At 67.7% G+C, this 115,343-nt stretch carries 103 protein-coding genes, 2 tRNA genes and 2 pseudogenes (1 of these 107 running past the window's edge); 75 read left to right on the top strand and 32 right to left on the bottom strand.

What is annotated here, in order from left to right; genetic code table 11:
* The 12 genes from E3O28_RS07030 to E3O28_RS06975 form a co-directional block, all read left to right on the top strand.
* Positions 1-182, top strand: the end of a protein-coding gene (locus E3O28_RS07030; protein WP_134343230.1) for an MraY family glycosyltransferase. Its footprint begins 1,042 nt before the window's first position; only the last 182 of its 1,224 coding nucleotides appear in the window; its start codon lies off the left edge, out of view; the stop codon is at positions 180-182.
* Entirely contained in the window at positions 179-664 is a 486-nt protein-coding gene (locus E3O28_RS07025) for a hypothetical protein (protein ID WP_134343229.1), read from the top strand. The genes E3O28_RS07030 and E3O28_RS07025 overlap by 4 nt, the downstream gene beginning before the upstream one ends.
* Before the next feature lie 179 nt (positions 665-843).
* Positions 844-1,626, top strand: coding sequence for a F0F1 ATP synthase subunit A (gene atpB, locus E3O28_RS07020; RefSeq protein ID WP_104099701.1), 783 nt, complete (start codon positions 844-846; stop codon positions 1,624-1,626).
* 51 nt (positions 1,627-1,677) lie between these two features.
* Positions 1,678-1,908, top strand: coding sequence for an ATP synthase F0 subunit C (gene atpE / locus E3O28_RS07015; protein ID WP_174720104.1), 231 nt, complete (start codon positions 1,678-1,680; stop codon positions 1,906-1,908).
* An 11-nt stretch (positions 1,909-1,919) separates the two neighbouring features.
* Positions 1,920-2,462 (top strand): F0F1 ATP synthase subunit B, encoded by a 543-nt coding sequence (locus tag E3O28_RS07010; protein ID WP_104099703.1) that lies wholly within the window; start codon positions 1,920-1,922, stop codon positions 2,460-2,462.
* A complete protein-coding gene (locus E3O28_RS07005) occupies positions 2,462-3,259 on the top strand; it encodes a F0F1 ATP synthase subunit delta (RefSeq protein ID WP_104099704.1) in 798 nt (265 codons plus the stop codon). The genes E3O28_RS07010 and E3O28_RS07005 overlap by 1 nt, the downstream gene beginning before the upstream one ends.
* Before the next feature lie 86 nt (positions 3,260-3,345).
* On the top strand, positions 3,346-4,983 hold the full coding sequence (atpA, locus tag E3O28_RS07000) for a F0F1 ATP synthase subunit alpha (protein WP_104099721.1): 1,638 nt from the start codon (positions 3,346-3,348) through the stop codon (positions 4,981-4,983).
* Positions 4,984-5,086: 103 nt separating this feature from the next.
* On the top strand, positions 5,087-5,989 hold the full coding sequence (locus E3O28_RS06995; RefSeq protein WP_104099705.1) for a F0F1 ATP synthase subunit gamma: 903 nt from the start codon (positions 5,087-5,089) through the stop codon (positions 5,987-5,989).
* Positions 5,990-6,007: 18 nt separating this feature from the next.
* Positions 6,008-7,471: a F0F1 ATP synthase subunit beta gene (gene atpD / locus E3O28_RS06990; RefSeq protein ID WP_134415478.1), complete on the top strand. Its 1,464-nt coding sequence runs from the start codon at positions 6,008-6,010 to the stop codon at positions 7,469-7,471.
* 2 nt (positions 7,472-7,473) lie between these two features.
* Entirely contained in the window at positions 7,474-7,740 is a 267-nt protein-coding gene (locus E3O28_RS06985) for a F0F1 ATP synthase subunit epsilon (RefSeq protein WP_104099707.1), read from the top strand.
* Positions 7,741-7,745: 5 nt separating this feature from the next.
* On the top strand, positions 7,746-8,516 hold the full coding sequence (locus E3O28_RS06980; RefSeq protein ID WP_134343227.1) for a peroxide stress protein YaaA: 771 nt from the start codon (positions 7,746-7,748) through the stop codon (positions 8,514-8,516).
* 44 nt (positions 8,517-8,560) lie between these two features.
* Positions 8,561-9,541, top strand: a complete 981-nt coding sequence (locus E3O28_RS06975) for a malate dehydrogenase (RefSeq protein ID WP_134415490.1) — start codon at positions 8,561-8,563, stop codon at positions 9,539-9,541.
* Positions 9,542-10,055: 514 nt separating this feature from the next.
* Here E3O28_RS06975 and E3O28_RS06970 read toward each other — a convergent pair.
* From E3O28_RS06970 to E3O28_RS06960, 3 genes are all read right to left on the bottom strand, one after another.
* A complete protein-coding gene (locus E3O28_RS06970) occupies positions 10,056-10,676 on the bottom strand; it encodes a DNA-3-methyladenine glycosylase I (RefSeq protein ID WP_134400912.1) in 621 nt (206 codons plus the stop codon).
* Positions 10,673-11,173, bottom strand: coding sequence for a methylated-DNA--[protein]-cysteine S-methyltransferase (locus E3O28_RS06965; protein ID WP_134373546.1), 501 nt, complete (start codon positions 11,171-11,173; stop codon positions 10,673-10,675). The genes E3O28_RS06970 and E3O28_RS06965 overlap by 4 nt, the downstream gene beginning before the upstream one ends.
* 96 nt (positions 11,174-11,269) lie before the next feature.
* The gene (locus E3O28_RS06960) at positions 11,270-12,388 is read right to left on the bottom strand and encodes a N(5)-(carboxyethyl)ornithine synthase (protein ID WP_166784760.1); all 1,119 of its coding nucleotides are present in this window, start codon (positions 12,386-12,388) and stop codon (positions 11,270-11,272) included.
* 83 nt (positions 12,389-12,471) lie between these two features.
* Here E3O28_RS06960 and E3O28_RS06955 point away from each other — a divergent pair, with 83 nt between their 5' ends.
* The 4 genes and pseudogenes from E3O28_RS06955 to E3O28_RS06940 all read left to right on the top strand — a co-directional run.
* Positions 12,472-13,434, top strand: coding sequence for an aldo/keto reductase (locus tag E3O28_RS06955; RefSeq protein WP_134415476.1), 963 nt, complete (start codon positions 12,472-12,474; stop codon positions 13,432-13,434).
* 70 nt (positions 13,435-13,504) lie between these two features.
* Positions 13,505-14,095 carry a TetR/AcrR family transcriptional regulator gene (locus E3O28_RS06950; RefSeq protein ID WP_104099714.1) on the top strand — a complete coding sequence of 197 codons (591 nt, stop codon included), beginning with the start codon at positions 13,505-13,507 and terminating at the stop codon, positions 14,093-14,095.
* Positions 14,096-14,103: 8 nt separating this feature from the next.
* Positions 14,104-15,687 (top strand): annotated as a pseudogene (locus E3O28_RS06945) (ABC transporter ATP-binding protein); the annotation flags it as partial.
* Positions 15,686-16,792: pseudogene (locus E3O28_RS06940) on the top strand (ABC transporter ATP-binding protein); the annotation flags it as partial. The pseudogenes E3O28_RS06945 and E3O28_RS06940, both read left to right, overlap by 2 nt.
* A gap of 88 nt (positions 16,793-16,880) precedes the next feature.
* On the opposite strand, the gene E3O28_RS06935 reads toward E3O28_RS06940, so the two are convergent.
* Both E3O28_RS06935 and E3O28_RS17320 read right to left on the bottom strand, forming a co-directional pair.
* Positions 16,881-17,273: a TraR/DksA C4-type zinc finger protein gene (locus E3O28_RS06935; RefSeq protein WP_104099715.1), complete on the bottom strand. Its 393-nt coding sequence runs from the start codon at positions 17,271-17,273 to the stop codon at positions 16,881-16,883.
* Between the two features lie 183 nt (positions 17,274-17,456).
* Entirely contained in the window at positions 17,457-18,233 is a 777-nt protein-coding gene (locus tag E3O28_RS17320; protein ID WP_347232370.1) for a molybdopterin-dependent oxidoreductase, read from the bottom strand.
* Between the two features lie 1,056 nt (positions 18,234-19,289).
* On the opposite strand from E3O28_RS17320, the gene E3O28_RS06925 reads away from it, so the two are divergent.
* Positions 19,290-21,809: a DEAD/DEAH box helicase gene (locus E3O28_RS06925; RefSeq protein WP_241973042.1), complete on the top strand. Its 2,520-nt coding sequence runs from the start codon at positions 19,290-19,292 to the stop codon at positions 21,807-21,809.
* A 39-nt stretch (positions 21,810-21,848) separates the two neighbouring features.
* Positions 21,849-22,898, top strand: coding sequence for a Gfo/Idh/MocA family oxidoreductase (locus E3O28_RS06920; RefSeq protein ID WP_104100795.1), 1,050 nt, complete (start codon positions 21,849-21,851; stop codon positions 22,896-22,898).
* A gap of 410 nt (positions 22,899-23,308) precedes the next feature.
* On the opposite strand, the gene E3O28_RS06915 is transcribed toward E3O28_RS06920, so the two are convergent.
* From E3O28_RS06915 to E3O28_RS06900, 4 genes are all read right to left on the bottom strand, one after another.
* The gene (locus E3O28_RS06915; protein ID WP_104100796.1) at positions 23,309-23,794 is read right to left on the bottom strand and encodes a LysM domain-containing protein; all 486 of its coding nucleotides are present in this window, start codon (positions 23,792-23,794) and stop codon (positions 23,309-23,311) included.
* 75 nt (positions 23,795-23,869) lie between these two features.
* Entirely contained in the window at positions 23,870-25,243 is a 1,374-nt protein-coding gene (locus tag E3O28_RS06910; RefSeq protein WP_134415475.1) for an L-serine ammonia-lyase, read from the bottom strand.
* 42 nt (positions 25,244-25,285) lie between these two features.
* Complete coding sequence (locus E3O28_RS06905; RefSeq protein ID WP_241973046.1) at positions 25,286-25,804, bottom strand: CoA-binding protein; 519 nt, start codon at positions 25,802-25,804, stop codon at positions 25,286-25,288.
* 131 nt (positions 25,805-25,935) lie between these two features.
* Positions 25,936-27,228, bottom strand: a complete 1,293-nt coding sequence (locus E3O28_RS06900) for an O-acetylhomoserine aminocarboxypropyltransferase/cysteine synthase family protein (protein WP_134415473.1) — start codon at positions 27,226-27,228, stop codon at positions 25,936-25,938.
* Between the two features lie 121 nt (positions 27,229-27,349).
* Here E3O28_RS06900 and E3O28_RS06895 point away from each other — a divergent pair, with 121 nt between their 5' ends.
* Positions 27,350-28,525 (top strand): FAD-dependent oxidoreductase, encoded by a 1,176-nt coding sequence (locus E3O28_RS06895; protein ID WP_134401729.1) that lies wholly within the window; start codon positions 27,350-27,352, stop codon positions 28,523-28,525.
* Positions 28,526-28,658: 133 nt separating this feature from the next.
* Here the strand turns inward: E3O28_RS06895 and E3O28_RS06890 are convergent, their stop codons facing one another.
* The 3 genes from E3O28_RS06890 to E3O28_RS06880 form a co-directional block, all read right to left on the bottom strand.
* Positions 28,659-29,651, bottom strand: coding sequence for a putative sulfate exporter family transporter (locus E3O28_RS06890; protein ID WP_134415472.1), 993 nt, complete (start codon positions 29,649-29,651; stop codon positions 28,659-28,661).
* 127 nt (positions 29,652-29,778) lie between these two features.
* The gene (locus E3O28_RS06885; RefSeq protein ID WP_134343501.1) at positions 29,779-30,879 is read right to left on the bottom strand and encodes an acyl-CoA desaturase; all 1,101 of its coding nucleotides are present in this window, start codon (positions 30,877-30,879) and stop codon (positions 29,779-29,781) included.
* Between the two features lie 182 nt (positions 30,880-31,061).
* Positions 31,062-32,549 (bottom strand): phospholipid carrier-dependent glycosyltransferase, encoded by a 1,488-nt coding sequence (locus E3O28_RS06880; protein WP_134415471.1) that lies wholly within the window; start codon positions 32,547-32,549, stop codon positions 31,062-31,064.
* 39 nt (positions 32,550-32,588) lie between these two features.
* On the opposite strand from E3O28_RS06880, the gene rsmI reads away from it, so the two are divergent.
* The 21 genes from rsmI (at position 32,589) to E3O28_RS06770 (ending at position 58,053) form a co-directional block, all read left to right on the top strand.
* Positions 32,589-33,455, top strand: coding sequence for a 16S rRNA (cytidine(1402)-2'-O)-methyltransferase (gene rsmI / locus E3O28_RS06875; protein WP_134415470.1), 867 nt, complete (start codon positions 32,589-32,591; stop codon positions 33,453-33,455).
* A gap of 243 nt (positions 33,456-33,698) precedes the next feature.
* Entirely contained in the window at positions 33,699-35,261 is a 1,563-nt protein-coding gene (metG, locus tag E3O28_RS06870) for a methionine--tRNA ligase (RefSeq protein ID WP_134415469.1), read from the top strand.
* Positions 35,254-36,207, top strand: a complete 954-nt coding sequence (locus tag E3O28_RS06865) for a TatD family hydrolase (RefSeq protein ID WP_241973041.1) — start codon at positions 35,254-35,256, stop codon at positions 36,205-36,207. Before metG ends, E3O28_RS06865 begins: the two co-directional genes overlap by 8 nt.
* 236 nt (positions 36,208-36,443) lie before the next feature.
* Complete coding sequence (rsmA, locus tag E3O28_RS06860; protein ID WP_233191393.1) at positions 36,444-37,244, top strand: 16S rRNA (adenine(1518)-N(6)/adenine(1519)-N(6))-dimethyltransferase RsmA; 801 nt, start codon at positions 36,444-36,446, stop codon at positions 37,242-37,244.
* Between the two features lie 52 nt (positions 37,245-37,296).
* Positions 37,297-38,232 carry a 4-(cytidine 5'-diphospho)-2-C-methyl-D-erythritol kinase gene (locus E3O28_RS06855; protein ID WP_134415468.1) on the top strand — a complete coding sequence of 312 codons (936 nt, stop codon included), beginning with the start codon at positions 37,297-37,299 and terminating at the stop codon, positions 38,230-38,232.
* A 146-nt stretch (positions 38,233-38,378) separates the two neighbouring features.
* Positions 38,379-40,184, top strand: a complete 1,806-nt coding sequence (locus tag E3O28_RS06850; RefSeq protein ID WP_134415467.1) for an ABC-F family ATP-binding cassette domain-containing protein — start codon at positions 38,379-38,381, stop codon at positions 40,182-40,184.
* 195 nt (positions 40,185-40,379) lie between these two features.
* A complete protein-coding gene (locus E3O28_RS06845; protein ID WP_134343499.1) occupies positions 40,380-41,249 on the top strand; it encodes a MetQ/NlpA family ABC transporter substrate-binding protein in 870 nt (289 codons plus the stop codon).
* A gap of 66 nt (positions 41,250-41,315) precedes the next feature.
* Positions 41,316-42,377: a methionine ABC transporter ATP-binding protein gene (locus E3O28_RS06840; protein ID WP_104100810.1), complete on the top strand. Its 1,062-nt coding sequence runs from the start codon at positions 41,316-41,318 to the stop codon at positions 42,375-42,377.
* Between the two features lies 1 nt (position 42,378).
* A complete protein-coding gene (locus tag E3O28_RS06835) occupies positions 42,379-43,038 on the top strand; it encodes an ABC transporter permease subunit (RefSeq protein ID WP_104100811.1) in 660 nt (219 codons plus the stop codon).
* A gap of 261 nt (positions 43,039-43,299) precedes the next feature.
* Entirely contained in the window at positions 43,300-43,770 is a 471-nt protein-coding gene (locus E3O28_RS06830) for a hypothetical protein (RefSeq protein ID WP_134343497.1), read from the top strand.
* A 2-nt stretch (positions 43,771-43,772) separates the two neighbouring features.
* Complete coding sequence (locus E3O28_RS06825) at positions 43,773-44,585, top strand: lytic murein transglycosylase (protein WP_241973040.1); 813 nt, start codon at positions 43,773-43,775, stop codon at positions 44,583-44,585.
* A 302-nt stretch (positions 44,586-44,887) separates the two neighbouring features.
* Positions 44,888-45,928: a phosphate ABC transporter permease subunit PstC gene (gene pstC, locus E3O28_RS06820; RefSeq protein WP_134415466.1), complete on the top strand. Its 1,041-nt coding sequence runs from the start codon at positions 44,888-44,890 to the stop codon at positions 45,926-45,928.
* Positions 45,928-47,229, top strand: a complete 1,302-nt coding sequence (gene pstA, locus E3O28_RS06815; RefSeq protein ID WP_134415465.1) for a phosphate ABC transporter permease PstA — start codon at positions 45,928-45,930, stop codon at positions 47,227-47,229. The genes pstC and pstA overlap by 1 nt, the downstream gene beginning before the upstream one ends.
* A complete protein-coding gene (gene pstS / locus E3O28_RS06810) occupies positions 47,226-48,905 on the top strand; it encodes a phosphate ABC transporter substrate-binding protein PstS (RefSeq protein WP_166784759.1) in 1,680 nt (559 codons plus the stop codon). Before pstA ends, pstS begins: the two co-directional genes overlap by 4 nt.
* Positions 48,902-51,568 (top strand): hypothetical protein, encoded by a 2,667-nt coding sequence (locus E3O28_RS06805; protein WP_134415464.1) that lies wholly within the window; start codon positions 48,902-48,904, stop codon positions 51,566-51,568. The genes pstS and E3O28_RS06805 overlap by 4 nt, the downstream gene beginning before the upstream one ends.
* 110 nt (positions 51,569-51,678) lie before the next feature.
* Positions 51,679-52,770, top strand: a complete 1,092-nt coding sequence (locus E3O28_RS06800; protein ID WP_104100817.1) for a hypothetical protein — start codon at positions 51,679-51,681, stop codon at positions 52,768-52,770.
* A gap of 29 nt (positions 52,771-52,799) precedes the next feature.
* Entirely contained in the window at positions 52,800-53,714 is a 915-nt protein-coding gene (locus E3O28_RS16525; RefSeq protein ID WP_174721884.1) for an LPXTG cell wall anchor domain-containing protein, read from the top strand.
* A 303-nt stretch (positions 53,715-54,017) separates the two neighbouring features.
* A complete protein-coding gene (locus tag E3O28_RS06785) occupies positions 54,018-54,518 on the top strand; it encodes a hypothetical protein (RefSeq protein WP_104100819.1) in 501 nt (166 codons plus the stop codon).
* 56 nt (positions 54,519-54,574) lie between these two features.
* On the top strand, positions 54,575-55,447 hold the full coding sequence (locus E3O28_RS06780) for a sortase (protein WP_241973039.1): 873 nt from the start codon (positions 54,575-54,577) through the stop codon (positions 55,445-55,447).
* 224 nt (positions 55,448-55,671) lie between these two features.
* Positions 55,672-56,445, top strand: a complete 774-nt coding sequence (locus E3O28_RS06775) for a phosphate ABC transporter ATP-binding protein (RefSeq protein WP_198411547.1) — start codon at positions 55,672-55,674, stop codon at positions 56,443-56,445.
* Positions 56,446-56,532: 87 nt separating this feature from the next.
* The gene (locus E3O28_RS06770; RefSeq protein WP_134415463.1) at positions 56,533-58,053 is read left to right on the top strand and encodes a CYTH and CHAD domain-containing protein; all 1,521 of its coding nucleotides are present in this window, start codon (positions 56,533-56,535) and stop codon (positions 58,051-58,053) included.
* 1 nt (position 58,054) lies between these two features.
* On the opposite strand, the gene E3O28_RS06765 is transcribed toward E3O28_RS06770, so the two are convergent.
* Positions 58,055-58,546 (bottom strand): MarR family transcriptional regulator, encoded by a 492-nt coding sequence (locus tag E3O28_RS06765; protein WP_104100822.1) that lies wholly within the window; start codon positions 58,544-58,546, stop codon positions 58,055-58,057.
* Positions 58,547-58,669: 123 nt separating this feature from the next.
* Here E3O28_RS06765 and E3O28_RS06760 point away from each other — a divergent pair.
* The 3 genes from E3O28_RS06760 to E3O28_RS06750 all read left to right on the top strand — a co-directional run bounded on the left by E3O28_RS06760 (position 58,670) and on the right by E3O28_RS06750 (position 61,206).
* Positions 58,670-58,741: transfer RNA gene (locus E3O28_RS06760), tRNA-Gln, on the top strand.
* 62 nt (positions 58,742-58,803) lie between these two features.
* Positions 58,804-60,228, top strand: coding sequence for a bifunctional UDP-N-acetylglucosamine diphosphorylase/glucosamine-1-phosphate N-acetyltransferase GlmU (gene glmU, locus E3O28_RS06755; RefSeq protein ID WP_104100823.1), 1,425 nt, complete (start codon positions 58,804-58,806; stop codon positions 60,226-60,228).
* Positions 60,229-61,206, top strand: coding sequence for a ribose-phosphate diphosphokinase (locus tag E3O28_RS06750; RefSeq protein WP_104100824.1), 978 nt, complete (start codon positions 60,229-60,231; stop codon positions 61,204-61,206). It abuts the gene before it with no gap.
* A 97-nt stretch (positions 61,207-61,303) separates the two neighbouring features.
* Here the strand turns inward: E3O28_RS06750 and E3O28_RS06745 are convergent, their stop codons facing one another.
* Positions 61,304-61,672 carry a hypothetical protein gene (locus E3O28_RS06745; RefSeq protein ID WP_104195394.1) on the bottom strand — a complete coding sequence of 123 codons (369 nt, stop codon included), beginning with the start codon at positions 61,670-61,672 and terminating at the stop codon, positions 61,304-61,306.
* A 224-nt stretch (positions 61,673-61,896) separates the two neighbouring features.
* Here E3O28_RS06745 and E3O28_RS06740 point away from each other — a divergent pair, with 224 nt between their 5' ends.
* Complete coding sequence (locus E3O28_RS06740; protein WP_134343489.1) at positions 61,897-62,856, top strand: hypothetical protein; 960 nt, start codon at positions 61,897-61,899, stop codon at positions 62,854-62,856.
* A 122-nt stretch (positions 62,857-62,978) separates the two neighbouring features.
* On the opposite strand, the gene gndA is transcribed toward E3O28_RS06740, so the two are convergent.
* Positions 62,979-64,436 carry an NADP-dependent phosphogluconate dehydrogenase gene (gene gndA, locus E3O28_RS06735; RefSeq protein WP_134415462.1) on the bottom strand — a complete coding sequence of 486 codons (1,458 nt, stop codon included), beginning with the start codon at positions 64,434-64,436 and terminating at the stop codon, positions 62,979-62,981.
* Positions 64,437-64,775: 339 nt separating this feature from the next.
* On the opposite strand from gndA, the gene E3O28_RS06730 reads away from it, so the two are divergent.
* Genes E3O28_RS06730 through mfd form a run of 3 tightly spaced genes read left to right on the top strand, consistent with a single transcriptional unit; the run spans position 64,776 to position 69,686 of the window.
* The gene (locus tag E3O28_RS06730; protein ID WP_104100828.1) at positions 64,776-65,387 is read left to right on the top strand and encodes a 50S ribosomal protein L25/general stress protein Ctc; all 612 of its coding nucleotides are present in this window, start codon (positions 64,776-64,778) and stop codon (positions 65,385-65,387) included.
* A gap of 38 nt (positions 65,388-65,425) precedes the next feature.
* Positions 65,426-66,007, top strand: a complete 582-nt coding sequence (gene pth / locus E3O28_RS06725) for an aminoacyl-tRNA hydrolase (protein ID WP_104100829.1) — start codon at positions 65,426-65,428, stop codon at positions 66,005-66,007.
* 52 nt (positions 66,008-66,059) lie between these two features.
* Complete coding sequence (gene mfd, locus E3O28_RS06720) at positions 66,060-69,686, top strand: transcription-repair coupling factor (protein ID WP_104100830.1); 3,627 nt, start codon at positions 66,060-66,062, stop codon at positions 69,684-69,686.
* A 183-nt stretch (positions 69,687-69,869) separates the two neighbouring features.
* Here mfd and E3O28_RS16280 read toward each other — a convergent pair whose 3' ends face one another.
* Entirely contained in the window at positions 69,870-70,040 is a 171-nt protein-coding gene (locus E3O28_RS16280; protein ID WP_166784758.1) for a hypothetical protein, read from the bottom strand.
* 88 nt (positions 70,041-70,128) lie between these two features.
* Here E3O28_RS16280 and E3O28_RS06715 point away from each other — a divergent pair, with 88 nt between their 5' ends.
* The 8 genes from E3O28_RS06715 to E3O28_RS06680 all read left to right on the top strand — a co-directional run bounded on the left by E3O28_RS06715 (position 70,129) and on the right by E3O28_RS06680 (position 78,026).
* Positions 70,129-70,872, top strand: a complete 744-nt coding sequence (locus E3O28_RS06715; protein WP_134415461.1) for a MazG family protein — start codon at positions 70,129-70,131, stop codon at positions 70,870-70,872.
* Positions 70,873-71,260: 388 nt separating this feature from the next.
* On the top strand, positions 71,261-72,517 hold the full coding sequence (gene hisS / locus E3O28_RS06710) for a histidine--tRNA ligase (protein WP_134415460.1): 1,257 nt from the start codon (positions 71,261-71,263) through the stop codon (positions 72,515-72,517).
* 106 nt (positions 72,518-72,623) lie between these two features.
* Positions 72,624-73,904: a phosphopyruvate hydratase gene (gene eno, locus E3O28_RS06705; RefSeq protein ID WP_104170826.1), complete on the top strand. Its 1,281-nt coding sequence runs from the start codon at positions 72,624-72,626 to the stop codon at positions 73,902-73,904.
* A gap of 124 nt (positions 73,905-74,028) precedes the next feature.
* Complete coding sequence (locus tag E3O28_RS06700) at positions 74,029-74,505, top strand: septum formation initiator family protein (protein ID WP_134343481.1); 477 nt, start codon at positions 74,029-74,031, stop codon at positions 74,503-74,505.
* Positions 74,502-75,023, top strand: coding sequence for a DUF501 domain-containing protein (locus tag E3O28_RS06695; RefSeq protein WP_104100835.1), 522 nt, complete (start codon positions 74,502-74,504; stop codon positions 75,021-75,023). The genes E3O28_RS06700 and E3O28_RS06695 overlap by 4 nt, the downstream gene beginning before the upstream one ends.
* 50 nt (positions 75,024-75,073) lie before the next feature.
* Positions 75,074-76,300 carry a S8 family serine peptidase gene (locus E3O28_RS06690; protein ID WP_134415487.1) on the top strand — a complete coding sequence of 409 codons (1,227 nt, stop codon included), beginning with the start codon at positions 75,074-75,076 and terminating at the stop codon, positions 76,298-76,300.
* Between the two features lie 38 nt (positions 76,301-76,338).
* The gene (locus E3O28_RS06685; RefSeq protein ID WP_104100836.1) at positions 76,339-77,871 is read left to right on the top strand and encodes an NAD(P)/FAD-dependent oxidoreductase; all 1,533 of its coding nucleotides are present in this window, start codon (positions 76,339-76,341) and stop codon (positions 77,869-77,871) included.
* Positions 77,872-77,950: 79 nt separating this feature from the next.
* A tRNA-Leu gene (locus E3O28_RS06680) sits at positions 77,951-78,026 on the top strand.
* Between the two features lie 592 nt (positions 78,027-78,618).
* Here E3O28_RS06680 and E3O28_RS06675 read toward each other — a convergent pair.
* From E3O28_RS06675 to E3O28_RS16275, 3 genes are all read right to left on the bottom strand, one after another.
* Complete coding sequence (locus tag E3O28_RS06675; RefSeq protein ID WP_104100837.1) at positions 78,619-79,545, bottom strand: Ppx/GppA phosphatase family protein; 927 nt, start codon at positions 79,543-79,545, stop codon at positions 78,619-78,621.
* Positions 79,546-79,579: 34 nt separating this feature from the next.
* Complete coding sequence (locus E3O28_RS06670) at positions 79,580-79,894, bottom strand: hypothetical protein (protein WP_174721883.1); 315 nt, start codon at positions 79,892-79,894, stop codon at positions 79,580-79,582.
* 244 nt (positions 79,895-80,138) lie between these two features.
* The gene (locus E3O28_RS16275; protein ID WP_166784757.1) at positions 80,139-82,310 is read right to left on the bottom strand and encodes a hypothetical protein; all 2,172 of its coding nucleotides are present in this window, start codon (positions 82,308-82,310) and stop codon (positions 80,139-80,141) included.
* 219 nt (positions 82,311-82,529) lie between these two features.
* On the opposite strand from E3O28_RS16275, the gene E3O28_RS06660 reads away from it, so the two are divergent.
* From E3O28_RS06660 to E3O28_RS06640, 5 genes are all read left to right on the top strand, one after another.
* Positions 82,530-83,768: an alanine racemase gene (locus E3O28_RS06660; RefSeq protein ID WP_134415459.1), complete on the top strand. Its 1,239-nt coding sequence runs from the start codon at positions 82,530-82,532 to the stop codon at positions 83,766-83,768.
* Positions 83,765-85,078: a D-arabinono-1,4-lactone oxidase gene (locus E3O28_RS06655; protein ID WP_134415458.1), complete on the top strand. Its 1,314-nt coding sequence runs from the start codon at positions 83,765-83,767 to the stop codon at positions 85,076-85,078. Before E3O28_RS06660 ends, E3O28_RS06655 begins: the two co-directional genes overlap by 4 nt.
* Positions 85,075-86,532 (top strand): family 1 glycosylhydrolase, encoded by a 1,458-nt coding sequence (locus tag E3O28_RS06650; RefSeq protein ID WP_134342312.1) that lies wholly within the window; start codon positions 85,075-85,077, stop codon positions 86,530-86,532. Before E3O28_RS06655 ends, E3O28_RS06650 begins: the two co-directional genes overlap by 4 nt.
* 153 nt (positions 86,533-86,685) lie before the next feature.
* Positions 86,686-87,252, top strand: a complete 567-nt coding sequence (locus tag E3O28_RS06645) for a LemA family protein (RefSeq protein ID WP_104100842.1) — start codon at positions 86,686-86,688, stop codon at positions 87,250-87,252.
* 12 nt (positions 87,253-87,264) lie between these two features.
* Positions 87,265-88,152 (top strand): M48 family metallopeptidase, encoded by an 888-nt coding sequence (locus E3O28_RS06640; RefSeq protein WP_134415457.1) that lies wholly within the window; start codon positions 87,265-87,267, stop codon positions 88,150-88,152.
* A gap of 16 nt (positions 88,153-88,168) precedes the next feature.
* Here E3O28_RS06640 and E3O28_RS06635 read toward each other — a convergent pair whose 3' ends face one another.
* Entirely contained in the window at positions 88,169-89,368 is a 1,200-nt protein-coding gene (locus E3O28_RS06635) for a crosslink repair DNA glycosylase YcaQ family protein (protein WP_134415456.1), read from the bottom strand.
* A gap of 160 nt (positions 89,369-89,528) precedes the next feature.
* Between E3O28_RS06635 and E3O28_RS06630 the strand changes: the two genes are divergently transcribed.
* From E3O28_RS06630 to ilvA, 6 genes are all read left to right on the top strand, one after another.
* Positions 89,529-90,662: an ABC transporter substrate-binding protein gene (locus tag E3O28_RS06630; RefSeq protein WP_241973038.1), complete on the top strand. Its 1,134-nt coding sequence runs from the start codon at positions 89,529-89,531 to the stop codon at positions 90,660-90,662.
* Positions 90,652-91,512: an ABC transporter permease subunit gene (locus E3O28_RS06625; RefSeq protein ID WP_241973044.1), complete on the top strand. Its 861-nt coding sequence runs from the start codon at positions 90,652-90,654 to the stop codon at positions 91,510-91,512. Before E3O28_RS06630 ends, E3O28_RS06625 begins: the two co-directional genes overlap by 11 nt.
* On the top strand, positions 91,509-92,336 hold the full coding sequence (locus tag E3O28_RS06620) for an ABC transporter permease subunit (protein WP_134374582.1): 828 nt from the start codon (positions 91,509-91,511) through the stop codon (positions 92,334-92,336). The genes E3O28_RS06625 and E3O28_RS06620 overlap by 4 nt, the downstream gene beginning before the upstream one ends.
* Entirely contained in the window at positions 92,333-93,433 is a 1,101-nt protein-coding gene (locus E3O28_RS06615; protein ID WP_134415455.1) for an ABC transporter ATP-binding protein, read from the top strand. The genes E3O28_RS06620 and E3O28_RS06615 overlap by 4 nt, the downstream gene beginning before the upstream one ends.
* 82 nt (positions 93,434-93,515) lie before the next feature.
* Entirely contained in the window at positions 93,516-94,784 is a 1,269-nt protein-coding gene (locus E3O28_RS06610) for an AI-2E family transporter (protein ID WP_104100847.1), read from the top strand.
* Positions 94,777-96,012 (top strand): threonine ammonia-lyase, encoded by a 1,236-nt coding sequence (ilvA, locus tag E3O28_RS06605; protein ID WP_104170842.1) that lies wholly within the window; start codon positions 94,777-94,779, stop codon positions 96,010-96,012. Before E3O28_RS06610 ends, ilvA begins: the two co-directional genes overlap by 8 nt.
* Positions 96,013-96,208: 196 nt before the next feature.
* Here the strand turns inward: ilvA and greA are convergent, their stop codons facing one another.
* Positions 96,209-96,700 carry a transcription elongation factor GreA gene (gene greA / locus E3O28_RS06600; protein WP_104170843.1) on the bottom strand — a complete coding sequence of 164 codons (492 nt, stop codon included), beginning with the start codon at positions 96,698-96,700 and terminating at the stop codon, positions 96,209-96,211.
* A 107-nt stretch (positions 96,701-96,807) separates the two neighbouring features.
* A complete protein-coding gene (locus tag E3O28_RS06595) occupies positions 96,808-97,209 on the bottom strand; it encodes a DUF4307 domain-containing protein (RefSeq protein WP_134415454.1) in 402 nt (133 codons plus the stop codon).
* 70 nt (positions 97,210-97,279) lie between these two features.
* On the opposite strand from E3O28_RS06595, the gene mca reads away from it, so the two are divergent.
* Together mca and E3O28_RS06585 are read left to right on the top strand one after the other, a co-directional pair.
* Entirely contained in the window at positions 97,280-98,143 is an 864-nt protein-coding gene (mca, locus tag E3O28_RS06590) for a mycothiol conjugate amidase Mca (protein ID WP_174721882.1), read from the top strand.
* Entirely contained in the window at positions 98,140-98,400 is a 261-nt protein-coding gene (locus E3O28_RS06585) for a hypothetical protein (protein ID WP_233191388.1), read from the top strand. Before mca ends, E3O28_RS06585 begins: the two co-directional genes overlap by 4 nt.
* Before the next feature lie 4 nt (positions 98,401-98,404).
* Here E3O28_RS06585 and E3O28_RS06580 read toward each other — a convergent pair whose 3' ends face one another.
* On the bottom strand, positions 98,405-99,106 hold the full coding sequence (locus E3O28_RS06580) for a hemolysin III family protein (protein WP_134342318.1): 702 nt from the start codon (positions 99,104-99,106) through the stop codon (positions 98,405-98,407).
* Between the two features lie 70 nt (positions 99,107-99,176).
* Here E3O28_RS06580 and E3O28_RS06575 point away from each other — a divergent pair, with 70 nt between their 5' ends.
* The 3 genes from E3O28_RS06575 to E3O28_RS06565 all read left to right on the top strand — a co-directional run bounded on the left by E3O28_RS06575 (position 99,177) and on the right by E3O28_RS06565 (position 102,627).
* Positions 99,177-99,962, top strand: a complete 786-nt coding sequence (locus tag E3O28_RS06575; protein WP_104100852.1) for an isoprenyl transferase — start codon at positions 99,177-99,179, stop codon at positions 99,960-99,962.
* 9 nt (positions 99,963-99,971) lie between these two features.
* Positions 99,972-101,093, top strand: coding sequence for an aminotransferase class V-fold PLP-dependent enzyme (locus E3O28_RS06570; RefSeq protein WP_134415453.1), 1,122 nt, complete (start codon positions 99,972-99,974; stop codon positions 101,091-101,093).
* A 199-nt stretch (positions 101,094-101,292) separates the two neighbouring features.
* Positions 101,293-102,627, top strand: coding sequence for a PhoH family protein (locus E3O28_RS06565; protein ID WP_233191395.1), 1,335 nt, complete (start codon positions 101,293-101,295; stop codon positions 102,625-102,627).
* Positions 102,628-102,762: 135 nt separating this feature from the next.
* Here the strand turns inward: E3O28_RS06565 and E3O28_RS06560 are convergent, their stop codons facing one another.
* The 5 genes from E3O28_RS06560 to xseA all read right to left on the bottom strand — a co-directional run bounded on the left by E3O28_RS06560 (position 102,763) and on the right by xseA (position 107,047).
* Positions 102,763-104,178 carry a class II fumarate hydratase gene (locus tag E3O28_RS06560; RefSeq protein WP_134415452.1) on the bottom strand — a complete coding sequence of 472 codons (1,416 nt, stop codon included), beginning with the start codon at positions 104,176-104,178 and terminating at the stop codon, positions 102,763-102,765.
* An 88-nt stretch (positions 104,179-104,266) separates the two neighbouring features.
* Positions 104,267-104,908: a carbonic anhydrase gene (locus E3O28_RS06555; RefSeq protein ID WP_104100856.1), complete on the bottom strand. Its 642-nt coding sequence runs from the start codon at positions 104,906-104,908 to the stop codon at positions 104,267-104,269.
* Positions 104,908-105,567 (bottom strand): DUF4245 domain-containing protein, encoded by a 660-nt coding sequence (locus E3O28_RS06550; RefSeq protein ID WP_134415451.1) that lies wholly within the window; start codon positions 105,565-105,567, stop codon positions 104,908-104,910. The genes E3O28_RS06555 and E3O28_RS06550 overlap by 1 nt, the downstream gene beginning before the upstream one ends.
* On the bottom strand, positions 105,564-105,806 hold the full coding sequence (locus E3O28_RS06545; RefSeq protein ID WP_104100858.1) for an exodeoxyribonuclease VII small subunit: 243 nt from the start codon (positions 105,804-105,806) through the stop codon (positions 105,564-105,566). Before E3O28_RS06545 ends, E3O28_RS06550 begins: the two co-directional genes overlap by 4 nt.
* The gene (gene xseA / locus E3O28_RS06540; RefSeq protein ID WP_134415450.1) at positions 105,794-107,047 is read right to left on the bottom strand and encodes an exodeoxyribonuclease VII large subunit; all 1,254 of its coding nucleotides are present in this window, start codon (positions 107,045-107,047) and stop codon (positions 105,794-105,796) included. Before xseA ends, E3O28_RS06545 begins: the two co-directional genes overlap by 13 nt.
* Positions 107,048-107,135: 88 nt before the next feature.
* Here xseA and E3O28_RS06535 point away from each other — a divergent pair, with 88 nt between their 5' ends.
* On the top strand, positions 107,136-108,170 hold the full coding sequence (locus E3O28_RS06535) for a 4-hydroxy-3-methylbut-2-enyl diphosphate reductase (RefSeq protein ID WP_104100895.1): 1,035 nt from the start codon (positions 107,136-107,138) through the stop codon (positions 108,168-108,170).
* A 102-nt stretch (positions 108,171-108,272) separates the two neighbouring features.
* Here E3O28_RS06535 and E3O28_RS16910 read toward each other — a convergent pair whose 3' ends face one another.
* The gene (locus tag E3O28_RS16910) at positions 108,273-108,842 is read right to left on the bottom strand and encodes a DUF6264 family protein (protein WP_233191389.1); all 570 of its coding nucleotides are present in this window, start codon (positions 108,840-108,842) and stop codon (positions 108,273-108,275) included.
* 12 nt (positions 108,843-108,854) lie between these two features.
* On the bottom strand, positions 108,855-109,880 hold the full coding sequence (fbaA, locus tag E3O28_RS06525) for a class II fructose-bisphosphate aldolase (RefSeq protein WP_104100861.1): 1,026 nt from the start codon (positions 109,878-109,880) through the stop codon (positions 108,855-108,857).
* Between the two features lie 219 nt (positions 109,881-110,099).
* Here fbaA and glpX point away from each other — a divergent pair, with 219 nt between their 5' ends.
* Complete coding sequence (gene glpX, locus E3O28_RS06520; protein ID WP_233191397.1) at positions 110,100-111,056, top strand: class II fructose-bisphosphatase; 957 nt, start codon at positions 110,100-110,102, stop codon at positions 111,054-111,056.
* A 60-nt stretch (positions 111,057-111,116) separates the two neighbouring features.
* Here the strand turns inward: glpX and E3O28_RS06515 are convergent, their stop codons facing one another.
* Both E3O28_RS06515 and E3O28_RS06510 read right to left on the bottom strand, forming a co-directional pair.
* A complete protein-coding gene (locus tag E3O28_RS06515) occupies positions 111,117-112,499 on the bottom strand; it encodes a DNA recombination protein RmuC (RefSeq protein WP_134415449.1) in 1,383 nt (460 codons plus the stop codon).
* 55 nt (positions 112,500-112,554) lie between these two features.
* The gene (locus E3O28_RS06510) at positions 112,555-113,172 is read right to left on the bottom strand and encodes an exonuclease domain-containing protein (RefSeq protein ID WP_134342323.1); all 618 of its coding nucleotides are present in this window, start codon (positions 113,170-113,172) and stop codon (positions 112,555-112,557) included.
* Positions 113,173-113,255: 83 nt separating this feature from the next.
* Here E3O28_RS06510 and ychF point away from each other — a divergent pair, with 83 nt between their 5' ends.
* Entirely contained in the window at positions 113,256-114,329 is a 1,074-nt protein-coding gene (ychF, locus tag E3O28_RS06505; RefSeq protein WP_104100896.1) for a redox-regulated ATPase YchF, read from the top strand.
* Between the two features lie 164 nt (positions 114,330-114,493).
* The gene (locus E3O28_RS06500) at positions 114,494-115,153 is read left to right on the top strand and encodes a hypothetical protein (RefSeq protein ID WP_134415448.1); all 660 of its coding nucleotides are present in this window, start codon (positions 114,494-114,496) and stop codon (positions 115,151-115,153) included.
* The last annotated feature ends 190 nt before the right edge of the window (positions 115,154-115,343 follow it).

Here is a 115,343-nt window from a genome sequence, read left to right as displayed (position 1 = left end):
ATGCCACAATTTTCCTGATCGTCGCGCTGCTGATCTGCACCCTCGTCACGCTGGCTCCGTTGAGTCGGCGCAAGGCCGTCGAGTCCGCCAGCCAACTCGCCCGAACGGCCGAACACAGAGAAGAAATCGCCCGACTCGACCGCCTCGATGAGGCGTCGGCGACGGTGGAGGAAAACGTATGAACGCACCCGATCCCACCAGCTTGCCCACCACGCTCCGAGCGGTGCCATCGAACGCCAGGGGAGTCCTGACCGCAGTCCTTCGATACACAGGCTTCCTCGCGATTGCCATCGCGATCGTCGGCGGCGGACTCGGCTACCTTTTCGCGTCAACCGAAGGCCTCATCAGCGCCTTCATCGGCACCGCGCTTGCCGTGCTGTTCGCTTCGATCACTGCCGTGAGCATCATCGGGGCCATGCGGTTCGACATTGCCGCTTTTTTCGGCATCGTGATGGGGGCATGGCTGCTGAAAATCGTCGTGTTCATCGTGATACTCGCTCTGCTTCGGGATGCTTCCTTCGTGCAGACGACAGTTCTGTTCATCACCGTCATTGCCGGAGCCATCGGCACCATGATCGTCGACGTCCTGGTGGTCTTCCGCTCCCATCTGGGCTACGTGAGTGACGCCGTGCTCCCAAAAAAATCCGACCACCCCAGGTCCTGACCGGAACAGGGGCGGTCGATTAGTCGCCGTGAGCGAAAGTTGATAGAGTCAAAAAACTGTCACCGGCCGCAGTGTGATCCACTGCGCCACAGACCACACTTGACCATTGTCGCCGTTGTGCATCCGCACAGAAACAGGAGATAGCGCTGTTGTATTACGCTGCGAACTTACTGGTTCCCATGGCTACCGGCGATGAGTTTCAGGCTCCGGGCATCAGTGAGTTCCTTGGTCTCCCCGCGTTGTTCTTTGAGGGAACGCCCTTCGAGATCAACCGGATCATCCTGGTCCGCATCCTCGCCGTAGCCGTGATGCTCCTGCTTTTCTGGCTCGCCCTGCGCAAACCATCCCGAGTCCCTGGCCGCGGTCAGAGCATCGCCGAGCTTGTACTGGGTTTTGTCCAGGTGCAGATCGCCGATCAGATCCTCGGCAAGGAGATGGGTCGCCGTTACCTGCCCCTGTTGGCCGGCATGTTCTTCGGCATCCTTGCGATGAACGTCACGGGCGTAATCCCGGCCCTGAACATCTCGGGCACGGCACTCATCGGCATGCCCCTGCTGCTCGGTCTCGTCGCCTACGTCGTGTTCATCTACGCGGGTATCAAGCAGCTCGGCGCCGCCAAGTTCTTCAAGAATTCGCTCTTCCCGGCCGGTGTGCCGTGGCCGATCTACATCTTGCTCGCCCCGATCGAGTTCATCAATATCTTTATCGTGCGGCCGATCTCGCTCGCTTTGCGACTCCTGCTCAACATGATGGTCGGACACCTCCTGCTCGTGCTGTGCTTTGGGGCGACGAGCTTCTTCATCTTCACTGCAGGTGGCTGGTTGGGGCTCTTCGGAATCGGGACGCTGGCGTTCGGGTTCATCTTCACTTTCGTCGAGTTCGCCGTGTTCATCCTCCAGGCGTACATTTTCACCCTCTTGACCGCGGTGTACGTCCAACAGGCCGTGGCTGAAGAGCACTGACACACACAACTGCGTCGACCGACGTCGTTTTCGATTGAAAGGACACACATAGTGGAATCCACCATTCTTGCCGAGATCACCGGCAATATCGCCACCGTAGGCTACGGTCTTGCCGCGATCGGCCCGGGTATCGGCATCGGTATCGTCGCCGGAAAGACCGTTGAAGCCATGGCTCGCCAGCCCGAACTCGCAGGCCGTCTCCAGGTCACCATGTTCCTCGGCATAGCGTTCACGGAGCTCCTTGCATTCATCGGTGTAGCCGTCTTCTTCATCTTCGTCTAGGGATCGCCACCATGCCTGAGCTTGTTCTGGCAGCAGAAGCGGAAACGAATCCGTTCCTTCCTGCCATCTACGACATCACCTGGTCGGCTGTTGTCTTCCTGGTCGTCATGGTCTTCTTCGTGCGCTTCGCGATCCCGCGCTTCCGCCAGATCCTCGACGATCGTGCGGAGGCCATTGAGGGCAACATCGCCAAGGCAGATGATGCCCAGCGCAAGGCCGAAGCTGCTCTCGAGCAGTACACGACCCAGCTGGCCGAGGCGAGGGCCGAGGCCGGCAGGATCCGCGACGCCGCCCGCGTCGACGGACAGACGATCGTGAACGAGCTCAAGGAGCAGGCCGTCATCGCCGCCGCTCGGGTAACCGCGACGGCGAAGGCTCAGATCGTGGCCGAACGACAGGCCGCAGTGATCTCCCTGCGCAGCGAAGTCGGCACACTGGCCATCGACCTGGCCTCCGGCGTCATCGGCGAAAGCCTGACCAACGACGAAAAGGCCAGCGGCATCGTCGACCGATTCCTGGCTGACCTCGAGGCCTCGGAGAAAGTGGTCCGGTAATGGGTAGCGCCACCAGGGAAGCCTTAGTCTCAACACGGGCGGTTCTGTCCCGTCCCGGGGGAACGAACGACCTCGCGACCGGCGTCAATTTGTTGAACTCCGGTCGTGTGATTGGCCACACGTCACAGCTCCGGTCGGCTTTGGTCGACCCGTCAGCGGATGCGGCGGCGAAGGCCACCCTCGTGAGCGCAATCTTCTCGGGCGCAATGACGCCGACCGCGCTGGAGCTGCTTCAAGCCGCCTCCGCCGCACGCTGGTCGAACCACACCGATCTTCTGGCCGGCATCGAAGACCTCGGCCTGCGGGTGATTGCGTCTTCGGCCACTGTCCCCGGGCAGGTCGCGGAGGAACTGTTCGCGTTCGGCAAGACCGTGTCGTCCAACGGCGAGCTCGAGCTCGCCCTCGCCTCAAAGCTCGGCACCACAGCGGCCAAGGTGAGTGTTGTTGACGCCCTCCTGGCCGGCAAGGTCTCCGAACAGACGCTCGCGATTGTTCGACACCTGGTGCAGCAGCCCCGCGGCCGCCGCATCGGAGAATTGCTGCGCTACGCCGCATCCATCGTCGCGGACCAGTCAGACAGCTCGATCGCCACGATCACGTCGGCCGCCGCGTTGGCTCCGGAGCAGGTTGATCGCCTTCGAGCCAGCCTCACGGTGCGCTATGGGCGTCGGCTCACGATCAATGAGGTTGTCGACCCCGAAATTGTCGGGGGCGTCCGCGTTCAAATCGGTGACGACGTCATCGATGGCAGCATTGCCACCCGTCTTAAAGATCTGAGAATCCAGCTCGCTGGCTGACCGCTTCAGTCAGTACCACACACCTCGGGACGGCAGCGTCTCGTGCACGACAGAACCTGTACACCCAGTACAGAAAAGGGAAGATGATGGCAGAACTAACGATCAGCCCCGATGAGATCCGTGACGCTCTCCAGGACTTCGTGAAGTCCTACGAGCCGAACAAGACCGCGACGACCGAGGTTGGCTACGTCACCACGGCCGGCGACGGCATCGCGCACGTCGAGGGCCTTCCCAGCGTGATGGCGAACGAGCTCATCACGTTCGCGGACGGCACCCTCGGCCTCGCCCAGAACCTGGACGAAGACGAGATCGGCGTCGTCGTTCTCGGCGAGTTCGCCGGCATCGTCGAGGGCATGGAGGTGCACCGCACTGGTGAGGTCCTCTCCGTACCCGTCGGCGACGGCTACCTCGGCCGCGTCGTCGACCCGCTGGGGGCGCCCATCGACGGGCTCGGCGAGATCAAGAGCGAAGGCCGCCGCGCGCTGGAGCTACAGGCACCCGGCGTGATGGACCGCAAGTCGGTTCACGAGCCCATGCAGACCGGAATCAAGGCCATCGACGCCATGATCCCGATCGGCCGCGGCCAGCGTCAGCTGATCATCGGAGACCGCCAGACCGGCAAAACCGCGATCGCGATTGACACGATCATCAACCAGAAGGCCAACTGGGCGACGGGCGACGTGAACAAGCAGGTTCGTTGCATCTACGTCGCCATCGGTCAGAAGGGTTCCACGATCGCCGCCGTCAAGGGTGCGCTCGAGGATGCCGGAGTCATGGAGTTCACGACCATCGTCGCGTCCCCGGCCTCCGACCCGGCCGGCTTCAAGTACCTCGCCCCGTACACCGGCTCGGCCATCGGTCAGCACTGGATGTACGCCGGCAAGCACGTCCTCGTCATCTTCGACGACCTGTCCAAGCAGGCCGAGGCCTATCGTGCGGTGTCGCTGCTTCTGCGCCGCCCGCCGGGACGTGAGGCGTACCCCGGTGACGTGTTCTACCTGCACTCCCGTCTGCTCGAGCGTTGCGCCAAGCTGTCCGACGCCCTCGGTTCCGGATCGATGACCGGCTTGCCGATCATCGAGACCAAGGCGAACGATGTCTCTGCCTACATCCCGACCAACGTGATCTCGATCACCGACGGCCAGATCTTCCTGCAGTCCGACCTGTTCAACGCCAACCAGCGTCCCGCGGTCGACGTGGGCATCTCGGTCTCCCGAGTCGGCGGTGACGCTCAGGTCAAGTCGATCAAGAAGGTCTCCGGCACTCTGAAGCTCGAGCTGGCGCAATACCGGTCGCTCGAGGCCTTCGCGATGTTCGCCTCCGACCTCGACGCGACGAGCCGTCGCCAGCTCGGTCGTGGCGCACGCCTGACCGAGCTGCTCAAGCAGCCGCAGTACTCGCCGTACCCCGTCGAAGACCAGGTCGTCTCGATCTGGGCCGGCACGAACGGCAAGTTCGACGAGGTGCCCGTGGCCGACGTCCTGCGCTTCGAGCGTGGCCTGCTCGACCACCTGGGCCGCACCACGAGCGTACTCACGACACTGCGCGACACCAACGTTCTCGACGACGCGACCATCGCGACGCTCGAGATCGAGGTCGACAAGTTCAAGCAAGGATTCCAGACGGGCGAGGGCAAGCCGCTCGCCTCGGTGGGCAAGGAAGTCTTCGAGGCGATTCCCGCTGACAAGGTCAACCAGGAAAAGATCGTCAAGCACCGCCGCTAAGTGACATCGGCCGCGCTCCCGACTCGTTCGAGCCGCGGGGCGCGGCCGGCATCACTCGATCGTCCGCACCAATTCAGCACTGACAAGGAAGCACAGGAGACACATGGGAGCGCAACTTCGGGTCTACCGGCAGAAGATCAAGTCTGCCCAGACGACTAAGAAGATCACTCGGGCCATGGAGTTGATCTCTGCCTCGCGCATTCAAAAGGCCAAGGCTCGCGTCGCCGCGTCAACCCCGTTCGCTCGTGCCGTCACGCAGGCGGTGTCCGCGGTAGCGACGTACTCGAATGTCGCCCACGTGCTCACGACCGAACCGGAGAAGATCGAGCGCGCTGCGGTCGTCATCTTTGCCTCCGACCGTGGTCTCGCGGGGGCGTTCAGCTCGCAGGTGCTGCGTGAGGCCGAATCGCTCAGCGAGCTGCTGCGCAGCCAGGGTAAGGACATCGTCTACTTCCTGGTGGGTCGCAAGGCCGCGTCGTACTTCAATTTCCGCCGCCGCGTCTCCGAGCGCATTTGGACCGGTTCCACCGATCAGCCGCAGTACGAGACCGCATGCGATATCAGCGACGCGCTGCTCGAGGCCTTCCTCCGCGAAGCGGACGACGGTGGCGTCGACGAGATTCACGTCGTCTACAACCGGTTCGTCAGCATGGTCACCCAGCTTCCTCAGGTTGTCCGGCTGCTTCCCCTCGAGGTCGTGGAGGGCGGTGAGGAGCCTGGTGATAATCAGGTCCTGCCACTCTATGAGTTCGAACCGGACGTTGAAACGGTGCTGGACTCGCTCCTGCCCGTCTACATCGAGAGCCGTATCTTCAACTCCATGCTGCAGTCCGCCGCAGCCGAGCACGCCGCACGTCAGAAGGCCATGTCATCGGCCTCCGACAACGCGGACAAGCTAATCAAGGACTACACCCGGCTGTCCAACAACGCCCGGCAGACCGAGATCACGTCGCAGATTTCCGAGATCGTGGGTGGAGCCGACGCGCTCTCATCCGCCAAGCACTAAACCAGAGAAGAGAGAGCTATGACTGACACCGCAACCGCGCCAGTCCATGCACCGGTCGAGACCGTGGCCGTGGGCCGGATCGCCCGGGTCACGGGCCCGGTCGTCGACATCGAGTTCCCGCACGACTCGATTCCGGGCATGTACAACGCACTGAAGACCACCATCGTCATCGGTGATGTGTCGACCGTGATCACGCTCGAGGTTGCCCAGCACTTGGGCGACGACCTCATTCGCGCCATCGCGCTGAACCCGACCGACGGTCTGGTTCGTGGCCAGGAGGTCCGGGACACCGGCTCGCCCATCACGGTTCCCGTCGGGGACGTTACCAAGGGGCGCGTGTTCAACGCCATTGGCGAGGTGCTCAATGCGGAGCCCGGCGAGAAGATCGAAATCGCTGAGCGCTGGCCCATCCACCGCAAGCCACCGCCCTTCGACCAGCTGGAATCCAAGACGCAGCTGTTCGAGACCGGCATCAAGGTCATTGACCTGCTCACCCCGTACGTCTTGGGTGGAAAGATTGGGCTGTTCGGTGGTGCCGGCGTCGGCAAGACCGTTTTGATCCAGGAAATGATCCAGCGTGTCGCGCAGGACCACGGTGGAGTGTCCGTGTTCGCCGGTGTCGGTGAGCGCACCCGTGAGGGCAACGATCTCATCCACGAGATGGAAGAGGCGGGCGTCTTCGACAAGACCGCCCTCGTGTTCGGCCAGATGGATGAGCCGCCGGGGACGCGTCTGCGCGTCGCCCTCTCCGCGCTCACCATGGCCGAGTACTTCCGCGATGTTGCCAAGCAGGATGTGTTGCTCTTCATCGACAACATCTTCCGGTTCACTCAGGCTGGCTCTGAGGTGTCGACCCTTTTGGGCCGCATGCCCAGCGCTGTGGGCTACCAGCCGACCCTGGCCGACGAGATGGGCATCCTGCAGGAGCGCATCACGTCGACCCGTGGCCACTCGATCACGTCGCTCCAGGCCATCTACGTGCCTGCTGACGACTACACCGACCCGGCCCCGGCGACCACGTTCGCCCACCTCGACGCCACCACCGAGCTGTCGCGTGAGATCGCTTCGAAGGGCCTCTACCCGGCCGTCGACCCGCTCACCTCGAGCAGCCGTATCCTCGACCCCCGCTACCTGGGTGCCGATCACTACAACACGGCCGTTCGCGTCAAGGCGATTCTGCAGAAGAACAAGGAACTGCAGGAGATCATCGCGATCCTCGGTGTCGACGAGCTTTCCGAGGAAGACAAGGTCACCGTCTCCCGCGCACGCCGCATCCAGCAGTTCCTGTCGCAGAACACCTACATGGCCAAAAAGTTCACGGGCGTCGAGGGGTCCACGGTATCGCTTAAGGACACTATCGAATCCTTTACGGCGATTGCCAATGGTGACTTCGACCACGTGGCCGAGCAGGCTTTCTTCAACGTCGGAGGCATCGCCGACGTCGAAGAGAAGTGGGCGAAAATCCAGAAGGAGAACGACTAGTCATGGCCGATTCTTCGCTCAAGGTCAGCGTCGTCGGGGCGGACCACGAGGTGTGGTCCGGCGAGGCGAGCATGGTCGTCGCCCGCACCGTCGAAGGCCAGATCGGAATCCTCCCTGGGCACGAGCCCATGCTGGCCATCCTGGCCAGCGGTGAGGTGCGCGTGACCCTGAGCGGCGGCGAGAAAATCGTCGCCGAGGCGGCGGACGGCTTCCTGTCGGTCGCCAACGATGTGGTCACGATCGTCGCTCGCAAGGCAGAACTCGTTTAGTCAGTGTGCTGATCCTTCTGCCGCCGTCCGAGACGAAACGTCACGGGGGCATCGAATTACCGCTTGACCTGCAGAGCCTCACGTACCCGTCGCTTGGACCCAAGCGGCGGGTACTTGTGCGTGCGCTGCAGTCGCTTGCGAAGCATCCGGATGCGATGATGTCGGCCCTAAGACTGGGTCGCACGCAGTCCGCGGAGGTGGAGCGCAATCGCGTGCTGTCCTCCGCCGCCACAATGCCGGCCATCGACCGGTACACCGGCGTCGTCTATGACGCCCTCGACGCCGCCAGCCTCTCCCCGCTGGAACGCGACTGGGCAGGCCGGAACGTCCTCGTGCATTCCGCCCTGTTCGGGCCGGTCGGCGCTCTCGATCTCCTCCCGGCCTACCGGCTGTCCTGCGATTCCAGGCTGCCGGAGCTGCCGCTGAAGAAGCACTGGGCGGGTGCTGTGGGTTGCGTTCTGGCGGGGTCAGCGGGGCTCCTGCTGGATCTCCGCTCGAACGGGTACGTGGCGCTCGGCCCCGCGCCGGTGCGGCCCGACGCGGTGTTTCTGCGCGTGGTCACGGAGACGGCGGACGGCCAGACGCGAGCCGTGAACCACTTCAACAAGACGGCCAAGGGGAACTTCACCCGGGCTCTGATCCGGCACGGTCGGTCCTTCGACACCGCCGTAGAGCTGCTCGACTGGGCACCGGGGGCAGGCTTCGATTTGCGCCCAGGAGCGGTCCGGGAACTGAATCTCGTCGTCGCCGCCGAGGTTGCCGCAACCCGAGGCTGACGCGGGCACATTCCGGCCCTAGGCTGGCTTTCGTGTCCACACCAATGAATGTCACCGTCACCGGCGCCGGCGGACAGATCGGCTATTCGCTGCTCTTCCGGATCGCGTCCGGAGACCTCCTCGGCCCGACCGTTACCGTCAACCTGACCCTGATGGAGATCCCCTCGGGGCGCGCAGCAGCCGAGGGCACCGCCCTCGAACTGCAGGACTGCGCGTTCCCTCTCCTGCGCTCCGTGACGGTCACCGAAGACCCCGTGCGCGCCTTCGACGGCGTCAACATCGCCCTCCTGGTCGGATCCCGCCCTAGAGCCGTTGGAATGGAGCGCGTCGCGCTGCTCGAAAGCAACGGCCGCATCTTCGGTCCGGTGGGGGCCGCCCTCAACGCGGGCGCGGCATCCGACGTGCGCGTGCTGGTCGTGGGCAACCCCGTCAACACCAACGCCCTGGTGACCAGTGCCTTCGCCCCCGACATCCCCGCCGACCGGTTCACTGCCATGACGCGACTGGACCACAACCGCGGCATCGCTCAGCTAGCAAGCCGGCTGCAGGTGCACGTCGCCGAACTCGACGGTCTCACCATCTGGGGCAACCACTCCGCCAGCCAGTACCCGGATGTCTTCCACGCCACCGCCGGGGGATGTCCGGTCTCCGAGCTGGTGGCGCAGGACTGGCTCGTCGACGACTTCATCCCCCGGGTGGCGAACCGAGGCTACGAAATCATTCAGGCCCGCGGGGCATCGTCCGCGGCCTCCGCGGCCAGCGCAGCCATCGACCACGTTTACGACTGGGTCAACGGGACCGGTGAGCGGTGGACCTCGGCGGGCGTCAGCTCCGACGGCTCTTATGGCGTCCCGGAGGGGCTCGTATGTTCCTTCCCGGTTCGGGCTGTCGACGGCCGCTGGCAGATCGTGCCGGACCTGGCTATCAACGCGTTCTCGCGGGCGAGGATCGACGCGTCCGTCGCGGAGCTGATCGAGGAGCGCGAGGCCGTACGGGCACTCGGCCTGCTGCCGTCCCTCCGATAGACGCGCGAGTCCTGATGGCTGGGGGGCGATGAGGATTCGCGGATGGGGGCTTCGAAGCGGTTGTTTTCGATGCACACGTCGGAGAGCCGTGACCGCGAAAGGGAGGGGGATGAACGTGCGCTCCGACCGCCGTATGTTTGATTCCGAGGCCTCGCGGCGACTCCGTCCCGAACGAATTCGACGGAGATTCGGCCTGAATATCCTCTAAATCCCAGAAATATGCTCATTTTCGGCAGAATCTCCGTCGAATTGGTTCGACACCGGACACGGCGCTCCGCCCGTGATGAACGGCGTCCACACGGTGCAGTCAGGGCTGAAGTGCGGGCGCGACAGAACCAATCGTTCAGGACTTACTCGCCTCGAGGAGCACCTCACGCACAACAGCCCGCGGTCGGGCAGCCCGCGGTCGGGCAGCCCGCGGTCGGGCAGCCCGTGGCCGTCAGGGCGGCGGTTGGCAGCGTGGCGGCTGACAGGGCGGCGATCGGCATAGCGTCAGCCGAAGGCGTTGTGGTGGTCAGGCGTCGTTCGACCGATGGCATCCGCTCAGGTGGTCGTCGACGAGGCCGGCCGACTGCATCAGGGCGTACATGGTGGTGGGGCCGACGAACGTGTAGCCCCGGGTGCGCAACTCCCGGCTCAGTGCCATCGATTGCATTGTGGTCGCCGGGACCTCGCCGCGCTCCCGCAGCCGGGGGCCGCGGGCTTCGGGCGCGAAGCTCCAGATCAGCTCGGTCAGGCTCTCGCCGAGGTCTCGGGTGACCCGGGCGTTCCGGATGGTGGCCTCGATCTTGCCGCGGTGCCGGATGATGCTCGCATCCGCGAGGAGCCGGGCGACGTCGACGTCGTCCATCACGGCCACGCGGTCGACGTCGAAGTCGTAAAAGGCGGCCCGGAAGGCCGGCCGACGTCGCAGGATGGTGATCCAGGACAGGCCGGCCTGGAACCCCTCGAGGCACAGCTTCTCGAACAGCAGCCTCTCGTCCCGGAGCGGACGCCCCCACTCTTCGTCGTGGTAGCGCTGGTATTCGGGGTCGCCGCCGACCCAGCCGCAGCGGGTGAGCCCGTCATCGCCGAGCTTCAGTGAGGCGGATGTCGTGGCCTCGGCTGGCAGCGCGCTGGTCGCCGGGGTGCTCATGAGCGGTGCTCGATGCCCTCGTGGTCGAGGAGCCAGACCTTGGTGGGCACTCCGCTGCCGCCGCTGTAGCCGGTGATGCGACGGTCGGCGGCGAGCACCCGGTGGCAGCCGATCAGGATCGGAACGGGGTTCGCCCCGACGGCGCCGCCCACGGCCCGGCCGGACCCCGGCTTGCCCAGCGATCGTCCCAGCTCGCCGTACGAGGTCGCCTCGCCGAAGCCGAGCTCGGACAGTCGCTGCCAGACGCCCTGCTGGAACGCAGTGCCCCCGCTCGGCGCCACGGGCAGGTCGAAAACCGTGCGGGTGCCGCCGAAGTACTCCGCCAATTGGCGCGCGGCCCGGTCGAGCAGGGGCGACGGGGCTTCCGGGGTCTCGTCGAGGGGCAGCTGTCCGTCGCGTTCGATGGAGAGGGAGAGGATGCGCTCGGCGTCACTCGTGAGTTCCAGCCGCCCAATGGGGCTGGGCAGCCGGATCAGGAAGGTTTCGATGGTCGTCATGCCTCGACTGTAGTCGGCGGCGCCCTGCGCACAGCGCGGGTTTCGGACCTGGCGTGGAAGGAGGGCCGGGCTGGGCTGGGGAGGAGCCGGCCGGCTTCAGGCGAGCCGGGTGTGGGGATACTCGGGGGAGCGGTGCTGGAATGCCAGGATGTCGGGATTCCGGATGATCCCCTCGTGGATCTCGATGGCCCGCCGAAGGGTCTCGTTGGCGGTCCAAGCGGCCTCGCCCGCAAGGACCTCGCGCAGGTACGGCAACAGCGCCTCGCTGATCTCCCACGTGGCGGAGTTCCAGAGGTACGACGGGCTGTGGTCGACCGCGTAGTAGGTGACGTTGGTGCCGACCCGGAAGGTCGGTTCGTCGAACGTCGTCGATTTCGCCCAACTGAAACCCATGCCGGTGTCGCAGGACACGTCGATGATCAGCGACCCCGGGGCCACCATCGGAAGATCATCGTCGCTCAGGAAGATGAGCGGGGCATTTGGGTCCTGCAGCACGCAGTTCACGATGACGTCGTGGCCGGCGAGAAACTCGGGCAGTGGCACCCGTTCGTTTCCCGGCAGGGCGAAGTTCCCGTTCGTGCCGTCGCCGTGGTCGAGCTGCACGATCTGGGCGGAGTGGATCGGGGAGCTGACCGCGGTCACGTCGCGATTGGTCAGCACCGTGACATCGTAGACACCGAGTGCGTTGAGCGCCGTCACGGCGCCCCGGGCGGTGGCCCCGAAGCCGATCACCGCGGCACGCTGCTTGCGGCCGTAGTCACCCGTCGAACCGATCAGGGACAGGGCGTGCAGCACGGAGCAATACCCGGCGAGCTCGTTGTTCTTGTGCAGCACGTGCAGGTGGAACTCGCCGCCTCCGGTCCAGTGGTTCATCGCCTCGAACGCGATCAGGGTCAGCCGCTTGTCGATGGCAAGCTGGGTGAGTTTCTTATCCTGCACGCAGTGCGGCCAGCCCCAGAGCACCTGTCCGTCGCGCAGTGCCGCGACATCCGCCAGCAGAGGCTTTGCGAGCAGGATGACGTCGCACTCCCGGATGAGGTCCGCGCGCGAGCAAAGCCCTCCCACGAGCGGGGCCAGCTGCTCGTCCGACACGCCGAACTGCTCTCCGTAGCCCCGCTCGAGAAACATTCGCTCCCGGAGGTCCGGATCGATCCGTTCGACATGTGACGGATGAATGGGCAAGCGCCGTTCATTCGGCTTACCGGAACGCGACATGACGCCGAGCGTGAAACGACTCACTGACACCCCTTTGTAGTTGAGTCCTGTTTAGCACAGGCCGGCGAGCCTAATGTGGAGGGATGGAGCAGACGGAGTACCGCAGACTGGGCAATTCGGGGCTCATGGTGTCCACGATCGGGTTGGGCTGCAACAACTTCGGACGCGCCGGAACCGCGACGGAGAGCCAGGCCGGAACCACCGCCGTCGTCAACGCGGCCGTCGACGCCGGGATCACCCTGTTGGACACGGCCGACATCTACGGCGCGGAACGCGGCCTCAGCGAGACCCTGATGGGTTGCGCGCTGCGGGGCAAGCGCGACCAGATCGTGCTCGCCTCGAAGTTCGGCATGGACATGAACGGTCGGAATGGACCCGACTGGGGCGCCCGCGCCTCACGTCGCTACATTCGACTGGCCGTCGAGGCGTCCCTCCGGCGCCTGCAGACCGACTGGATCGACCTCTACCAACTGCACCAGCCTGACCCGAACACCCCGATCGAAGAGACCCTGCAGACCCTCGACGACCTCATCCGCGAGGGAAAGGTGCGCTATATCGGCCACTCCAACCTGGCCGGCTGGCAGATCGCCGAGGCGGAGTTCACCGCCCGGCTGACGGGGCATCCGCGGTTCGTTTCGGCGCAAAACGAGTACAGCCTGCTGGTGCGTGACGCCGAAGACGAGGTGCTGCCGGCCGTCAACGCCTACGGGCTCGGCTTCCTGCCGTTCTTCCCCCTCTACAACGGGCTTTTCACAGGCAAGTTCTCTCGTGCGGGCGGCCCCGCCGACAGCCGCATCATGATGGTCCGGCCGCACCTGGCCCGGAACGCGCCCTGGGACGTCATCGAAAAGTACGAAGCGTTCTGCGACCAGCGCGGCGTGACCATGCTCGCAGCCACCTTCGCCTGGCTGCTGGCCCAGCCGGGGCTCACCAGCATCATCGCCGGAGCAACCCGCCCGGAACAGATCCTGCAGAACGCCACCGAGGGCAGCGCGTGGAGGCCGTCGCCCGAGGACGTGGCCTGGATCTCGGACCTCTTCGCCTGAACCGTCCTCTCTGGAACCCGAACCCCGATTCCACTTTGTGAGTGAGCGCTCACTCATAAAAGCTGGGGGGATGTCCGTCAAACCTGCGCGCGCGAAAGCCCTGTCCGTCGAGGACCGGCAGTCGATGATCCTCGACGCGGTCACGCCGCTGCTGATCGAGCACGGCCAGACCGTCACCACTCGACAGATCGCCCAGTGCGCCGGGATCGCCGAGGGCACCATCTTCCGAGCCTTCGACAGCAAGGACAACCTGCTCCGGGCGGCCATGGACCGTCAGCTCGACCCCGAGCCGTTCCGTCTTGAACTTGCCGCGCTCGACCGTGAGCTCCCGCTCGAGGAACGGGTGCGCGCCATGGTCTCCCTGCTGCGCCGCCGCTTCGCGCAGGTCTTCGCGCTGATGACGGCGGTGGGCTCGATGGGCAGACCCCACACCCACGACGTCGCGCACGAGTTCACCGTGCTGCTCGCCGACGTGCTCGCGCCTGACCTCCTGCGCCTCACGGTTGCCCCGGAGCGTTCAGGGCAGGTCATCCGGATGATCGCGCTTGCGGCATCCGTGCCCCACATCACGGCCGGCCCCGACTTCGACGACGATGAGCTCACCGCCCTCATCCTCTACGGCATCATCGGCTTCCCGACGCCGCCGAACGCCCCCTGCTAGGAGATCCGATGCTCTGGAAACTGCTCGTGAAATACCTGCGGCCGTACCGGCGGCTGCTGGCAGCCGTCGTCGTGTTCCAGCTGGCCCAGTCGATCGCCTCGCTCTATCTGCCCACCCTCAACGCCGACATCATCGATGAGGGCATCGCCACGGGAGACACCGTGTACATCCTGCGCATCGGTGGTCTGATGCTGCTGATCACCCTGTTCCAGATCGTGTGCGCGATCGTCGCCGTCTTTTTCGGCGCGAAGGCCGCCATGGGGCTCGGACGCGACCTGCGCGGCGCTGTCTTCACCCGGGTCGGCGAGTTCTCCGAGCAGGAGGTCACCCGGTTCGGCGCCCCGTTGCTGATCACCCGGTCGACCAACGACGTGCAGCAGGTGCAGATGCTCGTGCTGATGACCGCCACCATGATGGTCACCGCACCGATCCTGTCCATCGGCGGCGTGATCATGGCCGTCCGGCAGGACGTGCAGCTATCCTGATTGATCGCCGTGAGCGTGCCCGTGCTGTTGATCGCGGTCGGGCTGATCATCGCGGGGATGGTGCCGCTGTTCCTCCTGATGCAGACCCGCATCGACACGGTGAACCGGGTGCTGCGGGAACAGCTCACGGGCATCCGCGTCATCCGGGCGTTCGTGCGCGAAGACGTCGAGTCCGTGCGGTTCGGCAAGGCGAACGTGGATGTCACCGACACCGCCCTTCAGGCCGGCCGCCTGATGGCCCTGATGTTCCCGGTCGTCATGCTCGTCCTGAACGTCTCCAGCGTGGCCGTGATCTGGTTCGGGGCGTTCCGGATCGAGGACGGGTCCATGCAGGTCGGCACCCTGGTTGCCTTCCTTAGCTACCTGATGCAGATCCTGATGGCCGTGATGATGGCCACGTTCATGGCCGTGATGATCCCGCGGGCGACCGTGTCGGCCGACCGGATCGGCGAAGTGCTCGAGACCGAGTCCAGCGTGCGCCCGCCGCGCCACCCCGTCGTCGACAGTATCGGCCGCGGAGAGGTGGAACTCGTGGACGTGGGCTTCGCCTACCCCGGCGCCGAGCAGCCGGTGCTCTCCGACGTGAGCTTTACCGTGCATCAGGGGCAGACCACCGCGATCATCGGCAGCACCGGATCGGGCAAGACCACCCTGGTCAACCTGCTGCCTCGCCTCTTCGACGCCACCAACGGCAGCGTGCGGGTCGACGGGGTGGACGTGCGCGAGCTCCACCCTGACCTGCTCTGGGGCAGCATCGGGCTGGTGCCGCAGAAGCCGCATCTGTTCTCCGGCACCGTGCGCAGCAACCTGCTCTATGGCAAGCCCGACGCCACTGAGGCGGAACTCTGGGAGGCACTGACCATCGCGCAGGCCCGCGACTTCGTGGCGGAGATGCCGGACGGCCTCGATGCCCCGATCGCGCAGGGCGGCATGAATGTGTCCGGCGGGCAGCGGCAGCGCCTGGCCATTGCCCGGGCCCTGGTCAAACGGCCCGAACTCTATATCTTCGACGACTCGTTCTCCTCGCTCGACTTGGCGACGGATGCTCGGCTGCGCGAGGCACTGGCCGTCGGCACGGGTGGCGCCACCATGGTGATCGTCGCCCAACCGCCTCCCGCTGCGCTACTTCGACACGGTGCAGCGAGGCGAGCTGCTCAGCCGGGTCACCAACGACGTGGACAACGTCTCACAGAGCCTGCAGCAGTCGCTGAGCGAGGCCGTCACCTCTCTGCTCACCGTGGTGGGCGTCATCGTGATGATGTTCCCGCTCTCGCCTCTCCTGGCCCTGATCGCCCTGGTCACAGTGCCGCTGACCCTGGTCACGACCGTCCTGATCGCCCAGCGCTCGCAGAAGTTGTTCGTCGCCCAGTGGACCCACACCGGCGAGCTGAACGGCCAGATCGAGGAGACCTTCACCGGCCACGCCCTGGTCAAGGTGTTCGGCCGCCAGAAGGAGGTCGAGCAACGCTTTTGGGCCAAGAACGACGAGCTCTACGAGGCCAGCTTCGGCGCCCAGTTCGTCAGCGGCCTGATCATGCCGGCGATGACATTCATCGGCAACCTCGTCTACGTCGGGATCGCCGTCGTCGGCGGCCTCCAGGTGGCATCCGGGGCCATGCAGCTCGGCGATGTGCAGGCGTTCATCCAGTATTCCCGCCAATTCACCCACCCGCTGGCCCAACTCGGGTCGATGGCGAACCTGTTGCAGTCCGGCGTCGCCTCCGCCGAGCGGGTCTTCACCCTGCTCGACGCCGATGAGCAGAGCCCCGACCCGGAGCGCGCCGAGGCACCCACGACCGCCCACGGCCGGCTGGTCTTCGAGAACGCCTCGTTCCGCTACACGGCGGACAAGCCGCTGATCGACAGCCTCAGCCTGGTGGCCGAGCCCGGCCAGACCGTGGCCATCGTGGGCCCCACCGGGGCAGGCAAGACCACCCTGGTGAACCTGATGATGCGCTTCCACGAGCTCGACGCCGGCCGGATCACGCTCGATGGCGTGGACGGGCGCCGAATGACCCGCGACGACCTGCGTGGACGTATGGGCATGGTGCTGCAGGACACCTGGCTGTTTGGCGGCACGATCCGCGACAACATCGCCTACGTGCGTCCAGATGCCACGGAGAAGGAGATCCTGGACGAGGCGACCAGCTCCGTCGACACGCGCACCGAGGTGCTCGTGCAGAAAGCGATGCGCGCCCTCCGCGCCGTCCGGAACGAATTCGACGGAGATTTTGCCCAAAGCGGCCCTAGAATGACCAAAAACCGCTCTGGAGACCAGAATCTCCGTCGAATTGGTTCAGTCAGGCCCGGCGGTGCGCCTCCAACTCGCGCGCGCAGTCGATGCACAGCTCCGCGGACGGCCGGGCCCCGAGTCGTTCCCGGCCGATCGGTTCGCCCCGGCGGGTGCAGAACCCGTAGCTGCCGTCCACGATGCGCGCCAAGGCCTGGTCGATCGCCGCAGACTGCGCCGCCAGGTCGCTGTGCACACCCGAGATGCGCGACCACTCCATGGTCAGGGTGGGTCCTTCGGGGTCGTGCTCGTCGTCGGCGGTGCCGGTGTTTCTGGCCTTGATCACACCGTCGAGGGTGGTGCCGATCCGGCCGAGCGTGATGTCGAGGTCGCGGCGCTGATGGCGGAGCAGCTTCTCGAAGTGCCGCAGGTCGGCGGGGGTCAGTTTCGTCCGGGTGGGCATGGGCGTCTACTCCGCCGCCGGGGGGCGACGTGAGCCGCCGGCGCGCACTGTCGATCCGTCATTCCGGTGCATGATTCCCGTCCTCTCAAGCCGGGCACGGCAATGCGCCGGCACGCTGCGTGGTTCTCGCTGTTGAAGATACGCCCGCGCCGGCCGGCTGCCGCGGGACTGCGAGGGGTCGCTTCAGGCGACCGTGACCGGGATATCGTGCAGGCCGGTGGCCCCATCGGGGATCACGTCCCGGCGCACGGAAGTCTGCACCAGGCCCGCGGCATCCGTCGCCCGCACCCGCAGGGTGTGCCGCCCGGCCGATGCCGGCCAGACCCAGCTCCACTGGCGCCAAGTGTCGGCCGAGATCGCGTCGGCCAGGGTCGCGTCGTTCCAGGCTCCGTCGTCAACTTGCACCTGCACGCCGCGGATGCCCACGTACTGCGACCAGGCCACACCCGCCACGATCACCGGTCCGGCCGCGACGTCGGTGTTCCGGCTCGGCACATCGATCCGGGAGGAGAGCTTGACCGGTCCTCGGGCGGTCCAGCCGCGCGTCGTCCAGTAGGCGGTCTCCCGGTCGAAGCGGGTCACGTTCAACTCGACCACCCATTTCGTGGCCGACACGTAACCGTAGAGCCCGGGCACGACCATACGCACCGGGTAGCCGTGCTCGAGGGGGAGCGGCTCCCCGTTCATCCCCACCGCGAGGATCGCATTGCGGTCGTCGGTGAGAACCTCCAGCGGGGTGCCCGCGGTCCAGCCGTCCTCGCTGCGGGAGAGCACCATGTCGGCCCCGGCGAGAGGCCGGGCCCGCGCCAGCAACAGGCGGATCGGGTAGCCCAGCCAGGTCGCGTTGCCGATCAGGTCGCCGCCGACGGCGTTAGAGACGCAGGCGAGAGTGGTCGTGCTCTCCTCGAGGGGCAGGGCGAGGAGCTCGGCGAAGTCGATCTCGATCTCCCTCTCGACCATCCCGGTGACCGTCAGCGTCCAGGTTCCCGGGTCGATCCGGGGCACCTGCAGGGCGGTGTCGATGCGGTAGAAGTCGGCGTTCGGGGTGATCAGCGGAGTGAGGCCGGGGAGGTCCAGAGCGGCACCGTCTGGGATCGGGGCACCGGGAACGGCCGCGGCCGGCAGTGTGAAGCGCGCGCGCGCCGCATCCGTCGCCCGGATACCGGCCGAGATCAGCTGCCCGCCGGCCGCGGCGAGCACGCCCAGGCCGGCGCTGGCCCCGGCCCAAGCCAGGAACCGACGGCGGTCCGGAGCGGATGCTTCGGCGCCTCCGGGCGTGCGGCGCAGCTGGGCGACCATCACCGTGAGGAGCACGGCCGAAACGACCATCGCCAGCACTGCGGGCATCGCGTCGAAGGCGGCGGTGTTCTCCCGGGACAGCACCGCGAAGACGGCCAGCGCGCCGGCCAGGGCCACGAGGACCCGGCCGATCGGCGCCCGCCGGAACTCCAGCACCCCGGCGGCGGCGGCCAGCACCACGGCACCGAGCGCGACGCAGAACACCAGTACGACCTTGTCGGCCGTGCCGAACAGGGCGATGACGAGTTCCTTCAACCAGGCCGGGGCACGGTCGATGACCAGCGCGCCGACGGCGAAGATCGGGCTGCNACCAGGCCGGGGCACGGTCGATGACCAGCGCGCCGACGGCGAAGATCGGGCTGCCCACCGGGGCGAGCAGGGCGGCCGTCAGCTCGGCCGCGCCGAGGCCGGCCAAGGCGGCGGCCACGCCGGCCGTCGCGGGCCGCCCGAGCCTTGCCGGGGCCGATCGGGCCGGCGGCCCGGGCGCGGGAGGCGTCGGCGGCGTCGGAAATGAGGACGAGGAAACGTCGCGGCTGGCCATGTCGCCAGCTTAGATTTGCGGCCTGTGAGTCCTCCGCAACGGCCCGTGACGGCCGCGGTGATCGGGCATATCGTCCCCGTGTTCACGCTCAGCCGGAGGAGAGACCATGCTCGGTTCCGACCCGGCCGCCGGGCGCGGAGCGGATGCCCAGTGGAATAGGGCAGGATCGAAGGATCATGGCAACTCTCACCGCCCTCCCGCATGTCACCGATCCGGATGTGCTGTTCGAGGCCTTCGAAACGTGGGCGGGGGAGCAGGGTCTGTCCCTGTATCCCGCGCAGGAAGAGGCCCTGATCGAGATCGTCTCCGGGGCGAACCTGATCCTCAGCACCCCGACCGGCACCGGTAAGTCCCTGGTCGCCGTCGGTGCGCACTTCGCCGCGCTCTCGGCCGGCAAGCGCACCTTCTACACGGCGCCGATCAAGGCCCTCGTCAGCGAAAAGTTCTTCGCGCTGGTGGAGATCTTCGGCGCCGAGAACGTGGGCATGATGACGGGGGATTCCTCGGTCAACTCCGACGCCCCGATCATCTGCTGCACGGCGGAGATCCTGGCCAACCTCGCCCTGAGAAACGGTGAGGACACTCCTGTGGACCAGGTCGTGATGGACGAGTTCCACTTCTACGGCGACCCCGACCGCGGCTGGGCCTGGCAGGTGCCGCTGCTGCTCCTGCCCGGGGTGCAGTTCATCCTCATGTCGGCGACCCTCGGCGACGTCACGTTCATCGCCGACGACCTCTCGCGCCGCACCCGTCGGACCACCGCGGTCGTCACGGGCGTGGAGCGCCCGGTGCCGCTGCACTACTACTACGAGACCACGCCCGTGCATGAAACGGTGGAGGAGCTGCTGAAGACCGGGCAGGCTCCGATCTACATCGTGCACTTCGCCCAGGCGGCCGCGCTCGAACGGGCTCAGGCCCTCAGCAGCGTCAAGGTCGCCACCAAGGAACAGAAGGAGGCGATCGCGGAGCTGATCGGCGAGTTCCGCTTCACCACGAGCTTCGGCAAGACCCTGTCCCGGCTGATCCGGATGGGCATTGGCGTGCACCACGCCGGCATGCTGCCCAAGTACCGCCGCCTGGTGGAGCAGCTTGCTCAGCGCGGCCTGCTCCGCGTCATCTGCGGCACCGATACCCTCGGCGTGGGCATCAACGTGCCGATCCGCACCGTGCTCTTCACCGCACTCACCAAGTACGACGGCGTCAAGATGCGCCAGCTCAACGCCCGCGAATTCCACCAGATCGCTGGCCGCGCGGGCCGGGCCGGCTACGACACGGCCGGCACCGTCGTCATCCAGGCGCCCGACCACGAAACCGACAACCTCAAGGCCATCGAGAAGGCCGGCGACGACCCCAAGAAGAAGCGCAAGATCATCCGCAAGAAGGCGCCCGAGGGTTTCGTGTCCTGGGGTGAGCCCTCGTTCCAGCGGCTCGTGGCGGCCGAGCCGGAAACGATGCACTCGAGCATGCAGATGACCGCGGCGATGCTGATCAATGTCATCGGGCGCGGCGGTGACGCGTTCACCCACGTCCACGACCTGATCTTCGACAACCACGAACCCTGGAATCGCCAGCTCGCGCACGCCCGGCGTGCCCTCGGGATCTACAAGACCCTGCGCGCGGCAGGGATCGTGGAGCAAAGCGCGGCCGGGGACATCCGTCTCACCGTCGACCTGCAGCCCAACTTCGCCCTCAACCAGCCACTGTCGCCGTTCGCGCTCGCCGCGTTCGACCTGCTCGACGCCGACCCCGATGTGGCCGGCCCCGGCAGCGGCCACTACGCCCTCGACATGATCTCCATCGTCGAGGCCACCCTCGACAACCCGCGCCCGGTGCTGATGGGCCAGCAGTTCGCGGCCCGCGGCGAGGCCGTGAACGCCATGAAACGCGAGGGCATCGAATACGACGAGCGGATGGCGCTGCTCGAGGAGATCACCTGGCCGAAGCCGCTCGAGGAGTTGCTGCACGTCACCTTCACCACCTACAAGGAATCCCAGCCGTGGATCGCCGACTTCGAGCTCAGCCCGAAGACGGTCGTGCGGGACATGTACGAGCGGGCCATGTCCTTCGGTGAGTTCGTGGCCTTCTACAAGCTCGCCCGCAGCGAGGGCGTCGTTCTCCGCTATCTCTCGGATGCGTACCGGGCCGCCCGGCAAACCATCCCCGACGACGCCAAGACGGAAGACCTGCTCGACCTGATCGAGTGGCTGGGCGAGCTGGTGCGCCAGGTCGACTCGAGCCTGCTCGACGAGTGGGAGGAACTCATCCACCCGGACCTTGCCGTGCACTCGGATGCTGCGCAGTCGGTGCTGCCGCCCGCGCCCCGCCGCCTGACCACCAATGCGCGCGCGTTCCGCATCCTGGTGCGCAACGAGCTCTTCCGCCGGGTGCAGCTGGCCGCGCTCGAGAACTATGACGCCCTGGGCGAGCTTGACCGGGAACACGGTTTCCACACGGATGCCTGGGTCGATGCCATGGACGGCTATTTCGCCGAGCACGACGAGCTGCTGACCGGGGCGAATGCGCGCAGCGCAGACCTGATCATCTTCGACGAGGGCGCATCCGTCTGGACCGTGCGGCAGATATTCGACGACCCGGCGGGGGACCACGACTGGGGCATCAGTGCCACGGTCGACCTGGCCGACTCCGACGAGCTGGGCGCCGCCGTCGTGCGCGTCACCGGCGTCGACCGGCTGTAGCGGGCCGGGCGGAAGCCGCACCGGGAGTACCGTGGGAGCATGACGCAGTCGCCAGCATCCGTCGCCCCAATCCGCACCGGACTGATCGGGTTCGGCACGTCCGGACGCGTGTTCCACAGCCCGCTCCTCGGCGCGAACCCCGAGTTCTCGCTCGACCTGATCGTCACCCGCGATCCCGTGCGGCGCGAGCAGGCCGGTGAGCGTCACCCGGGGGTGCGCCTGATGTCGACCGCCGAGGACCTGTTCGCCGCCGCGGACGACCTGGACCTGGTCGTGATCGGCTCACCGTCGGGCACGCACGTCGAACTCGCCCACGCCGCCCTCGACGCCGGGCTCGCCGTGGTCGTCGACAAGCCCTTCGCGGTGACGGCCCGGGAAGGCCGCGGCCTGATCGAGAAGGCCGTGAGCCTCGGCCTGCCGCTCACCGTGTTCCAGAACCGGCGCTGGGACGGCGACTTCCTCACCCTGCGTGGCGTAATCGAAGCGGGGGCGCTCGGCGATGTGCGCCGGTTCGAGTCCCGGTTCGAATGGTGGAAGCCGGAGCAGACCAAATCGTGGAAGGTCGGCGCGACCATCCAACAGGGCGGCGGGGTGCTCTTCGACCTCGGCGCCCACCTGATCGACCAGGCCCTGCAACTGTTCGGCCCGGTCGACGACGTCTACGCGGAGACCCTCATTCGACGCCCGGGTGGGGTCGCCGACGATGACACCTTCGTGGCGCTGCACCACGGGTCGGGGGTGCGCTCGCACCTGTGGATGAACGGGATCGCCGCCCAGGTCGGCCCGCGCTTCCACGTCCTCGGCTCCGAGGCGGGCTACACCAAGTGGGGCCTCGACGGCCAGGAGACCGCCCTCGCGGCGGGTGCCCGACCGACCGACCCGGGTTTCGGCGTCGACCCGGAGTCCGCCTGGGGCGTACTCGGACGGGACGGCGCGCTGACCCGGGTGCCGACCGAGCGCGGCAACTATGCGGCGTTCTACACCGGTCTGGCCGACGCGATCCTGCGTGGGGCTCCGATCCCGGTCGACCCGCGGGAGTCGCTGCGCACGATCACCCTGATCGAGCGCATCAACCTGCTGACGCACTAAGGCGCGTGCGTCCCGGCCCCGCCGTTGCGGCGCACCCGGACGGACGGGGCCGACTCCACCGCGTGGACGCTGTCCATCGCTTAGGGAGGGCCGTGCCCCGTGTCGAACCAATTCGACGGAGATCCTGCTTTAAAAGTGCGTTTTCGGCGTGACTGGGTGCGATTCGGCCACAATCTCCGTCGAATTCGTTCGCAACGGAGTTGTTGAAGGGACGGCCCGACCGTCCCGCGAGAATGCTCTCCCGCGTGGATGGCGGTGCCATCCGGAGCGTCCGTTTCCGCGTCGGTCTCGGCCCGGAGAATTGTGGGAACCCCACTGCCGTGCCGCCCCGACGTTCGAGGCGTGTCACCACCTTGACGAGCGGGCTACCGGAGCCCTAGAGAGAAGCTGGGAATGTACCCCTGAGCGCGCTACCCAGTGGTGGTCCAGTCGAGGTTGATCACGTCCCGGATGTAGATATTCTCACCCAGACCCGACACCGACGGATTCATGCGCAACAGCTGCTGCACCGGTAGGTCGAAGCGCTGCGCGATGGCGAAGAAGTCGTCGCCCTCCAGCACGGAGTAGCTGGTCGGGGCGCCCGCACCATCGGTGACCGGGGCGCCGGTGGCCCCCGTACTGGCGCCAAGGTCGACGGCCGGGCCCTCGGGCAGCGGCTCCACGGGCACGGCCTCGGCGTTGGGCGTGATAGTCGGATTCGGCACAACCGGGGCCTCGGGCTCAGGGGTCGGCGTGGGGGTGGGAGTCGCAGTGGGCGTCGGCGTGAGGGTAACCGTCGCGGTGACCACCGGAGCGGGGGCGCCGGCGCACCCGGTGAGGCCGAGCGGGAGCAGCAGTATGGCGGCCAGAGCGACCCGCGCCCAGACAGGAGTGGTTGTCGGTCGCGCAGAATTCATCGGATGTCCCCCTCGCAGAAAGTTCCGTTCGTGCCCCCGAGCGGATGCGTCCAGCTTAGGGCGCGAGTGGCGATGTCAGCACTCGATCACGTTGACGGCGAGGCCACCCTCACTGGTCTCCTTGTACTTGGTCGACATGTCCAGGCCGGTCTGGCGCATGGTTTCGATCACGGCGTCGAGGGAGACGAGGTGCGTGCCGTCGCCGTGCAGGGCCAGCCGGGCCGCCGACACGGCGGTCGACGCGGCGATGGCGTTGCGCTCGATGCACGGCACCTGCACGAGCCCGCCGACGGGGTCGCAGGTGAGGCCCAGGTGGTGCTCCATCGCGATCTCGGCCGCGTTCTCCACCTGCCGCGGCGTGCCGCCGAGAACGGCGCAGAGTGCGCCGGACGCCATGGCGCAAGCGGAGCCGACCTCGGCCTGGCAGCCGCCCTCCGCCCCGGAGATGGAGGCGTTGGCCTTTACGAGCGAACCGATGGCGACGGCGGTGAGCAGATAGCGACGGATTCCCGCGGCATCCGCCCCGGGCACGAAGCGCAGGTAGTAGTGGCCGACCGCGGGGATGATGCCGGCCGCGCCGTTGGTGGGGGCGGTGACCACGCGGCCGCCGGAGGCGTTCTCCTCGTTGACGGCGAGGGCGAATGCATGCAGCCATTCGGTCGAGGTGTCGCGTTCACGCGACGGCAGCCGGTCATATTCCTCTAGCTGCATGCGCACGGCCGCCGCGCGGCGCTTGACCTGAAGGCCGCCGGGGAGGGTGCCAGTGGCCTCGAGTCCTGACTCCACGCAGTCGCTCATGGCGTTCCAAATCGCGTCGAGGCCGACGTCGAGCGCCTCGGCCCCGTGGATCGTCTCCTCGTTGGCGCGGGCGATGTCGCAGATTGCGACGGCGTAAAGGTCGCAGAGGGCGAGGAGTTCGGCGCTGGAGGAGTACTGCCGCGGCTGTGGCACGGCCCTGCATGGGCCGATCGGGTCGCCGTCGCGCCGAATGAAGCCGCCGCCGATCGAGTACCAGGTCTCCTCGAGCAGGGGGACGGCGTCGTGCCCCCAGGCCGTGAGGGTCAGCGCGTTGGGGTGGCCGGGCAGCCGGGTGCGCGCCTCGAAGGACACGTCGTCCTTTCGCACGGGGATGGCATGGCTGCCGCCGAGCATCAGCACGGCGTCGTCGGCCAGGCCGGACCAGGCGGAGCGCACGTCATCCGGGTCGCAGGTCTCGGGGCGGAGCCCGGAGAGGCCGGCCAGGACTGCGTCGGGCGTGCCGTGGCCGAGTCCGGTCGAGCCGAGCGAGCCGTAGAGCGAGCAGCCGATTCGGGCCACGTCGGCGAGCAGACCGGCATCGCGCAGGTGGTCGGCGAAGGTGAGCGCCGCCCGCATCGGGCCCACCGTGTGGGAGCTGGAGGGGCCGATGCCGATGGAGAAGAGGTCGAGTGCCGACACATACGCAGTCATCCGACCATCGTAACCGTGCCGGGGTTGCGCCCCGGGGACGGATCAGCGGATGGTTTTGCGCGCCGTGATCTGGCCGGTGTCGAACCCGAGGAGGTGCAGCCCTCCGTGGAACCGGGCGTGCTCGATCTTGATGCAGCGGTCCATCACCACGGTGAGCCCCTTCGATTCGCCGTATTCGGCGGCCTCTTGGTTCCAGATGCCCAGCTGCACCCAGACGGTGGGCGCCCCGATTGCGAGCACCTCGTCGATCACGGCCGGGATGTCGTTGGCGCGACGGAACACGTCGACGATGTCGGGCACCTCGGGCAGCGACGCGAGGTCCGGGTAGGCCGTCTCACCGAGGATCGTCTTCGCGTTCGGGTTGACGAAGTAGACCCGGTAGTCGCTCGACTGCTGCAGGTAGGTACCCACGAAATAACTGGAGCGGGCCGGATTCGGCGACGCGCCGACGATGGCGATCGACTTCGCGGCCCGCAGGATCTTCAGCCGGGCCTTGGCGTCGGGACCCACCCAGGTGCGCTGGGATTTCAGCAGCTTCGCGAGGGGGGAACCGGTGGGCACTGAGCAGCTGAGCCCATTGGCGAGGTGCACGGTGTCGTGCGCGGCGGCATCCGTGACCGTTGCGGCGGCGCTGTCGGCGGCGCTGTCGGGGGTGGCGTCGGGGGTGGCGTCGATGTTCACGTGGTGCTCGCTCATTTGGTCCCCGCAATCCGGCCAAGGGCCTGGTCGAGGTCGTAGATGATGTCCTCGACGTCTTCGATGCCCACGCTGATGCGGACCAGGCCGGGCAACACGCCGGCGTCGACGAGCTGGGTCTCGTTCAGCTGCGCATGGGTGGTGGAGGCCGGGTGGATGACCAGGGTCTTGGCGTCGCCGATGTTGGCGAGGTGGCTGGCCAGGTCGACCGATTCGATGAAGGTGCGCCCGGCGTCGCGGCCGCCCTTCACGCCGAAGCTGAAGACCGATCCGGGGCCCTGCGGCAGGTATTTGAGGCCCCGGTCATAGTGCGGGTGGGCCGGCAGCCCGGCCCAGTTGACGTACTCGATCCGGGGATCGGCGTCGAGCCACTGGGCAACCGCGCGCGCGTTGTCCACGTGCGCCTGCATGCGGAACGGGAGCGTCTCGACGCCCTGGGCGAGGAGAAACGCGGAGTGCGGGGAGAGGGCCGGGCCGATGTCGCGCAGCTGCTCGGCGCGCAGGCGGGTGAGGAACGCGTACTCGCCGAAGTTGCCGGCCCACTCGAGACCGCCGTAGCTGGGCACCGGCTCGCCGAAGAGCGGGAACTTGTCGCTGTGCCAGTCGAAGCGTCCGCTCTCGACGACGACGCCGCCGAGGGTGGTGCCGTGCCCGCCGAGGAACTTGGTGGCGGAGTGGATCACGATGTCGGCGCCCCACTCGATCGGCCGGGTCAGGTAGGGCGTGGCGATAGTCGAGTCGATCACCAGGGGGATCCCGGCCGCGTGGGCGACGGCGGCGAGTCCCTCGATGTCGGCGACCTCGCCGGACGGGTTGGCCACCGTCTCGGCGAAGATCAGCTTGGTTTTCTCGGTGATCGCGGCGGCGTAGTCGGCCGCGTCGGCGCTGCGCACGAACGTCGTCTCGACCCCGAACCGGCGCAGCGTCACGTCGAGCTGGGTGATCGAGCCGCCGTAGAGGTTGGCACTGGAGACGATGTGGTCTCCCGAGCCGGCGAGGCTGGCGAAGGTGATGTACTGCGCGGACAGGCCGCTGGCGGTGGCGACGGCACCCAGCCCGCCCTCGAGGCTGGCCACGCGCTCCTCGAAGGCCGCCACGGTCGGGTTCGAGAGGCGGGAGTAGACGTTGCCGTACTTCTGCAGGGCGAAGCGGGCGGCGGCATCCAACGCGTCATCGAAGACGAACGCGCTGGTCTGGTAGATCGGCAGGGCCCGCGCGCCGGTCACGGCATCGGGGATGTTGCCTGCGTGGATTGCCCGGGTCTTGAAACCGTACTCGCGATCTGCCATGGCCTTACGTTAGCGATGATCGGCGGGGGGTTCGGGACAAGGGCGTAACAGTGCGAAACGGATGCCGACTTGCGGCCGCCCCGGTGCCCGCGCCTGCCGCCCGGTCGGGCAGGATAAGGGCATGGAAGAGCGCGTGGAGACGGTCGTCATCGGCGGCGGGGCAATGGGGTCGGCGACGGCCTGGCAGCTGGCGCGTCGGGGCCGGCCGGTCACCGTGCTGGAGCGGTTCACGCCCGGGCACCTCAACGGCGCCTCGCACGGCGCCTCCCGCAATTTCAACACCGCCTACGCCGAACCGACCTACGTGGCGATGCTTGCCGAGGCGCTGTCGCTCTGGCGCGAGCTGGAAGCAGAGACGCAGAGCACACTCCTGCGTCAGGTCGGCGTCGTCAATCACGGGGCGAATCCGTCGTTCGACCGAGTGGCGGCAATGCTGGCCCGGGTGGGCCTGTGCGCCGAGTTCCTCGCCCCAGAGGCCGCAGCCGAACGCTGGCCGGGCATCCGCTTCGACGGCCGGGTGCTGTTCGCCCCCGACGCCGGCCGGGTGAACGCGGACGCCGCGGTCACCGCCCTGCAGACCGCCGCGGCCACCGCCGGGGCCGACGTGCGGCACAGCATCCGCGTGCAGCGCCTGGAAGTGCAGGGCGATGACCGGGTGCGGGTGACCCACGAGGCCGGCACGATCATCGCCCGCCGCGCCGTCGTCACGGTCGGCGCGTGGACCAGCGCACTGCTGGCCGGGGTGATCCCGATGCCGCGCCTCACGGTGACGCAGGAGCAGCCGGCGCACTTCGCCTTGCGCGACGCCTCCCCGGCCGCCGCCGCACACGCCGAGACCGAGTGGCCCGGCTTCAACCATGCGCCCGCCTGGTCCGACCCGCGCTACGGATACTGGTACTCGCCGGTCTACGGCATGTACACGCCCGGCCAGGGGATCAAAGCCGGCTGGCACGGCGTGGGTCCCGGCACCGACCCGGATGCGCGCAGCTTCCAACCCGAGCCCGTTCAGCTGGCTGCCCTGGCGCGCTACGTGCGCGAATGGCTGCCCGGCGCCGACCCCGACACGCTCGAACCGGTCAGTTGCACCTACACGACCACGGCCGACGAGGACTTCGTGCTCGACCGGGTGGGCCCCGTGATCGTGGGGGCCGGCTTTAGCGGCCACGGCTTCAAGTTCACGCCGACGGTCGGGCGAATCCTCGCCGACCTGACCACGGGCACCGCAGCCGCTCCGCCGCGGTTCGCCCTGAACCGGGCGCCGAACGCCGCGGCCGGGGGCTGGCTCTCCCGCCGTTGAGCGCCACCTCGCTGTTCGGCGTCGAACCAATTCGACGGAGATTCTGCTCTGAAAGTGCGTTTTCGGCCTGATTGGGTGCGATTCGGGCCAAATCTCCGTCGAATTCGTTCGGGACGGAGCCGCTGACACCGGCTCAGGGCAGCTGCACGGCGGCGAGGGCGAGGGTGGCGATCAACGTCCAGGAGGTCAGACCCACGAGGAGGGCCCTGCCTCCGGTGCGCAGAATGGAACCGAGGTTAACGGCGGCGCCGAGCCCGAAGAGCGCGGCCGCGAGCAGGTAGGTCTGCACGGTGTCCGCGCCGGCCAACACGGCGTCCGGCAGCGGGGCGAACGTGCGCACGAGAACGGCGGCCAGGAAACCGGCCACGAACAGGGGCACGAGCGGCGGGCGGGACACGGGGGCATCCGTCACCGTGGCGACGCGCGTCTCGCGGCGGCGCTCGCCGACGGCGATGACGGCGACGATCGGCGCGAGTAGCAGCACCCGGGTGAGCTTCACGACGACGGCCACGGCCAGTGCGGCGGGCCCGGCGATCTGCGCGGTCGCGACGACCTGGCCGACGTCGTGCACGCCGGCGCCGACCCAGTGCCCGAACTGCAGATCGGTCAGACCGAGCGGATGCCACAGCACCGGCAGAACCGCGATGGCCAGCGTGCCGCAGAGGGTGACCAGGGCGATCGGGGTGGCGGTGTCGACATCCTTCGCCTTGACCACCCCGCTCATCGCGCCGATCGCGGACGCCCCGCAGATGGAGAAGCCGGTGGCGATCAGGATCGGCTGGCGGCCGGGCAGGCGAACCGCGCGCCCGAGCCAGTAGGTGCCGACGAAGGTGAGCAGCACGATCAGGACGGTGGTCATGATAGTCACCCAGCCCAAGCCCAGGATGTCCACCAGGCTCAGCTTCAGGCCGAGCAGCACGATGCCGATGCGCATGAACCGGGTGGCCGCGAGCTTCAGGCCCTTGGAAAGGACTCCCGTCAACGCACTGTGGGCGACCGGGAGATTACCGGCGACGATTCCGAAGGCGACAGCGAGCGTGAGCAGCGGCAGGGCAGGGAGGAGCGCGTGGACGATTCCGGCGAGCAGCGCGGCCGCAGCCGCGACCAGCACACCGGGCAGCCACATTGCACCGAGTTTACGGCCATCTTTGCCCGCGGCGGGCCTGGTACCCGTCGCCGACCCGTGAGAAAAGCCCCTCTCCCGCACGGGGACAGGGGCTTTGCTCACGGCTCGTCGGAGTGCTGCAGCCGATCTACCGGTGGTGGAACCGGGCGACCATCGGGCAGTCGAACGGGTCGCGGGCGCCGAGCCCGACCTTGTTCAGGTAAGCGATGACGATGCCGTAGGACTCGAAGAGCGACGTCTCCGTGTAAAGGATGTTGTGCGTCTTGCAGTATTCCTTGGTGATCTCCTGGGCCTTGCGCAGGTGCGGACGAGCCATGTTCGGGAACAGGTGGTGCTCGACCTGATAGTTGAGTCCGCCCATGAACGTGTCCATGAACGTGCCGCCGCGGATGTTGCGGGAGGTGAGCACCTGGCGGCGGAGAAAGTCCACTTTGCTCTCGTGGGGGAGCTGCGGCATGCCCTTGTGGTTCGGCGCGAAGGACGCCCCCATGTAGACACCGAAGACGGCCAGCTGCACGCCGATGAACGCGAACGCCATGCCGACGGGGAGGAAGTAGAAAATCGCGGCGACATAGAGCACGATGCGGGTGGTCAGCATACTGATCTCGAGCCAGCGCTTGTCGACCTTCTTCTTGCCGAAGACGGTTTTGAAACCCTGCACGTGCAGGTTGAACCCCTCGGCCATCAGGAGCGGGAAGAAGAGATAGCCCTGCTTGCGCGTGACGAACGAGCCGAGCCAGCTGACCTTCGCTGCGTCCTCTTCCCGAAAGACGATGAAGTCGGGGGCGATGTCCGGGTCCTTGCCGATGACGTTCGGATTGGCGTGGTGACGACTGTGCTTGTTCATCCACCAGGCGTAGCTGATGCCGACGAACAGGTTGGCGAGGATGCGCCCGGCGCGGTCATTCGCGCGACCGCCCTCGAACACTTGGCGGTGCGACGCCTCGTGGGCGAGGAACGCGTACTGGGTGAGGATGATGCCGAGCACGCCCGCGACGATGAGCTGGTACCAGCTGTCGCCGAGCAGCACGAACGCGGTCCCGGTTCCCAGGGTGGCGAGCACGAGCATGGAGAAGACGAACCAGTAGAAACCGGTGGCGCGCTTCAGAAGTCCAAGGTTGCGCACGGTGTGCAGCAGCGATGAATACTCGGTGGTGGGGTTTTTCGAATCGCCACCCGGGCGGGTCTTGACAATGCGCACCGTGGGTGCGGCAACAGCTTCCGACATGAGGCCTTTGGTTTGTATCCGGACTTCTCAGTCGATGATGGAGCAGACACTCGTAAAACAGATATCCGTATTCTATGGGCCGGACCCCTTGGAGACGGGTGCTTTCACACCGCTTTCCCAGTCGGTATATGCCCACAGAGGCATATAAGTGGCTTCCGGTTTCCCGGAAAAGCGCGTGAAAGTCAGCGCCAGCTGGGAAGCCAGATGTGCAGTTGCCAGAACGTAAACGGGGTCTGGATGCCCGTCCAGAGCGGGTAGAAATACGCGCTGAGGAGCGCGGCCGCCACCAGGAAGCCCAGCACGACCCAGCCTGCCCGGGGAAGCAGAACGCCGATCACGAAAGTGAGGCCGAGGAGCAGGTAGGGCTCGAACGCGATCGTGTAGAACTGGAAGACCGTGCGGTTCAGGTACATCAGCCAGGGCAGGTAGCCCGCGACCAGCCCCATCAGGATCAGGCCGACCTGCCACTCGCGGTAGCGCGCCAGGCGATACACCAGGTAGAAGGCCGCCGCCGTGGCCGCCCACCAGATCATCGGATTCGCAATGCCGGTGATCGCCTCGGAGCAGATGGCGACGTCGCATCCGTTCTCGCCCAGAGCGGAGCCGCGGTAGTACATGCTTGTCGGGCGGCTCATGAACAGCCAGGTCAACGGGTTCGCCTGATACGGATGCGGCGTGGAGAGCCCGACGTGATAGGTGTAAGCCGCCACCTGGTAGTGCCAGAAGCTTTGCACCGAGTCGGGAATCCAGGCGAGGGCGCCGGTCCACGCGGCATCCGGCGTAGTGGCCCAGTCGCGGTAGTAGCCTCCCCGGGTGACGAACCAGCCGGTCCAGGAGGCCAGGTAGGTGGCGACGGCCACCGGCACGATCAGCAGGAAGGTCGCCGGTGCCTGCTTGAGCACGGCGGCGCTGAACCAGAACGGGAGCCCGGCGCGGCGCCGGGCGAGGGCGTCGACGAGAACAAGGTAGACGCCGAAGGCGGCGAGGAAGTAGATGCCCGACCACTTGACGCTGCAGGCGAGCCCGAAGGCAAGGCCGGCCGCGAGCAGCCAGGGCCGCCGCCACAGGGTCGGCCCCCAGCCCGGCTCCCGCCCGGCCTCACGCGCCTGGACCAGGCGGGCAGACAGCCTGGTGGCGTGCCGGTCCCGGTCGAGCAGCACAGCGCCAAACCCGAGAAGGGAGAAGAACATCACGGAGTTGTCCAGCAGGGCCACGCGCGACATCACGATGGCGTTGCCGTCGATGGCGAAAAGGAACCCGGCGATCACGGCCAGCACGGTCGACGCGAACAGCTTCTTCGCGATCAACATCAGCAGCACGACCGCCAGCACACCGATCAGGGCGGTGGCGATCCGCCAGCCCCAGCTGTGTTCGGGGCCGACGACAGCCATACCCAGTGCGATCAGCCACTTGCCGAGCGGCGGATGCACCACGAACGACGGGTCGGACAGGAAGACATCGGTCTGCCCGGCGGCGAAGAGGGCGTCCGCCCCCTCGGGCCAGGTCGACTCGTAGCCGAGGTTGTTGAGAGTCCAGGCGTCTTTCACATAGAAGGTTTCGTCGAACACCAGCCCGTGCGGCACGCCGAGATTCCAGAGTCGCAGCACCGCCGCGAGCAGGGTCACCGCCAGCGGCCCGGCCCAGAAGAAAACGCGGCTTGTCACGAACACGTGACCATCGTAGTGATCCGTGGCTGCGAGACTGGGACCATGATCCTCCTGGCTGCCACCCCGATCGGAAACCTGGGCGACGCGTCAAAGCGTCTGATCGAGGCGCTCGGCACGATGACGATTATCGCCGCCGAGGACACCCGGGTCACCGTGCACCTGCTCAAGGCCCTGGGCATCGAGAACCGCCCGCGGCTGATCAGCCTGCACGACCACAACGAGCGCGGCAAGGCGGCCGAACTCGTCGAACTCGCCCGCGACACCGACATCCTGGTGCTCAGCGACGCAGGGATGCCGACGGTATCCGACCCGGGTTTCCACCTGGTGGATGCCGCGGTGGCGGCCGGCGTCGTCGTGTCGGTGTTGCCCGGGCCGTCGGCCGTGCTCGCCGCGCTCGCCGTGTCCGGGCTGCCGACGGACCGGTTCACCTTCGAGGGGTTCCTGCCCCGCAAGCACGGCGACCGGGTTTCGGCCCTCCGCGAGGTGGCCGCGGAGCGGCGCACAATGGTTTTTTTCGAATCGCCCAACCGGCTGGCGGCCTCCCTCACCGATCTGGCTGCGGTGTTCGGGGCCGGGCGCCGCGTCGTGGTCTGCCGTGAGCTGACCAAATTTTACGAGGAAGTGAAGCGCGGTACAGCGACCGAGCTGGCTGAGTGGGCTGCCGGCGGGGTCAAGGGCGAGATCGCCATTGTGGTCGCCGGGGCGGAGGCACGCGTGCTGGATCTGGAGACCGGGGTGGTCGAGGTGCTCGCGCTGGTGGAGTCGGGCATCCGTCTCAAGGATGCGGCCGCCGACGTGTCCGCCGCCACCGGGCTCGGTAAGCGCGCCCTCTACGAGGCGGCGCTGGAGCGCAAGACGTGCAAGCCCGCCGCGGCCCGCGCGGACTTCCAGGCTCTGCCTCTGCCCTGACAGGAGTTCGCGGCCGGGGGGCACGACGGCGCGATCGTGCTCAGCAGATCCCGTGGACTACCCGCACCAAAAGGTGCACGGCCCGGACGTGCGGGAGTCCCTCGCCCTCCGGGACGCCCCGAACCGGACCCGGGCCCGGCCGCGCGGCAGGTGCTGCCGCCGGACTTCGGCCTACGCACCACGACGATCGCGGCACAAAGTAACACGGCCAGCGTCATCCGCTGCTCCTAATAGGATGAGAGCATGTCCGACGGCTCATCTTTTTACATCACCACGCCCATTTTCTACGTGAATGATGTCCCCCACATCGGGCACGCCTATACCGAGGTGGCTGCCGACGTGCTCGCACGCTGGCACCGGCAGTCCGGCGAGGATGCCTGGCTGCTCACCGGAACGGACGAGCACGGGCAGAAGATCCTGCGCACCGCGACCGCCAACGGCGTCACGCCGAAGGAGTGGGCCGACCGTCTGGTCGAAACCGCCTGGAAGCCGCTGTTGAAGACGGTCGACATCCGAAACGACGACTTCATCCGCACCACTGATGTGCGCCACGAAGTGAACGCGCAGAAGTTCCTGCAGCACCTCTACGACTCCGGCCACATCTACACCGGCGAGTACGAGGGCTTCTACTGCGTCGGCTGCGAGGAGTACAAGCAGCCGAGCGACCTCATCGATGGGGTCGGCGAGTACGCCGGGCAGCAGGTCTGCGCCATCCACTCCATCCCCTGCGAGCTGTTGCACGAGAAGAACTACTTCTTTCGGATGAGCACGTTCGCCGACCAGCTCCTCGCCCTGTACGAGGAGAACCCGAACTTCGTACAGCCCGCGTCGGCGCGCAACGAGGTCATATCCTTCGTCAAGCAGGGCCTCAGCGACCTGTCGATCTCCCGCTCCAGTTTCGACTGGGGCATCAAGGTGCCCTGGGACGACAGCCACGTCGTCTACGTCTGGTTTGACGCCCTGCTCAACTACATCACCGCCGCCGGCTACGGCCACGACGACGAGAAGTTCAGCCGCCTCTGGCCGGCGACGCACGTCGTGGGCAAAGATATTTTGCGTTTCCACGCCGTCATCTGGCCTGCAATGCTCCTCGCCGCGGGCATCGAGGTGCCTCGGCAGGTCTTCGGCCACGGCTGGTTGCTCGTGGGCGGCGAGAAGATGAGCAAGTCCAAGCTCACCGGCATCGCCCCAAACCAGATCACGGATACGTTCGGCTCCGACGCCTTCCGCTATTACTTCATGCGCGCGATCAGCTTCGGCCAGGACGGCTCCTTCTCCTGGGAAGACCTGTCCGCCCGGTACCAGTCCGAGCTGGCCAACGGCTTCGGCAACCTCGCCTCCCGCGTGATCGCCATGGTCGTGCGCTATTGCGACGGCGAGATCCCCGTCGCCGGCGACTTCAGTGAGGCCGACGAGCTCATTCGCGGCACCGAGAAGCGGGTGACGGATGCCGCCACACTGGCCATCGGACACCTCGCCATCCACGACGCCATCGCCGCGATTTGGGAACTGGTCGACGAGCTCAACGGCTACATCACCGCCCAGGAGCCGTGGTCGCTCGCGAAGGACCCGGCCAACCGGGACCGACTCGAAGCCGTGCTGGTCACCGCCGTGCGCGGACTGGGCACGCTCGCCGTGCTGCTCTCGCCGGTCGTACCGCAGGCCACGGCGAAGCTCTGGACCGCCCTCGGCGGCATCGGCCTGGTCACCGACCAGCGCATCGACCGGGCCTGGGAGTGGACCGGCGGCCCGCGGGTCTTCCCGCTCGAGGCGCTTTTCCCGCGCATCGAGGCCACGGTTGGCTGACGAGCCCGGGCCCGAAGCCGGCCCCGTGCGCCAGCGCGAAAAAGGTGCCGGCCGGGACCTGAGCTACCCGCCGCTGCCCGACCCTCTCATCGTGCCGGTCTACGACAACCACACCCACTTGGAGATCGCCGACGGTGAGCAGTCGCTCAGCGTGGCCGAGCAGCTCGACCGCGCGTCCAGTGTCGGCGTGCGCGGCGTCATCCAGGTCGGCGGCGACCTGGAGACCTCGCGCTGGTCGGCCGCGATGGCCGCCCGGGAGCCGCGCATGCTCGCGGCCGTCGCCATCCACCCCAACGAGGCCCCGGTCTACGAGGCCGCCGGCACCCTCGACGACGCCCTGGCTGAGATCGCCGAGCTGGCGACGCGCCCGCGCGTGGTCGCCATCGGGGAGACCGGACTGGACTTTTTCCGCACCGGCCCCGAAGGACACGCCAGCCAGCTCCGCTCCTTCGAGGCGCACATCGACATCGCCAAGCAGAACGGCCTCGCGCTGCAGATCCACGACCGCGACGCCCACGCCGCGGTGATCGAGACCCTGCTGCGGGTCGGCGCGCCCGATCGCACCGTCTTCCACTGCTTCTCCGGCGACGTCGAGATGGCCCGCATCCTCGCCGACAACGGCTGGTACCTCTCGTTCGCGGGAACCGTGACCTTCAAGAATGCCCAGAATCTGCGGGAGGCCCTGGCCGCGGTGCCGCGCCGGCTGCTGCTGGTCGAGACGGATGCCCCGTTCCTCACCCCCGCACCCTTCCGCGGCCGCCCGAACGCGCCGTACCTGCTGCCGCACACCCTGCGCGTCATGGCCGACCACCTCGAAACGGAGGCCACCATTCTCGCCACCCAGATTTCGTCCAACACCGAACTCGTCTACGGGCGGTGGGACGCCGAACCGGTGACGGTCACCGAGCCAGAGCCCGACACGAGCTGGGTCGGAGGCCTCGCATGACCCCGCCCCGCCACGGCTACGCTCCCGGAGACGAACCCGAGGCCGGCACCCGACCCGTCAGCGACGAAGTCACCGGCGGCCGGCATGCCGCGCCGGCCGCCGTGCCGGAGCCGGCATCCGCTCTCGAAACGGATGCCGAGCCCGCGGATCCCGCTGCAGCACCCGCTGCTGCTCCAGCCGCCGCTCCCGGCGCACGGTCCCTCCTCGGCCCCGCCGAGATCCGCGACCTGGCCGAGATGCTGGGCGTCAACCCCACCAAGAAGCTCGGCCAGAACTTCGTCATCGACGGCAACACCGTGCGCCGCATCGTCAGGGTCGCAACCGTCTCACCCGGCGACACTGTGCTGGAGGTGGGCCCCGGGCTGGGATCCCTCACGCTGGGGCTGCTCGAGACCGGCGCGACCGTCGTGGCCGTGGAGATCGATGACCGGCTCGCCGAGCAGCTGCCGCTGACGGTCGAGCTGATGCATCCCGGCGCGCCGCTCACCGTCATCCGCAACGACGCGCTCAAGATCATGGAACTGCCCGGCGACCCGAGCCGCCTCGTGGCGAACCTGCCGTATAACGTGTCGGTGCCGGTGCTGCTCTACCTGCTGGAGCACTTCGCCTCCATCCGGGCCGGAGTGGTCATGGTGCAGGCCGAAGTGGGGGAGCGCCTCGCGGCGCCATCCGGTAGCAAGGTCTACGGCAGCCCGAGCGTCAAGGCCGCCTGGTACGGGGCATTCCGCACCGCCGGCAAGGTCAGCCGCCAGGTGTTCTGGCCGGTTCCCGGCGTCGATTCGATCCTGATCGCCTTCGAACGACGCGCCCGGCCGCTCGAATCCGAGGAATTGCGCCGCGCCACCTTCGCCCTCGTCGATGCCGCGTTCCAGCAGCGCCGCAAAATGCTGCGCCAGTCGTTGTCCTCCGTTCTCGGTGACCCATCGAGTGCCACCGAGATCATGACGCACGCCGGAATCGACCCTACCGAGCGCGGCGAGCAGCTCACGGTCGAGGACTTCCTGGCGATCGCCCGCGCCCAGCTCGCCGCACACTGACGCGTGCCGCCGCGGGGCAGTCGCGAGTGTGCGGCTGGGCTAGGTTAGTCACATGACCAACCCGGCCCCTTCCCCCATGGTGCATGCGCGGGCGCCCGGCAAGATCAACGTTTGCCTCAAGGTCGGTGCGGTCCTCGAAGACGGGTACCACGAGGTGGCCACCGCCTACCAGGCCGTGTCACTGTTCGAAGACGTGCGCGCTTGGCCGGCCGACGACTTCTCGGTCGTGTTCACCGGCACCATAGATGCCTCGGGTCTCGCCGTCGACGGCAGCAACCTCGCCATCAAGGCCGCGCGCGCCCTGGCCCGCAAGGCCGGCTATCGCGGGGGAGTGCGCCTCTCGATCGAGAAGAACGTGCCCATCGCCGGCGGCATGGGTGGTGGGTCGGCGGATGCCGCGGCCACCCTCCTCGCTTGCGACACCCTGTGGGGAACCGACGCCACCCGCGACGACCTCATCGAGATCGCCGCGACCCTCGGCGCTGACGTCCCGTTCGCCTTCACCGGCGGCACCGCCATCGGCACCGGGCGCGGCGACCAGCTCAGCCCAGCCCTGGCCAAGGGGCAGTTCCACTGGGTGCTCGCCCTCGCCGACTTCGGCCTCTCGACCCCCGGCGTCTACAACGAGCTCGACCGCCACCGCGAACGCCACGCCCAGGACATCTTCCCAGCCCAGATCCAGCCCTCCGTCGACACCAACGTGCTGCAGGCGCTTCGGGCCGGCGACCCGCGGATGCTGGCCGAGGCGCTGCACAACGACCTGCAGGCGCCCGCGCTGCACCTAGCCCCCGGCCTGGGCAAGGTGCTCGAGTTGGGCGAGGCGAACGGCGCCCTGGCCGGCCTGCTCTCCGGCTCCGGCCCGACCGTGGCCTTCCTGGTCGCTGATGCCGACAGCTCCCTCGAACTGCAGGTCGCGCTGAGCGCGTCCCGGCTGCGCGTGGTGCGCGCCACCGGGCCGGTGCACGGGGCCCGGATCATCCACGACTAGCCCCCCGTTTTGCCGCAACTGTGGCCCGGTCGGACATCTGTTGCCGGTGTGCCGGCAACAGATGTCCGATTCGGCAACAGTCAGGCCACCGGGTGCGAAACCGGGGCGCGCGGGCCTCTCAGCCGCGCCAGCTAAACTCGAAAGCTATGGCACATTTGCTCGGGGCCGAGTCCCTGCACCTTGAATTTCCCACCCGCGTTATTTTTGACAGCGTCACCGCCGGTCTCAACGAAGGCGACCGGATCGGCGTCGTCGGCCGCAACGGCGACGGCAAGTCCACCCTGATGCGCCTGCTCGCCGGCCGGATGGAACCCGACGCGGGCCGCGTCACGCGCCGGCGCGGCGTCACCATCGGCATGCTCGACCAGTCCGACGACCTCGCTTCGGGCCAGACCGTGGGCCACACCATCGTCGGCGGCATCGACGAGCACGTCTGGGCGGGCGACGCCAAGGTGCGCGACGTGATTGCGGGACTCGTGCGGGACATCCCCTGGGACGCCCTTGTCGACGACCTCTCCGGTGGCCAGCGCCGCCGGGTGGCTCTGGCCTCCGTGCTGATCGGTGACCACGACGTCATCTTCCTCGACGAGCCCACCAACCACCTCGACGTGGAGGGCATCTCCTGGCTGGCCGGTCACCTGAAGACCCGCTGGGCCACGAACTCCGGCGGCCTGGTGGTCGTCACCCACGACCGGTGGTTCCTCGATGAGGTCTGCAACATGACCTGGGAGGTGCACGACCGCCTGATCGAACCGTTCGAGGGTGGCTACGCCGCCTACATCCTGCAGCGCGTCGAACGCGACCGGATGAGCGCGGCCTCCGAATCCAAGCGCCAGAACCTGATGAAGAAGGAACTGGCATGGCTGCGGCGCGGAGCCCCCGCCCGCACCGCGAAGCCCAAGTTCCGCATCGACGCCGCGAACGAGCTGATCGAGAACGAGCCGCCGCCCCGCGACACCGTGTCGATGCAGTCGATGGCCATGCAGCGCCTGGGCAAGGATGTCGTCGACCTGATCGACATCGGCGTGAAGTTCGGCGAGAAGACCGTGCTGAACGACATCACCTGGCGCATCGCACCAGGCGAGCGCACCGGCATCATGGGCGTCAACGGCGCCGGCAAAAGCACGCTCCTGAACCTGGTGGCCGGCACACTTCTGCCCACCACGGGCACCGTCAAGCGCGGCAAGACCATCAAGGTCGCCGTGCTCACCCAGCAGCTGTTCGAACTCGACGACATCCAGAACGACCGCGTCAGCGAGGTCATCGGCCGTCAGAAGACGTCGTACATGGCCGGCGGCAAGGAAATCACGCCCGGCCAGATGCTCGAGCGCATGGGTTTCATGAGCGCCCAGCTGACCACCCAGGTCAAGGATCTCTCCGGTGGCCAGAAGCGCCGCCTGCAGCTGCTGCTGATCGTGCTCGACGAGCCCAATGTGCTGATCCTCGACGAGCCCACCAACGACCTGGACACCGACATGCTCGCGGCCATGGAAGACCTGCTCGACTCCTTTCCCGGCACCCTCCTCGTGGTCTCGCACGACCGGTACCTGATCGAGCGCGTCACCGACAACCAGTACGCGGTCACCGAGGGCGGCTTCCGCCACCTTCCCGGCGGTGTGGACCAGTACCTCGAGATGCGCAAGAAGCAGACGAGCGGCATTGACAAGCCCGCCGAGGCGAACGCGGCGAACACCTCCGGCGGGAAGGCGGTGCGCAAGCTCGCCATCGGTGGCGCCGACCTCCGCAACGCGCAGAAGGAACTCGCCTCCATCGATCGCAAGGTCGCCAAGCAGAACGCGCGGATCGCGGCCCTGCACGAGAGCCTCGCCGTGCACGACCAGTCCGACTTCGACGGCCTCGGCGTGCTCAGCACCGAATTGCAGACGCTCGAGTCCGCCATCGCCGGCTTCGAAACCCGCTGGATCGAACTCTCTGAGTTGATCGAGGGCTGAAGTCGCAGATGCTGTGACCGCGTGTGACGTTGGCGCGCACGCGGCGCAGCATCTCCCGTTAGCCTTGGAACGTGCCTCGCGACGCAGCGGCACAGACTCCCACCCCTCTTTGTCCCGTGGTTCCTCTGTGCCCGAAATCGCGCCGGCACCCACCGCCGTTCAGACGGCACCGAAGCCAACAAGGGGAACCCCATCGTGAACAAGAAACTGCTCGCCGCTCTCGCGGTCGTACCGCTCGTCGCCCTGCTCGCCGGTTGCTCCGGTGCGGCCGCCGACGAGACCGTGAAGATCGGCGTCGTCGGCGCCAGCGACCCATACTGGGCCGTCTACGAGGAAGCCGCGGCGGATGCCGGCATCACCGTCGACATCGTCGACTTCACCGAGTTCGGGCAGCCGAACCCGGCCCTGTCTGCCGGCGAGCTCGACCTGAACCAGTTCCAGCACATCGTCTACCTCGCCGAGTACAACGTGGCCAGCAAAGAAGACCTCGCGCCGGTCGGCGCCACCGCGATCTACCCGCTCGCCCTGTACTCGACCCAGTATGACGACGTCAGCAAAATCAAGAAGGGCGACACCGTCGCTGTGCCGAACGATGCCAGCAACCTGGCTCGCGCGTTGCTCGTACTGCAGTCGGCGAAGCTGATTACGCTCTCCGACGGTGGCAGCATCTACTCGACCCTCGACGATATCGATAAGAAAAAGTCCAAGGTCACCGTGACCGCGCTCGAGGCCTCGCTCACCGCCACGTCGCTTCCCGACGTCGCCGCCGCGATCATCAATAACGACTTCGTCGAGAAGGCCGGTTTGAAGGTTGAGGATGCCCTCGCCCAGGACGACCCCGCCGACCCCAACGCGCTCCCGTACGTGAACGTTTTCGCGGCCCGCGCAAAGGACAAGGACAACGCCACCTACCAGAAGCTGGTCGAAATCTACCAGACCACGAAGGCCGTTCAGGATGGCGTGATCGACGTGTCCGCCGGTTCCGCGGTGATGGTCAAGACCCCGGTCGCCGACCTCGAGGCCTCCCTCGCCACGGTCGAGAAGGACACCATAGCCCAGAGGTAGCGCCGCCCGACCTCAGCCCAGCACAGCCGCACAGTCCGGCGCCACGCCAGTCAGTAAGGACGTCCCATGCCTGCCCCCACCCCCGTTGTCGAACTGCGTGACGTGAGCAAGGTGTACCTGCCCACGACCCGGGGCGGGGCCGAGGTCGTCGCCATCGACAAGGTCAGCCTCACGATCGACGCCGGGGATGTCTACGGCATCATCGGTTATTCGGGGGCAGGCAAGAGCACCCTGGTGCGGCTTGTGAACGCTCTCGAACGGTCGACGTCGGGCGAGATCCTGATCAACGGCACCGACATCGCCCGCCTGCCCGAGCGGGAGCTGCGCCCGGTGCGGCTGGGCATCGGGATGATCTTCCAGCAGTTCAACCTTCTGGGGTCACGCTCCGTCGCGGCGAACGTCGCCTACCCGCTCGAGGTGGCCGGACAATCGAAGGAGACGCGCCGGGCCCGGGTCGCCGAGATGCTCGACTTCGTCGGGCTCGGCGACAAGGCGGGCGCCTATCCCGACCAGCTCTCCGGCGGTCAGAAGCAGCGCGTGGGTATCGCACGGGCCTTAGCCAGCCAGCCGGGCATCCTGCTCGCCGACGAGGCCACCAGCGCCCTCGACCCGGAGACCACCTCCGAGGTTCTGGACCTGCTCGGGCGGGTGAATAAGGAATTCGGGGTCACCATTATCGTGATCACGCACGAGATGGATGTCATCCAGACCCTGGCGACGAAGGTCGCCGTGATGGACCAGGGCCGGGTGATCGAGCGCGGCGACGTGTTCGACGTGTTCTCGAACCCGCAGCAGGCGGCCTCCGCCCGGTTCGTCTCGACTGTTGTCAAGGGTCTCCCTTCTTCGTCGGAACTCGCCGTGCTGCGGCGGCGTCACCCGGGCCGCCTCGTCACGCTGGCGTTCCGCGACAGCAGCGTCGATCAGGCCCGCGTGTTCGGCGAGTTCGTCTCCGCCGGCGTCACCTTCGAGGTCGTCTACGGCGGCATCAACGAGATCCAGGGCCGGTCGTTCGGACACCTGACGCTGGCACTGGCCACGCCGGGGGCGACGGATGCCGCGGCCGACGCCGCCATCGACGCCGCGCTCGACCGGGTGCGAACCCTCACGACCGTGACCGAGGTGCGCTGAGATGGACAGCCTGATCGACCTGTTGCCCGAACTCTGGATCGCCGCGGGGGAGACCCTCTACATCGTCGGCCTCACGCTCTTCTTCGGCGGGATCGGCGGCCTGCTCGTGGGCCTCGGCCTGTATCTGACCCGCGCCGGCAGCATCCTCGAGAACCGCGGGGTCTTCGTGGTGTTGAACCTGTTGGTGAACATCGTGCGGCCGATCCCGTTCATCATCTTCCTTGCCGCCGCCCAGCCGCTGGCCCGGACCGTGGTGGGAACCGGCATCGGCAACGCGGCGATTATCTTCACGATCTCGCTCGCGGCATCCTTTGCCATGGGGCGCATCGTGGAGCAGAACCTCCTCACGGTGACGCCCGGTGTGATCGAGGCGGCCCGCAGCGTGGGGGCCGGGCCGATCCGGATCATCTTCACGGTGCTGCTGCCCGAGGCGCTCGGCCCGCTCATCCTCGGCTACACCTTCATCTTCGTGGCGCTCGTGGACATGTCGGCGGTAGCCGGCTACGTCGGCGGCGGCGGCCTCGGAAACTTCGCGCTGCTCTACGGTTACCGCCAGTTCAATCCCGTGGTGACCTGGGCGGCCGTGCTGCTGATCATTGTGCTTGTGCAGCTGGTGCAGTTCCTCGGAAACTGGCTGGCCCGGAAGGCATTCCGCCGGTAAGACGACCCCCGAGTGCGGGACATCTTTCGCGCGTTCTTTCAGCGCCGGACATCCCTCGTTCACCTCCGGTTCAGGTGATGCTCCCGGACCGGACATTCGTGGGCTGGACAGTACACGCGGGGTCGGCCTATTCGAGCCGCTTACACGTCACAGTGGCCCCTTCGCTGCATCATCCTTGCCCAGGGAGTCATCTTGTCGCCGAGCCCGAGCATCGTCTTCTCGGCGTTTGAATCCGCCGCCGACCCCCGATTGCATGGATGGGTGGCTTTCCGTGAGAGCGTGCAGAATGTCGGCACTCCCGTTAGGGCGGTCGCCGTGCGTGACGGGCACCGCGCCGGTCCCTTGCTCACGGGAGCGCCGCGGCACTCCGGTATCTGGCGACTGCTCGCCTCGAACCGGCGCGAGCTCGGCCGTAGCTCCTCCGTCTACGCAACGTTCTCCAGCGCGCGAGCCCACGTCCTCGAACTCAAGGGCCAGTGCGATTCGATGGTCGCCACGGTTGTCACGGGTCCCAAGGCCGGCACACACGGGTGGGTGATCAGCGTCGGTGATGTAGTCGTGATGACTGCAGGGCGCTGGTATGGCGCGGCGTCGACCAGCCGCGAGGCCTCGGCTGGAACCATTGAGGCTTTCCACAGCGCGCTCGTCGGTGCGGACGCCCGTCATGCCACGGAGGCCGGGCAGCGCGGCAACCGGGTACTCTCCGACGAGGAACGGGCCCTGTCCTGGTGACCGTGCGCAAGCACCGCGGAACCCCCATGATCGCCACGGTTGCCGGCCTCTCCGTGGTCGGCTGGCTGGTCTTCGGCTGGCTGGTACCCGGTTTCCAGGCACCCGAGGGCGTGCGGGCGAGTCTCGCACCGGCCGCGTCGGCGGTCATCACCACCGTGCCGCCAGAGGTTGCCCGATCGCTGCCCGCGGCCGAACCAGCGCCCGCCACGCTTGCCCTGCCGACGGTTACGCCTCCGATTGATGGCAATGCGGCGCTCGCCGACCCTGCCTGGGCCACCCGCGTCGCCCAAGCGGCCGGCATCCCAGTGCGCGCCCTGCTCGGCTATGCAGGGGCGTCCCTGGCCCTGGCGGCCGAACAACCGGGCTGCCACCTCGGTTGGAGTACCCTGGCCGCCCTCGGCAACGTCGAATCCGGTCACGGCAGCCACGACGGTTCGGCACTCGGAGCGGATGGCGCCGCCCGCCCGGGCATCTTCGGCCCCGCACTCGATGGCAGCGCTTTCGCCGCGATGAGCGACACCGATCGCGGAGTCTGGGACGGCAGCACCGAATGGGACCGCGCGGTCGGGCCCCTGCAATTCATTCCGGCAACCTGGCAGCGATGGGGCGCCGACGGCAACGGGGACGGCGTCGACGACCCGCAACAAATCGACGATGCCGCCCTCGCCGCCGGCCGCTACCTCTGCCACTACGGCGAGCTGTCCCGGCCCGATCGCTGGCGCGCCGCCGTGTTCGCGTACAACCACGTCGAATCCTATGTGAACACCGTTGCCGCGACCGCGAATACCTACGCCGCGGTGGCGGGCGCGCGGTGACGCCGTATATAAACGTAGCGAGCTAAACCGCTCGGTGGCGCACGCCACTTCGCGCTCACCGCGCGGCCGCCGTTCTCCCGTGACTCGGCTGCCGCCGTGATGCGCGCCCACGTGCGGGCGCCCTCTTCGGGGCCCCCGGTCCTGCACCGGGTGCAATCCCGCGCGCTCAACTCTCCACTACGCGTCCACCTCTAGCTGGACAAATCGACGCTCAGTGTTAACCAAGCGCCCCAAACATGTGTCTCGGACGTGCTACCTCCGCGTTCGTTCCGCTCCCCACACCCGAATGTGCAAGGACACCCATGTCGTTTTCGACCCTCTTCGACGCGCCTGCGATCGAGCCGCCAACGGTCGACCCGGCGAACCCGGACTCGTCCCCGCGCCGCTTACTGACAGCGCGTCCCTCGGTCTCGGACTCGGTGTTCCGTTCGGTGGCCTTCTTCGCCGGCTGCATCACCGTGGCGATCATGCTCGCCGTGGGCGTGTTCCTGGCGTTGCGTGCCTCGGAGGCCCTCGGCGTCGCCGGGTTCAGCTTTCTGGTCGAGCAGGACTGGTCGCCGGAGTCGCAGAAATTCGGCATCGCATCCGTCTTGTTCGGCACCATCACGATCGCGGTGATCGCGATGTGCGTCGCCGTGCCGCTCGCCCTCGGCACGGCCCTGCTCATCTCCGAGGTCGCCCAGGGCCGGATGCGCTCCACGCTCGTCACGCTCGTCGACCTGATGGCCGCCGTGCCGAGCGTGGTCTTCGGCCTCTGGGGCGTCTTCTTCCTGCAGACCAACGTGATCCCGGTCGCCACCTGGATCTCCAGCTACTTCGGCTGGATCCCGCTGTTCCGGGTGGCGGACGCCAGTGGGCAAGCGCTCACCGAGGCCAGCGCGTTCACCTCCTCGGCGTTCATCGCCGGCATTGTCGTCGGCCTCATGGTGGTCCCGACCCAGACGTCGGTCATGCGCGAGGCCTTCTCCCAGGCGCCGATCGGCGAGCGCGAGGCCGCCTTCGCGCTCGGGTCGACGCGCTGGGGCATGATCCGTGCGGTCGTGCTGCCCTTCGGTCGTGGCGGCATCATCGGCGGCACCATGCTCGGCCTCGGCCGTGCTCTCGGTGAGACCATCGCCGTCTACATGATCATTTCGCCGATCTTCACGATCAACTGGGAGGTGCTGAAGACCGGCACCAACTCCGTCTCCGCGCTCATCGCCCTCCGCTACGGCGAATCCAGCTCATTCGGCCTCTCCGCGCTGATGGCAGCCGGACTCGTACTGTTCCTGATCACCCTCGTGATCAACTTCACGGCCTCGTCGATCGTGGCACGGTCTCGATCCGGGGCGGAGAGCGACTGATGACGATCACGCACGCACCCAACATCACGCACGCCGCGACCAGCACCTGCACGACGAACGACACCCACACCACGACGATCCCGGCCTACGACGGCACCCCGATCGGACCGCGACGCCGGGTGCGCGGCGCCCGGCTCGACGACCGGTTCAACGTTCTCGGTGCCGCCGCAGCCGGAATCGCCGTCGCGGTGCTCCTCTTCGGCTGGATCACTCCGCTTTCCGGCGGCGTGGGCTGGGCGCTCGTGGCGTATCTGGCGTTCCTTGGCTTCTACGCCCTGCTCGTAAGCTTCACGAGCGACGCGCAGGAGGTCAAGGACCGCGTGATGGCGGTGCTGCTACCAAGCGCCGGTGTGGTGCTCTTCGGCGCCCTGGTCTTCGTCGTGGCGTTCACTCTGATACGCGGGCAGGAAGCCCTGCCTCATCTCAACTTCTTCACCCAGAGCATGGAATTGGCCGGACCCCTCGACGGCCTCGACCTGGGCGGTATCGTGCACGCGATCCTGGGCACGCTCATGCAGATTTCGATGGCGCTGGCGGTCACGATTCCGCTCGGCATCACGACCGCCCTGTTCCTGAACGAGGTCGGTGGCCGATTCGCGAGGTTCGTGCGCACCATTTCGGATGCGATGACCGCGCTGCCGTCCATCGTGGCCGGCCTGTTCGTCTACTCGGCGATCATCGTGCTGATCACGCACCAGCGGTCGGGCTTCGCCGCGGCCATGGCGATCACCGTCATGATGCTCCCGATCGTCATCCGGGCCTCGGATATCGTGCTTCGCCTGGTCGCCGGCAACCTGCGGGAGGCCGCCTATGCCCTCGGTTCCACCCGCTGGGCCACCATCTGGTATGTCGTGCTGCCGACCGCCCGGCCCGGACTGGCAACGGCCGTGATCCTGGGCACAGCCCGCGGCATCGGCGAGACCAGCCCAGTGTTGCTCACCTCGGGTGTCACCGCGGTGACCAACCTGAACCCCTTCGCCGGCCCGATGATCTCCCTCCCGCTGCAGGTCTTCGACTTCGTCAAGTCTCCTGAGCCCACCATGATCGCCCGAGGTTTCGGCACGGCCGCCGTCCTGATCCTCCTGGTGCTCACCCTCTTCGCCATTGCTCGACTCATTGGCGGCACCGGTCCCGGCCAGTTGTCCCGTCGGCGGCGACTGCGCGTCGACGCCGCATCGGAGCGGGACCTGCAACGGATGAGCGTACGGGGTGACCTCGGTCCGGGGATCACCGGAACCAATTCAATGCTCCGGCCGACCAGTTCACCTACCGACCTCACCACGAAGGAGACGTCCTCGTGACGCCGCAAACCCGACAGATTCGCACAGTCCGAGCCTTATTCGCGCTCGTCGTTGTGCTGCTGAGCGTTTTCACGGCGCCAGCTGCCCAGGCAGCGAGTTACGACCAAATCACCGGTACCGGCTCGACCTGGTCGCAGAACGCCCTGGACCAGTGGCGCAAGAATGTTGCCAATAACTACGCGATGACGGTGAACTACTCCGGAGTCGGCTCATCGGCCGGGCGCCGTGACTTCGTCGCGGGCAACGTGGACTTCGCCGTCAGCGAGATCCCGTTCCAGACCGCCCCGGAGGACGGTTCGGCCCCTGAGGTGCCTGCCCGCGGTTACGCCTACATGCCCATCGTGGCTGGTGGCACGTCCTTCATGTACAACCTGAAAATCGGCGGCAAGCGAGTCACAAACCTTCGGCTCAGCGGAGAGGTCATCACCAAGATCTTCACCGGCGCCATCACGAAGTGGAACGACCCTGCCATCGCGACCGACAACCCCGGGCTGGCCATGCCCGACAAGGGTATCGTGCCCGTCGTTCGCTCGGACGGCTCCGGCTCCACGGCGCAATTCACACTCTGGATGTCCAAGCAGCACCCGGCCCTCTGGAATTCCTTCTGCACGAAGGTCGGCCGGTCTGCCCCCTGCGGCCTCACCTCGCAGTTCCCCACCTACGGCAACGCCAAGGCGCAAAGCGGATCCTCAGGCGTCGCCGGCTACGTGAGCCAGGACTACGGCGAGGGTGCGATCACCTACGTGGAGTACTCCTACGCCAAGAACTCCGGTTTCCCCGTCGCCAAGGTGCTCAACGCCGCGGGTTACTACACGGAACCCACGGCCAATTCCGTGGCCGTCGCACTGCTGAAAACATCCATCAACACCACACCCGGGCCTACCTACCTCACCCAGATCCTGGACGGCGTGTACAACAACGCGGACCCCCGCACCTACCCACTCGCGAGCTACTCCTACATGATCGTGCCGACCGAAGTCGGCGGCGTCTTCACCGCCAAAAAGGGCCTGACCCTCGGTACCTTCGCACATTACATGCTCTGCGAGGGGCAGCAGCAGGCCGAAGCCCTGGGCTACTCGCCTCTGCCGATGAACCTTGTGCTGGCCGGCTTCGACCAGATCAAGCGAGTGCCAGGCGCCGATGCCAGCGGCGTCGACATCAACAAATGCAACAACCCGACATTCAAACCAGGTGACTCCCCGTCAAGCAACCTGCTGGCCACCACGGCTCTCCAGCCGGCCGCCTGCGACAAGATGGGGGCCAACCAGTGCACCACCGGCACGGCCGGGGCGCTGGCAGACACGGCCGTGTCCGGTAGCGGATCGGGTGGTGGCGCGGCCGGCTCAGCCGCCGCGACAACTGCCGGGGGAACGGCTTCGCCGGCAGGGTCCGGGGGAACAGGTGCGGTGGCGCAAGGCGGGACGGATGCGGCATCAGGCGCGGTGGCCTCGCCCGTGTACGACGAGAACGGCGCCCTCGTGTCCACGGTCAGCGCCACGGCAACCGGCGTGGTCGGCACGGCCATCGCCGCACCGTTCACGTTGGCGGAAGGCGGGTGGGGCGCCCAGCAATCGATCATGCTCGTCGCCGGGCTTCTTTTGCTGGCCGCCGCCGTGCTGCCGCCGGTGCTCGCCGGCCGGTTCAAACCGCGTGTCGCGAAGGCAGGAACCAAGTGAAGCGCGTCACGTTCGCCCCGAAGAACGCGCTCTGGGCCCGCGCCGGCGCCAGCGGAATCGTCGTCGGTCTGCTGGTCGGCGTGGGTGTCGCCGCGCTCGGCTCCCTGGTTCCCTCTGCAGCATCCGCTGACACGTCGACCGCGGTCACGGTCGCGTCGAGGGGCTACGACCCGGACGTCGCCACCGCCCCCTTCCCCGACCTCAAGGTCACCGTGTCCCAAACCGAGGACCTCGTTTCCCAGGGGATCGTCGTCAACTGGAGCGGAGGCACGAAGTCCGAGCGGCCCGATGGCAGTTCGGGAGGTCAGGACTTCCTCCAGATCGCGCAGTGCTGGGGAGACGACCCGACGGATTCCAGCCGCCCGGATCGTACGACCTGCCAGTACGGCGGCTTCCCCGGCAAGGCCGCGTCCACCCGCGACACCGCGGTCAGCCAGGACCAGGTGGCCCCGCAGGACGCGCAGTACACATCTCCCGCCAACGGGTTCACCATTCCGGCGTTCACCGCGATTCCCTACCGCGCATCCACGGGCGGTTCGATCTCGTCGGTGTTCGCCGACTCGGCCAACGTTCTCACGCATCATGTCGTGGATCCCCTGACGGGCCTCGTGCAGAAGGCCACCGGTTCGCCGTCCCACACCGGGGTCACATTGCCCGACGGCATCTCCGGCGTTGACCTGGCCACCAACGAGTTTTACACCCAGTACACGACGAATGAGGTGCCCTGGGCCGGATCGAGCGACAGTGGCGACGGCTCCGTCAAATTCGAGGTGCAGACCGCGATGCAGTCCCCGGGCCTGGGCTGTGGCACACCCGTGACCGCCGCGGACGGCTCTGTCTCCGGAAAATCCTGCTGGCTCGTGGTCATCCCGCGCGGAAAAAGCGACGCGGGGGAGTCCTACATCACCAAGTCCGGCCTGCTGTGGGACTCCTGGAAGCACAGTGTGGCCGTCAAGCTGGACTTCAAGCCCATCGGCCAGCGCTGCGCCATCGGCTCGGCCGAGAAGCAGCTCTCCGGAAGCGAACTGGTCGCCGCGGCGATCGGGTCATGGCAACCCAAAGTGTGCACCGGTGCGGCGGGTTCCTCTTTCGCGCTCAGCATCGGCAACGAGGAGGACGCGCTTGCCGCGGCGAGCCTCACGACACCCAGCCCGCTGGCTCTCACCTCACGTCCCCTGCAAACCGACAGGGTCGATCCCGTCGCATACGCACCGATCGCCCTCAGCGGCGTCGCAGTTTCGTTCTCCATCGACCGCCGGGTGAAACCGGTTGGCGCAGTTCCCCAGGAATACAAGGCCAGGAATACCGAGGCGTTCACGTCACTGAACCTCACGCCTCGCCTGGTCGCCAAGCTCCTCACTAATTCGTATCTCGACTCACTGCCTTCCGGGGCGCCGGCCACGTCGGACTCCCTCAAGTTCTTCGGCTACACCGACTCCGCGAACCCTGGCGCGAACGCGCGCAACCTCATGGTCGACCCCGATTTTCTGGCGGTCAACGACGATGAGTGGAAGTACCAGGACCTGACCGGGCCGTCCCTGGGAGACATGCTCCTTCCCTCCGGGAGATCCGACGAGGCCCAGCAACTGTGGCGTTACGTCCTTTCCGACCCCGCCGCCGTCGATTTCCTGAACGGAACGCCCGACACGTGGGGAATGAAAGTCAACCCCTGGTCGTCCACCAATGCCGCTGTCAACCCGTCCGGGACGGCCATGACGATTCCCCGCACGAATTTTCCGAAGGCTGATCCACTGGAGCGGCCCGCGGCCGCTGCCGGCACCGGAACAACGGCAGTGAACCTGGTCACCTGGCGCCCCTACACCAGCGACTTCGAGAGCGGCGCGTATCTCACCCTGCGCGGCGACGGGCAGGAGCTCGGCGACTGGAACCCCACCAGCGTCCCGCCGAAGTTCGGCAAGAGCGTGCGCAGCCTGGTGGGCAACCAGCGCGTGCTTGGCGTCACCACCGCAGCCGCGGCCGCTCGCTACCAAACGGTGACGGCGTCATTGCAGAACTCAGCGGGCTCGTTCGTGGCGCCATCGCCGGAGTCCATGCTCGCGGCCTCCGCCGCCATGGTGCCGACCAGCACAAACCCCAAGGTGCTCGAATACGACCCGGCGAACCCAAGCGCCAAGGCTGCCGCCACAGCGTACCCAATGACGATGCCGGTCTATGCCGCGTTGAATCCGCTGCAAACGGATGCCGCCCAGAGGGCCATCTACGCCAACCTGATCCGGTACGCGGTGGTGGCAGGCCAGGTACCTGGGACGGAGATCGGGCAGCTGCCGCGCGGCTACACCCCGCTCCCGAAGAGCTGGGTGGACCAGGCGCTCGCCGCCGCGACCGCAATCGAACAGGGCGGCAGCCCGGTCGTAGCAATGGCCATGCCCGAGACTGCCCCTGCGGTCGACAGGCCGGCCTATGTGCCGACCCCGTCAACCTACGGTCCGGCAGAGTTCCAGGCTCAAGCCGCGCCGGTGGTGGCCGACGCCGCGGTCGACCCGGCCGCGACGGGCACCGTCGTCGACCCCTTGGTGGCGAGACCGACGCCCGCGGACCCGGTCATGGGACCGGTACGCGCGGCGGTGCCGGCCGGGCTGCTCTCCGGCCTGCTCGCCGCCTGCGGCGTCCCCTTTATTTCGCGCGTTCGGAGACGATCCTGATGCGCGCCCAACGTGACGCTTCGCGCGGGTTCCCCGCTTCGGACCGTTGCGCTGAGACAAGAGGGACCCATCCGGATCCGTCTCCTGCATCACCCACGAAAGGCACCCCAGTGAACACCAAGAAGGCTCTTGCGCTCTGCGCAACTGTCGGCGTGGCCATCTCCGGCCTTGTCATCGTCAGCCCGGCTAACGCCGAGCCCGTCTCGAACAGCTACTCCATCGTCGGCTCCGACACCCTCGAGGACGTCGTCAGCGCCCTGGCCAACGGTTCGGGCCTTTCGGGCGCGTCGGTTCGTTCGACAGCCAACGGAAACAGCATCGGCTCGTTCGACGCGACCGGCACCCCGTTCATCACGACGAAGTCCTCCGGTGTGCGTTTCGGTCGCCCGAATGGCTCAAGCGACGGGCGCACGGCCCTTCTCCGTTCCATTGACGGCGCCCCGTACACGTCCGGAACCGTCGGCGCGCCCGCGGGCGTCGTCATCACGGGGCAGATCGACATCGCCCGTTCGTCCGGATCAGGCACGGTCGACCCGGCAGGTAGCCTGATCCAGGTGCCTTTCGGTCGCGACGCGATCGCCTACGCGTATGACAGCGCTTCGACGGCAGCCGGCATCGGTACCATCGACACCGCGACCATGACGAGTCTTTACACCTGCAGCGTCACCACCCTCGGCGGAGTGAAGGTCACACCGGTCATCCCGCAGGCCGGTTCCGGAACGCGCAAGGACTTCATGTCCAAAATCGGCGTCACGGATTCGACCCTGGGTTCGTGTGTCACCGTGGGTCAGGAGCACGACGCCTCTGACCTGGGTATCAACACTGTCGCGCCTATGTCGGTGTCCCGCTGGGTCGCCATGAACACTGGTGCGAGCTTCCCCAAGAAGAAGGACACCACGGTCCTGGGCTCCCTGGTCGCAGGCACCACCCCCGTGACAGGCACCGGCACCTCGATGGCCCCGGTGGCCGCCTACTACGCCGACTCTCGTTGGGGACGCGACACGTACCTCGTTGTTCAGTACGCACGAGTTGACCCGACGAATGCCGCATATGACTCGACTCTGGCCGACCTGCTCGATCCGACAAAAAGCGCCAGCCTGACGAACTCCCAGACGACTTTTGCCGCCAAAGCCGGTTCGTTGAAGAAAAAATTCGGCATTCTCGCACCCTCGACCACCACCGCCGTTCGAATCTCCAAGTGACCTCCGCCCAAGAACAGGACTGTAAATAAATGAAGATCAACAAGAAGTCGTGTCTCGTCGCCGCCGGCGTCGTTTCGCTCGCTCTGGTCGCCGGAGCCACGGCCGCGGCGAGTGCCGCGACAGCCGCAACGCAGACGAATGGTTCTGCCGCTCCCGTCTACATGTACGACACGGATGCCGTCCAGAAGTCGGACGGCTACGTCTGGGGCTGGAAGGAGGACCTCTTCGGCTCCTCCACTCAGGGCGACATCAACGGCGAGTTCACCTGCCCGGCGAACTCAACGAATATCTTCGCCTTCCTGGCCACCCCCGGAACCGAAAACACCGTCCTCACCTGGAAGGCGTACGCGCCCCTCGCGTTCAACGGAGCGACACGCAACGTGCTCAACCCGACCCTCGCGCCGATCTCGCTCATCAATAACTCCCAGACTGCGGCCAGGAACGCCGGCGGCAACTACAGCCTGGGCCTCGCGTGCACGATGAACTCTGGTGTCACAGTGACCGCCGCCTTCTACCGTACGATCAGCGTCGTTCCGGTCACCGGCGCCTTCACGTTCCTGCCGCAGGCCGATGTGCCGGTGACGCCGACGCCGACTCCGACTCCGACGCCGACTCCGACGCCGACCGCGACTTCGACGCCGACCGCGACTTCGACGCCGACCGCGACCTCGACGCCGACCGCGACGCCGACGCCGACTGTGACGCCAACGCCGACCGCGACGCCGGCTGCGGTTCCTGCTGTGACGCCGGGCCTCAACTCCGGCTCGTCGGGCAACCCGGCGTCTGGCTCGTCAGAGCGCGTTGCCGCAGCGACGAAGGCCGACAAGGAGCTCGCGTCGACCGGAACCGCCAACACCCTTCCGCTGCTGGCTTCGGGCATGCTCGCCCTCGCGGCCGGGGCCGGCGTGATTATCGCGCGTCGCTTCCGCCGCGCTGACAAGTAGGCAGCACACCGTACGTCCGAAGGCCACGGGACGAGTTGTCCCGTGGCCTTCGGGCGTTCGTCGGCGTCTATGCGTCTGTTGAGTTGATGCATTGGTGCTCGCGCGCGAGATCGCGTTTCCCCGTCGTTTGCTCTGCGTCCAGCATGCCGAAACCTGGAATGGACTAACTTGATTGTGCTCACATCCACTGCCGCGCCCCGCCTGACGGCCGTGACCCTCATCGCAATGTCCTTGATTTGCGGGCTTGCCGGGCTCACCGCGACCCCCGCGAGCGCCGAGGCTGCCACGAATGGGCCTAGCGGTATGAGCGGGGAGCCGACGAACATCCACGATTTCTTCTATGTCAGCGGGCTCACCGTGCTACCCGCTCCGCAGATCGGGCCGGAGGGCGGGGACCTGACCCTGGAGTTCACGATGAAGAACGTCAGCACCGCCCCGATCACCTCGAGCCTCCGGTTCTGGCTCGACAATGCGATCAACCTGCCCGTCCAGACGCTTGACACGGTCGAGGTTGCCAACCTCGCACCGGGGGAGACACGCACCATGAGGGCAACCTTTGAAGATGTCGGCCAGTGGACCTTCTTCCGAGGCCACGTGACGATGACTCCGCCCGTGGACATCGCCGGCACGGCTCTCTGGTCGCTGACCCGCGACTCGTTCACGCTCATCCTGCCGTGGTTCCTCACGGCGATGCTCGTGCTCCTGGCAGCGCTCGTCCTGGCGGTGCGCCAGTTGCTTCGGCTCCGCCGGTCGCGACGCCCACTGCCCGACCTCGCACTCGGCTACGGGCCGGTCACATCGTGACGGTCGCCACAACGCTCCGGCGACCGAAGCTGCCAACGCCGCCGCGGCGCATGCCCGTGCCCCCGCGCGCATTCGTGGTGCTGAGCGCACGCGAGCAGGCCATCCGCACCACGCTCACGATCGTTGCCGTGCTCATCTTCGGCTTTCTCGCCAACCTCACGATTTTCGGCCAAGTGCAGCACTTCGTCTCGCAGCAGCAGCTGACGAACTCGCTGCGAGCAGAGCTCGCTCAGGGCACGGCCCCGGTCAGCGAGGGCACCGTGGACCAGGTTCTGCTCGAGGCCGGAGCCCCAGTGGCGCTGATCGACATTCCCTCGATCGGGGTGCACGAGGTGGTCGTCGAAGGAACCGACTCCGGTACCCTGCGTGCCGGACCGGGCCACCGCCGCGATACCGTGTTGCCGGGCCAGGCCGGCTACAGCGTCATCATGGGCCGCGCCGCTGCCTACGGCGGCCCTTTCGCCCGACTGCAGGAGTTACGACCGGGGCAGCAGTTCACCGTCATCACCGGGCAGGGCCGTCAGGAATTCTCCGTTCTCGGCGTTCGGTACGCGGGTGACCCCATGCCGGCTCCCCTCGGCGCGGGGAAGAGCCGCCTGATCCTCGTGACGGCTCGCGGCCCCGCGTTTGTGCCGAGCGGGATCGCCCGGGTGGATGCTGAGCTCGTTTCGGAAACGAAACCGGCGGGCGTCCGAGCGACCACATTCGTGACCCTGCCTGCCGTCGACCGGGAGCTCGCCACTGACACCAGAACGGTGTGGGCGCTTGTGTTCGCCTTGCAGTTCCTGCTGCTGGTCGAGCTTGCCGCCGTGTGGGCCTATCGACGCGTCGGCCTCCGCAAAACCTGGACGGTTTTCCTCCCCGTCGTCACCGTGGGCGGCCTGTTCGTGGCCGACCAGGTGGTGCGCCTGCTTCCGAACCTGCTGTAGAAACGATGGAGTCCATGAACGACGAAATGATCAACGCTGACGCGACGCAGGTGCTGCCGCTACAGAAGGCCCCACGGCAGCGAGAGAGCAGGCTGCGCCCGCCGGCTCGATCCGCCGTGCCGACCCTGACGAGTCGCCTGTCCGTGCCGTGGCGCAAACGCCCGGCCGGCCAGGACCTGTCCCCGGAAGCCCCGGGCCACGCGGCTGTGGGGGACCTCGCCCCACTGGCCACCCTCGAAGGCCGCAACGTTTCCGCCTGGTTCGGCGAGCGTCAGGTTCTCGACCGGGTCAACCTCGTGATGCCCGCGGGCGTCATCACCTCGCTGATCGGGCCGTCGGGCTGCGGCAAGTCGACGTTCCTGCGCATCCTGAACCGGATGCATGAGCTCGTTCCCTCCGCAAGCCTGGCCGGAGAGGTGCTCCTCGACGGCGTAGACATCTATGACCCGGAACGCAAGCTCGTCGACGCCCGCAAACACATCGGGATGGTCTTCCAGAAGCCCAACCCCTTCCCGGCGATGTCGATCTACGACAACGTCATCGCAGGCCTCACCCTCACCGGCCAGCGTGCCTCGAACGACGAGAAGGACTACCTCGTGGAGAGCTGCCTGACCAAGGCCGGCCTGTGGAAGGAAGTGCGGGACCGTCTTCGGGAGCCGGGCGGCGGGCTGTCCGGCGGCCAGCAGCAACGCCTGTGCATCGCCCGATCCCTGGCGGTGACTCCGCGCATCCTGCTCATGGACGAACCGTGCTCGGCCCTCGACCCCACGTCGACGCGCGTGATCGAGGAGACCATGCTCGAACTCGCCCGGGAGGTGACCATCGTGATCGTGACCCACAACATGCAGCAGGCGCAGCGCGTCTCGCAGAACTGCGCCTTCTTCCTCGCCGCTCAGGGCACGCCCGGCGGGATCGTGGAACACGGACCCACCGACGCCATGTTCGGCAACCCGATCGACCCGCGCACCGCGGACTACGTCAACGGCCGGTTCGGGTAACGATCGGCGGCCTGGGATCTGAGAACCGGCCGGAAACTGGGGGTCAGCTTTTCCCCTCCGGGCCGCCTGGCCGAATTACACTGAAGCATGACTTCCGCTGGCTATGCCGAGATCGAACGCACTTTCGACGTCAACCCGGCGACGACGCTGCCGCCCCTGCACGACCTGCCGGGCGTCACCCACGTGGAGCCGCCCGTCGAGCACCACCTCGATGCCCTCTACTACGACAGCATCGACTTGGTCCTCGCCAGCCGGCGGCTGACCCTGCGCCGCCGCACCGGGGGAGTCGACGCCGGCTGGCACCTCAAGCTCCCGGTCGCCGTTGACGAGCGTCGCGAGATTCGGGAGCCGCTGGGCGAGCACCCGGAGCACATCCCGGAGGCCATCCTCAACCTCGTGCGCGCGGTGCTCCGCGGCCGCACACTGGTGCCCGTGGTGCGGCTGCGCACCCGACGCACGGTGCACGAACTCGTCGGCGAGGACGACCAGGTGCTCGCCGAGGTGTGCGACGACGAGGTGCAGGCCGACCGGCTCGCGCCGGAGCCGCTCAGCCAGACCTGGCGGGAATGGGAGGTCGAGCTCGTGCACGGCTCCCGCGACCTGCTCGACGCCGCCCAGGTGCGGCTCGCGTCGGTCGGCGTGGAGCCATCCGGAACCCCGTCCAAACTTGCCCGCGCCCTCGGCGACGCTCTGCCGCCCTTCGTCACGGTCCCAGTACCTCGGCCGACCCGCAAGAGCTCCGCCGGTGCCGTGCTGCTGAAGTACGTGCACGAACAGGTGCGGGCGATCGGCACTCAGGATGCCCGGGTCCGAGAGAACGACGTGGACGGCGTGCACCGGATGCGCGTGGCCACCCGCCGCCTGCGCTCGGTCCTGTCCACTTACCGGGACTGTCTGGACACCGCGGTCACCGGGCCTCTCCGCAACGAGCTGCGCTGGCTGGCCGGCTCGCTCGGCGCCGCCCGGGACGCGGAGGTGATCCGGCAGCGCCTCGCCCACCGGCTCGGGCAGGAACCGGCCGAACTCGTCGTGGGTCCGCTGACGGAGCGCATCGACGAACATTTCGCGGCGGTCATCCGGGGTGCCTGCAGCCAGACCCTCGCCGCCCTCGACTCCGAGCGGTACTTCCGGCTGCTCGACACACTCGACGCCGTGCTGGCCGCCCCGCCGCTGCTCCCTCCGGCGGACAAGCCCGCGAGCATCGTCATCCCCGAACTGATCCGCGCGGACTGGAAGCGGCTGCGCGCATCCGTTTTCCTGGCGCAAGGCACCCCGTCGGGCGCTGTGCGCGACGAGGCGCTGCACGAGGCGCGCAAACGGGCCAAGCAGCTGCGCTATGCGGCCGAGACGGCCACGCCGCTGCGGCGCAGCCGAGCGGTGCGGCTCGTAGCCGCGGCCCGGCAGGTGCAGGACACCCTCGGCGACCATCAGGACAGCGTCGTCGCCCGGGAGAAGCTGCTCCGGCTCGGCATGGCCGCGTACCTGCAGGGTGAGAACGCCTTCAGCTACGGTCGGCTGCACGCAGTGGAACAGAACGGGGCCGCCGCCGTGGAGGCGCGTTTCTTCCGCACCTGGCGGGACTTTCCCAGGGCCTCGATCGCGAAATAACTCAGTCGAAGCCGAGGCTGAGCTTGCGCAGCAGGGTCGCGAGACCGGCCTGCTCGCTCGGCGACAGCATGGCGAGCAATTCGGCCTCGGCGTCGACCAGCCGGGTGATGGCGGCATCCACCCGGGTGAGCCCGGCCGGGTTCATCCCCACGAAAATGCCGCGTCCGTCATTGGGGTCCGTGCGCCGGGTGACCAGCCCGCGCTCAACGAGCCGGTCGATCCGGTTGGTCATCGTGCCGCTGGAGACCAGCGTCTGCTGCAGCAGGGCCTTCGGGCTCAGCTCGTAGGGTGCCCCCGCGCGGCGCAGCGCCGAGAGCACGTCGAACTCCCAGGAGTCCAACTCTGAGCGGGAGAACGCGGTGCGGCGGGCGCGGTCCAGGTGCTTGGACAGACGGGCCACGCGCGACAGCACCTGAAGCGGTGCGAAGTCAAGGTCGGGCCGTTCGCGCAGCCAGGCGTCAACGATCCGGTCGACTTCGTCATGTGCGGGCATCCGTCTATTATCCCGCTCGGGCACGCCAACCGGCGCAGGAGCGCGTCCCAGGAGCGCCGGGGCGCGCTATCGGCGCGATATCTGGCAGACTTGTCACCGTTGGTCGGCCCGCGGTCGACGAATTCCGCCGTGGTGTAATGGCAGCACGACAGCCTTTGGAGCTGTTAGGTCTAGGTTCGAGTCCTGGCGGCGGAGCACTGCATGGCGTCACCATCCGGTCTTCCCCGGGCGGCTCCACCGAAGCTAGAGGAAACCCCGTGACTGATTCCCGACTCGCAATCGTCGTGCTGGCCGCCGGCCAGGGCACCCGCATGAAATCAAGCACTCCGAAACTACTGCACGAGTTGGCCGGTCTGCCCATTCTCAGCCATGTGCTGGCGACCTCCCGCGCCCTCGAAGCGGCACATGTCGTCACCGTGGTGCGCCACGAGCGCGACCAGCTGGCCGCCCTCGTCGGCAAGGACCTGCCCGAGAGCCTGATCGTCGACCAGGACGAGCTGCCCGGCACCGGACGGGCCGTGGAGCAGGCCATCACCGCTCTCCCCGATGACTTCGAGGGCGACGTGCTCGTGGTCAGCGGCGACGTGCCGCTGCTCAACGCGGCCACGCTGGCCAGTTTCGTCGCCGCGCACCGCGACCGGGACGTCTCGGCCACCGTACTCTCTTCCTTTCCGGAAGATGCCACCGGCTATGGCCGCATCGTGCGCTCCGAAGAGGGCGCCTTCGACCGCATTGTCGAGCAGAAGGATGCGACGGCCGAGGAACGTGCCATCTCCGAGACGAACGCCGGGGTCTACGTCTTCCGCGTAGCCGAGTTGCGCGAGCAGCTGGCCAACGTCACCACCGAGAACGCGCAGGGAGAGAAGTACCTCACCGACGTGGTCGGGCTGCTGCGCCAGGCCGGGGCCGAAGTGCGGGCCGTGCCGGTCGCCGACGCCTGGCTGGTGGCCGGCATCAACGACCGGTCCCAGCTCAGCGAGACCGCGCGCCAGCTGAACGGCCTCATCGTCTACGGCTGGCAGCTGGCCGGCGTGACCGTGCAGGATCCTGCCACCACCTGGATCGACCTCAAGGCGAAGCTGGCTCCGGATGTCATCATCCGGCCGGGCACGCAGATCCTCGGTTCGACCGTGATCGAGACCGGTGCCGTGATCGGCCCGGACACCACCCTCCTCGATTGTGAAATCGGCGAGAACGCGGTGGTGAAGCGCACGGATGCGACGCTCGCGGTCATCGGCGCCGGCGCATCCGTCGGTCCGTTCGCCTATCTGCGCCCGGGCACGAATCTGGGCGCTGACGGCAAGATCGGTACCTTTGTCGAGACCAAGAACGCGACCATCGGCGTGGGTAGCAAAGTGCCGCACCTCAGCTACGTCGGCGACGCGACCGTGGGAGTGGGATCGAACATCGGGGCCGGCACGATCTTCGCTAACTACGACGGTGTGACCAAGAACCACAGTGAGATCGGGTCCCACGTGCGCACCGGGTCGCACAACGTGTTCGTCGCGCCGATTAGGATTGGGGACGGGGCGTACACGGGTGCCGGAACAATCGTCCGTAAGGACGTGCCGGCCGGGGCCTTGGGCCTCACCGTGGCCCCACAACGCAATATGGACGGCTGGGTACAGACCAACCGCCCAGGAACCGATGCGGCGGCGGCTGCGGCAAAGAGTGGAGACTAGGTGTCTGGAATCAAGACCAGCGGCGAAAAGCGACTTGTATTGGTTTCGGGGCGAGCACACCCGCAACTGGCACTGGACATCGCCACGGAACTTGGTACCGAACTCGTTCACACCGACGCACGCACCTTCGCGAACGGCGAGATCTACGCGCGATTCGATGAGAGCGTGCGCGGCTCGGACACCTTCGTGATCCAGTCGCACACCGACCCGATCAACGAGTGGCTGATGGAACAGCTGATCATGGTCGACGCGCTCAAGCGGGCCTCCGCCAAGCGCATCACGGTCGTGGCGCCGTTCTACCCTTACGCCCGCCAGGACAAGAAGGGCCGCGGCCGCGAGCCGATCTCGGCCCGGCTGATCGCCGACCTGTTCAAGGTCGCCGGAGCCGACCGGATCATGGCCGTCGACCTGCACGCCGCCCAGATACAGGGCTTCTTCGACGGCCCCGTCGACCACCTCTTCGCCATGCCCGTGCTGCTCGAGCACTTCAAGGAGAAGCTCGACCCGGCCACCCTGACTGTCGTCTCGCCCGACATGGGCCGCGTGCGCGTCGCCGACATCTGGAGCGACAAGCTCGGCGCCCCGCTGGCCATCATCCATAAGCGTCGCGACCCGAAGGTCGCCAACCGGGTCTCCGTGCACGAGATCGTCGGCCAGGTCGAGGGTCGCGTCTGCCTGATCGTCGACGACATGATCGACACCGGCCGCACAATCGTTCTCGCCGCCGAGGCCCTGCGCGCCGCCGGCGCGATCGGCGTCGTCGTCGCCGCCACCCACGCCGTGTTCAGCCACCCGGCGCTGGAGCTGCTGCAGAATCCCGCGATCTCCGAGGTCGTCGTCACCGACACCCTGCCGATCCCCGAGGAGAAGCGCTTCCCCACGCTCACCGTACTGCCGATCGCGCCGCTTCTGGCACGGGCCATCCACGAGGTCTTCGACGAGGGTTCCGTCACCTCGATGTTCGAGGGCGCCGCATAGCCGCGGGCCCTTCGCACAGCGAACCCCGGCCGGTCGTCGACGGATGTCGGTGACCGGCCATCAGTCTGTCGGGGCTCAGTCCTGATCGGGACCGGGTCTACACCGGCATCTCGGTGCTGGGCGCCCGGGGCGCCGAGGGAATGATGCCGAGCGGCACGACATACGTCTCGCGCTCGTTCAGATCGATCGCGTAGCACTGCCAGCCGAAGCCGCCCGGACCGTTCAGCTCGAAGCGGGCGTCGAAGTCGACGGCGCCCGGATAGTACCGAGCCGTGGCCACGCTGCACGCATTGGCGGCCGTGGTCGTTGCCACCTGCACGCTCGTCAGGATGCCGGGCACGATCAGCGCCACGAGCCCGAGCACGACGACGATGCGCATGATCAGGAGGGTGCGCGGACTGCGCAGGGGCCGGCCGGCATCCAGCGGCTCGTAACCGGAGAGTTCGGGGTGGTCGTCGCTCGTCATCAGGCTCCCAGTATCGCAAACAAGGCTGCTTCGTGCTGAACCTCCCCAACAGTTGCCCCAGCGGACGACTGTTGCCGGTGTGCGGGCAACAGTCGTCCGCTGCGGCAACGTTTGTTCCGCCGGGAGCGACGCGGCCACCCCTCCCCAGGCTCCCCGGGCCGCGCGGGCCCCACGGAACACGGGGGAGCGGCACCGTACCCGCTTCACACCGCGAACCTCGGCAGATGGCTGACGCGCGAATCGACGAGCACACCGGGCTGTACCTCTCGGGCGGGGCCGCCGCCACAGAGTCAGACGACCGGCACTTTCGGCGCGAGGCGCAGTTCGGGAGGAGTGCACTACGGCTACGCCGTGGTGTCTTCACCACGACGGAACACTGGGGGCCGCTCCCACCGCGACAGAGGCACCTCGCCGAGATCCGCGCGGTCGTCGCCACGCGAATGCGCGACCCTCTGATCAGCCATCAATCGGCGGCGGCCGTGTGGGGGATTCCCCTGGCCGAGGCCTGGCCGAGCACGGTGCACGTGCTCGCACCACCGCAGTCCCGGGCGCGGAGCAAGAATGGCGTGACGGTCCACCGCATCGACGTTCCCGACGGTGACATCGTCGACATCGACGGGATGCTCGTGACCAGTCCCGCGCGCACCCTGCTCGACCTGGCGCGCACCAGGAGTTTCGCCACAGCCGTCGTCGCGATCGATCATGCCCTCAATCCGCGAAGTGCATCCCCGGAGGTCTTCCTGACGGACGAGGTGCTGCGCGAGAAACTCCAGGAGTCGGTGTCGCCCCGGGGGTGGGTGAAGGCGGAACGGGCCATCCGCTTCGGACGGCCCAATGCGGACAACCCGGGTGAATCGCTCAGTCGCGTGGCGATCTTCGAGCTGGGCTTCCCCGATCCCCTGCTGCAGACGTGCCATCGCAACCCTCGCGGCGGCTTCTACTTCACCGACTTCGAGTGGCCGGCCTATCGTCTGATCGGGGAGTTCGACGGGCAGGGCAAATACCTGAAGGCGGAGTATCTCCGGGGACTCACGCCCGGGGAGGCGGTCACCCGGGAGAAGGTGCGCGAGGATGACCTCCGCTCGGAAGGCAATCGCATGGCCCGCTGGGGTCCTTCCGATGTGCGCCAGCGCGGTTCGCTCTTGCGCATCCTCACAACCGCAGGCCTCCCGGTCCTTCGATAATCTGCCGGCTGACACACAGGTGTTGCCAGCGCATAAAACTGTTGCCGGAGCGGACAACTGTTGCCGGTGTGCGGGCAACACTCGTCCGCTCCGGCAACAGTTGCGCCACCGGAGGAGCGGCTCTAGAGCGAGGAGCCCTCGGTCTCGATCTCGCTGCGGTCCCCCGACCACAGGGTATGGAAGGTTCCGGGCATGTCGACGCGCTTATAGGTGTGCGCGCCGAAGAAGTCGCGCTGGCCCTGCACGAGTGCGGCGGGGAGCCGTTCACTCGCGAGCGAGTCGAAGTAGCTGAGCGCCGACGCGAAGCCGGGAACCGGGATGCCCGACAGTGCCGCCGTCGAGACCACGCGGCGCCACGCCGACTCGCCGTCGGCGACGGCCTGGGCGAAGTACGGGTCGGCGAGCAGGGAGGCGATCGACGGGTCGTTGGCGTAGGCGTCGACGATGCGGTTCAGGAACTGGGCCCGGATGATGCAGCCGCCGCGCCAGATCGTGGCGATGGCGCCCTTGTCCACGGTCCAGCCGTACTTCTTCGCACCGGCGATGATCGCGTCAAAGCCCTGGGCATAGGCAACGACTTTCGACGCGTAGAGCGCCTGGCGCACGTCGTCTTGGAAGGTGTGGCCGACGACGGCGATTTCCGGGCGCGCGGTGATGGCGGCGCGCACGGGGACGCGCTGCTCCGGGTGGCTGGACACGGCGCGGGCGAAGACGGCCTCGGCGATGCCGCCGACGGGCACGCCCAGGTCGAGCGCGTTCTGCACGGTCCACACGCCGGTGCCCTTCGAGCCGGCCTCGTCGAGCACGACATCGATGAATGGCAGGCCGGTCTTGGCGTCGACCTGGCGCAGCACCTCGGCGGTGATCTCGATCAGGTAGCTCTCGAGGTCACCCTCGTTCCACTCGGTGAACACATCGGCGATGGCGGCGGGGGAGTGCCCGGTCACCTTGCGGAGCAGGTCGTAGGCCTCCGCGATGAGCTGCATGTCGGCGTATTCGATGCCGTTGTGGATCATCTTGACGAAGTGACCGGCGCCATCCGTGCCGATGTGAGTGACGCAGGGGACGCCGTCGACGACGGCTGCGATCGATTCGAGGATCGGGCCGAGGGTCTTGTAGGCCTCCACCGAGCCGCCGGGCATAATGCTGGGGCCCTTGAGGGCACCCTCTTCGCCGCCGGAGATGCCGGCGCCGACGAAGTTCACGCCCGTGGCGCGCACCTCTTTCTCGCGGCGGATGGTGTCCTGGAAGTCGGCGTTGCCACCGTCCACGATGATGTCGCCGGGCTCGAACAGGGTGGTCAGTCGGCTGATCACGGCATCCGTGCCCGCACCGGCCTGCACCATGATGATCGCGGTACGCGGCTTCTGCAGCGACGCCACGAACTCCTCGATGGTCTCTGAGGCGACGAAGCCGGCCTCGGGGTGCTCGGTCGTGAGCAGGCGGGTGCGCTCCGAGGAGCGGTTGAACACCGCCACGGTGTTGCCCGCACGGCTGGCCAGGTTGCGGGCGAGGTTCGAGCCCATCACCGCCAGTCCCACTACGCCAATGTTTGCCTGTGCTGCGCCGGTTTCGGCCACGTTTGCTCCTTCAGCTATCTGTTCTCAGAACTCCTTCAAGGCTAGTCGCTCGGCCCATGGCCGTGACGTGGAGTGACGCGGGCGGCGCCGGTGACGGATGCCGCTGCGCGCGTTCGCCGCGCGCCGTCGCCTCCGCTAGACTTACGAGTTGAACTTCGGCGAGGGCTGCCGCCCGCCGGGAAACCGAGGGTGCGGCATCCGTTATCGACGCGGCGGAATGCTTCACGGCCTTTCCTCACGCTGACACGCGTTCGAGTTGAAAAATGAACCAGTACCCACCTTTGCGGGCATCGTCCGCAAACCAGATCTGGGCCGTAGCGGTCCGCAAGGAGAAACACCATGGCTGACGCCACCAACAAGATTGTCGCCGACCTGCGCGTGAAGTTCGGCAAGGGTGCTGCCCGCAAGCTGCGCGTGCTGGGCAAGATCCCCGCCGTCATGTACGGCCACGGCACCACCCCGGTTCACGTCGCGCTCCCCGCGCACCAGATCGGCCTGCTGCTGCGCCGCGCCAACGCAGTCCTCGAGCTGGACATCGACGGCAAGAGCCACCTGACCCTGGTCAAGGACGTCCAGAAGGACCCGTTCCTCCAGATCATCGAGCACCTCGACCTGATCGTCATCCGCAAGGGTGAGAAGGTTCAGGTCGAGGTTTCCGTGCACCTGAACGGCGAGTCGGCCCCCGGCACCATCGCCGACCTTGATACCAAGACCCTCCTGCTCGAGGTCGAGGCCACCAGCATCCCGCAGAACCTCCCGGTCTCCATCGAGGGCCTCGAAGACGGCGACCAGATCCGCGCGAAGGACGTCGTGCTCCCCACGGGCGCCACGCTCATCTCCGACGAAGACGCCGTCGTCGCGTTCGTGCACCTGCCGGCCGAGGAAGAAGAGGAAGAGGAAGAAGAGGCCGAGGTCGCCGAGGGCGACGCCGAGGCCGCTCCCGCCGAGTAGTCATCCCCTTCTGGTTTCGTCGTAAGCGGAGGATTCCCCTGGACGACAATCTTTGGCTCGTAGTCGGGCTCGGCAACCCCGGGCCCGACTACGCCGGTAACCGACACAATGTCGGCCACATGGTGGCTGCCGTGCTCGCCGACCGCCTGTCGGCGGCTTTCAGGAACCACAAAACGAATTCGTCGGTCGCCGAGGGGCGCAGTTTCCCCGGGGGGCCGAAACTGGTGCTGGCCAAGCCGAACACGTTCATGAACGTGTCCGGCGGGCCGGTGGCCGCGCTGCTTCGCTTCTACTCGCTGGAGCCCGCGCACCTGATCGTCATCCACGACGACCTTGACCTCCCGTTCGACACGATGAAGATCAAGGTCGGCGGCGGCCACGGCGGCCACAACGGCCTGCGCGACATCATCGCCGCAGCGGGTACGAACGAGTTCATCCGCATCCGCGTCGGCATCGGGCGCCCGCCTGGCCGGCAGCCGGCCGCGGACTTCGTGCTGCACGACTTCACGTCCCCGGAACGTTCGGCTTTGCCCAACCTGTTGACGGATGCCGCCGACGCGATCGAACTCATCGCAGCCGAGGGCGTCGCCGCCGCACAGCAGAAGTTCCACGCCCCCTGATTCCCCTTGATCGCCCGGGTTGGCTGTCAGCTGGGTTGCGTAGAATGCTCCGGTGACTCTCCAGGGCTTAATTGCCACACTTTCGCGCGCCTCCACATTCGACAATGCCCTCGCCTTCGCGAACCGGAACGTCGATTTCTCTCTCACCGAGGGGCTTCGCGCCCCGCTGCTCGCCGCCCTGCTCGAGCAGCGCACCCGGCTGGGCAAGGCCCCGGCCCTGCTGCTGATCACCGCCACCGGGCGGGAGTCGGAATCGCTGCACGAGAACCTTGCCTGCTTCGCCGCCGACGCCGAGATCATCGACTTCCCGGCCTGGGAGACGCTGCCGCATGAGCGGCTCAGCCCCAGCGCCGAAATCGTCGGCAAGCGCCTCTTCGCCCTGCGACGGATGCGCGAGTGGGAGGAGAGCGCCCCGGTCGCCCGACGCCCCCTGATCGTCATCGCCTCCGTGCGCGCCGCGCTGCAGCCTGTGGCCGACAACCTCACCGACTACGAGCCGATCGACCTGGTCGCCGGCCAACGTGGTCACGACCTCTCCGCCATCGCACGTGAGCTCGTCAACGTTGCCTATGCCCGGGTGGACATGGTCACGCGGCGCGGTGAGTTCGCGGTGCGCGGCGGCATCCTCGACGTCTTCCCGTCGATCGCCCCGCACCCTTTCCGGGTGGAGTTCTTCGGGGACGAGGTCGAGCAGATCCGCGCGTTCTCGGTCTCGGACCAGCGCTCCTTTCCTGCCCCGGTCGACTCGGTGAGCCTGCCGCCGAGCCGCGAGCTGCTGCTCAGTCCCGCCGTTCGGCAGCGGGCCCGTGAGATGCAGCACGAGTTCCCGAGCCTGTCCGGCCTGCTCGCGAAGATCGCCGAGGGCATCCCGGTCGAGGGCATGGAGAGCCTCGCACCTGCTCTCGTCGACCGGCTCGTGCCGATCACCCACTATCTGCCCGCGGAGGCGGCCGTCGCCGTCATCTCGCCCGAGCGCGTCGCATCCCGGGCGATCAGCCTGGCCGAGACCAACCGGGAGTTCCTGGGCGCGGCGTGGAGCGCCGCGACCGCGGGCGCCGAGGCGCCGATCGACCTGGAGTCGGGCGACTTCCTCACCCTCGGGCGTCTGCGGGAGGCCGTGCAGTTCAGTGCACCCGGCGCCCCGGCGTCCGCGCACGTGTGGTGGACCCTGAGCTCCTTCCAGGCGGCGCCGACGGATGCCCCGGTGCTGCCCGAGCACCGGGAACTCGACGACCTGCTCACGGTGCGGGTCGAGGGCGACGCCGTGCCGAGCTTCCAGGGCAGCGTCGAGGGCGCCGTCGGTCACCTGGCCGAGCGGCTGAAGGCCGGCTGGACCGTCGGCATCGTCGCCCAGGGTGCCGGGCTGGTTGAACGCGCCGCCGACGTTCTGGCCGAGCGGGAGCTGCCCGCCCGGATCGTCACGGAATGGCCGAGCCGACCCGAGGCCGGTATCGCCTACCTGCTGAAAGCATCCGTCGACCACGGTTTCGAACTGCCGGAGACGAAATTCTCCCTGGTCAGCGAGTCCGAATTCTACGGCCGCACCGTGGGCTACGACGCGCGCCAGGTGAAGAAGCTGGCCAGCCGGCGCAAGAACGTCGTCGACCCGCTGCAGCTGAAGGCCGGCGACCACGTCGTGCACCAGACCCACGGCATCGGCCGGTTCATCGAGCTCACCCAGCGTGAGGTCTCCAGCGGCGGGCGCAACCCGGTCAAGACCAAGCGTGAATACCTCGTGCTCGAATACGCGCCGTCGAAGCGCGGGCACCCGGGTGACAAGCTCTACGTGCCCACCGACCAGCTCGACCTGGTCAGCCGCTACGTCGGCGGGGAGGCGCCGACGCTCAGCAAAATGGGCGGCAGCGACTGGTCGGCCGCGAAGACCAAGGCGCGTCGTGCCGTGCGGGACATCGCCGTCGAACTCGTCAAGCTCTACTCCGCACGGATGGCCAGCAAGGGCCACGCGTTCGGGCCGGACACCCCCTGGCAGCGCGAGTTGGAGGAGGCGTTCCCGTTCGCCGAGACGCCCGACCAGCTCACCACCATCGACGAGGTCAAGGCCGACATGGAACGGCCCATCCCGATGGACCGGTTGCTCTCCGGCGACGTCGGGTTCGGCAAGACCGAGGTGGCCGTGCGCGCCGCCTTCAAGGCGATCCAGGACGGCAAGCAGGTCGTCATGCTGGTGCCGACGACCCTGCTCGTGCGCCAGCACATGGAGACGTTCCAGGAGCGCTTCGCCGGATTCCCGGTGCACCTGCGCGCGCTCAGTCGATTCCAGACCGAGAAGGAATCCCGCGAAACCATGGCGGGCATGCTCGACGGCACCGTCGACCTCGTGATCGGCACCCACCGGCTGCTGTCGGACTCCATCGTGTTCAAGGACCTGGGCCTCGTGATCATCGACGAAGAGCAGCGCTTCGGCGTGGAGCACAAGGATGCGCTGAAGAAGCTCAAGACCAACGTGGATATCCTCGCGATGAGCGCCACGCCCATCCCGCGCACGCTGGAGATGGCGGTCACCGGCATCCGGGAGATGTCCACCCTGGCCACCCCGCCGGAGGACCGGCACCCGATCCTCACCTTCGTCGGACCGTACTCCGACCGCCAGGTGGCCGCGGCCATCCGGCGGGAGCTGCTGCGGGAGGGCCAGATCTTCGTCGTGCACAACCGGGTGTCCAGCATCAACCGGGTGGCCGCGAAGCTGGCCGAGCTCGTGCCGGAGGCACGGATCGCCGTGGCGCACGGCCAGTTGCCGGAGGCACAGCTGGAACAGGTCGTCGTGGACTTCTGGGAGCGCAAATTCGATGTGCTGGTCTCGACGACGATCATCGAAACCGGCCTGGACATCGCCAACGCGAACACGATCATTATCGACCGCGCCGACAAGTTCGGGCTCAGCCAGTTGCATCAGCTGCGGGGGAGGGTCGGCCGCGGCCGGGAGCGCGCCTACGCCTATTTCCTCTACGACGAGAACAAACCGTTGACTGAGATCGCCCACGACCGGCTGTCGACCATCGCCGCGAACAACGAACTGGGCGCCGGCATGCAGGTGGCGTTGAAGGACCTCGAAATCCGCGGCGCGGGCAACCTGCTCGGCGGCGAGCAGGCCGGGCACATCGCCGGGGTCGGCTTCGACCTTTACCTGCGCATGATCGGCGAGGCCGTGAGCGCCTTCCGCGGCGACGTCGCGGAGGGCCAGACGGAGCTGCGGCTCGAACTGCCCGTCGACGCCCACATCCCCGAAGACTACGTCGACAGCGAGCGGTTGCGCCTCGAGGCCTACCAGAAGCTGTCCGCCGCAAGCTCGCCGACGGCCGCGAAGGACCAGATCGACCTGGTCCTCGACGAACTCACCGATCGCTACGGCGAGCCGCCCCAGCCGGTGCAGAACCTCATCCTGGTCTCCCGGCTGCGCTGGCTGGCCCAGCAGGCCAGTCTCGGCGAGGTCGTCGCGATGGGTTCGAACCTGCGCGTGTCGCCGGCGAACCTCGCCGACTCGATGCAGGTGCGCCTGCAGCGCATGTACCCCGGGTCGCGCTACTTCACCCAGAACGGTGCGCTGACCGTGCCCATGCCGCGCATCAACGGGGAACCGCTTGGGGATGCGGCGCTGATCGCCTGGGCCGGCAACCTACTCGACGCTCTCTTCCCGCGTCCCGTCGTCGCGGTCGCGTAGCCCGCCGCGGCCGGGTGGCCCGTCGCGATCGCGTGACGAGTGGCCGTGGGTCCGACCCGTCTTTCAGCGGTTCCGTCCCGAACGAATTCGACGGAGATTCTGTCCAAATCGGACGTAAACACACCTAGAGTGCGCTCTTTCGAGAAAATCTCCGTCGAATTGGTACGACGCCGGACACTCCACTCAGGTCTCCGGTGCGCCGCTGCCAGGCATCGGGCGCAGGATCGCGGCGGCGGCCCGCAAACGGCTCCGGGTACCCACGATGAACACTGGGTCGCCTACCCGGCGCTCGCCGGCCACCGTGAGCTCCCGCCGCATCCCGATGCCTGCCAGCGGCACCTCCGTGAAAATCATGGCGCCGGCATAGACCGGGGCTGGGGCTCCTCACGGGACGGATCAGGCCCCGCAGACTCCGTCAATTCCGGGCGATTAGAGTTGTCGCGTGTCCTTTACAGAGAATCCCACCGTCCCGGTATCCGTCCCGGCATCCGCCTCGGCATCCGCCTCCAATCTCGACGAACTCGTGCGCGTGGTGGCTCTCCTGCGTGCACCGGGCGGATGCCCGTGGGACGCAGAGCAGACCCACGAGTCTCTGGTGCAGTACCTGACCGAAGAGACGCACGAGCTGATCGAGGCGATCGAGTCGGGCAGCCGCGACGAGATGCTCGAGGAGCTCGGCGACGTGCTCTACCAGGTGGTCTTCCACGCCGACCTCGCGGCGCACACCGCGGGCGAAGACTTCGACATCCACGATGTCGCCGCGCATATGACCGCTAAAATGGTGGGGCGGCATCCGCATGTCTTTGGCGACCTGAACCTGGAAACGGCCGACGACGTGGCCCTCGCTTGGGACGATTTCAAGGCCGCGGAGAAGCCCTCCCGCACGAGCGTGCTCGACGGGATCCCGCAGGGTATGCCGGCGCTCGCGCTCGCCGACAAGGTGCTCGGCCGAGCCCAGAAGATCGGGCTGCTCGGCACCGAGGCCGCGTTCCCGCTTCCGATCGAGACCGAGGGCCAGCTCGGCCCGCTGCTGCTGGCCATCGTGTCTGCGGCCAAGAGTCAGGGGCTCGACTCCGAACGTGCCCTGCGCACGGCCCTCCGCGGTCTGCAGGACGAGATCCGCGAGGCCGAGACGACGGATGCCGGCGACGTTGCCGACGCCGGCATCATCGGCCTGCCCGGCTGAGGCTTGCGCGGCTGAGGCCTGCGCGGCTGAGGCCTGCGCGAAGGCCTGCGCTGAGGCCACGCGGCGGTGCCGACAGGGCGGTGGCGGAACAGTCCAACCAGGAGCCAGACATCTGTCAATGGTCTTCTGTCCGCTCAGATCGGTGACGAATTCGATGCCTCGCAGCAGTTCATCGCCATCGCCGTCTGCTTCGCATCGCCCTGGCGCTGGCCCAGGAGAAGCAGGTCACAGCGCAGGCCGAGGAAGTGGCCTGGATGTCCACCCTCCTGACCATCGCCAGGGCGCCGGTGACAACCACTTCGACATCTTGCACTACATCGCATGAGAGACCGTGTCGGGCGTCCCGGCGGAAATCGACGGGCCGACCCGAACTGACACAATTGGGGCTATGGCAACACCAGTGACCCCTCCCCGCGGCATGCGCGACTTCCTCCCCGCCGACAAGGCGTCCCGGGAACACGCACTGGCCGTGATCCGGCGAAGCTTCGCGGCGCACGGCTTCGACGAGATCGAGACCCCGGTGATGGAAGACGCGGCCCGACTGCACTCCGGGCTCGGCGGCGACAACGAGAAACTCGCCTTCGCCGTGCTGAAGCGTGGGTTGAAGCCGACGGATGCCGCGGTCGCCGCCGCATCCGGCGACCTGCTCGGGCTGGCCGACCTGGGCCTGCGGTTCGACCTCACCGTTCCGCTCGCCCGGTTCTACGCGACTCACCGGGCGGAACTTCCGACGGTGTTCCGGTCCATCCAGATCGCGCCGGTCTGGCGGGCGGAGCGTCCGCAGAAGGGCCGCTACCGGCAGTTCGTGCAGTGCGACATCGACATCATCGGCGAGTCCGGCCTGCTTGCCGAGATTGAGCTGATCACCGCGACCGCCGCCGCGCTCGACGCCCTCGGCCTGACCGGGTGCTCCATCCGCGTCAACGACCGCCGCATCCTGACCGCCCTGCTCGCCCATTGGAGCGTGGCTCCCGAGCTGAACGAACGCGCGCTGATCGTGATCGACAAACTCGACAAGATCGGCGTCGACGGGGTTGTCACGGAGCTCGCCGGCCTGGGCATCGCCACCGACGGCGTGGCCGATACCCTGACCCAGATCGCCGATGCCGGCTGGACGGCCGCCGAGCCGACGCCGCCGGCCTGGCTCAACACGGACGCCTTCGCCGACCTGCTCGCGCTGCGCGCCGCGATGCCCGAGGTGCGGCTCGTGTTCGACCCGACCCTCGTGCGCGGGATGGGCTACTACACCGGCACCATCTTCGAGATCTCACACCCCGATCTCGGCTACTCCCTCGGCGGCGGCGGCCGGTACGACGGCATGATCGGCCGCTTCCTCGGCACCGAGGTGCCGGCCTGCGGGTTCTCGATCGGGTTCGAGCGCATCGTCGACCTGTTGGGCGTGGATGCGGCATCCGCTGAGAACGCCGTCGTACTGGTGTACGACAAGGGAACAGACCCGGCCCGGCTCGTGGCGCTCAAGCGAACACTGGTCGAACAGGGCCTCCGGGTACGCCTCGAACAGCGCACCAAGAACGTCAAGGCGCTGCTGGAACGCGCGGCCGGAGCCGGTTACGGGCGCTACGCGTTCGTCGGGGCGGATGCCTCCGGCGCGGGCGAACTCGATTTCCGTCCCCTCGGCGGCTGAGGCCAGTCGCTAGACTGTTATGGGATTGGAACACGGCGCTGTCTTCCTCGATTCCTTCAGACCAACACCCCAACAATTAAAAAAATATAGGAAACAGGAGATAGCTGTGGCTCTCATTGAGGCAGTAGTAGCGCGCGAGATTCTTGACTCCAGAGGCAACCCGACCGTTGAGGTCGAGGTATTGCTTGATGACGGTTCGGTCAGCCGTGCCGCCGTTCCGTCCGGCGCATCCACCGGTGCGTTCGAGGCTTACGAGCTGCATGACGGCGACAAGTCACGTTATCTGGGCAAGGGCGTCCGCAAGGCCGTTGACGCTGTCATCGACGAGCTCGGCCCGGCAGTCGAGGACCTCGACGCCGCTGACCAGCGCATCATCGACGCCGTCCTGAACGAGACCGACGGAACCGACAACAAGCACCGCGTCGGCGCCAACGCTATCCTCGGCGTCAGCCTGGCCGTCGCCAAGGCCGCCGCGACCTCGGCCGGCCTGCCGCTGTTCCGCTACCTCGGTGGCCCGAACGCACACACCCTTCCGGTCCCGATGATGAACATCATCAACGGAGGCTCCCACGCCGACAACGACGTGGACATTCAGGAATTCATGGTCGTCCCACTCGGAGCCGAGTCCTTCGCCGAGGGCCTCCGCTGGGGCACCGAGACCTACCACGCCCTCAAGGCGCTGCTCAAGTCCAAGGGCCTCTCTACCGGCCTCGGCGACGAGGGTGGCTTCGCCCCCAACCTGCCGAGCAACCGTGCCGCTCTCGACCTCATCGTCGAAGCCATCCAGAACGCCGGCTACACGCCCGGCAAGGACATCGGTCTAGCGCTCGACTGCGCCGCCTCCGAGTTCTACAAGGACGGCGTCTACCACTTCGAGGGCAAGGAACTCACCGCCCTGGAGCTGTCCGCGTACTACGTCGAGCTCGTTGCGGCCTACCCGCTCGTCTCGATCGAAGACCCGCTCGAGGAAGACGACTGGGACGGCTACGTTCACCTCACCGCCGAGCTCGGAGACAAGGTCCAGATCGTCGGCGACGACCTCTTCGTGACCAACCCGGTGCGCCTTGCCAAGGGCCTGGCCCTCGGCACCGCGAACTCCATCCTGGTCAAGGTCAACCAGATCGGCACCCTGACCGAGACGCTTGACGCGGTGTCCCTCGCGCAGCGCGCCGGATACACCGCCGTCATCTCGCACCGCTCCGGTGAGACCGAGGACACCTTCATCGCCGACCTCGCGGTTGCGACGGATGCCGGCCAGATCAAGACCGGAGCACCCGCCCGCAGCGAGCGCGTCGCGAAGTACAACCAGCTGCTCCGCATCGAGGAAGAGCTGGGCGAGGCCGCCGTGTACGCGGGCCGCTCTGCCTTCCCGCGCTTCAAGGCGTAGTTCGACTGGAGCTCTCGGAGCGCGGGTTCACCCCGCGGCTTCGGGAGCTCCATTTTTTTGTCCGATTGCGGTTAGGGTTCCAGTGCGGGACAACCGCGACCAGCGATTCACGAAGGGAGTTGCCGTGGCCAGGAAACGCGCCGAAGAACAGCCCGTCGCGCTGCCCCCGACCGAGACCGCGGCCGCTCGCTGGCTGCGCGGCCTGCGCCTGTCCGGGTTTTCGCTGGTGATGATGGGCCTCCTGATCATGGCCGTGATCGTCCTGGCGCCCGGCATCCGCACCTACGCCGACCAGCGCCAGCAGATCGAATCGCTCACGGCGGCGGTCGAGGCCCAGCAGGGCGCCGTGGAAGAGTTGAAGAGTGAGCGGGAACGCTGGAACGACCGCACCTACGTCACCACGCAGGCCAGGGACCGACTGTCCTATGTGCTTCCCGGCGACGTGAGCTTCCTCGTGATCAACGATCTGGCCCTGCCCGTCGCGGGCGACGCGGCCGCACCGGTCGCCACCCCCACCATCCAAACCACCAACGTCGATTGGCTCTCCTCCATGTTCGCCTCCGTAATGACGGCCGGTCTGGCTCCCGAGGCCGCGAAATGACCAGGCCTCCCTTCGATTCGGTCACCGAGGACGACATCACCATCGTCTCGGCTCAGCTGGGACGCCCGGCCCGCAACGTCGTGGGCATCGCCGCGCGCTGCGTTTGCGGCGCCCCGACCGTGGTGGCGACGGCGCCGCGCCTTGCCGACGGCACCCCCTTCCCCACGCTGTACTACCTGACGCACCCCGCGGCGACCGCCGCGCTGTCGTTCCTCGAGGCCACCCAGGTGATGAACGAGTACAACCAGTTGCTGGCCGATGACGAGCAGGTGCGTGCCCGCTACCGGCGTGCGCATGAGGGCTTCCTTGCCGACCGCGAGATCCTGGGCACGGTTCCGGAAATCGTCGGCATCTCCTCCGGTGGTATGCCCGAACGCGTGAAATGCCTGCACGCGCTGGCCGCCCACTCTCTGGCCGCAGGCCCCGGAGTGAACCCGATCGGAGATCTGGCCCTCGGCCGGGCGGCCTGGACGCCCGCCGTCTGCGAGTGCCTCGACTACACCACGGCCGACGAGTGACCCGCTCCGCCTGGCGTCGGATCGGCGCGGGCGTCGCCCTGGGCCTGACCATGGCGCTGGGCGGGGCTTTCGTTGCGCCGACCGCGCCGGCCTTCGCGGAGAACACGCAGGTGCGTGACCTTGAGTACTGGCTCAATGACTACGGATTCACCCAGGCCTGGAATACGACCCGTGGCGCGGGCGTGACGGTGGCCGTCATCGATACGGGTGTCGCCGACGTCGCCGACCTCGCCGGTGCGGTCGTCGGCGGAACGGATGTCTCCGGGCTCGGCTCCACCAATGGGCAGACGCCCGTCGGAGAAGGCAGCGAGCACGGGACTCTGGTGGCATCCCTGCTGGCCGGACGCGGCACGGGTGAGGGGTCCGGCGTGCTGGGAGTGGCTCCCGAGGCGTCGCTCCTGGCCGTCTCGGTGGCCTTCGGCACCAGCGACGCCACCCTCAGCAACGACGACCAGATCGCCGAGGGCATCCGCTGGGCCGTCGACAACGGCGCCGACGTCATCAACATGTCCCTCACCCGCAACACCTTGGACTGGCCGCCGAGTTGGGACGACGCCTTCCTCTACGCGTTCGAGAACGACGTCGTGGTCGTCGCCGCCGCCGGGAACCGAGGCAGCGGCACCACCGAGGTCGGAGCCCCGGCCACCATCCCTGGGGTGCTCACGGTCGCCGGTGTCGACCGCAACAAGGGCGCCAGCTTCGACGCGTCCTCGCAGGGCATCACGATCTCGGTGGCCGCGCCCAGCGAGCAACTTGTGGGCGTCGTTCCGGGCGGCGGCTACGTGCAGTGGAACGGCACCAGCGCGGCCGCGCCCATCGTGTCGGGCCTGGTCGCCCTGGTGCGCGCCGCCTATCCCCGCCTCGATGCTGCGGAGGTGATGAACCGGGTCATCGAAACTGCCGACCCGAACGGGCGGGTCGTGCCCAGCCCGATCTACGGCAACGGTCTGATCGATGCCGCGGCGGCGGTCACTGCGGCCGTGCCGGCATCCACGAGCCCGGAACCGGCCGCCCTGCTGGAGGAGTGGATCCGGGTACACCGGCGGGCGGACACCGAGGTCGAGCCCACGCCGCAGACCGCCACGCAGGTGCCGGTCGCGCCGCAGGAAGACCCGGCGTTGCCTGCCCCCAGCGTCGTCGCGGCATGGTTGCCCAGCCCGCTCACGCTGACGTATGTCACAGTGCCGCTCCTCGTCCTGGTCGGGTTTGGTACTCTGGTAACGCTGCTCGGCACCGGGGCCACTCGGCACATCAAGCGAATCCGGTCAAAACGGTAAGTTTTCGTGCAGCCAAATCATGTAGGAGGACTTTCATAGTGCCCAAAATTCTTATTGTCGGTGGCGGCTACGCCGGGTTCTACACCGCGTGGAAGCTGGAGAAATGGCTTCGCGCCGGCGAGGCCGAGGTCACCATGGTCGACCCTCTGCCGTATATGACCTACCAGCCGTTCCTGCCGGAGGTCGCAGCCGGCTCCATCGAGGGTCGCCACGCCGCAGTCGCGCACCGTCGTCACCTCAAGAAGACCAACGTCGTGACGGCCAAGGTCACCCACATCGACCACGCCACGAAAACCGCGACCATCACCCCGCCCATTGGCGAGCCCTACGAATTCGTCTATGACGTCGTCGCGGTAACGGCCGGCGCCGTGTCGCGCACGTTCCCGATCCCGGGCGTCGCGGACCAGGCCATCGGTCTGAAGACCATCGAGGAAGCCGTCGCCATCCGTGACCGCGTGCTCACCAACTTCGACAAGGCTGCCCAACTTCCGGCCGGCCCCGAGCGCGACCGCCTGCTCACCTTCGTCGTCATCGGCGGGGGCTTCGCCGGCATCGAGGTCTTCGCAGAGCTGCGTTCCTTCGCGTCATCGCTGCTGAAGTCCTACCCGCAGATCGGGTTCGACGACACCCACTTCCACCTGATCGAGGCGATGGGGCGCATCATGCCCGAAGTTTCGCTGCCGACCAGCCTCTGGGTCATCAAGCACCTCGACGAACGCGGCGCGCAAATCCACCTGAACACGCAGCTGACCAGCTCGGTCGACGGCAAGGTCGAACTGTCCACCGGTGAGAGCTTCGAGACCGATCTGATCGTCTGGACAGCCGGAGTCATGGCTAACCCGGCCATCGTGCGCCACACCGACCTGCCGATCGAAGATCGTGGTCGCCTGCAGGTGCGCCCCGACCTGCGCGTCGGAACCGATGACGAGATCATCGCGGACGCCTGGGGCGCCGGCGACATCACCGCCGTTCCCGACCTGAGTGGCGGGGGAGTGGGCGGCTTCTGCGTGCCCAACGCTCAGCACGCGGTTCGCCAGGGCAAGCTCCTCGCGAAGAACATCGTCGCGGTGCTGCGCGGCGAGAATCCCGAGGAATACCTGCACAAGAACTTGGGTGCCGTCGCCGGCCTCGGCATCGGTTCCGGTGTCTTCCAGTCCGGCAAGATCGCCATCACGGGTCTGCCGGCCTGGTTCGCCCACCGCGGCTACCACGGCCTGGCCATGCCCAGCTGGGAGCGCAAGCTGCGCATCATCTGGGGTTGGATGAACAACTTCTTCCTCGGTCGCGACATCGTCTCGTTGGCCGCGGTGCAGAACCCGCGGGCCACGTTCGCGGAGTTCGCCTCGCGGCCCAAGCCGGTCGTGGATTCTGCCGCTCCGGCCAAGGCTCCGGTGACCGTCGCCGCATCGGCCAAGGCAGCGGCCACCGTAGCCGGCCCCGGCACGGGTCCCGCCGCCAAGGCAACGGCGCGTGCACCCCGAGCCCCGCGAAAGACCGCGGCCGACAAGGCTGCGGAAGTCGCTCCGGCAGGGACGACCGAGAAGGCCGCGGCGACCGCAGCCGTCAAGTAACAGCGTCTGCGGGCGTCACCGAGAGAAACCGATGACGCCCGCAGCCCCTACGCTTGAGGCGTTCGGTTTCGCCGGGCGTGCCCCCGTAGCCCAATGGCAGAGGCAGACGACTTAAAATCGTCACAGTCTGGGTTCGACCCCCAGCGGGGGCACCACACGGTACGTCACAGCGTCATCGCGTCACCGCGTCACCGCGTCACCGCGTCACGGCCTCGACTCCCGCCGCCCGGGCGACAGCATCCATGCATCGTCGTTCAACCTGCCGGCAGACCCTGAACGGATGCCGCGGTAAATCCCTGCCCCCGGTCTGTGCCGGGTGAGGCAGCCTGTCCGGCCCGGTTTCGTCGCGCTACGATCCGCGAGTGAAACGGTCGATGCCTCCTGCCACGTGCCATTCCCCGATGTAGGAACGGTGTCAGGGGCTTTCTGCAAACAACGTGGGACATCACCCGGTTCTTCTTCTGGAAGTGATCACCACGGCGAAGGTGCTGCCCGGGCGCGGAACCATCACGACCGGCGAGGGCGCCGCTCACGGCCAAGGTGCTGCGCCGACCCGGCCGCTCCCTCGGCGTCACCGGCGCTTTGCACCACCGATGCCCCGCGCGCTTTCCGCTCACGGCGTCACTCTGTTGGAGTCCAGACGGCCGAGGGCGGAACCAATTCGACGGAGATTTTGGCCTCAGAGCCCGGTTCCCGTCTGTTTGGCGCCATTCTCGGCAGAATCTCCGTCGAATTGGTTAGGGGCAGCTACTCCAGGTGGTCCAGATACCTCAGGATGATGCCCTCGCGGAGCGCCCACGGCGACACTTCCAGCTCGGTCACCCCGAACGCGGCCATCGCCGCGTGGAGCACGATGCCGCCGGCCACGATCTGGAAGGTGCGGTCGGCGGTGATGCCGGGCAGCGCCGGGCGCGCCTCAGCCGGGATCCGGGCCAGCCGGGGGACCCAGTCGCTCAGCTGCGAGCGGCTCAGCTGCATCCGCTCGCCTGAACCGAAACCCTCCGCGGTGGAGCCGGCCAGTTTGGCCAGGGAGCGGATGGTCTTGGACGAACCGACGACGTGGTGCGGCGCCGGGAGCCCCTCGAACGCCACCAGGGCTTCCGCGAGCACGGCGGCGGCGTGCTCGCGGAGGGCGGAGACCTGCGCGGGCAGCGGCGGGTCGTCGTGCAGGAAGCCGATGGTGGAACGGCCGGCGCCCAGCGGCAGCGACAGCGCGACCGCAGGCACCTCGTTCGCGCCGGCGGCGATCTCCAGGGAGCCGCCCCCGATGTCGAAGAGCAGGATGTCCCTGGCGGACCAGCCGTACCAGCGCCGCACGGCCAGGAACGTCAGTCGGGCCTCGTCCTCGCCGGACAGGACCTGCAGGGCGACCCCGGTTTCCCGTTCGACCCGGGCGAGCAGTTCGGGCCCGTTCACGGCCTCACGGAGTGCGGAGGTAGCGAACGGCAGGAGGTCGTCGACGTGGTGGCGGCGGGCTACCTCGGCCGCGTTCCGCACCGACTCGAGCACGGCGGTGCACCCCTCCTCGGTGATGGCGCCCTCAGGGGTGAGGTAGCGCATCAGGCGCAGCACGGCCTTGTCGGAGGCCATCGGCACCGGCTGGGCGCCTGCGTGCGCGTCGACGACCAGCAGGTGGACGGTGTTCGAACCGACATCAAGGACTCCGAGGCGCACGCTCTCGACGATAGCGTGCGCCGCGGACGCGCCGTTACGCGCTGATGCTGTGGCGGCTCGTCGTTCGGGTGCCGCCGACCATGGTGTGCAGGGAGTCCACCAGCGGCAGCAGCCGCTGGTCGTGGGTGACCAGCACCGTGGCGGTGTCGTGCTCGACGGTGAGCCGCGCGGGCCGTTTGCCGGCCTGGCCCAGGAGACCCACGGCATCCGGCAGCAGGTTCGACTGCTGGAAGACGATGCCGAGCCGATCCCAGCGCAGCTGCGTTTTTTCGGCCAGGGACAGCAGGGTCGCATCGATTTCGCCCATGTACACGGACCCGCTGTCGGGCGTGATCAGGGTGGATGCCACGGCGAGCAGGCTTGACGTGCCGCTGGATGCTCCAGACCGTGAAGAATGCGCCGAAGACCAGCGCCGAGATGCCGAACAGCATCGCCACCACGAGCAGCAGGCCGCCACACATCTACCCGAAGCTCGGGGTGTCCTCACGCCCGGCAGGCCGGCCTGATCCGTCGGGCCTGACCGGCCGTGTGACCTCTTGGCGGGCCTGACCCCGCGCCCTCTCGGCGGAATCATCGGGGGGGGGGGGCGAGGCTCAGACTCGGGCGGGCGTGACGAACCGCTGCCAGGCCCAGGCCCCGATGCTGAGGGCGGCGAACAGGGTGCCTGCCACCCACCACAGGCTGAGGCTGCCACCTTCGTGCCAGAGTTCCACCGCCGGGGACAGCACTCCGAACATGATCGTGAAGGCGAGCACGGTCAGGCACGCCCAGATCGGCGGTGACCAGGCGAGGATGCTCCGTCCGCTGGTGCGTCCGATCGGGATCAGCACCAGCGCTGCCGAACCGATCGCGGCCAGTACCACACTGTTGATGATCTCGGCCGCCAGCGCGCTGAGGAAGCCGTCCGCGGCCGGCAGCAGGCCCAGCGTCAGCCAGCCGACCACGGCCAGCCCGATCAGGCTGCCGGCCCGAACGGCGGCGAGTGGGCCGCGCCTCGGCGTCAGTACCTCGGGGGCCACGGTGACGCTGCCGAGCAGCCCGAAGACCAGCGCCGGGTGAACGTCGAAAGCCCGGGAGGCCAACGCGGTCAGGGCGACCAGCAGCAGGTAGCGGGGCAGGAAAGTCACGGATGCTTTCGTCCGCCACATGCGGGAGCTCCACCAGAGCGGAACGAGCGCTCCGACCGCGTTGACGATGAGGAGGGCCAGCGCCACGGCGAGGAGCAGCCGCAGGTAGGCAGGCTGGCTGGTGACCGGCCCGGACAGCATGACGAGGGTGGCCGCGGCCAGCACGGCGGCGCCGGCCACCAGCCACCGGTTCAGAGGTAGTTCGGGAACGGTCTCGAATTCCTCGCGGGACCGGTTGCGGCCCGCGATCGGCATGCTCTGCCAGAGCGGGTGGCCGTCCGTGGCCCGGAACACGGTCCCGGCGAGGAGGCGCGCGGGGATGCAGAGCAGCAGGAGGGCACCGAGCGCCAGCAACGCCGCCTGGAACCAGGAGAGGTCGGGGGTCGACCACGGCGGCAGCACTGCCGTGGCGAACCGGGTGGGGTCGTTCCAGCCGCCCGGCAGCGGTGTGGCCAGGGCCACGGCCGGACGGTCTGCCTGCGGTGCCGGCGAGGCCGGGGCTGCAGAACCGGGCGGGGCTTCCGCCGGTGCCGACTCCTCGGCCGGCGGCGGGGCGGCGGGGGCGTCGGCGGACGGGGCGGTCGCCTCGGGGCCGGTCGAGCCGGAAGGGGAAGGGGTGGGGACGCCGTAGAGCACGTCCACCCCGGGGCTGCCCGGGCCGAGGTTGCCGGCCAGGTCGAGTTGCACCGCGATCACCCGGAAGGTACCGGCAGCGACTCCGCCCGCCGAGCAACTCCACGACCCGGATGCGACGACGGCGCTGCAGACCGAATATGACCCGGCGAAGACGGTCACGGTCGCACCCTCTTCTCCGGTGCCCGTGTACCCGGCGTCGGTGAGCGGCAGCTGGGCGCCGCTCGCCGGCGTGGTCAGCGTGGGCGGCGCCGGACGGTCGAGGTCGAAGACGAGGTCGACCGGTGCGCTCGAATTGGACCATGAGGGATTGCTGTAGCTCGTCTGCTGGCTGGCCGAGACCTCGGCCTGCCCGCCGGCGAGGCCGTCGGCGAACGTGCACGACCAGTTGCCGGAGGAGTCGGCGGTGGCCGTGCAGCGCGGGCCGCCGCTCACCGTGATGACGACGGAGGCCCCCGGATAGCCGGTGCCGCGCACCGTGCCGTTGGTCAGGCTCCCACCGGTGGAACCGCCCGTCACCCGGGGGGCGGACAACACGGCGATCGTGTGCTCGTCGGTCAGGTCGGCGGCTCCGGTGACGACGACGCGAAGCGGCACGGATGGCCCGCTCGGCAGGGAAACCGCGGCGCAACTCCACTGGCCGGCGCCGTCGACCACGGCGAAGCAGAGCGGGTCCTGACCGTCGACGGGGGAGAGCAACCGGATCTCCCGGCCGGCTTCGCCCGTGCCGGAGACGGTGGTGGTTCCGCTACCCACGAAACTGCCCGGCGGTGGGCTGACGATGGCCGGCGCGTTCGTCGGCGCCGCCTTGGCGTCCCGCTCGCTTGTGGGAGCCGGTGTGGGAGCCGGCGTGGCTGCGGCAGTCGGTTCGGCGAACGCCGCGCCCGGCACGCCGAGGAGAGACAGGCCGACCAGGGCGACGAACAGAGGCAGGGTGCCGGGCGTCCACCGTCGGCGACGGCGCCCGGGCGTTCCGCCCGAACCGGCCATACGTGTCCCGTACATGATTCCCCCTGTGACCATTTCACGGGCCAGCGCCGGGAAAGTCAACGTGCGACACGCAATTTGACGGCGACGGCACCCATTCGTGATCGGCGGGGGCCATAGGGCATACTGGCGTCGGAACATCCACGCTACTGCTTCCCCGCGCAAGAGCACGGGGCGGCTGTGGCTGGGTCACCGCGCCGGGTATCCTCAATCCCGGCTACTGAAGGCGGTGCGCCGATGCTCGACCTCTCCCACCGCCTTACGGGCCGGCCGTGGCAGACCCCGGGGCTGTTCTGGCCCGAGCTCACGGCCGCGGCGGCGCACCTGGACGCCCCCGTCGCCGCCCTCCACCTGGGTGCCTTGCGCCATAACGCGCACGACCTGCTGGACTGCGCGGCCGGCACCTCCCTCCGGGTCGCGTCGAAGTCGATTCGGGTGCGTGGCGTGCTTGAGGCCATCCTGGCCGTGCCCGGCTATCGGGGTGTGCTGGCCTACATCCTGGCGGAGGCGCTCTGGCTGGCTGAGACGGTGACGGATGTCGTCGTCGGCTACCCCACGGCCGACCGGTCCGCGATCCGGAAGTCGGGCCGCTCGCCCGAGCTGGCCAGGGCGGTCACCCTGATGGTCGACTCGATCGCGCACCTCGACGTCATCGACGCCGTGCTTCCGCCCGGCAGCCGGACCCCGATCCGGGTCTGCCTCGAACTCGACGCGGCCTGGGACGCCCCCGTGCTCGGCCATCTGGGCGTCTGGCGTTCACCCGTGCACACACCCGGCGAGGCCCGCCGGGTCGCCGCGGACATCGTCGCCCACCCCGGCTTCGTCCTCGTCGGCGTGATGTCCTATGAGGCGCAGGTGGCTGGGATCGGCGACAGGCCGGCCGGGAAACCGCTCCGGGGCCTGGTCACCCGCTGGGTGCGGCGCCGGTCCGTTGGCGAGCTCAGGGAGCGGCGCAGCGCGGCCGTCGCCGCGGTGCGCGAGGTCGCGCGCCTCGAGTTCGTGAACGGGGGCGGAACCGGCTCGGTCGAGAGCACGCGCGCCGACGCATCCGTCACCGACATTGCCGTCGGCAGCGGCTTCTTCGGCGGCCACCTCTTCGACAATTTCACGAGCTTTCGGCCCGCGCCTGCGGCCGCGGTCGCGGTCGCCCTCACGGTGGTGCGGAAGCCCAGCCCCGACACGGCCGTACTGCTCGGCGGCGGCTGGATCGCGTCCGGCGTGCCCGGGGCCGACCGGCTGCCCCGCGTGGTCTGGCCGGAGGGCCTCAGTCTGGCGCCGCGGGAGATGGCCGGTGAGGTGCAGGCGCCGCTCACCGGTGTCGGTGCGGCCCGGCTCCGCGTCGGTGACCGCGTCTGGGCGCGGCACACCAAGTCGGGGGAGCTGAGCGAGCACGTGAACGAGTTCGCGCTGGTCGAGAATGGGAAGGTGGTCGATATCCTGCCGACCTACCGGGGTGAGGGGAAGGCCTTTCTGTGAGTGCGAGCGGAGCGGTGTGGCGCAACTGGGCCCGGAACCAGGCGGTGACCCCGGTGCGCGTGGAGCGGCCGTCGAGCGTCGCCGCCGTGCAGCGCGCCGTGGTGGCGGCCGGGGCGGTGGGCCTTCGGGTCAAGGCCGTGGGCTCCGGGCACAGCTTCTCGGGCATCGCGCTCGCGCCCGGGGTCCAGCTTGACCTGTTTGACCTCGCCGGGCTGATCGGTGTGGACACCGTGGCCGGGCAGGTCACTCTGGCCGCGGGCACCCGACTGTTCGAACTGCCCCGGCTGCTGCGGCCCTACGGTCTGGCCCTGCCGAACCTGGGCGACGTGGACCGGCAGACGATCTCCGGCGCCACGTCCACCGGGACCCACGGCACGGGCGGCCGGTACGGCGGCCTGGCCACCCAGATCGTGGCGCTGACCCTGGTGGTCGGTGACGGCACCCTGCTGCGCGTGAGCGCCACGGAGAACCCGGAGCTGCTGCCCGCGACCCGGCTCGGTCTCGGTGCGCTCGGAATCGTGGTGGACGTGACCCTGCAGTGCGTGCCCGCGTTCCTGCTGCACGCGGTGGAGGCGGCCGAGCCGCTCGAGGAGGTCCTGGAGCACTACCTCGACCGGTCCGACCACAGCGATCACTACGAGTTCTTCTGGTTCCCGCACACCGAGACCGCCCTGACCAAGACCAACACCCGGCTGCCCCTGGAGTCCGGCCGGTCGCCGCTCGGCAAGGTCGCCCGCTTCGTCGACGACGAATTGCTCGCGAACGGGGTCTACCGCGGCATTTGCGCCCTGGGCGCCGTGGCGCCGGCGACAGTCCCCGGATTCAACCGACTCGCCGCCCGCCTGACCGGCAGACGCGAATTCACGGATGTCTCCCACCGCGTGTTCCTGACGAACCGCACGGTGCGTTTTCAAGAAATGGAATATGCCCTGCCGCGCGCCCTGGTACCGGCCGCGGTGCGGGAAGTGCGGGCGCTGATCGAGGCGCGGGGTTGGCGCATCTCGTTCCCGATCGAGGTGCGCTCGGCCGCCGCCGACGACGTCTGGCTGTCCACCGCAGCGGGCCGGGAGACCGGCTACATCGCCGTGCACCGTTACTACCGGGAGGATCCGGCTGCGTATTTCCAGGCGGTCGAGGCCATTATGCGCGCGCACGGCGGGCGTCCGCACTGGGGCAAGACGCACGACCGGCTTGCGGCGTCCCTCCGCACCGACTATCCGCACTTCGACGACTTCCTCTCGGTGCGTGACAGGCTTGACCCGGAGCGCCGCTTCAGCAACAGCTATCTGGAAAGAGTCCTGGGTCGATGAGCAACAGCAACACCCCCGCCGCCCGTGCTTGGGAACACCGTGCGGGGGAGCTGGGAGACCGGCTGCCCGACGGCTTCACCGTGGGCGTGGCAACGTCCGCTTTCCAGATCGAGGGTGGCGCCAGGCAGGGCGGTCGCGGCGAATCGAGTTGGGACACGTTCACGGCCACCGCCGGGCGCATCCGTGACGGCTCCAACGCATCCGTTTCGACCGATCACTTCAATCGGCTCGAGGAGGACGTCACGCTGCTCCGCGAACTGGGCGTCGACGTCTATCGGTTCTCCCTGGCCTGGTCCCGGCTGCAGCCCGATGGCCGCGGCTCGCTCAGCCGGGCCGGCCTGGCCTTCTACGACCGGCTGCTCGACGGGCTTCTGGTCGCGGGGATCAGCCCGATGGCGACCCTGTTCCACTGGGACACCCCGTTGCGGTTGCGCGGCGGCTGGCTGAACCGAGACACCGCGATGCGGTTCGGCGACTACGCCCACCAGGTCGGCGAGGTGTTCGGGGACCGGATCGACTCCTGGCTGACCCTGAACGACCCCGCGACGGTGACCCTCAACGGCTACGCCCTCGGCACGGATGCCCCGGGGGAGGCCCGGCTTTTCGGTGCCCTGCCGGCGGCGCACCATCAGCTGCTTGCTCACGGACTCGCTGTGCAGGGGCTGCGCGCCGCCGATGTGCGCGGCCGGATCGGGATTTCCAACGTGCACTCGCCCGTGCAATCCGCCAGCGGCCGCGAAGCCGACGAGGTCGCCGCCGCGCTCTTCGACGTGCTGCACAATCGCGTCTACGCCGACGCGGTGCTGCTCGGCCGCTACCCGGAACCGCCGGAGCCCTACCAGGTGCCGATGCGGATGCTGCTGGAAACCGACCCGGACGACCTCCGCACCATCCACCAGCCGCTCGACTTCTACGGGCTGGGCTACTCCCAGCCGAGCCGGATCAAGGCCGGCGCCGCTGCCCCGAAGACCCCGAACGGGCCGCCGCCCAGCGGGCCGCCGGAAAAGGTCGTGGCCTTTCCCTTCCACGTCACCCCGTTTCGCGAGTTCCCGGTGACCAACGCCGGCACGGCCATCGCGCCCGAATACCTCGGTGTGGCTCTCGGCGAACTGCGCGACCGCTACGCGGAGAACCTGCCGCCCGTCTGCATCACGGCCGGGGGAGCGAGCTTCCCCGACGTCGCCGACACGTGGGGTGCCGTGCACGATCCGGCGCGGATCGACTACCTGGCCGAGCACATCACGGCGGCGCTCGCCGCGGTGGCCCCCGGCGGGATCGCCGACGGGGTCACCCTGCAGGGCTACCTGGTCTGGTCCCTGCTGGACAGCTTCGAATGGACGGCCGGCTACACCCAACGGTTCGGCCTCGTGCACGTCGACTTCCAGAGCGGCACCTGCACCCGCACCCCCAAGTCTTCCTACCGCTGGCTGCAGACGGTGCTCTCCGCCCGCTGACGGTCGCGTGGGGCCGGTCGTCGCCGCGTTACTTGGAGTGTGTCGGGAAGCGCATGTGAGCCTCAGGGCGCGCGGTTATGATAATTCGTGCGTCGTAAAAAACGCCGCCGCGGCCTGCTTGCCCGCCCCGCCTCACCTCAAGGAGAAGCTGCCATGGAATGGCTCATCCCGGTCCTCATCGTTGTTGCACTCGTCGTCATCATTGGGATTTACCTCTGGGCCACGTACAACTCTCTCGTCACCCTCAAAGTGCGCGTGGACGAGGCATGGAGTGATATCACCGTTCAGTTGAAGCGCCGGGCCGACCTGATCCCGAACCTGATCGAGACGGTCAAGGGCTACGCGGCACACGAGCGGGCCGTTTTCGAGAACGTCACGAAGGCACGGGCCGAGTCGCTCAACGCGCAGGGTCCGGCCGAGGCCGCCGCCGCCGAGAACCACATGCAGACCGCGCTGCGCAGCATCTTCGCCGTAGCGGAGGCGTACCCGCAGCTGCAAGCCAGCCAGAACTACCTGCAGTTGCAGGGCGAGCTTGTCGACACGGAGGACAAAATCCAGGCCTCACGCCGGTTCTATAACGGCGGCGTTCGGGAACTGAACACGAAGATCCAGGTCTTCCCCAACAACCTCATCGCCCGCAACCTCGGGTTCACCCAGCGAGACTTTTTCGAGGTGTCCGACTCCGCCGCCATCGCGGAGCCGCCTCGCGTTCAGTTCTAGCGGACGGCTTCCATGTACAGCGCAATTGCGCGCAACAAGCGCAACACCGTCTTCATCATCATCCTGTTCATCGCCATCATCGCGGGTCTCGGCTGGCTCGCCAACGCGGTCTATAGCACGCCCGGTGACTACAGCATCCTGATCTTCACGGTCGTCTTCGCCACGGGGTATGCCGTGGTGCAGTACTTCGTGGCCGGTCGCCAGGCGATCGCGATGAGCGGCGGCATCCGCATCACCAGTCAATCGGAGAATCCGAGGCTCTGGAACATCGTCGAGAACCTCTCGATCACCACCGGCACGCCGATGCCCGCGATCTATGTCATCAACGACCCGGCGCCGAACGCCTTCGCCACCGGGCGCGACCCGGAACACGCGATCGTCGCGGCCACCACCGGCCTGCTGGAGATCATGACCGACTCCGAGCTCGAGGGCGTCATGGCGCACGAGCTCGGCCACGTGCGCAACTACGACATCCGCCTGTCGATGGTCGTGTTCGGCCTCGTCGTCGCCGTCGGCTTCATCTCGGACATCTTCCTTCGAATGGCGTTCTTCGGCCGGAACAGCAAAAACAATGGCAGCCCCGTCATCATGGTGGTCGGTCTCGTCGCCGTGCTCGTGGCGCCCCTGATCGCCACGATCGTGCAGCTTGCGGTGTCGAGGCAGCGCGAATACCTGGCGGATGCGACGGCCGCCCTGACCACGCGGCATCCGGGTGCCCTGGCCAGCGCACTCGGCAAGCTCGAGGCCTTCGGGCGCCCGATGAAGAAGCAGAATACCTCGATGGCCCACCTCTGGATCGCCGACCCGCTCAAGCCCGGCGTGATGGACAAGCTCTTCGCCACGCACCCGCCGATCGCCGAGCGCGTCGAGCGCCTGCACACGATGGGCCGCAAGTTCTGACCTGCTTCGACGGCCGCTAACGCAGCTCGGCGGCCAACGCCTCGGCGAGATTGCCGCGCCGTTCCACCTCGATCTGTGGCAGGCCCTGCCAGGCGGCGGCCTCCTTGAGAACAGATGAGAGACGCCCGGCCGTGTCCGACGGCGCGCCCGGCTCCACCCAGGCCGCGCGCACCCGCAGCACCTGCGCCTGCCGGTCGTTCTTCAAGTCGACCCGGCCCACGATCGTGTCTCCGAGCAGCACGGGCAGGCAGTAGTACCCGAACACCCGCTTCGGTTCGGGCGTGTAGATCTCGATCCGGTAGTGGAACCCGAACAGGCGCAACGCGCGCGCCCGTTCCCAGACGACCGGGTCGAACGGCGACAGCAGGGTCGCGGCATCCACCCGGCGCGGGAGCCGCGCGTCGCGGTGCAACCAGGCGCCCCCCGATGCGCCGCCCGCACCCCAGCCCGGCACCTCGACCGGGATGAGCTCGCCGGCATCCTCGAGGTCGTGGATGGCCGCCAGGGTCGCCGGGCCGCGCAACCGGAAGTAGTCGGCGAAGTCCTTCCCCGTGCCGATTCCGTGCGCTCGCGCCGAGCGACTCACCAGCTCGCGGTGCGCGTCGTCCCGGCCGATCGTGCGCTCCCGCAACTCCCGCGGGAACACCTGCTCCGGCAGCCCGTAGACCCGCTCGAACCGTTCCCGGCCCGAGATCGCCACGTCGCCCCAGCGGAACAGGGTCTCCAACCCGGTCTTCACGTCCGACCAGCCCCACCACGGGCCGCGGCGGCGGTTCGCGTCGTGCTCGATGGCGCTCGCGCGCAGGGGACCGTTGGCGGCAAGCTCGGCGAGCAGCCAGTCGAGCATCGGCCGGTTGCCCTGAGCCCACGCCTCGGTTGCCGACCGGGTCCGGAATTCGCGCATCCGCCAGCCGAAGAGCGGCCAGGCGTCGCGCGGCAGGAACGATGCCTCGTGCGCCCAGTACTCGGTGAACCGGGATTCGCGGCCCGAGGTCAGCCGGTCCAGCTGCGCCTTGTCGTAGGCGCCGAGTCGGCTGAACGCCGGCATATAGTGGCTGCGCTCGAACACGTTCACGGAGTCGATCTGCAGCAGCCCGAGCCGGTTCACCAGGGCATCCAGTTGACGGATGCCCGGCGTCACTGACGGCGGGCGGCCGAAGCCCTGCGCGCCGAGCGCGATCCGGCGGGCAAGGGCTGGGGAGATCGTCTGCACCACTCTCCGACCCTAGTGGCACGCTTCAGACGGCATTCACCCGATGTTCAGCGGCGCACCCCCTCACGGTCGACGGCTGCTCCTAGCCTCGCTTTTACCGGCTACCCGGCTCCACACGTCCGCGTTCTCGCGCGGCGGCCGACACCGGTCCGACGGAGGAAACTTGTTCACCACCCGCATCCTGGCCGCCCTGGCCACGGCCACCGCCCTCGCCCTGAGCCTGTCCGCCTGCTCCGGTGCCGCGGATGCCGGTCCCGGCACCACGGGGGTCGATGCCGCCTCCGCGACCAGCCTCTCCGCCTTCGGCGACCTGGCCGCCCTCGAGGACGCGGCCCGGGCCGAAGGCGCCCTGAACGTGATCGCCCTGCCGCGGGACTGGGCCAACTACGGCGCCGTGCTCGACGCATTTTCCGAGAAGTACCCGGAGATCACCATCACCGAGGCCTCGCCGGACGCGTCCAGCGCCGAGGAGATCCTGGCCGCGGACAACCTCGCCGGGCAGGACACCGCCCCCGACGTATTCGACCTGGGCCTCGCGGTGGCGCTGTCCAGCACCGATCGCTTCGCGCCCTACCAGGTGGCGGCATGGGCCGAAATCCCGGATGCGCTCAAGGAGACCTCCGGGCTGTACACGGGCGACTACGGCGGCTACCTGGCGATCGGCTACGACCCCGACGCCGTTCCCGCGCCGACCGAGCTGCGTGACCTGCTCGGCGCCGAGTACACGGGCAAGGTCGCGATCAACGGCGACCCGACACAGGCCGGGGCTGCGTTCGCCGCCGTCGGGCTGGCCACCGTGCAGAGCGGGAGCGATGTGAGTGACTTCCAGGCCGGCATCGACTTCTTCGACGAGCTCAACCAGGCCGGCAACTTCGTCAAGATCGACCCGACTTCGGCGACCATCGCGTCGGGTGAGACCCCGGTGGTCTTCGACTGGGACTACCTCAACGTGGGCTACGGCACGAGTCTGGCGGGCGAGCGCAACTGGGAGGTCGTCGTCTTTCCGGGAACCGGGTACGCCGGCTACTACAACCAGGCCGTGAACAAGGATGCCCCGAACCCGGCCGCAGCCAGGCTCTGGCAGGAATTCCTCTACAGCGACGAGGGCCAGAACCTCTGGCTCGCCGGTGGCGCCCGCCCCGTGCGCGCCGAGGCGATGGCGGCGGCCGGCACCATCGACGCCGCGCTCTTCGCCGCACTCCCTGCGGCCCCGGCCGAGACGGTCGTCCCCTCCGAGGCGGAGAGCGCCGCGGGAGCCGCGCTCCTCGGCGCGAAGTGGGCCGCAGCTGTCCGGTAGCCGGCGCGGCACGGCGGCAGCCTTCGGGCTGTTGCCGTTCGCGGCATATGTGGTGCTCTTCCTGCTTGTGCCTACCCTGATCGCAGTCGGAAGCGGCTTCGTCGACGAGTCCGGGGTGTTCACGCTCGACACTGTGGCCGCGCTGGGCAACCCGGTCGTGAGAGACGCCTTCGCCGCGTCATTCGGACTGTCGGCACTCACCGCCGTTGTGGGTGCGATCGTCGGTGCCCTTGCCTGCTACGGCTTGCTCGGCGCGCGCGAGAACGGCCCCCTCCGCGCCGTCGTGGACTCCCTCAGCGGCGTGCTCGCCCAGTTCGGCGGCGTCATGCTGGCCTTCGCGTTCGTGGCGACCATCGGCATCCAGGGTCTGGTCACCGTGATCCTGCGCGACACCTTCGGCGTCGACATCTTCGCCGACGGGGTATGGCTCTACGAACTCCCCGGCCTCGTGCTGCCCTACATCTACTTTCAAGTTCCCCTGATGATCATCACCTTCCTGCCCGCGCTGCAGGCACTCAACCCGCACTGGGCCGAGGCCAACGCAACCCTCGGCGGCAACCGGGCCACCTACTGGTGCCGGATCGCGTTCCCGGTGCTGGCGCCCTCGTTTCTCGGCAGCCTGCTGCTGCTCTTCGCCAACGCGTTCTCCTCCTATGCGACCGCCGCCGCGCTCACCAGCCAGGGATCGCAGATCGTTCCGCTGCAGATCCGCTCGGCCCTGACCAGTGAAACCCTGCTCGGCCGGGAGAATCTCGCCGGGGCGTTGGCGCTCGGCATGATCCTGGTGATGTTCGTCGTCATGTCCGGCTACTCGGTGTTGCAGGCACGGGCGGCCCGGTGGCAGCGATGAAGGCGGTGGCGCACACCCCCACCCGGCTGGCGCGCGGCCTCATCCTCGGCAGCATCGGCCTCCTCTTCGCCGTCCCCATCGTCGCCATGGTGGAGTTCACCCTGCGCCGCGGCCTCGCCGGCGGCCACGACCTCTCCCGCTGGACGGCCCTGTTCCAGGGTGGCTTCGCCGGCCCGTACCGTTCGGTTCTCGTCGCGCTCGGGAACTCGGTCGGGCTGGCCGTGGGCACCGTCTCGATCGTTCTCCTGCTGCTGGTGCCGACCCTGCTCCTGGTGCACCTGCGGTTTCCGCGCCTGCGCCGCGTGATGGAGTTCGTCTGCATCCTGCCCATCAGCATCCCGGCCATCGTCCTCGTGGTCGGCCTGGCCCCGGTGTACTCGGTGCTCGCCCGCCTGCTTGGCAGCGGCGTGTGGACCCTCGCGTTCGCCTACGGCATCACGGTGCTCCCGTTCGCCTACCGGGCCATCCAGACGAACCTCGACGGCGTCGACGTGTGCACGCTCAGTGAGGCGGCCCGCACGCTCGGCGCGGGCTGGGTGAGCGTGCTCGTGCGGGTACTGATCCCGAACCTGCGCCGCGGCATCCTCGCCGGCGCGTTCATCTCGATCGCAGTCGTGCTCGGCGAATTCACGATCGCCTCCCTGCTCAACCGCATCACCCTGCAGACCGCGCTCGTTGTCGTGAGCAAGGCCGACCCCTATACGGCCGTCATCCTGTCTCTGCTCGCACTCACTTTCGCATTTCTGCTCTTGCTCGTCATCGGGCGTCTCGGCACGGTTCGCGCCGGCAGCCGGCGACGGCCCACCACCGGAGGTCAGCTATGAACCAGAACCAGCTTCGGACCCAGAATCAGAACCGAGACCGTTCGGTGGCGATCGCTCCGGCGGGAGCCTCGGTGCGCTTCGCGGGCGTGGTGAAGGACTTCACCGGCCACCGTGCCCTGGCCGGCTTCGATCTCACCCTGCACGCGGGCGAGTTCGTCGCCCTGCTCGGCCCGAGCGGTAGTGGCAAGACCACCGCGCTGCGGGTATTGGCCGGGCTCGAATCCACGGATGCCGGAAGCATCCTGATCGACGGAGCCGACGTGTCGACACTGCCGACGAGCCGGCGCGACCTGGGCATGGTGTTCCAGTCCTACTCGCTGTTCCCGCACCTCAGCGCGGGCGAGAACGTCGAGTTCGGCCTGCGCATGCGGAAGGTCCGCGGCGAGGAACGGCGCGCCCGAGCGGCCGCGGCCCTCGCCCTGGTCGGGCTCGACGCCCACTACGATCGCTTCGCGCACCAGCTCTCCGGCGGTCAGCAGCAACGGGTGGCGCTGGCGCGCGCCCTCGTCACCGAGCCCCGGGTTCTCCTGCTCGACGAGCCGTTGTCGGCCCTTGACGCCCAGGTTCGGGTGGTGCTGCGCGAGGAGATCCGGCGCATCCAGACCGAACTGGGCATCACGACCCTGTTTGTCACGCACGACCAGGACGAGGCGCTCGCCGTGGCCGACCGCGTCGCCGTGATGCGGGCGGGTTCCATCGAGCAGGTCGGAGCACCGGAAGAGCTCTACACCCGGCCGGCCTCGTCGTTCATCGCGGACTTTGTGGGGCTCAGCAATCGACTGGTCGGCGTGGTGCGCCACGGGTTCGCGCGGGTTCACGGTGCCTCTCTGCCGCTACTCGACCCCTCGCAGGCGGATGGCGCTGTGTCCGTCTCCGTGCGGCCGGAAGACCTCGAATTCGGCGCTGCGGGGGCACCAGGGGTCGTGCTCTCGTCGAGTTTCCACGGCTCGCTCCGGCGCACGAGGGTGCGCCTGGACGACGGCGCGTCGCTCGTCGTGCAGCACGGCGCGCGGCTGCATCCGTCGGCCGGGGACCGGGTCCTGGTGCGGTTCACGGGCGCGCCCGTCTTGGTCGACCCGCTCCCCTCTCCGGCGTAGTGACCGGTCCGGGGCCTGAGGCAGCGAGCACCTTTGGCCCATACCGGAGACGGCACGTGTGATTGCCTAGACTGATGCCGTGATGGAAACCGACGGAAAACCCGCCCGCAGCGGCTTCTTCGGCGTGTTCGGACGCCGCCGCACCGTACCCCCGATCCTGGTCGAGCTCCCGCCCTCGCACGGCTACGGAGTCGACGAGAACCTGCCGGCCGGCATCCGACTCGCCGCCGCCTGGTCCTGGCGCCTGCTCGCGCTCGCCGGCGCACTTGCTGTTTTCATCTTCATCGTCATCCAGCTCCGGTTGATCGTCATCCCGCTGCTCGTGGCCGTGCTGGTGTCGGCACTGCTCGTGCCCTTCGTCGGATTCCTGGTGCGACACCGATTTCCCAAGGCTCTCGCGGTCGTGGTCGCTCTGATCAATACCTTCGCGATCCTCGGCGGACTGATCACGCTGGCCGTGAAGCAGATCGCCATCGGCACGGTCGGCCTGAACGAGAGGCTCGCCGCCTCCTACGAGAGCCTCAAGGCCGTTCTCCTGGCGTCGCCGCTGCAGCTGACCGAACCGGAGCTCAACGCGTTCCTCGGCCAGGCCTGGGACGCCATTCAGGCGGACAGCCAGGTTTTCGTCTCTGGGGCGCTCTCCGTGGGGTCCTCGCTCGGCCACCTGGTGACAGGTTTCCTTCTGGCGCTGTTCAGCCTGCTGTTCATCCTGATCGATGGCAAGGGCATCTGGTCCTGGATCGTGCGCCTGTTCCCCCATGGCGCGCGCGCGGCCATCGATGGCGCGGGGGTGGCCGGCTGGACCACGCTGGGGAACTTCGCCAGGGTGCAGATCCTGGTGGCGTCCATCGACGCGATCGGCATCGGGGTCGGGGCCGCACTGCTGGGGGTTCCGCTCGCCATCCCGATCGGCGTGCTCGTTTTCCTCGGCTCGTTCATCCCCATCGTCGGCGCCGTGGCCACGGGCGCGGTGGCGGTCGTGATCGCCCTGATCTTCAACGACTGGGTGGTGGCTTTGCTGATGCTCGGCGTTGTGCTGCTGGTGCAGCAGATCGAGGGTCACGTGCTACAGCCCCTGATCATGGGTACGGCGGTCAAGGTGCATCCACTGGGTGTCGTTCTCGTGGTGGCGGCCGGCGCCCTGCTCGCGGGCATCGCCGGCGCCCTCTTCGCCGTACCGATCGCTGCCGTACTCAACGTCATGATCAGCTACATCAACAGCGGGGCGTGGCGATCCGAGCAGACCGCCTCGGCACCCGTCTTCGCCTCCTCGTTGTGGCAGACCGTCCCGCAACGCCCCGGTTTCCGCCGACCGGCATACCGCCTCGAGAAAAGTGCCTCCCATGACTAATGTCTCGCTCGTCGGACCGACCCTGGCCGATTTCGAGTCCGCCCGGGATGTCGTCGGTCGGGTCGCCGCCGTCACCCCGATGGAAACGTCCCGCTACCTCTCGGAGCTCCTCGGCGCGCCGGTCCTCCTCAAGTGCGAGAACCTGCAGCGCACCGGGTCCTACAAGATCCGCGGCGCGTACAACCGGATGTCCAAGCTCACCGACGAAGAGAAGACCCGCGGCGTCGTGGCCGCCTCGGCCGGCAACCACGCCCAGGGCGTCGCCTTCGCGGCGCGGGAGCTCGGCATCCAGGCCACGATCTTCATGCCCGTGGGCGTCGCCCTGCCCAAGCTGCAGGCAACCCGCGACTACGGCGCGCACGTCATCCTGCGCGGCAATACGGTGGCCGAGCCGCTGCTCGCGGCCGCGGAGTGGGCCGCCGAGACCGGCGCCATCCTGATCCCGCCGTTCGACCACGCGGATGTCGTCACCGGCCAGGGCACCGTGGGTCTGGAGATCCTCGACCAGGTTCCCGACCTCGCCACCGTGATCGTTCCGATCGGCGGCGGCGGCCTCATCTCCGGTGTCGCCAGCGTGCTCAAGCAGCGCGCGCGCCGGGACGGCCGCCAGATCCGGGTGATCGGGGTGCAGGCCGCCAACGCGGCCGCTTACCCTCCGTCCCTCGAGGCCGGCCGGGTGCTGGAGATCCAGATCATGCCGACCATCGCCGACGGCATCGCGGTGGCCAAACCGGGCCTGCTGAATTTTGAGATCGTGCGTGATGCCGTCGATGAGGTCGTCACCGTCACCGAGGATGACACGGCTCGTGCCCTCCTGGTGCTGCTCGAGCGCGCCAAGCTCGTGGTCGAGCCGGCCGGCGCGGTCGCCGTGGCGGCGATCCTCGCGGGCAAGGTCACCGCGACCGGCCCGACGGTCGCGATCCTCAGCGGGGGAAACATCGACCCGCTGCTGATGCAGCGCGTGATCAGCCATGGTCTCTCGGCATCCGGCCGCTATCTCACGTTGCGCATCATGCTGCCCGACCGTCCCGGGCAGCTGGCCCGCATCTCGGAGCTGCTCGCCGAGGCGCACGCCAACGTGATCGAGGTTCTCCACACGCGGCACGGTGTGGGGCTTCAGATCAGCGAGGTCGAACTCAACGTCAGCGTCGAGACTCGCGGGCCCGACCACCGCCAGCTCGTCGTGGATGTGTTGCGTGCGGCCGGATACGACCCGCAGATCGACTAGCGGGGGGAGCTTCGACGAATCGTGCGTCGTGGGTTTGACGCTCGTGACGGTGCCGTGCCTCTGACGAATTCGACGGAGATTCTGCCCGGATCGGCTCCAGAAGCCCCGAGAACTCGCATTTTCCGCAAAATCTCCGTCGAATTGGTTCGACGACGGGAGCCAGGCGGGGCGCGGCGCGAGCGGGGGACCGGTGCGGCTAGTTGCCGGTCCAGGTCTCCACGAGGAAGATCTCGACGGCGATTTCCTTGCCGGTGGGCGTCACGTACGACGTTGTCGCTCCGACGGCGAGGCCGATGATCGCGGTGCCGAGCGGGCTCTGCTCGCTGAAGACGTCGAGGTCGCTGTCCCCGGCGATCTCGCGGCTGCCGATCAGGAAGCGGGTCTCATCGCCGGCGATCGTGGCCGTGATCACGGTTCCCGGCTCGACGACCCCCCGGCTTTTCGGCGCATGGCCGACCTCGGCGTTGCGCAGCAGTAGAACGAGGGTGCGGATGCGGGCCTCCATCTTCCCCTGCTCATCCTTGGCCGCGTGGTAGCCCGAGTTCTCCTTGAGGTCGCCCTCCTCGCGAGCCGATTCGATCTTCTTCGCGATCTCGACGCGCCCGACGGTGCTGAGCGTGTCCAGCTCCGCGGCGAGGCGGTCGTGGGCCTCCTGCGTCAGCCAGGTGACCGTGGTTTCGGTAGTCATGGGTGGAATCTCCTCATGCTTGTTCGTGCTCGTTCGATGCCCGTGCGGGTGAACCCGCAGATATACAACGGACGCCCCGACGATCACGTCAGGGCGAAGTCATCAGTCTAGGTCAGCCAGCAGCGGTAAATCAATCCGGTGTTGCTCTGCTCGGTGGTGCGCACATCCGTCGTCGTCGACCGCGAATACACGATGCTCGCGGGCAGGTTGACGACTTTCCAGCCAACCACCGTGAAACTCTCGTTGAGCGCCTGAACCGCGCAGCTGGCGGTGCGGCCGACCGGGATGGACGCCTCGAACGTGACGCTCACAGTGTTCTCGTCGATGATGCTGTGACGGATGTCCCGGGTCTCGATCAAAGGCTGCGACGCCCCCAGTCCCACCCAGACCACGAAGCCCAGGAGGATTGCCGCGAGGGAGCCGGCTGAGACGAACAGAACGCGGCGGTCTCTCGTGCCCCGGTTCGGGGCGCGTCCGTACCGGGTGTTGAGGTTGCTGCTCAGGGCCACTCAGACTCCATACTCACGGATCAACGATTAGTCTTGGTAGCAAGGTTATCTGGCATTTCTGAGGAGTTTCATGGCGCTGCGACTCTTGGCGGTGCACGCCCATCCCGACGACGAGTCGAGCAAGGGCGCTGCGACCTATGCCCACTACCGGGGTCTCGGCGTCGAAGTGATGATCCTGAGCTGCACGGGCGGCGAGCGGGGGAGCATCCTGAATGAGGCTCTGCTCGGCCATCCGCTGGCCGAGCGCGACCTGCCGGGACTGCGCCGTCTGGAAATGGCCGAGGCCCAGCGGGCCCTCGGCGTGCAGCACCGCTGGCTCGGCTACGAGGACTCCGGCATGAACGAAGACGGTTCGGTGCCCCGGAACTCGTTCGCGGACATCCCGGTGGCGATCTCCGCCGAACCGGTCGTCCGGCTGATCCGCGAATTTCGGCCGCAGGTCCTGGTGACCTACGACGAGAAGGGCGGCTACCCGCATCCCGACCACATCCGCTGCCACGACGTGTCGATGGAGGCCTACCGTGCCGCCGCCGACCCGACCCGGTACCCGGATGCCGGTGAGCCCTGGCAGGTCGAGAAGCTCTATTACGATCGGATTTTCAACCTTGAACGCGTCGACGCCATGTTCCTGGAACTGAGCGTCACGGAGCCGGACTCGCCCCTGCTGGAGCCGCTCGGAGCGGCCAGGGAATGGATGAAAGACTACCCGAAGCTGGCCACGACCCATGTGCCCGTCGGTGACTTCCTCGAGGTGCGGGACGCGGCGCTTCGAGCCCACGCGAGTCAGGTTGCTCCCACCAGCAGTTTCTTCTTCTGGCCGAACGACCTCATCCGCGAGGCGTGGCCCTATGAAGACTTCCAGCTCGTCGAATCGAAAGTGGACACCGTGATACCTGAATCCGACCTCTTCACCGGAATCCGGGACGACTCGTGAGCGGCCTGATCCTGGCTCCCCTCGTGAGCATCGTCTTGGCCGCCACCCCACCGCCGGAGTTCGACCCGAACACGGTGACGCCGGGCCCGGAAGGCTTTGTGGCGATTGCTCTGGTCGCCGTGGGAGCGGTGCTGCTGGCGATGGACATGGCCCGCCGAGTGCGCCGCAACACCTACCGCGCCGAGATTCAGGAACGTCTGCAGGCGGAGATGGCCGCACAGAAGGCCGCAGAGGCCGGAATCGCCGACAAGGACTAGCGAACTACGGGTGGATCGGGTTCGTCGCGATGATCATGATCGCCGCCCAGTGGCAGAGGAAGGCCACCACGGTCAGGGTATGGAAGATCTCGTGGAAGCCGAATACGCCCGGCAGCGGGTTCGGCCGCTTCATGCCGTAGATGACGGCGCCGACCGAGTAGCAGAGCCCGCCGACCATGATCAGTGTCATCATCGCTGCGTTGGCCTGGAAGAAGTCCACGATGAACATCAGCGCTCCCCAGCCGAGTGCCAGGTACAGCGGAACGTAGAGCCAGCGTGGGGCGTGAATCCAGAACACCCGGAACGCGATTCCGAGGATGGCGCCGCCCCAGACCAGCGACAGAAGCAGCGTGGACTTGGCGGGCGGCAGGGCCAGCACGGCGATGGGCGTGTAAGAGCCCGCGATCAGCAGGAAGATGTTGGCGTGGTCGATCCGTTTGAGGATGACCTTCGTGCGCGGACTCCAGTCGAACCGGTGGTACAGCGCCGAATTGCCGAACAGCAGCATCGAGCTGAGCACGAACACGAGCGAACTCCACCGGGCCGCGCTGCCCTCGGCCGACAGGAGCAGCACGATCCCGGCCACGATCGTGACCGGGAACGTGCCGGCGTGGATCCATCCTCGCCAGGTGGGCTTGACGTCCACCTGCGGGGGCAGGTCGTCCTCGAACAACGGCAGGTTGGGGATGTCATCCGCTGAGGCCATGCTGCAAGAATAGGACAGTGTGCATGCCGCGCGCGGTACGCGACGCTCCCGAGTGGGCTAGCGTAACTGTGTGCAGAAACGGGAAGTTCCTTGGGCGCGCGGCATTCTCTACGGGGTTTATCAGCGTCGGCTTCGTCGCGGGCTGACGCCGGATGTTCTTCCAAACCACGTCGCCATGATCATCGACGGCAACCGGCGCTGGGCCAAACAGCTCGGGTTCGACTCCGCCGCCCACGGGCATCGGGCCGGTGCCGCCAAGATGCGGGAGTTCCTCAAGTGGTGTGACGACCTCGGCATCTCCGTCGTCACGCTCTACCTGTTGTCGTCCGACAACCTCACCAACCGGCCCAGCGAAGAACTCGCGGAGCTGACGAAGATCATCGCCAAGCTCGCGGAGGAGTTGTCCCGGTACCGCGACTGGCGGGTGCAGCAGGTCGGCTCGAAGACCGGACTGCCCGAGCCGCTGGTGGCCGCACTGAACGCCGCGGAAGCGCGCACGGCCCGCAAGAAGGGGCTGCACGTCAACCTTGCCGTCGGCTACGGCGGGCGCACCGAGATCACCGACGCCATGCGCAGCATCGTGGGAGCGCACCTTGCCAGCGGCGGCGTGCTCGAGGACCTTGCGGAGACGCTGACCCCGGATCTGATCGGCGCGCACCTGTACACGGGCGGCCAGCCCGATCCGGACCTGGTCATCCGCACGTCGGGGGAGCAGCGCATCAGCGATTTCATGCTCTGGCAGAGCGCACACAGCGAGTTTTACTTCGTGGAGGCGCTCGGGCCTGACCTCCGCCAGGTCGATTTTCTGCGCGCCCTGCGCGATTTTGCTCGGCGCCAGCGCCGCTTCGGAGGGTAGGGGCACCTCATGACGGCTCTCGAACGGTTCCTTGACGGGTTCATCGCGGAACCCGGTTACCTCGACTATGCCCGGATCGGCCCGCTGTCGGCGGGTGTGGTCGCCGAAACCCTCGGCCAGACCGAGGTGCTCTCGCGGGCCCGGTTCGGCAGCCTGGACCACTTCCAAGCCCAGGACGAGCGGCTGCGCACCGCCGTGGCCCGGGTGACCGGATTTCGCGCCGACCAGGTCGTTTCCGAGCCCAACACCACCACCGGCGTGATGCAGGCCATGTTCGGCCTGACGGGGGCGGTGCTGCTGTCGTCGGGCGACTTTCCCACGGTCCCGTTCGCGGCCGTGCGCGCCGCGGAGGCGCTGCAGGTGGTCACCCCGCTCTGGCTGGCGACCGACCACGGCCGCGTCACCCCTGGTCAGATCCGGGAGCAGCTCACCCCGGCCACTGCCGCAGTGGCGGTCTGCCTCGTCGATTCCCGCACCGGCCATCGCGTGGACCTCGAGGGCATCCGTCAGGTCATCGGCGACCGTTTGCTCATCGTCGACGCCATCCAGGGTTTCGGCGCAGTGGATGTCCCCTACGAGGTGGCAGACGTCGTCGCGTCGGGCGGGCAGAAATGGTCCAGGGCCGGCTGGGGCACCGGGTTCCTGGCTCTCAGCGACCGTGCGGTGGAACGCCTGGTCCCCGTGTTCTCCGGTTTCGCCGGCACCGACGTCCCCGAGCCGTGGGACGAAGTATTGCCGCCGAGCCGCAGCGCAAACGCGTTCCGGGTGAGCAATGGCGACGCCATCGCCCAGGCCCGGTTCGCGGCCGCCCTCGAGGAGGTGGCCGAGGTCGGTATCCGTGCCATTGAAGATGCGATCGCCGTGAACGTGTCGCTTCTGATCGATCTGGCGGACGAGTTTGCTGTGCCCGTGGTTTCCTCCCGAGACGACCGGGAGCGGGCCGGCATCCTACTGCTCGAGCCACCGGCGAGCCAGCTCACGCTGCTGAGCATCGCGCTGCACAACCACGGGGTGACGGCGACGACCCGCAGCGGGACCGTGCGGCTGAGCACCCATGCTGCGCTCAGCCCGGACACGGTCGACATGCTGCGCGGGGCGTTCACCTCGTATGCGACCGCCGTGACCTACTGACGACGGCTCGGTGAACATTGTTTCGAATGGGCGTGTCGCTCTTCCCCTGGAGCGTGCGGGTAAGTAGCGTCATGCTTATCAGGTATGGCGCCTGATCGAGACGGCCACATAAGTACGGCTCGAGAACCCTGTGGCCGCTCGCCAACACAATCTGTGCCTCACGGGGCACGGGGTGGGAGTGGTTGTGACCGCTAATCAGATCGATAACAAGGGTTCTAACCAGAGCGCGTCGGCGACGGGGCAGACCGAATGCACGTACGTTCTTGACACCTCGGTTCTGCTCTCCGATCCCAAAGCGATCTTCCGTTTCGCGGAGCACGCCGTCGTGCTCCCCGTCGTGGTGATTGCGGAGCTCGAGGCCAAACGCAACGACCCGGAGATCGGCTACTTCGCTCGCCAGTCACTGCGGTTCCTTGACGAACTGCGGGTGAAGCACGAACGGTTGGACTTCCCGATCCCGGTCGGTGACGGCGGCAGCCTCCGCGTGGAGCTCAACCACTCGAACATGTCGGTGCTTCCGTCCGGACTGCAACTCGGTGACAACGACTCCCGCATCCTGGCCGTGGCCCTGAATCTCGCCCACGACGGCTTGAATGTGACCGTCGTCTCCAAGGACCTGCCCCTACGGGTCAAGGCGGCCTCGCTCGGCCTCACCGCAGAAGAGTACCGTCATGAACTTGCCGTGGATTCCGGCTGGACCGGCATCGACGAGATCACCTTGGGCTCGAACCTGATCGACGAGCTCTACGACAAGGAGGTCGTGCACACCCGTCTCGTGCAGGACATGCCCGTGAACACGGGCCTGGTCATCCACTCCGACCGCGGTTCGGCGCTCGGCCGGGTGACCGGCAACGGCGCGATGAAGCTCGTGCGCGGCGACCGGGACGTCTTCGGGCTGAAGGGACGCTCGGCGGAGCAGCGGCTCGCCATCGACCTGCTGCTCGACCCGGAGATCGGTATCCTGTCACTGGGAGGTCGGGCCGGCACGGGGAAGTCGGCGCTCGCCCTCTGCGCCGGGCTCGAGGCCGTGCTGGAACGCCAGCAGCACCGCAAGATCATGGTCTTCCGACCGCTCTACGCGGTCGGCGGCCAGGAGCTGGGGTACCTGCCCGGCGACGCCGCCGAGAAGATGAGCCCGTGGGCCCAGGCGGTCTTCGACACACTCGGGGCCATCGTCTCCGAGAACGTGCTGGAGGAGGTCATCGAGCGCGGCATCCTCGAAGTCCTGCCGCTGACGCACATCCGCGGCCGGTCCCTGCACGACGCTTTCGTGATCGTCGATGAGGCTCAGTCGCTCGAACGCAACGTGCTACTCACGGTGCTCAGCCGGATCGGGCAGAACTCGCGGGTGGTCCTCACCCACGATGTGGCGCAGCGGGACAACCTGCGGGTCGGCCGCTTCGACGGGGTGGCGTCGGTCATCGAGACGCTCAAGGGACATCCGCTCTTCGCCCACATGACGCTCACCCGCTCGGAGCGGAGCGCGATCGCCGCCCTCGTGACCGAGATGCTCGAGGGCAACGAGGTGCGCTAGCGCCCTGACGAATTCGACGGAGATTTTGCCCCAGAAGCCGCTTTCGGTACGAAAACAGGCAACTGGGAGCAAAATCTCCGTCGAATTGGTGAGCGCTGAACGGACAAGGAGCTGCGCAAGTGAGAAAGCGCGGGGCTACTTCGCCTGAGGCGGGCGGGTCATGCTCAGCACGTCGAGGGCGGTGTCGAGCAGTTCGAGGGTGACCTCGCCGCGCTCAACGAAACCGAGCGCGATGACGGAATCGCGCACGGTCACCCCTTCGGCCACCGAGTACTTTGCCACCCTGGCCGCGGCCTCGTAGCCGATGACCCGGTTTAGAGGAGTGACGATGGCGGGGGAGGACTCGGCCAGCGCGCGCGCGCGCTCGACATTCGCTGTGAGGCCGTCGACGGTCTTGTCGGCGAGCACGCGGGCCGCGTTCGAGAGCAGGCGGATCGACTCGAGCAGGGCGGTGCCCATCACCGGGATCGCGACGTTGAGCTCGAACGAGCCCGACGCGCCCGACCAGGCGATGGTGGCGTCGTTGCCGATCACGCGGGAGCAGACCATCAGCACGGCCTCGGGGATCACCGGGTTCACCTTGCCCGGCATGATCGAGGAGCCCGGCTGCAGGTCGGGGATGTTCAGCTCTCCGAAGCCCGTGTTGGGTCCCGAGCCCATCCAGCGCAGGTCGTTGCAGATCTTGGTGAGGCTCACCGCGATGGTGCGAAGGGCGCCGGATGCGTCCACCAGGCCGTCCCGGTTGGCCTGCGCCTCGAAGTGGTCGCGTGCCTCGGTGACCGGCAGTTCGGTCTCCTCGACGAGCAGCTCGATCACGAGCTGCGGGAACCCTGCGGGCGTGTTGATGCCGGTTCCGACCGCAGTGCCGCCGAGGGGGACCTCCGCGACGCGGGGAAGCGCGGTGCGCACGCGCTCGATGCCGAGGCGCATCTGCCGCGCGTATCCGCCGAACTCCTGGCCGAGGGTGACCGGGGTGGCATCCATCAGGTGGGTGCGGCCGGCCTTGACCGCGCCGGCCCACAGCTCGGCCTTGGCCTCTAAGGCCACAGCCAGGTGGTCGAGTGCGGGGACGAGCTCGTCGATGAGCGCGCTCGTCACGGCGAGGTGCACGGATGTCGGGAACACGTCGTTGGAGGACTGAGACGCGTTCACGTGGTCGTTCGGGTGCACCGGGCGCCCGAGGCTGCGGGTCGCCAGGGTCGCGAGGACCTCGTTCATGTTCATGTTCGAGGAGGTGCCGCTGCCGGTTTGGTAGACGTCGATCGGGAACTCGGAGTCGTAGCGACCGGTGGAGACCTCGTCGGCGGCGGTGGCGATCGCGTTGGCGATGTCGACGTCTAGTACCCCTAGTTTCGCGTTCGCCAGGGCGGCGGACTTTTTGATGCGCGCCAGGGCGGCGATCTGGGCGGGCTCCAGTACCGAGCCGGAGATCGGGAAATTCTCGACGGCCCGCTGCGTCTGCGCCCCGTAGAGGGCGGCGACCGGAACCCGGACCTCGCCCATCGTGTCGTGTTCGATCCGGTACTCGGCTTCAGCGGTCTTGTCCACCACGGTGTGTATTACCTTTCGGTTGGGAATCTCTTCGGTACGGGAACGCGCGGCGACGGCCTGGGCGGCTCGCCGCGGGCGGGCTGCTCGGCTAAACCACGCCGACAACGATGTCGGGCACGGCACGGCCTTCGAGCAGCCGGTAGTTCGCCCCGACGATAGCCAATGTACCTTCTGCCACGGCCGCCCTGATCATCTCAGAGCGCTCGAGCAGTTCGGACACCGTGTCGCGAAGGTGTTCGCGGCCGACGGCGAGGGCGTCGACCAGCTCGGGATCGATCGACGTCGCATCCTTGGACTCCGCCACCCGGCGGACGGCCGGCACGATCTTCTCGATGATCCGGCTGATGTGCGCGGGCAGAGGTTGCGCGTCGGCGGCCTGGGAATCGATGGCGGCGCGCACGGCCCCGCAGCCGTCGTGGCCGAGCACCAGGATGAGCGGCACACGGAGCACGGCGACCGCGTATTCGAGTGAGCCGAGCACCGAATCGGAGATGACCTGACCGGCATTGCGCACGACGAAGAGGTCGCCGAGGCCCTTGTCGAAGATGATCTCGGCGGCCAGCCGCGAGTCGCTGCAGCCGAACAGGGCCGCGTCGGGGGTCTGTACGAAGGCGAGTTCGGCTCGGCGGTCCACATCCTGCCGCGGATGCCGCGGCTCGCCGCTCACGAAGCGGTCGTTTCCGCGCTGCAGGTCGGTCCAGACGTCTGCCGGTGTTGCTGCCTCGCCCATTACTGTCCCTCGGTGCTGTTGGAACTGATCTGTTCGGCCAGCACTGCGGCCAGGACGGCGAGTTCCTCGTCATCGGCGGTGCCGACGAGGAGGTAGGTACTGTCGCCGGCCGTGGTCACCAGAGCGGATTCGAAATTGCCGCGGTCATCTTCCGGTGCGGTGTTGCGGTAGACGTCCCAGGTGACTCCGGCGATCATGACGGTGCCGGCGACCGGAGCATCCTGCAGCTCGTCGGCGAGCCAGCTCGGGTTGGCGCCGAGCGCTTGGGTGAGGCCGATGAACTCGGTCTTGGCCGTGATCAGACCGATGTACCAGGACGGGATCTTGTCGCTTCCGCCCAGGTGCCACTGCGCGGCGTTGGCCGTCCACCCACTCGGCAACTCCGGAACCAGCAGGGGATCGGTGAGGCCGGGTTGCACCTGCGCGGCGACGGCGGCGAAATCGACGTCGCGGTTCTGCGGGGCGTCGCTGCGCGGCACCAGCAGCACGAGCACCAGGACTGTGCCCAGTGTGGCCAGCAGGGACAGGACCAGATTGTTCACGGTCTTGTGGGAGCGGTACTTGCGGGAGTTCTCGGCCAGCCGGGTGCGGGTTTCATCCGGCGTCTCCGGGCGACCCAGCTCTGCGACGATTCGGGGCGCGCGCTTGGCGGGGCTCATCCGGCTGTCGCGGCGGAGTCGACTTGGCCTGCCCTGGCGGCATCCAGCCTGGCTTTCGCGCCGATCAGCCACTCTTCGCAGCGGCGGGCGAGAGCCTCACCTCGTTCCCACAGCGCGAGCGATTCCTCCAGCGACGAGGCTCCCTGCTCGAGGGCGTTCACCACGCGCACGAGTTCATCCCGGGCCTGTTCGTAGCTCAGTGCGTTGATTTCGTCTGGTGCCGAGGTCATGGTGTCCATTCTAATTTCTCATTCGACGGTGTCGGGTCGGAGGTTGCCACGTCCGCGGTGGCCGCCAGAGCGCCCTCGGCGAGCGTGATCAGGAGTTTCGTCTGCGACGGTGCCTGCCCGGGCGAGCGCACCACCTGGCCGCCCTGCAACTGCACGATCGAGTAGCCGCGGTCGAGGGTGCCCTGGGGGGAGAGGGCGCGCAACTGGGAACGCAGGTCGACGATCACCGCTCCGGCCCGCTCGACCGCCCGGTCGATTAGCTCGGCGCCGCGGGCGACGTAGCGGGTGAGGTCCTCGGATCGGGAATCGATGATCCACTCGGGGGTGCTCAACACCGGGCGTGAGCGAAGCTGACCGATCCGGTCGACCTCGTGCGCGAGGATACCGGTCAGCCGGTTGCTGAGGCGGGCCCGGGCCTGCTGTACCCGGTTGAGTTCGTCGGAGACGTCCGGCACGACGCGTTTGGCGGCATCCGTCGGCGTCGACGCGCGAAGGTCGGCCACGTCGTCGAGCAGCGGCCGGTCGGCCTCGTGGCCGATCGCGCTGACCAGCGGGGTCGTGCAGGCCGCCGCAGCCCGGATCAGCGTCTCGTCGCTGAAGCCGAGCAGGTTCTGGAAGTCGCCGCCGCCGCGGGCGACGATGATCACGTCGACCTCCGGGTCGGCGTCCAGCCGCTGGATGGCCGCGGTCACCTCGGACACCATGCGATCACCCTGCACGGCGGCGTAGGCCAGGTCGAAAGTGACGGCCGGCCAGCGCAGCTGGGCGTTGCGGATGACGTCTTTCTCAGCGTCGGAGTCTTTGCCGGTGACCAGGCCGATGCAATGGGGGAGGAAGGGCAGCGGCTTCTTGCGGGACGCGTCGAACAGACCCTCGCCGGCCAGCCGATTGCGCAGTCGTTCGAGCCGTTCCAGCATGTCGCCGAGGCCCACGTGGCGCATCTCGAGCATCTGCATGGTGAGAGTGCCACCCTTGACCCAGTAGTTGGGTTTGACGAGGGCGATGACCCGGTCGCCCTGCTTGAAGTCGTTGGTCAGCTTCGCGCGCACCGACGACCAGATCGTGAAGCCGACCGTGGCGTCTTCGGTGAGGTCCTTGAGCTTGCCGTAAACGTTGCCGCCGCTGGCGCCCCACTGGGTGATCTCGCCCTCGACCCAGGCCGTGCCGAGGCGCTCGATGTAGCCGCGGATCTTGTTGGCCAGCAGCCCGACCGGCCAGGGGGTCTCGAGGGTGGGTGGTGCGTCCGTCATCAATCGTTCCTCCCACGGACTGCACAGTCGGCCCCCATAAGATGAGGAGGTGACTATCAGTACGGATTCGCCTGTGATCGGCCTTGGCATGCCACGGATTCCCCGCGCACGCAACAGGCTCAAGGATACCCCGGTGCTCGGACGCAAACGGGTGCTGCTGGCCGCCCCGCGAGGCTACTGCGCCGGCGTGGACCGTGCCGTCATCGCCGTCGAGAAGGCCCTCGAACTGTATGGCTCCCCCGTGTATGTGCGCAAGCAGATCGTGCACAACATCCACGTGGTCTCCGAGCTGGAGAAGAAGGGGGCGATCTTCGTCGAGGAAGTAGACGAGGTGCCCACCGGCTCCCACATCGTTTTCAGCGCCCACGGCGTGTCACCGGCCGTCGTCACTGCGGCGGCGGACCGCGGCCTGCTGGCAATCGACGCCACCTGCCCACTGGTCACGAAGGTGCACCGTGAGGCCGTGCGCTTCGCCCGGGACGACTTCCAGATCCTGCTGATCGGCCACGAAGGCCACGAAGAGGTCGAGGGAACCGCGGGGGAGGCACCCGAGCACACCACGCTCGTCGGGAGCCCTGACGACGCCGACACCATCGAGGTGCGCGACCCCGACAAGGTGGTCTGGCTGTCCCAGACCACGCTGAGCGTGGACGAGACCATGGAAACCGTGCGTCGCCTGCGTGCCCGTTTTCCAAATCTGCAGGATCCCCCCAGCGACGACATCTGCTACGCCACCCAGAATCGCCAGGTGGCGATCAAGAAGGTGGCCCGTGATTCGGACCTCGTCATTGTGGTCGGCTCGGCGAACTCGTCCAACTCGGTGCGACTGGTCGAGGTGGCGCTGGAGTACGGTGCTCGGGCTGCCTACCGCGTGGACTTCGCCAGCGAGATCCAGCAGGAGTGGCTCGACGGGGTTGTCACCGTGGGCGTGACCAGCGGGGCATCCGTGCCCGACGAACTCGTGCACGAGGTGCTCGCCGATCTGGCCGAGGCCGGCTACGGCGACATCGAAGAGATCAAGACGGCCGAGGAGGACCTGCTGTTCTCGCTGCCGAAGGAACTGCGCAATGACCTGGCCGGCAACGCGGATGCCCGCGGTCTCGGCGGACGGGTCAGCAGCTAGGAACCGGCCAGCCGCGTTCACCACGAAGGCCCCCGTCGATCAGATCCAGGATCTGACCGACGGGGGCCTTCGTGCACGCCGGACCCGGCAGAATGGCGTCGTCTACAGCTGGCCGTAGACGTCCATCAGGTTCGGGTCGTTGAGCAGCGTCGGGTCGGTGGCCAAAACCGCGGTGGTGAAGGCGATGAACACGAACGCGGACAGGACCACACCGATCAGCGGCACGTAGAACGCGCGCTTGCCTCGGACCAGCAACAGGATCACGCCTGCCGCCGTGGCCAGCCAGACCAGGGACACACCGATGATCCCGGCCGTGACCAGCCCGGCCGCGGAGGGATCCGGCTCATACGCGGCGAGATCCAGCTGGGTATGGAGCAACTGAATGGACTCGGTGATCATCGTGAGCATGCTGACCGCGAAGAACGTGGACAGGAGCCCGAGGACGAGCAGGCTCAGAGTCACCGGCCGGTCCCAGGCCGGCGCGGTTCCGGCCGGGCGCACAGCCCGCTCGGGTGCCGCGGACGGCCCCGGAGCCGGCGGTGTGGCGAGCGTGGGCTCATCCGGGCTAGGAGTCCAGCTCCAACCCTCGGGCGCAAGCTCACCGTACTGGGGACGGGGCCGGGAATCCTCCGGAGGGGTTCCCGAAGGAGTCGACGAAGAATTCTCGGCCATCGTCATCCGGTGCTAGCTGTTCGAGTGGCCGGCGGAGCCGAGCTGGCGGGTGGCGTCGGCGACGCGAGCGGCCATGCCCGTCTCGGCAACCTTGCCCCAGGCGCGCGGGTCGTAGACCTTCTTGTTGCCGACTTCGCCGTCAACCTTGAGCACGCTGTCATAGTTGCTCAGCATGTAGCCGGCGACCGCGCGGGTGAACGCGTACTGGGTGTCGGTGTCGATGTTCATTTTGACGACACCGTTCGCGACGGCCTCGGCGATCTCGGCGTCGGTCGAGCCTGACCCACCGTGGAAGACCAGGTCGAGCGGCTTCGGGCCGGTACCCAGCTTGGCGGCGACGCCGTCCTGGATCTCCTTGAGGAGCTCCGGGCGCAGCTTGACGTTGCCGGGCTTGTACACGCCGTGCACGTTGCCGAAGGTGAGGGCAGCCATGTAGCGGCCGTTCTCGCCCATGCCGAGGGAATCGATCATCGAGAGCGCGTCGTCGAGTGTCGTGTACAGGTTCTCGTTGATGTCGCCCTCGACGCCGTCTTCTTCGCCGCCGACGGCGCCGATCTCGACCTCGAGGATGGTGTTGATCGCCTGGGTGCGCTTCAAAATGTCCTTGGCGATGTCCAGGTTCTCTGCCAGCGGGATTGCGGAGCCGTCCCACATGTGCGACTGGAAGATCGGGTTGCGGCCGGCCTTCACCTCGTCTTCGGAAGCGGAGATGAGCGGGAGGACGAAGTCCTCGAGCGCGCCCTTGGGGCAGTGGTCCGTGTGAAGCGCAACGGTAATGGGGTAATTGTCGGCGACGGACTGCACGAAGCGCGCCATCGCGAGCGCACCGGATGCGCGGTTCTTGACCGTGTGGCCGGCGAAGTAATCTGCGCCACCAGTGGTGACCTGGATGATGCCGTCAGAGCCGGCTTCGGTCAGGCCCTGAAGAACGGCATTAATGCTTTGAGAAGACGAAACGTTGAACGCCGGGTAGGCGAACCCCTTCGTCTTGGCCTTGTTGAGCATCTCGGCGTACTGGTCTGGGGTTGCGATGGGCATTGTTGAGTCTCCTCGATTGAACCGTTTCGGTCTTCTCATCCTACCGAGGTGGGTCTCCGGCCGTGCCAGCGAGCGAACGCCCCCGCGACGAAGAGCGGGCGCTAGGCTGAACGAGGCAGCACCGACACCGGTGCCGGCCCAAAGATGGGTCTTGCCACTGCCGCACTCTTCGTCCGGGAAGGACCATCTGTGAACAGCCCCGAAGTCGCCCCCAATTTCATGCACCCCGACCGCAACCTTGCGATGGAATTGGTGCGGGCCACCGAGGCCGCAGCGATTCGTGCGGTCCCGTTCATCGGCCGCGGCGACAAGAATGCCGCAGACAAGGCAGCCGTCGACGCCATGCGCGTCTTCCTCGGCACCGTGAACTTCGACGGACTCATCGTCATCGGTGAGGGTGAGAAAGACGAAGCCCCGATGCTCTTCAACGGTGAGCGCGTCGGCAACGGAACCGGACCCGCCTGCGACATCGCGGTCGACCCGATCGACGGCACCAGCCTCACCGCCGCCGGACGCCAGAATGCCCTCTCCGTGATCGCGGTCTCCTCCCGCGGCACCATGCTCGACGCGTCATCCGTGTTCTACATGGACAAGATCGTCACGGGCGCCGCCGGGCGCGGAGTCGTCAGCCTCGACGCCCCGATCGGCGACAACATCCGTGAGCTGTCGAAGGCGACGGGCAAGCCAGTCGGCGAAATGGTCCTCGCCGTGCTCGACCGTCCCCGCCACGCCGAACTTATCGACGCCATTCGCAGCGCCGGAGCGGGCACGCGGCTGATGAGCGACGGCGACGTCGCCGGCGGCATCAACGCGGCTCGCTGGGAAACGCGCATCGACATGTGCGTCGGCACGGGTGGCAGCCCGGAAGGCATCACCACGGCCTGCGCGCTCAAGGCCATCGGCGGCTACATGCAGGGACGCCTGGCACCGAAGGACGACGCCGAGCGTGCGGGTGCCGTCGCGGCCGGCCTCGACGTCGACAAGCTGCTCGAGCTGGACGACATGGTCAGCGGCGACAACACCTTCTTCGTCGCCACGGGCGTGACGGATGGCGGACTCGTCGACGGCGTGCGCCGCCAGGGCCCGATCATCCGCACCGAGAGCATCGTGCTGCGCTCGAAGTCCGGCACCACGCGTCGGGTGATCGCCGAGCACCTCGCCTCGAAGTGGCTCTAGGCGCTCGGCTTTAGCTGCCTGCAAGGCCGAAAATCGCCGCTCCGACGGCGATTTTCGGCGTTATCGGCGATTCTCGGAGTCAGTCAGTGCGGCGGCCTCGAGTGCGGCGGCATCGAGTGCGGCGCTTTCGAGTACCGCGGCCTCCAGCTCCGACACGAACTCCCAGGCGGCCAGTTCGCGCGGTGTGTCCTCGATGCCCGCCAGCGGCGCCAGCACCTTGGACTCGTCGAGGGCGTTGAGCTTGCGTGCGGTGGGCAGTACCTGGCGTTCCATCGAGCCGACGAAGCCGTTGTAGTCCTTCACCGTGCGCTCGATCGACCGGCCCAGTTTTTCGATGTGCGTGGCCGTGGTGGCCAGACGGCCGTATAGCTCCCGACTGAGGTCGAACAAGACTTTTGCGTCATGCGTGAGCACGTCCTGCTGCCAGGTGAAGGCCACCGTCTTGAGCACCGACCACAGGGTCACCGGGGAGGCGAGGGCCACCCGTTTCGAGAACGCGAATTCCATGATCGAGGGGTCGGCCTCCAGCGCCGAGGAGACCAGGGACTCGCTCGGGATGAAGGCGATCACGATCTCCGGGGAGGCCTCCAAGCCCTGCCAGTAGGCCTTGCTGCCGAGGGCGGTGATGTGGTCGCGCACGGCCTTGACGTGAGCTTTCATGTAGACGGCCCGCTGGGCTCCCAGGGCACCGGTGGCGGTGACCGGGATCTGGCTGGCTTCGAGGAACGCCGTGAACGGCACCTTCGCGTCGACGGCGATGTTCTTGCCGCCGGGCAGGTGCACGACCATGTCGGGGCGGCCGGCGCCGGCGTCGGAGGTGATGCTCGACTGCACATCGAAGTCGACCCGCTCGATCAGGCCGGCGGCCTCGACCACGCTGCGCAGCTGGGTTTCGCCCCAGACCCCGCGCGTGTTGTTGGCGCGCAGGGCCGACGCGAGCGACTCGGCGGTGCTCCGTAGGCGCTCCTCCGACTCGGTCGCCGACCGCAGCTGCTGGCTGAGCTCGCCGTGTTGCAGGCTGCGCTGGGCCTCGAGCTCGGCGACCTTCTGCTGCATGTCCTGCAGGCTCTCCTTGACCGGAGCGAGGGCCTGGAGCACCTTGCTTTCCTGATTCTGTTGCTCGGTGCGCGCGTCCTGGTCGTTGCGCTGGCGGTCGCTCAGTTCGCGGTATTGCCGCCCCGCGTCGACGACCTGTCCGCGCAGGGCGTCGGCGGTGGCCTGGACTGAGGCCAGCTCTTCGCGCAGGATGGACTGGATGCCGGCCTCTCGGGCATACACCTCGGCCAAGGCCACCTGGTGCCGGGCCTCGATGACGAGGGGATCGGTGCCGGACGAGCCTTCGTTGCGGCGCTCGGCGGAACGCGCCGTGAGGACCACCGTGAGTAGGGTGCCGAGCAGGGCGCCGACGACAAGGCCGAGAAGAAGACTGAACCAGGAATCCATGGTTCTACTCTGCCAGTGGCCACCGACATTGCCCGAGCCGGTGCCCCAAGGATGCCTAGTTCAGCGCCATCGGGCCGTGCGTGGCGGACTTCTCCTTCGTGGCGAACGGCCCGATGGCGCCGATCTTCACGCCGGTGATCTGCGCCAGCTCCTCGAGAGTGTCGGCCCCGTGCCGGTCGGCGGCGTGGATCATGATGGCCGCGCAGGCCTCCGCGTCGGCCAGGGCGTCGTGGTGGGCGAAACCCTCGAAGCCCGCGGCCATCGCGGCCACCGGGAGCCGGTACGAGTCGAGGTGGTAGGTGCGGCGGGCCACCTGGAGGCTGCAGACGTAGTTGAAGTCGGGCACGACCAGCCCGGCGACCGTGGAGGACGTCTTGATGACCCCCAGGTCGAACCCGGCGTTGTGCGCCACGAGGTGGTCGTCGCCGGCGAAGGCGACCAGGTCGGGAAGCTGCTGCGCCCAGGTGGCCGCACAGGCGACATCCGTCGGCCGGATGCCGTGGATCTTGATGTTCCAGGCCAGGAAGACGTCGTGCCCGACGGCCGGCTTGATGAACCAGGCGATGCGGTCGACGACCTTGCCGTCACGGACCTTCACCAGCCCCACCGAGCAGGCCGAAGCGCTGGAGGAGTTGGCGGTCTCGAAGTCGATGGCGGTGAAGTTGACTGGCACCGCTTCATCCTGTCACGGGCCGCCGACAGCGCGTCGCCGCTGTGCCGACCGGCCTCGGGTCGCAGACGGTACGATTGACTCTCGTGGCTCTTACTATTGCAATCGTCGGACTGCCCAATGTTGGCAAGTCCACCCTCTTCAACGCGTTGACCAAGAACAACGTGCTCGCGGCGAACTACCCGTTCGCCACCATCGAGCCCAACGTCGGCATCGTCAACCTGCCCGACCACCGCCTGGCCAAGCTGGCCGCGGTCTTCGGTAGCGAGCGTCTGCTGCCTGCCCCGGTGTCGTTCGTCGACATCGCCGGCATCGTGCGCGGCGCCAGCGAGGGGGAGGGGCTCGGCAACAAGTTCCTTGCCAACATTCGGGAGGCCGACGCCATCGCGCAGGTCATCCGCGGCTTCGCCGACCCCGACGTGGTGCATGTCGACGGCGCCGTCGACCCGGCCGGCGACATGGAGACGATCAACACCGAACTCATCCTCGCCGACCTGCAGACCCTCGAGAAGGCGGTCTCCCGCTTCGAGAAAGAGGTCAAAGGGCGCAAGCTTCCCCCCATCGTGCTGGAGACCGCGCTCAAGGCGCAGGCCATCCTCGACGCCGGAGCGCCGCTGTCATCGGCCACGCTCGACATCGAGCCCATCCGCGAGCTGGGCCTGCTGACGGCCAAGCCGTTCATCTACGTGTTCAACGTCGACGAGGCGGTGCTGCAGGATGCCGGGAAGCTCGCTGTTCTGGCCGCGCTGGTGGCCCCGGCCAACGCCGTGTTCCTCGACGCGAAGCTCGAATCCGAGCTCAGTGAACTCGACGCCGAGGACGCCGCCGAGATGCTGGCCTCCACCGGCCAGGCCGAGAGCGGGCTCGACCAGCTCGCCCGCATCGGCTTCGACACCCTCGGCCTCCAGACCTACCTCACGGCCGGCCCCAAGGAAACACGCGCCTGGACCATCCGAAAGGGCTGGACCGCTCCGCAGGCTGCCGGCGTCATTCACACCGACTTTCAGAAGGGCTTCATCAAGGCGGAGATCTTCTCCTTCGACGACCTGATGGAGGCCGGTTCCGTGGCGGAGGCCCGCTCCAGGGGCAAGGCCCGCATCGAGGGCAAGGAATACATCATGCAGGACGGCGACGTGGTGGAGTTCAGGTTCAACGTGTAGAGCGTTCCTCTCTTACTCGTAGCGAGCGGTCCTGTCGTCGCCAGCACGCACGGAACCCCCGTCGGGAGATGCTCGCACAGGCGGTCCTGACTGCCGGTGACGCAACCCGGTTGAGTGAAACTAATGTGGATCCAGGTTCTGAGAACTAAATCGGGGGAAATCGGATGTCAGTTCACGTTTCCGAGCGCCGGCGGCTTCCCGTCGTAGCTGTCGCGGCAATCGGGCTGCTGCTCCTGTCGGGGTGTGCACGTCAGGGGCCCGATGCGCCGGTAATGAATCCGACGAGTTCCGTCGGCCCGACGGCCAGCACGACTGCACCGACACCGACACCGATACCGACAAAGCTCGCGATGGACCTAGCCGACCCGGCTTCGTGGATCATCGGCTTCACCAGCGTGGGACCGCTGGTGATCGGGGATAGTATCAGCGCGACGGACCGGTTGATGACCGCCTTCTCCAGCAGTGCCGTTTTCGAAGGCTGTCCGTCGATCCTCTCCTTCGACCGGCCCGGATTTCCCAATTTGGTCATCGCCGACAGTTCCGACAACGGCCTCGTAGAGCTGATCGCCTTGGAGGGAGGGCCGACTTCCTCGGACTTCACCGCCACATCGCCGCGCACGACCGCTGGAATCGGGATCGGCACCACGCTCGATGAACTCAAGACCGCATACCCCGCGATCACCTACCAGGACGACCATTTCACTCCCCACTACACGTTGACGGACGGGAACGGGAATTGGATCAATTTCGCTACATCTGAAGGCCTAGTGAACAAGATCGTCGTTCGCCCCATGCCTGTCATTCCCAGAGAAATCTGTGGCTAGACCACTCAGTGACCAGCACTGGTGTAAGAAAGTCGGACTGCATCGCGGTTTTCGGTATCGGAATGCGACGGAGTTTAGGCTCTAGCTCCCAGCGTTAGTCATCGAAGCAGCAGCAATCGAAGGAGTCCATCGTGCCTGTCATCGCCATCATCGGAGCCGGACCGGGACTCGGAGCAGCAGTTGCGCGAAG

It is taken from the genome of Cryobacterium sp. TMT2-14, assembly GCF_004402465.1.
Classification (GTDB): Bacteria; Actinomycetota; Actinomycetes; order Actinomycetales; family Microbacteriaceae; genus Cryobacterium; species Cryobacterium sandaracinum.
This window is presented reverse-complemented; position numbering and strand designations above follow the sequence as displayed.

Excerpts from the sequence above, each read along its gene's own strand:
- E3O28_RS06730 (WP_104100828.1), top strand. The coding sequence starts at position 64,776 with ATGGCTGACGCCACCAACAAGATTGTCGCCGACCTGCGCGTGAAGTTC.
- E3O28_RS06695 (WP_104100835.1), top strand. The coding sequence starts at position 74,502 with ATGACCAGGCCTCCCTTCGATTCGGTCACCGAGGACGACATCACCATC.
- E3O28_RS06885 (WP_134343501.1), bottom strand. The coding sequence starts at position 30,879 with ATGTCGGAAGCTGTTGCCGCACCCACGGTGCGCATTGTCAAGACCCGC.
- E3O28_RS06995 (WP_104099705.1), top strand. The coding sequence starts at position 5,087 with ATGGGAGCGCAACTTCGGGTCTACCGGCAGAAGATCAAGTCTGCCCAG.
- E3O28_RS06955 (WP_134415476.1), top strand. The coding sequence starts at position 12,472 with ATGGAGCAGACGGAGTACCGCAGACTGGGCAATTCGGGGCTCATGGTG.
- E3O28_RS06925 (WP_241973042.1), top strand. The coding sequence starts at position 19,290 with ATGGCAACTCTCACCGCCCTCCCGCATGTCACCGATCCGGATGTGCTG.
- E3O28_RS06960 (WP_166784760.1), bottom strand. The coding sequence starts at position 12,388 with ATGTCGCGTTCCGGTAAGCCGAATGAACGGCGCTTGCCCATTCATCCG.
- E3O28_RS06615 (WP_134415455.1), top strand. The coding sequence starts at position 92,333 with ATGAACCAGAACCAGCTTCGGACCCAGAATCAGAACCGAGACCGTTCG.
- E3O28_RS06580 (WP_134342318.1), bottom strand. The coding sequence starts at position 99,106 with ATGGCCTCAGCGGATGACATCCCCAACCTGCCGTTGTTCGAGGACGAC.
- E3O28_RS06975 (WP_134415490.1), top strand. The coding sequence starts at position 8,561 with ATGAATGTCACCGTCACCGGCGCCGGCGGACAGATCGGCTATTCGCTG.
- E3O28_RS16280 (WP_166784758.1), bottom strand. The coding sequence starts at position 70,040 with ATGATTTTCACGGAGGTGCCGCTGGCAGGCATCGGGATGCGGCGGGAG.
- E3O28_RS06650 (WP_134342312.1), top strand. The coding sequence starts at position 85,075 with ATGAGCAACAGCAACACCCCCGCCGCCCGTGCTTGGGAACACCGTGCG.
- ilvA (WP_104170842.1), top strand. The coding sequence starts at position 94,777 with ATGACTAATGTCTCGCTCGTCGGACCGACCCTGGCCGATTTCGAGTCC.
- E3O28_RS06570 (WP_134415453.1), top strand. The coding sequence starts at position 99,972 with ATGACGGCTCTCGAACGGTTCCTTGACGGGTTCATCGCGGAACCCGGT.
- E3O28_RS06765 (WP_104100822.1), bottom strand. The coding sequence starts at position 58,546 with ATGCCCGCACATGACGAAGTCGACCGGATCGTTGACGCCTGGCTGCGC.
- E3O28_RS06535 (WP_104100895.1), top strand. The coding sequence starts at position 107,136 with ATGCCACGGATTCCCCGCGCACGCAACAGGCTCAAGGATACCCCGGTG.
- greA (WP_104170843.1), bottom strand. The coding sequence starts at position 96,700 with ATGACTACCGAAACCACGGTCACCTGGCTGACGCAGGAGGCCCACGAC.
- E3O28_RS06745 (WP_104195394.1), bottom strand. The coding sequence starts at position 61,672 with ATGACGAGCGACGACCACCCCGAACTCTCCGGTTACGAGCCGCTGGAT.
- E3O28_RS17320 (WP_347232370.1), bottom strand. The coding sequence starts at position 18,233 with ATGGTCGAGAGGGAGATCGAGATCGACTTCGCCGAGCTCCTCGCCCTG.
- E3O28_RS07010 (WP_104099703.1), top strand. The coding sequence starts at position 1,920 with ATGCCTGAGCTTGTTCTGGCAGCAGAAGCGGAAACGAATCCGTTCCTT.
- E3O28_RS06770 (WP_134415463.1), top strand. The coding sequence starts at position 56,533 with ATGACTTCCGCTGGCTATGCCGAGATCGAACGCACTTTCGACGTCAAC.
- E3O28_RS06640 (WP_134415457.1), top strand. The coding sequence starts at position 87,265 with ATGTACAGCGCAATTGCGCGCAACAAGCGCAACACCGTCTTCATCATC.
- E3O28_RS06915 (WP_104100796.1), bottom strand. The coding sequence starts at position 23,794 with ATGAATTCTGCGCGACCGACAACCACTCCTGTCTGGGCGCGGGTCGCT.
- E3O28_RS06855 (WP_134415468.1), top strand. The coding sequence starts at position 37,297 with ATGACCAACCCGGCCCCTTCCCCCATGGTGCATGCGCGGGCGCCCGGC.
- E3O28_RS06785 (WP_104100819.1), top strand. The coding sequence starts at position 54,018 with ATGAGCGGGGAGCCGACGAACATCCACGATTTCTTCTATGTCAGCGGG.
- E3O28_RS06500 (WP_134415448.1), top strand. The coding sequence starts at position 114,494 with ATGTCAGTTCACGTTTCCGAGCGCCGGCGGCTTCCCGTCGTAGCTGTC.
- E3O28_RS06645 (WP_104100842.1), top strand. The coding sequence starts at position 86,686 with ATGGAATGGCTCATCCCGGTCCTCATCGTTGTTGCACTCGTCGTCATC.
- E3O28_RS06555 (WP_104100856.1), bottom strand. The coding sequence starts at position 104,908 with ATGGGCGAGGCAGCAACACCGGCAGACGTCTGGACCGACCTGCAGCGC.
- hisS (WP_134415460.1), top strand. The coding sequence starts at position 71,261 with ATGGCAACACCAGTGACCCCTCCCCGCGGCATGCGCGACTTCCTCCCC.
- rsmI (WP_134415470.1), top strand. The coding sequence starts at position 32,589 with ATGATCCTCCTGGCTGCCACCCCGATCGGAAACCTGGGCGACGCGTCA.
- glpX (WP_233191397.1), top strand. The coding sequence starts at position 110,100 with ATGCACCCCGACCGCAACCTTGCGATGGAATTGGTGCGGGCCACCGAG.
- mca (WP_174721882.1), top strand. The coding sequence starts at position 97,280 with ATGGCGCTGCGACTCTTGGCGGTGCACGCCCATCCCGACGACGAGTCG.
- E3O28_RS06690 (WP_134415487.1), top strand. The coding sequence starts at position 75,074 with ATGGCGCTGGGCGGGGCTTTCGTTGCGCCGACCGCGCCGGCCTTCGCG.
- atpA (WP_104099721.1), top strand. The coding sequence starts at position 3,346 with ATGGCAGAACTAACGATCAGCCCCGATGAGATCCGTGACGCTCTCCAG.
- E3O28_RS06545 (WP_104100858.1), bottom strand. The coding sequence starts at position 105,806 with ATGGACACCATGACCTCGGCACCAGACGAAATCAACGCACTGAGCTAC.
- E3O28_RS06950 (WP_104099714.1), top strand. The coding sequence starts at position 13,505 with ATGTCCGTCAAACCTGCGCGCGCGAAAGCCCTGTCCGTCGAGGACCGG.
- E3O28_RS06840 (WP_104100810.1), top strand. The coding sequence starts at position 41,316 with ATGCCTGCCCCCACCCCCGTTGTCGAACTGCGTGACGTGAGCAAGGTG.
- E3O28_RS06620 (WP_134374582.1), top strand. The coding sequence starts at position 91,509 with ATGAAGGCGGTGGCGCACACCCCCACCCGGCTGGCGCGCGGCCTCATC.
- E3O28_RS07005 (WP_104099704.1), top strand. The coding sequence starts at position 2,462 with ATGGGTAGCGCCACCAGGGAAGCCTTAGTCTCAACACGGGCGGTTCTG.
- xseA (WP_134415450.1), bottom strand. The coding sequence starts at position 107,047 with ATGACGGACGCACCACCCACCCTCGAGACCCCCTGGCCGGTCGGGCTG.
- E3O28_RS06610 (WP_104100847.1), top strand. The coding sequence starts at position 93,516 with ATGGAAACCGACGGAAAACCCGCCCGCAGCGGCTTCTTCGGCGTGTTC.
- pstA (WP_134415465.1), top strand. The coding sequence starts at position 45,928 with ATGACGATCACGCACGCACCCAACATCACGCACGCCGCGACCAGCACC.
- pstC (WP_134415466.1), top strand. The coding sequence starts at position 44,888 with ATGTCGTTTTCGACCCTCTTCGACGCGCCTGCGATCGAGCCGCCAACG.
- E3O28_RS06965 (WP_134373546.1), bottom strand. The coding sequence starts at position 11,173 with ATGACGACCATCGAAACCTTCCTGATCCGGCTGCCCAGCCCCATTGGG.
- E3O28_RS06910 (WP_134415475.1), bottom strand. The coding sequence starts at position 25,243 with ATGACTGCGTATGTGTCGGCACTCGACCTCTTCTCCATCGGCATCGGC.
- E3O28_RS06920 (WP_104100795.1), top strand. The coding sequence starts at position 21,849 with ATGACGCAGTCGCCAGCATCCGTCGCCCCAATCCGCACCGGACTGATC.
- E3O28_RS06900 (WP_134415473.1), bottom strand. The coding sequence starts at position 27,228 with ATGGCAGATCGCGAGTACGGTTTCAAGACCCGGGCAATCCACGCAGGC.
- atpB (WP_104099701.1), top strand. The coding sequence starts at position 844 with ATGGCTACCGGCGATGAGTTTCAGGCTCCGGGCATCAGTGAGTTCCTT.
- E3O28_RS06890 (WP_134415472.1), bottom strand. The coding sequence starts at position 29,651 with ATGTGGCTGCCCGGTGTGCTGGTCGCGGCTGCGGCCGCGCTGCTCGCC.
- E3O28_RS06835 (WP_104100811.1), top strand. The coding sequence starts at position 42,379 with ATGGACAGCCTGATCGACCTGTTGCCCGAACTCTGGATCGCCGCGGGG.
- E3O28_RS16910 (WP_233191389.1), bottom strand. The coding sequence starts at position 108,842 with ATGGCCGAGAATTCTTCGTCGACTCCTTCGGGAACCCCTCCGGAGGAT.
- atpD (WP_134415478.1), top strand. The coding sequence starts at position 6,008 with ATGACTGACACCGCAACCGCGCCAGTCCATGCACCGGTCGAGACCGTG.
- rsmA (WP_233191393.1), top strand. The coding sequence starts at position 36,444 with ATGCTGGGCGTCAACCCCACCAAGAAGCTCGGCCAGAACTTCGTCATC.
- E3O28_RS07025 (WP_134343229.1), top strand. The coding sequence starts at position 179 with ATGAACGCACCCGATCCCACCAGCTTGCCCACCACGCTCCGAGCGGTG.
- E3O28_RS16525 (WP_174721884.1), top strand. The coding sequence starts at position 52,800 with ATGAAGATCAACAAGAAGTCGTGTCTCGTCGCCGCCGGCGTCGTTTCG.
- E3O28_RS06895 (WP_134401729.1), top strand. The coding sequence starts at position 27,350 with ATGGAAGAGCGCGTGGAGACGGTCGTCATCGGCGGCGGGGCAATGGGG.
- E3O28_RS06850 (WP_134415467.1), top strand. The coding sequence starts at position 38,379 with ATGGCACATTTGCTCGGGGCCGAGTCCCTGCACCTTGAATTTCCCACC.
- E3O28_RS06935 (WP_104099715.1), bottom strand. The coding sequence starts at position 17,273 with ATGCCCACCCGGACGAAACTGACCCCCGCCGACCTGCGGCACTTCGAG.
- E3O28_RS16275 (WP_166784757.1), bottom strand. The coding sequence starts at position 82,310 with ATGTACGGGACACGTATGGCCGGTTCGGGCGGAACGCCCGGGCGCCGT.
- E3O28_RS06515 (WP_134415449.1), bottom strand. The coding sequence starts at position 112,499 with ATGGATTCCTGGTTCAGTCTTCTTCTCGGCCTTGTCGTCGGCGCCCTG.
- E3O28_RS06660 (WP_134415459.1), top strand. The coding sequence starts at position 82,530 with ATGCTCGACCTCTCCCACCGCCTTACGGGCCGGCCGTGGCAGACCCCG.
- E3O28_RS06970 (WP_134400912.1), bottom strand. The coding sequence starts at position 10,676 with ATGAGCACCCCGGCGACCAGCGCGCTGCCAGCCGAGGCCACGACATCC.
- metG (WP_134415469.1), top strand. The coding sequence starts at position 33,699 with ATGTCCGACGGCTCATCTTTTTACATCACCACGCCCATTTTCTACGTG.
- fbaA (WP_104100861.1), bottom strand. The coding sequence starts at position 109,880 with ATGCCCATCGCAACCCCAGACCAGTACGCCGAGATGCTCAACAAGGCC.
- E3O28_RS06740 (WP_134343489.1), top strand. The coding sequence starts at position 61,897 with ATGGCTGACGCGCGAATCGACGAGCACACCGGGCTGTACCTCTCGGGC.
- E3O28_RS06985 (WP_104099707.1), top strand. The coding sequence starts at position 7,474 with ATGGCCGATTCTTCGCTCAAGGTCAGCGTCGTCGGGGCGGACCACGAG.
- E3O28_RS06550 (WP_134415451.1), bottom strand. The coding sequence starts at position 105,567 with ATGAGCCCCGCCAAGCGCGCGCCCCGAATCGTCGCAGAGCTGGGTCGC.